The organism is Ensifer sp. EB106-05-01-XG146, from assembly GCF_058791875.1.
In genome coordinates, this window is record NZ_JBYTDX010000001.1 from 2,277,753 (window position 1) to 2,392,013 (window position 114,261).

The following is a 114,261-nucleotide window of genomic DNA, read 5'->3' on the forward strand; positions in this document are numbered from 1 at the left end:
ATATTGAGGATGGTCGCGAGATAGACGACCTTCGCCTTTCGCGCCTGCGGATGGGCAAGCAGCCCGCTCGCCAGCAGGTTGCCAAAGGCATAGTGCCCCTGCAGGAACAGTTTGAAGTGGTTCTTCTCGAAGGCGTAGTAGTCGATGAAGCCGAAGATGTTGCCGTCGAGGTCCTGCAGGCAGATCAGGCTGTAGGGGTCGGAATGGAACGCTCTCATATCCTCTTCGGGATCGATCGCGCCGCTGCGAAACACATCCTGTGCCTTGCGGACCACCTCATAGGCAACCGCCGTCGGCGCCGGGACGCGGACAAGATAGGAACGGTCCCCGTGCGCACAGGGCGCCACAAGCGCCAATGGCGTGACTTCGTCCGCGTTCGGCGGCTGAGGATCGGCCTCCTCCTCCGCCAGCCCGACCTGCGAGGCGTGTCGCAGCCTTGCGACGAGAGTTGCTGCAGTCACGGCGATCGCAACGCACGCGAACACCCCGAAGCCGCCCAGTTCCTGGTTCGCTTCCTTTATCGTCAGGATAAGGCCGGCATAGGCGAGCGCGATGAGCAGGATCAGTTCCGGATGCGCACGCATCTGCGCAAACCGGATCTCCAGTCTATGCTCGAGTTTCTCCCACATGCCCGAAGTGCCCCAACCGCAGAGGAAATAGAACACGGGTGCAGCGGCGCAACAATTCAACCAAAAGGCTAGGAAGCCCAAGGCCGTGGGTTCAGATGAACACTCTGAGGACATCGCATCCCTCAGCCGCCGATGTTCCACTTGGCGCCAGGATGATCTAGCCGTTGCCGGAAAGCAGGCGAGCGGCAGCCGCCCTCGCCTCTTCGGTGATCGAGGCGCCGGCAAGCATGCGGGCGATTTCCTCGGTGCGCGCCTTGTCGTCCATGCGGGCGACACGGGTGGAAATCATCTCGGCCTTTTCGGTCGAAGGACCCTTGGAGATCAGAAGATGCGTTGCCGCACGGGCTGCGACCTGCGGCGCGTGGGTGACGGAGAGCACCTGCACCGTTGCCGAGAGCCGCTTCAGCCGCTGGCCGATGGCATCGGCCACCGCACCGCCGACACCGGTGTCGATTTCATCAAAGACGAGCGTCGGCGCCGAGCCGCGATCGGCAAGCGCCACCTTCAGCGCCAGCAGGAAGCGCGAAAGTTCGCCGCCGGAAGCCACCTTCATGATCGGGCCCGGCCGCGTGCCGGGGTTGGTCTGGACGTGGAACTCGACGAGGTCGATACCGTCGACCGTCGGCAGCGACGGATCGCTTTGCACCTCGACCATGAAGCGTGCCCGCTCGAGCTTCAACGCCGGCAGTTCGGCCATGACAGCGTCGGAAAGCGCGGTCGCGGTATGGCGACGCTTTTCGGAGAGCGAGCGCGCCGAAGCGTCGAACGCTACCCGCGCCACGCCGACTTGTGCATCGAGCTGCTTCAGCTTTTCCTCGCCGGCATCGAGATCGGCGAGATCGGAAATCATGCGAACGGCGAGTGCCGGCAGTTCCGTGACCGGAACCGAATATTTGCGGCTGGCGGCGCGCAGCGCGAACAGCCGCTCCTCCACCCGCTCCAGCTCCTTCGGATCGAACTCCGTGTTGCGCAACGCCCGCTCGACCGACATCTGCGCGTCCGAAAGCTGGTTGAGCGCACCGTCGAGCAACTCGACCGTTTCTTCGAGCAGGCCCGGCGCCTCCTGGCTCTTGCGCTCGAGACGGCGCACGAGCGAGGCGATCAGCGGAACCGGCGAAGCGTTGCCGTTCAGAAACTCCGAGGCCTCGTTGATGTCGCCGGCGATGCGCTCGGCCTTCATCATCCGCGCCCGGTTCTCGGCAAGCTCGTCCTCTTCGCCGTCGCGGGGGCTGAGCTTCTCCAGTTCTTCGACCGAAGACCGAAGATAGTCCGCCTCGCGCGCGGCCGCCTCGACCCGCTCGCGGTGCTTCTTCAGGCCGCGCTCGGCATCCTTCCAGGCGCGATAGAGTTCGCTCACATGCGCCGCTTCTTCGGCGGTGCCACCGAAGGCGTCGAGAAGCGTGCGGTGCGCATCGATATCGACGAGCGCGCGGTCGTCGTGCTGTCCGTGAATTTCGACCAGCGTCTGGCCAAGCTGGCGCATCAGCTGGACGCTGATCGGCTGGTCGTTGACATAGGCCTTGGTGCGGCCGTCGGCCGACTGCACGCGACGAAAGATCAGGTCGCCGTCGTCGTCGATGCCGTTTTCCCTGAGCATCAGCCGCGCCGAATGCCCCATCGGCACGTCGAAGACCGCCGTCACCTGCCCCTTGTCGGAACCGTGGCGAACGAGCGAGCCATCGCCGCGCCCGCCAAGGGCGAGCGACAGGCTGTCGAGAAGGATGGACTTGCCGGCCCCGGTTTCACCGGTCAGCACCGAGAGCCCGGCGTCGAAATTGAGATCGAGCCGTTCAATCAGGACGATATCGCGGATCGAAAGCTGGGCAAGCATCCGGGGTTATATCTTCCTTGAAGGGCGCCGATAGATATCAGGCGCCGACGAGTTTCTTGGCGGCGCGCGAAATCCAGGAGTTGCCGCTTTCACGCGGCTCAAGGCCACCCGACTGCAGCAGCTTGAAGCTATCGTTGTACCACTGGCTGTCCGGGTAGTTGTGACCGAGAACGGCGGCAGCGGTCTGCGCCTCCTGGGTCACGCCCATCGCGAAATAGGCTTCCGTCAGGCGCGCCAGCGCTTCTTCAACCTGGTTGGTGTTCGGATACTGCTCGACGACGACGCGGAAACGCGACACGGCGGCAAGGTATTCCTTGCGCTCGAGATAGTAGCGGCCGACCTGCATCTCCTTGCCGGCCAGCTGGTCGCGGGCAAAGCGGATCTTCGACTTGGCGTCGTCGACATATTCGGAGTCCGGGTAGCGGTCTACGACCGCCTGCATGGCTTCGATCGCCTTGAAGGCCGGCTTCTGGTCCTGCGTCACCGCCGGGATCTGCTTGGTATAGGCGAGACCCTGGATGTACTGCGCATAGGCCGCGTCTTCCGACTGCGGATAAAGATTGAGGTAGCGGCCGGTGGCGTTGATTGCCTCCTGGTACTGACCGTTACGGTAAGAAACGAAGGCGTTCATGACCAGCGCCTTGCGGGCATATTCCGAGAACGGATGCTGGCGGTCGAGCGCTTCGAACTTGCGCGCCGCCTCCGTCGTCTTGCCGGCATTGAGGTTGGCGAGGCCCTGATTGTAGAGCACTTCCGGCGGATCGGTTTCGGCCGTCAGCTTGGTGATGTCGATATCGGGATCGTTCTGGCAGGCGGTAATCAGGGCGCTGCCGGCAACGGCCGCGACAATGACGGCGGCGACGCGCGCTGACTTTTTCAAATCCACAGAAACTGCAAGAACCATCGGATATTCCCGTTCCATTCTGCGGGCATGGACCCCGCCAGACATGCGCTTTTAGAGCAAGTTACCTTGAGACCGCAACGTCATGATCGGTGATTCATGCAAATTTGTGGCAGCTCTATCATGAAAATGCCGGCCTTTCGGCCGGCGACTGGAGGAGATGATGACTTTTCTTGTTATGCGGACCAGGGCGCGAAGCCCGGAGCTGCCACTGCAACCATATCGCGCGCGCGGGTACGCTGGCGCGGGGTTGCCGTTTCGACGACTTCGTAGGCCGTCGGGTCGCTGAGAAGTGCCTTCAGCGCGTTGGCGTTCATCTTGTGGCCGCCGCGGTACGAGCGGTAGCAGCCGATGAACGGCGCGCCGGCGAGCGAGAGGTCGCCAACCGCATCGAGCGTCTTGTGGCGCACGAATTCGTCGGTGTAGCGCAGGCCCTCGACGTTGATCACCGTGTTGTCGTCGGAAATGACGACGGAGTTTTCGAGCGAGGAGCCGAGCGCAAAACCAGCCGCCCAGAGGCGTTCGACATCGCGCATGAAGCCGAAGGTGCGGGCACGCGACAGCTCGCGCTTGAAGACCGAAGGCGTCATGTCGCCCTTCCAGGCCTGGCGGCCGATCAGCGGGCAATCGAAATCGATCTCGACCTCGAAGCGCATGCCGTCATAGGGCGTGAACTCCGACCAGGAGGCACCCGATTCGATGCGCACCGGCTTGACGATGCGGATGTAGCGACGCTTGACCGCAAGGGCGCGAACGCCCACCTGCTCGATCGCGTCGATGAAGGGTTCGGAGCTGCCGTCCATGATCGGCATTTCGGCGCCGTGCACTTCGACCGTGAGGTTGTCGAGGCCGAGCGCGTAGATCGCCGCCATCACATGCTCGATCGTGGCGATCGAAGTCGCCGGCGACATCCCGAGAACGGTGCAGAGATCGGTGTTGCCGACCTGCGAGGAAACCGCCTTGTATTCGCTGACCCGGCCGTTGGAGAGAACGCGCTGGAAAACGATGCCCGCATCGGCTTCGGCCGGATGGAAGGTGATCGACACTTCCGCACCGGAATGAACGCCAATTCCCTTGAGCGTTACCGGGCTTGCAATCGTCGTCTGAAACCCGAGCAATTCGATTCCCATTCTCGTCACTTTCAATACCTGTGGCCAATGGCCAAAACCTGCTGGTGGACGCAACGATCTTCAGGGCACAAGAAAGATGCCCGAGAGTCCCGGCTCAACGACCGGTCCTCTGCGTTTCGAACAGACAGCGCTTGATCGAATCGCATGCGTCCCCAATTCCGAGTCTGAAAATAGGAGTTTGGAGGCACCATTCCAAATCACTGTTCGTTTCGCTTTGTTACGCATTTGCGACGGTCCGTAACATCGAATCAAACACCTGAAATAATGAACAAAATGCAAAAATGCCCGGGCAGTTGCCCGGGCATTCGGCAAGGTGAAGGAACGGGCCTTCCAATCAGTTCGATTGACGGCGCAGGAACGCCGGGATTTCGAGCTGATCATCTTCTTGCGGGCGCGCCTGCGGCGAAGCGCGACCGTGATCGTCAAGCTGGCCGCGGCGCGGCGCATAGAGGCTCGCTTCCGGCGAGAGCGGCCGGCGCTGCTGGGAAGCAGCGGTCGGGGCGGAAGCCGTCATGTCGGCGGCTGCCGGGGTCTGTTCGCGGTCACGCAGGCCGAGCGAGCTGGTGATGCGGTTGAGCAGACCCATCGGGCCGCGCTCTTCCTGCATCGGGGCAGCCGGCTGTGCGCGGCGGTCCATCTCTGCCTTTACGACCGGCGGAAAGTCTTCGACCTTCGGCATGCGAACCTGTTCCGGCTGCTGGCGCATGACCGGAGCGACGGGCTCCTGGCGCACGATCGGCTGCGGCTGGGGCTGAACCGGCTGCATCTGCGGCTGCGGCTGGCGCATGACCGGAGCGGCCTCTACCGGTGCAGCACCGGCGAAGAGCTTGCTCTGGGGACGAAAGCTGTCGTCGTGCATCGCCTGCTGAACCGGGGCCTGGGCCTGCACCTGGGCAGCCCGGGTCGCGATGTCGAGCTCGCGCTCCATTTCGGCTTCGCGGATGGCGGCTGCGATCTGGTCGGCGGTTGCCTGCTGCTGCATCGGCTGCTGAACCGGCTGGGCGACCGGCTGCTGCATCACCGGCTGGTGAACCGGGGCCGGCTGGTGCTGGGCAACCGGCTGCGGCTGCTGGGCCGGAACGGCGGCGGACGGGCGGACGACCGGCTTTGCTGCTACCGGACGAAAGTCGGCGGAACGACCCGCCACCTCCGCGGCCGTGCGGTCGATGCCGGTGGCAACGACCGAGACGCGGATGAGGCCTTCGAGGTCTTCGTCGAACGTCGCGCCGAGGATGATGTTGGCATCCGGGTCGACTTCTTCGCGAATACGGGTAGCCGCTTCGTCGAGTTCGAACAGGGTGAGGTCGCGGCCGCCGGTGATCGAGATCAGGAGGCCCTGGGCGCCCTTCATCGAGGTTTCGTCGAGCAGCGGGTTGGCGATCGCGGCTTCGGCGGCGGCCAGTGCGCGGCCTTCGCCCGAAGCTTCGCCGGTGCCCATCATGGCGCGGCCCATTTCGCGCATCACCGAGCGGACGTCGGCGAAGTCGAGGTTGATGAGGCCTTCCTTGACCATGAGGTCGGTGATGCAGGCAACGCCCGAATAGAGAACCTGGTCGGCCATAGCAAACGCGTCCGCAAAGGTCGTGCGGTCGTTGGCGATGCGGAAGAGGTTCTGGTTCGGGATGACGATCAGGGTGTCGACCGACTTCTGCAGTTCGGCGATGCCCTGGTCGGCGAGCCGCATGCGGCGCGCGCCTTCGAAATGGAACGGCTTGGTGACGACGCCGACCGTCAGGATGCCCTTGTTGCGGGCGGCCTGTGCGACGATCGGGGCTGCACCGGTGCCGGTGCCGCCGCCCATGCCGGCGGTGACGAAGCACATGTGGGTGCCGTTGAGGTGATCGATGATCTCATCGATGCACTCTTCGGCGGCCGCGCGGCCGACTTCCGGCTGCGAACCGGCGCCGAGACCTTCGGTGACGGCGACGCCCATCTGGATGATGCGCTCGGCCTTGGTCATGGTGAGTGCCTGGGCATCCGTGTTGGCGACGACGAAATCGACGCCCTGGAGGCCTGCGGTGATCATGTTGTTGACAGCATTGCCGCCGCCGCCACCTACACCAAAGACGGTGATGCGGGGCTTCAGCTCCGTGATATCCGGCTTCTGCAAGTTGATAGTCATAGTCCCGTTCCTTCTGGTTTCTGGCCGCCTTGCCGAGCCGGCCAAATCTTTCAAAGTCCTAGTTTGTCTTCACCCGGCCCCGTCCCTGTCGGAGCCGGCCGTCACTCAAAAGCTCTCTTTCAGCCACTGGCCCATGCGGGCGATGCGGCCGTTGCCGGCGCCGAGCGCCGAGAACATGCCGCCGTGGGAGGCATGGGTCTCGAGGTCGGCGACCTGCGGATAGATCATCAGGCCGACCGCCGTGGAGAAGGCCGGGCCCTTGGCAGCGGCCGGCAGCCCGGAAACTCCGAGCGGACGGCCAATGCGAACATTGCGGGCGAGGATGCGGCGAGCCGCTTCCGGCAGGCCGGTCAGCTGGCTGGCGCCGCCCGTCAGAACGATTCGCTTGCCGACGATCGGGCTGAAGCCCGAGCGCTGGATGCGATCGCGGATGAGTTCCAGCGTCTCTTCGATGCGGGCGCGCACGATGCGCGACACAAGTGCGCGCGGCACATGCGTCGGCTGATCGCGGTCGTCCTCGCCGATCGGCGGCACCGATACGATGTCGCGTTCGTCGGCGCTGTTGGGCAGAGCCGACCCGTGCACGACCTTCAGCCGTTCGGCATCCTCGATGCGGGTCGAAAGACCGCGCGCCAGATCCGTCGTCACGTGATGGCCGCCGAGGCTGACAGCGTCAGCGTGAACCAGCTTGCCTTCGGCAAAGACCGAGATCGTCGTCGTGCCGCCACCCATGTCGATCGCCGCACAGCCGAGCTCAACCTCGTCGTCGACGAGAGCGGCAAGACCGCTGGCATAGGGGGTCGCCACCATGCCCTCGACCGAAAGGTGGGCGCGATTGACGCAGAGTTCGAGGTTCTTGAGCGCTGCCCGTTCGGCCGTCAGCACATGCATGTCGACGCCGAGAACGTCGCCGAACATGGCGAGCGGATCGCGGATGCCGCGCTCGCCGTCGAGCGAGAAGCCCGTCGGCAGCGAGTGCAGGATGGCGCGGTCGGAGCGCAGCGACTGCTGGCCGGCGGCGGAGAGAACCTTGCGCAGATCATTGGCGTCGACTTCCTGGCCGCCGAGATCGATCGTCGCGGTATAGACGTCGCTCTGCAGCCGGCCGGCCGAAACGTTGACAATCAGGCTGTCTATGGTGAGGCCGGCCATGCGCTCGGCCGCATCGACGGCGAGCCGGACGACGCTCTCGACCGCATCGAGGTCGGCGACGACGCCGTTCTTGACGCCGCGGGACTTCTGGTGGCCGATGCCGATGATTTCGACGCTATGCGTACGGTTGGGCAGGATCTGGCTTTCGGCGCGCGGCGTCAGCCGGCCGATCATGCAGACCACCTTGGTCGAACCGATATCCAGCACCGAGACGACATGAGACCGCTTCGAGGAAAGCGGCTTCAGGCGCGGCAGGCCAAAGCTGGAGGAACCGAATAGACTCATATGCGGCCTTCTTTCTTCTTTTCGGTCTCCTGCGCCTTCAGCATCTTGTCCCTCGCCTTCAAGGCAACTTCGCGCCGGGTCACTGCGTCCGGCGTCAACTGAACTGTTGTTCTGTCTTCGAGCCTCAGATCCACGGCAGCGATATCGCGCTCGAGGAGCTGGTGCTGGCTTTCCATGTCGGAGAGCACCTTCATCGCCCGGGCGACGTCGTGCTCCGGCAGCTTGACGACGATGCCGTTGTCGAGGCGCAGGTCCCAGCGGCGGCCGGCCACGCGCACGAAGGCCTTCACGCGCGAGCGGATCTCCGGCCAGCGGGAGAACTCGTCGTAGAAATCGGCAGCCGCCGTTTCGGCGTCACGGCCGACGAAGAGCGGCAGAGCGGCAAACTTGTTGTCGCGCAAGGGCGCGATCACGCTGCCGCTGCGCTCGATCAGCGAAAGGTCCGATCCGTGCTGCCAGATGCCGAAGGCCTTGCGCTCGGTGAGGCTAACCTCGATCGTGCCGGGATAGATCTTGCGAACGGTGACGCCCTGCACCCAGGGCATTTCCGCAATCAGCTTGCGCGCTTCGGCGATATCGAGCGCCACCAGCGACGTCGTGCCGTCGAGGCCGAGCTGCTGGAGAATGTCGATTTCCGAGGTCTGGTCGTTGCCGGAAACCTTGACGTCTTCGATCGCGAAGCCTGCGGCCGTGGTCGAGGCCTGCGCGAAATTCTGCGTATGGCCGCCGAGCGACATGCCGTAAAAGCCGGTGGCGGCGAAAAAGGCGATCGCCGACAGCGTGCCGGTATAGGCGGGAAAGCGGATGCGGCCAGCGCCGAGGCTGACGAAGAAGCGCACGACGCGACGAAGCGGACGCGGCAGTACGCGCGCGCCATCCACATCGACGGCGGCGGCGCCATCGAGGTGACGAACCCTCTTGCCCCTTTTGCCCCTCAACGCAAACACGACGCGTCCTCCACCATCCAACTCAAAAACTCACCGAAGCTGTAGCCGGCATGCGCGGCCATCTCGGGCACCAGGGAGGTCGGTGTCATGCCGGGCTGGGTGTTGATCTCCAGCCAGATCAGCTCGCCCTCGGCGGAGGAACTGTCATCGAAACGAAAGTCGGATCGGCTGACGCCCCGGCAACCGATTGCCTGATGCGCCTTCAGAGCGAGTGTTTGTATTTTTTGGTAAATATTTGGTGAAATCTGTGCCGGAATGACGTGACGCGAACCACCTTTTACGTATTTGGAATCATAATCGTAGAAGGCATGGCCCTGCGGGATGATTTCGGTGACGCCGAGCGCCTTGTCGCCCATGACACCACAGGTCAGTTCGCGGCCGGCGACATAACGCTCGACCATGATTCGGTCGCCGTAACGCCATTCGCTCGACGTCACCACCTGCGGCGGATGCGACTGATCTTCCTGGACGATGACGACACCGAAGCTGGAGCCTTCGGAAACCGGCTTGACCACGTAAGGCGGCTTCATCGGGTGCTTCGGACCAAAGGCATGGCGATCCATGACCTGCGCATCGGCAACTGGAATACCCGAAGCAGCCGCAACGTGCTTGGCCTGCGCCTTGTCCATGGCGAGCGCCGAGGCAAGTACGCCGGAATGGGTGTAGGGGATCTCAAGATATTCGAGGATGCCCTGGATCGTGCCGTCCTCGCCGAACGGTCCATGAAGGGCGTTGAAGGCAACGTCGGGTCGCAGCGCGGCCAGCGTCTCTGCGACATTGCGATCGACGTCGATCCGGGTGACGCGATAGCCGGCAGCCTCCAGGGCATCCGCACAGGCAGCCCCGGACGACAGGCTAACCGGTCGCTCCGAAGAAAATCCGCCCATCAGGACAGCCACATGCTTGCCGTTCATTCAAACCCCCAGACAATACGCCACTATCGCAAGGCTTCCTTGCGTCTGGCTGGCTCCCGCCCTCGCGAGTCAGCTGCGCCATTGGGGTCACTAGAACGTCATTAAGGTTAACGAACCGTTTACTTTCGTTAACCCCGGTCAGGAAATGAAACGCCGGTTGCAGGCGCAAGCGCATGTGGAACAAGGCATTTTAGCGAGAGATCAAAGGGTTGCGGAGTAATCTTGAATCTAATGCATAAACAGAAGAAAAAATGAAAAAACCCGCCGCAGCCAGGGCGGCGGGTCTATGCCTGACGGCATCCGAATTGGATCAGTCGTCATCACCGACGATCTTCCAGACGATGCCGGCGATCGCCGCGCCGACGATCGGCGCCACCCAGAACAGCCACAATTGCGCGACCGCCCAATCGCCGACGAAGAGCGCCTGCCCCGTCGAGCGGGCCGGATTGACCGACGTGTTCGTCACCGGAATCGAGACCAGATGGATCAGTGTCAGCGCCAGGCCGATGGCGATCGGCGCAAAGCCCGCGGGCACTCGGCCATGGGTGGAGCCGAGAATGATGAACAGGAAGAAGGCGGTCAGCACCACCTCGGCAACCAGCGCCGCCGTCAGCGAGTAGCCGCCCGGCGAATGCGCGCCGTAACCGTTGGCAGCGAAGCCACCGAGCTGGAAATCCCCCTTGCCGCTGGCGATCAGATAGATAACCGCCGCCGCGGCGATGGCACCCAGCACCTGGGCGATGACATAGCCGACAAGTTTGTGCGCCGGGAACTTGCCCGCAACCAGCAACCCCACCGAGACGGCCGGATTGAAATGCCCGCCGGAAATGCCGCCGACCGCATAGGCCATGGTCAGCACCGTCAGGCCAAAAGCAAAGGAGACGCCGAGATAGCCAATACCGACCTCAGGCAGGGCAGCCGCCAGCACGGCGCTGCCGCAACCGCCGAAAACGAGCCAGAATGTACCGAGAAATTCCGCAGAAAGCCTTTTGAACATGCATTCGCTCCTGAAAAACGAAGCCGATCGCTTCGCCGTCGAGAGTTTGCCACAATTTGATTCTCGTCAATCCGGGTTGTCCCGCCAAGCGAAGCTCCCGCAAAACGTGAAAATCTGCCTACGGCAAAGCAGTTGAGGCGCAAGCGAAAAGGCCGTCCCGCGCCGCGGCCCCAGAGCGGAGCGCCGACAGAATAATGATGCGCATGACGTCGATATCGTTCGCACTTCTTACGATATCAGGGTTTCGTCATGTCGAAACTTGCGTTAAGACGCCCGCACCCGCCTCCCAAGACGGTCTTACATCCATAGGAACAATGATAGTGACAGACGCGACAACCTCCCTGTCGCCGAAGGACAATGCGTCAAAGCACGCGGCAGTGAACTCCCCTGCCCGGGTGCTGTTCGCAAGCCTCGTCGGCACGACCATCGAATTCTTCGACTTCTACGTTTACGCCACCGCCGCCGTTCTGGTGTTCCCGCACCTGTTCTTCCCGGGCTCGGACCCGACCTCGGCAATGCTGCAATCCTTCGCGACCTTCTCGATCGCTTTTTTCGCCCGCCCCTTCGGCGCCGTGATCTTCGGCCATTTCGGCGACAAGGTCGGCCGCAAGGCGACGCTGGTGGCGGCGCTGATGACCATGGGCATCTCCACGGTCGTCATCGGCCTTCTGCCGACCTATGCCACGATCGGCGTCGCAGCTCCGCTGCTGCTCGCGCTTTGCCGTTTCGGCCAGGGTCTCGGCCTTGGCGGTGAATGGGGCGGCGCAGTGCTGCTTGCCACCGAGAATGCGCCTGAGGGCAAGCGCAGCTGGTACGCCATGTTCCCGCAGCTCGGCGCGCCGATCGGCTTCATCCTGTCGGCCGGCACCTTCCTGATCCTCGGCGAAGTGATGAGCAACGAAGCCTTCCTCGCCTGGGGCTGGCGCGTGCCGTTCATCGCCAGCATCCTGCTCGTCGCCGTCGGCCTTTATGTCCGCCTGAAGATCACCGAAACGCCAGAGTTCCAGAAGGCCGTCGACAAGCACGAGCGCGTGCAGGTGCCGATCGCCGAGATCTTCCGTTTCCACAAGCGCAGCCTGGTGCTCGGCACTTTCGTGGCGCTTGCGACCTTCGTGCTGTTCTACCTGATGACCGTCTTCTCGCTCTCCTGGGGCACGGCGAAGCTCGGCTATTCGCGTGAGCAGTTCCTGGTCGTGCAGATGACCGGCGTCGTCTTCTTCGGCCTGATGATCCCGGTTGCCGGTATCCTCTCGGACCGCTACGGCCGTCGCCTGATCTTGATCATCACCACCATCGGCATCGGCGTCTTCGGCCTGTTCATGGCCCCGCTTCTTGCCGGCGGCCTTGGCGGCGCCTTCCTGTTCTCGATCATCGGCCTCGGCCTCATGGGCCTCACCTACGGCCCGATCGGCGCAGCGCTGGCAGCCCCCTTCCCGACCTCGGTGCGCTACACCGGCGCGTCCATGACCTTCAACCTCGCCGGCATCTTCGGCGCGTCGCTGGCGCCGTACATCGCCACCTGGCTCGCCACCAACTACAGCCTCGATTACGTCGGCTACTACCTGCTGGCCGCCGCCGCCATCACGCTTCTGTGCCTGGTGCTGTCGACGGAAGACGAGGTTTCGGCCTGATCACGACTGGCCCCGCCTAGCGCGGCCGATCACAACCAAGAAGGGCCGCAGCGGCAACGCTGCGGCCCTTTCGTTTGGCGCCCTCTGTTCGCGAAGCCTCCGAAGCCAATCCGATGACGATCGCAGCACGCGGCGGGCCAGCGCCAGCAAAGCGCTGGCTGCTCGACTCACTGCTGCTCCATGAGGTCCGGATCGTCGGCGCAGTCGCCGGTCATGGCGCAGCTAGAGCCGACCTGCCGCGTGGACTTGGGAAGACGCGCAATCAACTCGCAGCGATGCATCGATTCCGCGAAAATATTGTCGACCTCCGTGCCGTCGATCATGACAACGCCGTTTCGGATGGCTGGGTGAGTGCCGTTCGCGATCTTCATCGCGACGATGCGGATGGCAGCGTTGGCGTAGTGGCATGGCCCCATTGAGAGTGCGATCTGCTGCCAACCGGGCGTCGCGTTCGCTTGCTCCGGCTGCTCATAGAACTTTGCCAGAATGTCGAGGAAATCGCCGTCTTTCATCCGGATCTGTTCGGCCAGCTTCGCAAGCTCGATCTGGTCGCCTGATTTTACGAGATCGGCAACCCTGGCTTCGAGACGCTGGGCGTCAGCACCGTCACCGAGCGAGGCGACGGCAGCTTGCAGACGCACCTCATCCATAGCCTTGACGGGCGCAAAGAACGCAAGATTGGCCAATAGGGCTGAAACGGCGAGCAACCTCGCATACGACAGTCTTTGCAAGCAACGCACTCGAGCTTTCTCCTCGACCGTGATTGAGTAGGGACCCCGGCATTCTGCAAAGGCGCTGGCAGCCGCTTGCCGCCCGCCGGAAAAACAAGAGGCCGCAGCGCTTCCGCCACGGCCTTTCAGATCACGTCTCGCAACCGAGCCTTACGCGATGCCGCGGCCGAGGAACTCCTTGATCTCGTAGCCCGGCATGAAGTTGCCGATGCGCTTGATCTCCCATTCGAGCCGGACGCCGGAATGTTCGAGCACGCGCTGGCGCACGGTTTCACCGAGATATTCGAGCTCGTAGCCGGTCGCCTGGCCGGTGTTGATCATGAAGTTGCAGTGCAGCGGCGACATCTGCGCGCTGCCGATCATCATGCCGCGGCAGCCAGCCTCGTCGATCAGCTTCCAGGCCGAGTGGCCCTCCGGGTTCTTGAAGGTCGAGCCACCGGTCTTTTCGCGGATCGGCTGCACCGTTTCGCGATGCTGGCGCACGGCATCCATGTCGGTGCGGATCTTGTTCTTGTCCTCGGCGTAGCCTTCGAACACCGCGTGGGTGAAGATGAGGTCCTTCGCCGCCGCCGAATGGCGGTAGGCATAGCCCATGTCGGCATTCGACAGCACATGCTGGTTGCCCTGACGGTCGACCGCGTGCACCTCGACGACCCGTTCGCGGGTCTCGGCACCATTGGCGCCGGCGTTCATGCGCAGCGCGCCGCCGAGCGAGCCGGGAATGCCGTAGTAGAAGTAGAAGCCGCCAATGCCGTGATCGAGCGCCATGGCGGCGATGTTCTTGTCCGGGCAGATCGCGCCGGCCTTGATGCGGTTTTCGCCGACCAGTTCCAGATCGCCAAAACCCTTGGCCGACAGCCGGATGACGACACCGGGAATGCCGCCGTCGCGCACCAGCAGGTTCGAGCCGACGCCGACAACCGTGACCGGCACTTCAGCCGGGACCAGCTTCAGGAAGGTGATGAGATCGTCGGTGTCGTGCGGCTGGAACATCAACTCGGCAAGACCGCCGGCGCGGAACCAGGTGACACGATCCATCGGCGCATCCGGCGTGATACGGCCGCGCACAGCGCTTACGCCGCTTCCGAGCGATTCCAGTAGTTTCTGACCGTTGACCTGTTTCATGCTCAATTTCCTGAAATATCCGCGAGTTCCTTAGGCAGGGCAGCCGCCCAGTAGGTGATGCTGCCAGCCCCCAAGAGAACCACAAAATCGCCGGGCTGTGCAATCTTGCTGACAACCGGCGCGATTGCCTCCGGACCGGAGACGTAACGGGCGTCGCGATGGCCACCCGCCTTGATGCGATCGACCAGTTCCTCGGCCGTTGCGCCCGGAATGAGGTCTTCGCCGGCCGCATAGACAGGCGCGATCAGGATCGTGTCGGCATCGTTGAAGCAGGCCGAGAAATCTTCAAACAGGCTCGAAAGGCGCGAGTAGCGGTGCGGCTGGTGCACGGCGATGATTCGGCCCTGGCAGGCCTCGCGTGCGGCGCGCAACACCGCCTTGATCTCGACCGGATGGTGGCCGTAGTCGTCATAGACGCGCACGCCGTTCGTCTCGCCGGTCAGCGTGAAACGGCGCTTGACGCCGCTGAAGGAGGCAAGCCCCTTGGCGATCGCTTCCGGGCTGACGCCGAGGCGCTGCGCAACGGCGATCGCCGCGGTCGCATTGGACACGTTGTGGCGGCCGGGCATCGGCAGGCGCAGGTCCTTCATCGGGATCACCTGGCCGGTGCGCCGGCGGCGGATCTCGATGTCGAAGACGGAGGTGGCGCCGTCCATGCGGATGTTGTGGAAGCGCACGTCGGCCTGCGGGTTCTCGCCGTAGGTCACGACCTTGCGGTCCTCGATCTTGCCGACCATGGTCTGCACTTCCGGATGGTCGAGGCAGAGCACGCCGAAACCGTAGAAGGGCACGTTCTCGACGAACTGGCGGAACGCGGCGCGCACGGCATCGAAATTGCCGTAGTGGTCGAGATGTTCCGGGTCGATATTGGTGACGATGGCAACATCGGCCGGCAGCTTCAGGAAGGTGCCGTCGGATTCGTCGGCCTCAACCACCATCCACTCGCCCTCGCCCATGCGGGCGTTGGTGCCATAGGCATTGATGATGCCGCCGTTGATGACGGTCGGGTCGAGCCCGCCGGCCTCGAGCAGCGCTGCGACCATCGAGGTCGTGGTCGTCTTGCCATGCGTGCCGCCGATCGCGATCGCATTGCGGAAGCGCATGAGCTCGGCCAGCATCTCGGCGCGGCGCACGACGGGAAGGAACTTCTCGCGCGCGGCGATCAGTTCCGGATTGTTCTTCTTGATCGCGGTCGAAACGACGATCACCTCGGCTTCGCCGAGGTTTTCCGCCTTGTGGCCGACGAAGACCTCGATGCCCTTGGCGCGCAGGCGCTGCACATTGGCACTGTCGGACTGGTCGGAACCCTGGACCTTGTGTCCGAGATTGTGCAGCACCTCGGCGATGCCGCTCATGCCGATGCCGCCGATACCGATGAAATGGACCAGCCCGATGGTTTTCGGCATTTTCATGAGCGTGTTTCCCTGAATTTCTCGACTGTCAAACCGCTGGCAATAGCCTCTACGAGGGATGCAAGCAAGCTTGCTGCGTCTGGCTTGCCGGTTTCCCGGGCATTTGCCGCCATCTCCGCGAGCGATTGCGGCTTGCCGATCGCATCATTGAGGATGCCGGCGAGACGGTCGGCGGTGAGTTCGGCCTGCGCGATCACGCGTGCGCCACCCTTGGCGGCAAGGGCGGCCGCATTGGCCGCCTGGTCGTGATCGAGCGCATAGGGATAGGGCACGAGGATCGCCGGCCGGCCGATGACCGCAAGCTCCGATACCGTCGAGGCGCCGGAGCGGCAAATGACGAGCTGAGCGCCGGCGATGCGCTCGGCCATATCGGTGAAGAACGGCGAGACCTCGGCGGGCACACCGAGCTTCTCATAGGTGGCGATCACGCCGTCCCTGTCTTCAGGCCGGGCCTGCTGCGTGACCTTGAATCGCTGGCGAACCTCGTCGTCCAGACGGCAGATCGCCTGCGGTACTGCCTTGGAAAAATACTGTGCGCCCTGGCTGCCGCCGAAGACGACGAGATGGAATGGCGCGTCGCCGACAGCCGACACATAGGGCGTGTTGGCGGCGGCTAGCACCGCCGGGCGAACGGGGTTGCCCGTCGTCACGGTTTTCGCGGCAAAGGCGCCCGTGCCCTCCGGAAGAAAGCCACCGGCGATCGCCTTGACGCGCGAGGCCAGCGCCTTGTTGGCGCGGCCCATGACGGCGTTCTGCTCGTGGATGATCGACGGCACACCCATGCCGGTTGCCGCCAAGAGCGGCGGCACGGTCGGGTAGCCACCGAAGCCGACGACGGCCTTGGGCTTCAGCCGGGCAATCAGCTTTCGCGCCGCGCGCATGCCGCTCCACAGCGTCCAGAGCGATTTGACGACGCTGACCGGGTTCTTCGAGCCGATTGTCGCCGAAGGCACGACATGAACCTCGTCGGCGGGGAACTTGCCGGCATAACGTTCGGCGCGGCTATCGGTGACCAGATGCACCGAATAGCCCATGGCCTTCAGCTCGTGGGCCAGCGCTTCTGCCGGAAAGAGATGGCCGCCGGTACCGCCGGCGGCAAGCAGGATGATGCCTTTAGTCATATTTTACTCCGCCGGCACGCCAATGCCGGACCGAAACAGGCTGCGCTCCACGGCGCGCTTCTCCGGGCGGTGACGGGTCAAGGCCAGGATGAAGCCGGCAGTGACGCAGATCGCCACCATGGACGAGCCACCATAGGAGATCAGCGGCAGGGTCATGCCCTTGGCCGGAAGCAGTTCGAGGTTCACGCCGATGTTGATCATCGACTGGATGCCGATCTGAAGCACCAAGCCGGCAACGGCGAACCGGTTGAAGTCGTTGCGTTCGCGGAAGGCATGGTTGAGGCCGCGCATCACCAGGAAGGCGAAGATCAGCACGATGACCATGCAGAAGACGATGCCGAATTCCTCGGCGGCAACGGAAAAGACGAAGTCGGTATGGCTGTCCGGGATGATGCGCTTGACGATGCCTTCGCCCGGGCCCCGGCCGAACCAGTCGCCGCGGATGATCGCCTCGCGGGCGGTATCCATCTGGAAGGTGTCGCCTTCGCCCGTCAGGAACTTGTCGATACGCGCGGCCACGTGCGGCAGCAACGTATAGGCGACGAAGAAGCCGCCGAGGGCCGCACCGCCAAGCAGGATGATCCAGAGCCAGGGCATGCCGGCCATGAAGAACATGCCGCCCCAGACGGCGGTGGTCAGGATCGTCTGGCCGAGGTCGGGCTGGGCGACAAGCAGGGCCGCGACGATGCCGAAGAGCAGGATGGCAAAGAGATTACCGGGGATTTCCGGCTGGCGCGCATGTTCGGAAAACAGCCAGGCACAGACGACGACGAAGGCCGGTTTCATGAACTCCGACGGCTGGATCGAAATCCCACCGAGCGAAATCCAGCGCATCGAGCCCTTCACCTCTTCGCCGATGAAGAGCACCAGCACCATCATGCCGAGCGAACCGGCAAGAAGCAGAATCGCCGCGCGCCGGACCTGGCGCGGCGAGAGGAAGGAAATCCCCACCATCACCACCAGCGACGGCAGAAGGAAGAGTGCGTGGCGCCGGACGAAGTGGAAGCTGTCGAGGCCGATGCGCTCGGCGACGGCAGGGCTTGCGGCGAAGGACAGCATGAAGCCGACGCCCATCAACAGGATGAAGGTCGCCAGAAAGAACCTGTCGATCGTCCAGAACCAGTCGGCCACGGGGCCACGTTCGGCTCGGCTTACCATCTTGTCAGTCCCCTTCTCCGGCGCCCACCGCGCCCACGTCCGAAATCCCGCACCACCTTCCGCATCGACCGGCACGCATGCGCGCCGGCCGAGGGATCAAATCAGCATCGTCACGCCTTCGATCGCGCGCACATGTCCGACGAAGGCATCACCGCGTACCTCGAAGTTCTTATACTGGTCGAAGCTTGCGCAAGCCGGTGAGAGCATCACCGCCGAGCCGCCCGTCTCGTCCCTGCCGGCATCGGCCGCGGCATGCGCTACCGCCTGCTCCAGCGTGCCCGAGATCTCATAGGGAACCGCTTCGCCAAGCGTCGCGGCGAAAGCCGGTGCGGCCTCGCCGATCAGATAGGCCTTGGCGATCTTCGGGAAGAAGGGTGCAAGCGTCGTGATGCCCCCTTCCTTCGGCAGACCGCCGGCGATCCAGTAGATGCGGTCATAGCTCGAAAGCGCCGGCGCCGCCGCATCCGCATTGGTCGCCTTGCTGTCATTGACGAAGACCACCGTACCCTTGCGGCCGACCGGCTGCATGCGGTGCTTGAGACCGGGGAAGCTCTTCAGGCCGGCGTGGATTTCCGCCGCGCTGACGCCGACCGCAAGGCAGGCCGCGATGGCCGCGGCTGCGTTCTGGGCGTTGTGACCGCCGCGCAGCGTCTGGATGCCGTCGAGATCGACGAACAGGCTGGAAGTGCCGCCTTCAGCCTTCAGGATGCGCGGGCCCTCGGCATAGAGGCCGCTTGCCAGCACATGGCGACGGGAGATCCGCACGGTCCTGGTGCCGGCGCGCTCGACGCGATCGGCGATCAGCGCCGAGAAACTGTCATCGACACCGACGATTGCCGTGCCGCTACCGGCGACCAGCCGTTCCTTGATGTCGGCGTAATGCTGCATCGTGCCGTGGCGATCGAGATGATCGGGTGTCAGGTTGAGCAGAATGCCTGCCGTCGGGTTCAGCGTCGGCGCCAGATCGATCTGGTAGGACGAGCACTCGACCACGTAGAAGCGCCCGGCCTTCGGAGGATCAAGCGTCAGCACCGCGGTGCCGATATTGCCGCCGAGCTGCGTGTCTCGGCCGCTTTCTTTGAGGATATGTGCGATCAGCGCCGTCGTCGTCGATTTGCCGTTGGTGCCGGTTATCGCGATGAAGGCGCAATCGGGCGCATGCGCCCGGCGTTCGCGCACGAAAAGTTCGACGTCGCCGATGATCTCGACGCCGGAAGCATGGGCAAGATCCACGGTCCAGTGCGGCTTGGGATGCGTAAGCGGCACGCCGGGCGAAAGCACGAAGGCGGCAAAGGCCGCCCAGTCGACGGTGCGCAGGTCTGCCGTCGGCACGCCTGCCGCCGAAGCCTTGGCGACGCTATCCGGGTTGTCGTCCCATGCGGTAACCTCGGCACCACCGGCGACGAGCGCCTGCGCGGTCGCAAGGCCCGAACCGCCGAGACCGAAGAGAGCGACTTTCCTGCCCTTGAAGGAAGTGACCGGGATCATCGTCCGCTCACCGCAGCTTGAGGGTGGAGAGGCCAACCATCGCCAGGATGACGGCGATGATCCAGAATCGGATCACGACCTGGCTCTCGGTCCAGCCCTTCTTTTCGAAGTGGTGGTGGATCGGCGCCATCAGGAAGACGCGGCGGCCGGTGCGCTTGAACCAGAAGACCTGGATGATGACCGACAGCGTCTCCATGACGAAGAGGCCGCCGATGATGATCATGACAATCTCATGCTTGACGGCAACGGCTACGGTGCCAATCAGGCCGCCAAGCGCCAGCGACCCGGTGTCGCCCATGAAGATGGCGGCCGGCGGCGCGTTGAACCAGAGGAAGCCGAGGCCGGCGCCGATGACGGCGCCGAGGATGACGGCAAGCTCGCCCGTGCCGGGCACGAAATGGATCTGCAGATAGTTGGCGAAAACGGCGTTACCCGCGAGATAGGCAATCAGGCCGAAGGCGGCAGCGGCGATCATCACAGGCACGATCGCAAGACCGTCGAGACCGTCGGTCAGATTCACGGCATTGCCGGCGCCGACGATGACGAAGCCACCGAACAGCACGAAGAAATAGCCGAGATTGACGATCAGGTCCTTGAAGAAGGGGAAAGTGACGGAGGAGCCGAAAGTGGAGCCGGACGGACCGCCCGAAAGCGAGGCCTGCATCATGAAAAACACGGCGATCGCCGCGATCACGAATTCGATGCCGAGGCGTGCCTTGCCGGAAAAACCCTTGTCCGACTGCTTCGTAACCTTGAGGTAATCATCGTAGAAGCCAATGGCGCCGAAGCCGAGCGTGACGAGCAGCGTCGAGACGACGTAGACGCTCGACAGATCGGCCCAGAGCAGCGACGAGACGACGATGCCGGCCAGGATCATCAGGCCGCCCATGGTCGGCGTGCCGGCCTTCTTGAAATGCGTCTGCGGCCCGTCGGCGCGGATCGGCTGGCCCTTGCCCTGGCGGATGCGCAGCGAGGCGATCATCGCGGGCCCGAAGAGGAAGACGATCATGGCCGACGTGAAGAGCGCCGCGCCGGTGCGGAACGTGATGTAGCGAAAAAGATTGAAAAACTGAAAGTGGTCCGCCAGTTCCACAAGCCAAATGAGCATAAGGGACCTTTCCCCAAAGGTTTCCTGCACAATGATGCAGCAGTTTAAAGTGTTACAGCGAAGCTTTCCCGCCCCGGGAGACGCGGCGCCGTAGTATTTCGAAACACGTCCAACAGAATCATCTGAAAAACGATACGCGCTTGCATGCGAAAGTGTTAGGGCGCGCCGCCTAACCTCAAACTGTATCCACCGCGCCATCATGGGCGGTTCCGCCGGCTTTTATTACGCCGGCTACCCCTCGGCTTCGGTTCCCTCGGCCCCGTATTCCTCGGCTTGCGTCTCCGGATAGCTCTCGATCAGCGCCTGCACGATCTTGGCGCAGCCGGTTCCCTTGGACGACTTGACCATGACAACGTCGCCCGGCGCGACAGCGGCCAGCGCATAGGCTTTGAGATCCTCAACGCTCTCGCGAAAGATCACCGAAACTTCGGGCGGAAGCGCGTCGCGCAGGTGCGCCATCAGCGGTCCGGCGAGCCAGACATCGGTAATTCCGGCTTCGATGAGCGGACGGGCAAGGGCCGCATGCACCCCGGCCGCGTGTTCGCCCATTTCGAGCATGTCGCCGAGCACGGCGACACGACGGCCGCCGACCGGCGGCTCGCTGTCGCGCAGCAGCGAAATCGCCGCCCGCATCGAGCTCGGATTGGCGTTGTAACTCTCGTCGATCAGCTTCAGCGTACCGCCGCCGATCGAAAGCGTGTGGCGCCGGCCCCTGCCCGTTTCGGCCTGCATGGTTGCGAGCGCCGAAGCCGCATAGTCGAGATCGCCGCCAGCAAGCTTCACCGCTGCGAGAACCGCAACGGCATTCTCGGCGATGTGACGCCCGGGGGCACCGATCGCGACTTCCAACGTGCGACCGCCGATGCCGGCCCAGAGAATGGAACCCTCCGCACCGCCGCTGAATTCAACCAGCCGGAATTCGGCCTTCGGGTTGGCGCCGAAGGAATGGATGTGGCTGACGCCGGCCGCTGCCGCGGCGTCTTCAAGCAGCTTGTACTGCGGGCTGTCGTGAATGATCAGCGCGTGGCCGCCATTGACAACGCCTTCGAAGATCTCGGCCTTGGCTTCGGCGATCTGGTCGAGGCTCTCGAAATTGCCAAGATGGGCGGCAGCGATGCTGGTGACGATGGCCACATGCGGGCGCACCATGGCGGTCAGCGGCCGGATCTCGCCCGGATGGTTCATGCCGATTTCGAAGACGCCGAAATCGGTTGCCTCGGGCATGCGCGCAAGCGTCAGCGGCACACCCCAGTGATTGTTGAAGGAGGCGACCGACGCATGTACGCGGCCCTGCGGCTGAAGCACGTGGCGCAACATCTCCTTGGTGGTCGTCTTGCCGACCGAACCGGTGACGGCGATGATCTTGGCGGCACTGCGGTCGCGCGCCGCACAGCCGAGCCGGATCATCGCTTCGAGCACGTCGTCGACGACGATCATCGGCGCATTCAGCCGTCCGAGCGCCGGCAGCTTGCCTTCGCTGACGACCAGCACCGCGGCGCCATTGGCGAGCGCGATACCCGCATAGTCGTGGCCATCCACGCGATCACCCTTGATCGCGAAGAAGGCTTCGCCCTTGCCGATCGAGCGGCTGTCGATGGAGATCCCCGAGATGCCTTCAGGCAGATTGCCGACCGGCCGGCCATTCATGGCGGCCAGGAGATCGCTGCTTGTCCAGAGCCAGTTCAAATCACAAGCCTCCCAATGCCTTGCGGACCTCCGCGTGATCCGAGAAGGGCAACGTGACGGAGCCGATCGTCTGCCCCTCCTCGTGCCCCTTGCCGGCGACGATCAGCGTGTCGCCGGTCTTCAGCATGCCGACCGCCGTGCGGATCGCCGTGGCGCGGTCGCCGATTTCGATGGCGCCCCTGGCCGCCGCCATGATTTCGGCGCGGATCACATCGGGCACTTCCGAGCGCGGATTGTCGTCGGTCACGATCGTCACGTCGGCAAGCCGGGTGGCGATCTCGCCCATGATCGGGCGCTTACCCTTGTCGCGGTCGCCGCCGCAGCCGAAAACCACGACGACGCGGCCGGTCGTGAACGGCCGCACCGAGGCGAGCACGTTTTCCAGCGCATCCGGCTTGTGGGCGTAATCGACATAGGCGAGCGCGCCGTCCCTGGTCTGGCCGACCAGTTCAAGACGACCGGAGGCCCCCTGCAGCTTTTCAAGCGCGGAGAAGGCCGCCTTGGCACTGATGCCGGTGGACATGGCAAGGCCGGCCGCCACGAGCGCATTGGCCACCTGGAAGTCGCCGGCAAGCGGAATGTGGATTTCGAAGATGTCGTCGCCGACATGCACTTCGGCCGACTGCTTGTGGCGGAAGTGCTCGACCCGCTTCAGCGAAATGTAATCGCCCTTGCGGCCGACCGTGCGCACGTCGAGCTTGGCCTTGCGGGCAGCGGCGATCGCCTGGTCCGACCATTGGTCGTCGGCAAAAATCACTGCGGGCGCGCCCTTCGGCAACAGCGCCTCGAACAGCCGCATCTTGGAGGCCATGTAGTGCTCCACCGTCGGGTGGTAGTCCATGTGATCGCGGCCGAGATTGGTGAAGGCGGCAGCCGACAGGCGCACGCCGTCGAGCCGGCTCTGGTCGAGGCCGTGGCTGGAGGCCTCCATCGCCGCATGGGTGACGCCGGCATCGGCAAGTTCGGCGAGCAGCTTGTGCAGCGACACCGGATCGGGCGTCGTCAGCGAGCCGTAATCGTTACGCCCGGGTGCGACGACGCCGGTCGTGCCGATCATCGCGGCTGCAAGACCGGAATGCGCCCAGACCTGGCGGGTGAAGGAGGCGACCGAGGTCTTGCCAGCGGTGCCGGTGACGGCGACCATGGTTTCCGGCTGGCGGCCATAGAAGGCAGCGGCAGCGCGGGCGAGAAAGGCGCGAGGTTCGGAAAGCTTCAGGACCGGCGCTGCCGAAGAGTCGACGTCTGAGCCAGCTTCGGTGACGACGGCGACCGCGCCGCGCTTCAGGGCATCGGCGACATAGGCGCTGCCATTGGCCTTGCTGCCGGAAACGGCGACGAAGAGATCCCCTGGCTGAACCTGCCGGCTATCGGCCGTCAGTCCGGCAACGTCGATATCGGCGGCAGCGCCGCTCAGTTGCGCCGAAAGTTCCGGGAAGCTCGATCCCGCCAGGTCTTTGATCTTCATGAACGCACGTCTCGCATCGATTTCGATCCGCAAGAATCGCGAATCGTCCGCTTTCTCATTTCATGTCTAATAAGACACAAGCAAGGCAGAACCGTCTTCTCCAAACTTTGGTTCGACACCGAGCAGCGGCGCAGAGCGGCTGATGATGTCGCGAACCATGGGAGCCGCGTTCGAGCCTGCGGTGCGCCCGCCACCCTCGCCGGTCTTCGGCGCGTCGATGAAGGTCAGCACGATGTATTTCGGGTTGTCGATCGGGAAGGCCGCGAGGAAGGCGTTGAAGTTCTGGTCGCTGGCATAGCGGCCGTTGACCACCTTGTCGGCCGTGCCGGTCTTGCCGCCGACGTTGAAGCCCGGCACCAGTGCGCGCTTGCCGGAGCCCGCAATGCCGTTCCAGCGAAGCAGGAAGCGCATGTCGTCGCTGGTGCTCTTCTTGACCACCGGTGTGGAGACGGCGTCGGCCTGCTCCTCGGTGCGCGGCAGGAAGGTCGGTTCGATCAGCTTGCCGCCGTTGACGAGTGCAGCACCCGCGACCGCCGTCTGCAGCGGCGTCGTCGAGACGCCGTGACCGAAGGAGATGGTGACCGAGTTGATCTTCTTCCATTCGCGCGGCTGCGTCGGGGATTTCACTTCCGGCAGTTCGGTCGGCAGCTTCGAAAGCAGGCCGAGGCGCGTCAGGAATTCCTTGTGGCCGGGAATGCCGACGAGATCGGCAATCTTCGCGGTGCCGATGTTCGACGAATACTGGAAGATTTCCGGGACAGTCAGCACGCGGCGCTTGCCGTGGAAGTCCTTGATGGTGAAGCCGCCGATACGGATCGGCGCCGAGGCGTCAAAGCTGTCGTTGAGCGTCACCTTGCCGGAATCGAGGCCCATGGCGATGGTGAAGGTCTTGAAGGTGGAGCCCATTTCGAACGTGCCGTTCGACATGCGGTTCATCCAGCCCTCTTCCGCCCCTTCGGCCGGTTTGTTCGGGTCGTAGTCGGGAACGGACGCCATTGCCAGCACTTCGCCGGTATGCACGTCGAGCACGACGGCGCCGGCGGCGAGCGCCTGGTAGTTCTTCATGCCGGCGTCGATGACGTCGCGCACGATGTTCTGCACGCGCACGTCGATCGAAAGCTTCACCGGCTCGAGCTTGGCGTCGCTGGTCATGCCGATCGCGGCAAGGTCGGCCAGCCCCTGGCTGTCGATGTAGCGCTCCATGCCGGCAACGCCGCGGTTGTCGATGTTGACGTGGCCGAGGATATGCGCGGCGGTGTGGCCGCCGGGATAGAAGCGGCGTTTTTCCGGGCGGAAGCCGACGCCGGGAATGCCGAGCGCCAGGATCTCCGACTGCTGCTTCGGGGTCAGCTGCCGGCGCAGCCACTGGAAGCGCGATTTCGACTTCAGCTTGTTGTAGATTTCGCGGGCGTTGATGTCGGGCAGCACCGTCGACAGCCGCTCGACCGCTTCGTCGGCATCGACGATCTTGTGCGGCTCGGCATAGAGCGAGACGGTGCGGATGTCGGTCGCGAGGATCTCGCCGTTGCGGTCGAGAATGTCGGGGCGCGACGCCATCAGGTTGTCGGCCCGGCCGATGCTGGAAACGGTTTCGGGTGCCGCCATGCCGTATTGCACCAGGCGGCCGCCGATGACGGCATAGACGATGCCGAAGCTGGCGATCACGATGGCGACGCGGTTCTTCGCCTGGTTCGTGGTCTTCTTGCGCGTCCCCTGAAAGGTGACGTTGACGCCGCTTTCAGCCGGTCGGTTGTTGCCGCCCGCCGAGAAGTGCGCCTTGCTTTTCAACACCATGATGCGGGAGAGAAACGACATCAGCGCGCCACCGAGCCAGTTGCGATCTTATCGGTCTTTTCGATGATGGCGGCGATGCCATCCTTGGCCGACTTGTCCTCGGGCACGGGCAGATCGGCCTTCAGCATCGGCAGTTCCTGCGGCTGGGCGAGCTGTGTCGAGGGGGTCGGCACGAGTTGCAGGTCGGCTCCGAAGGCACCGACGAGGCGCTCCAGGCGGTTCGGTTGGGTCAGAAGCGCCCAGTCGGCCCGCAGCAGGTCGATCGTGTCTTCCTCGAGCTTGATCGCCACGTCGAGCTTGCGGACTTCCTCAAGCTTGTTTTCGGCGCGGTGCTTGATCGTATAGGTCACCGTGGCCGCGGCCGTCATGACGACGATCAGAACGATATCGAACGTTCGAAGCATGTCTTGTCAGCCCCCCAGCCGTGCAAGGCTTGCCAGTTCCGGCAGATTGAAAATGGACAGATCGTTTCCCGGCGACGCGGCTTGCGTGCGGATACCGGCGCGAAGCTTGGCAGAGCGGGCGCGCGGATTGAGGGACGCTTCTTCCTCGCTGGCTGCCACCATAGGCTTGCCAACTGGCGTGAAGGTTGCGGCACGCGCGGACACCATCGGCAGGTGACGCGAGCCGCTGGCCTTGCCGGAGCGGTCCTGGAAGAAGGCCTTGACGATGCGGTCTTCGAGCGAATGGAAGGTGACGACGACAAGACGGCCGCCGGGCTTCAGCGCTCGCTCGGCCGCAAACAGCGCCTCTGCCAGTTCGCCGAGCTCGTCGTTGACGAAGATGCGCAGCGCCTGGAAGACGCGGGTGGCGGGATGGATCTTGTCCTTGGCCTTGCGCGGCGTCACCACCTCGATCAGGCCGGCAAGATCGCGGGTCGTTTCGAAGGGCTGTTCGGCCCGGCGCTTCTCGATCGCACGCGCGATGCGGCCGGCCTGCTTCTCTTCACCGAGAAAGCCGAAGATGCGGATGAGATCAGAGACCTTGGCGCGATTGACGACATCGGCCGCCGAAACGCCCGAAGCCGACATGCGCATGTCGAGCGGCCCCTTCTTCTGGAAGGAGAAGCCTCGCTCGGCCTCGTCGATCTGCATGGAGGAAACGCCGATATCGAGCACGACGCCATCGAGCCCGCCTTCGGGCGCATGGGCAGCAAGATCGGAGAACTGTGCATGAACGAGCTTCAGCCGGCCGCCCCACTCGGCGACCTGCGCCTGCCCTGCGGCAATCGCCGTCGGGTCGCGATCGAGCGCGATCACGTCGGCACCGGCCTTGAGGATTGCGGAGCTGTAGCCACCGGCACCGAAGGTGCCATCGAGGATGACCTTGCCGGGCGCAGGCTCGAGAGCAGCAAGCACCTCGGGCAAGAGAACGGGAATGTGACGAACCGGTCCGCCTTCGGCTTCAGAAACACCTCCGCCTTGATCCGTCACCATTCCCTCTCTCCATTCTATTCTGGACGCAACCCCCGTGACTTGCGCCCTTCCCGGGCCGCCGCCTGCGCCTTTTGAAAGGCCTGCGGCTCCCAGAGCTGAAAATAATCGCCCCGCCCGACGAACATCACGTCGGTCGAGATGCCGGTGAAGTCGCGGATAAAATCCGTCATCATCAACCGGCCTTCCGGATCGAGCTTCACAAAGACGCCACCCCCGTGAACCAGCAGCGACATCTCGTTGGCTTCCGGAGAAAATGGATCCTCGGCCGCCATCTGCCTCTCGAACCGATCCAGGAGCTCCGGCCCGCCGACGCTGATCGCCGGAAAGACGAAATCCTGAAAACAGTATAGCTCCCGAACGCCCCCATCCGACAGCACGGAGCGAAACGCCGAGGGAACAGAGACCCGCCCCTTCGCATCGATCCGATTGGTGGCATGTGACAAGAAGCGGTTCATAACGCGAAACGGCCGCCCAAGACTGACGGGCCACGATCATCGACCCGCGAGAACACGTCACTCCGCACGCAAGACCGCCCCGCCGAACAGTGGAATGTCCGACCACCCTCCGAAGCCGGAAGGCATTGGAATCTTGCGATATTGGGCCGCGAAGCAGCCCCTGCGCAGTGCCATTATGGGATATCATGGGACCATATGGGCGTCAATGGGAATGGATCACAAACAGCCGTCGGGCTGATCAAATATTGATAGGTTGTTAAGTTTAACGAAGGGTTACGAAGAGACCCCCACCGTACGGGAATGCGACGGTCGAACGGCTTCAAATCGTTGAAAAATCAGAATGTGAGAAAAAGCGCAGACACACCGTTGTGCAGAGGCCCTTTCGTGTCATCGCAAGAGAAGAATGCGCGGCGGCAACGACAAAACCGCCTAAACCGGCACCGCTGTCGGTCGCAAAAATGGCATGCGGATCAGCCCGATTTGCAAGGCGCGATCCGCACGCGCTGAACCGTGCGGCCCGCCCACAGAGAAAGAGAGAGAGAGAGAGAGAGAGAGAGAGAGAGAGAGAGAGAGAGAAAAATCGCCAGTTGGCCTGTAAGCCGGGTTCTGTATGGCCCCGCCACCCGAAGGCAACGGAACGTGGCAGCCATTCATCTGGGACTACGTTTGCACGCAGCCTCTTGCAACCCACCCGGATGACTGGCCCGGAAACAGGCTGGGCGCTTGCGCGTCCGCGTCATCCCTATTCGGTCTTGCTCCCGGTGGGGTTTGCCGTGCCGTCCATGTCGCCATGTCCGCGGTGGGCTCTTACCCCACCCTTTCACCCTTACTCCGCAAGCGGAGCGGTTTGCTTTCTGTGGCACTTTCCCTGAGGTCACCCTCGCCGGACGTTATCCGGCACCGTGCTTCCGTGGAGCCCGGACTTTCCTCCCCCCGCGGCCTTTCGGCACTTGCGGAGAGCGGCTGCCCGGCCAACTGGCAGGCGCTCCTTAACGCAAGCCCCCGCCCGGCGCCAGAAAAAACGGCAGTGTTTTTCAAGCTGCCAACAGGGCAGATCGGCCGAGACCGGGTGGATGCCGCCGCACCTAGCGAAAGGCGACCGCGAAGTCGGCGTCGTATTCGGGCTCATCGATCCGGCCATTTTGCACAAGGACAGCGCCGAGCCTGCCGATCTCGTCGGAGCTTTTTGCCGCCTGGCCGTTGCCGCCGGTGACGACGGCGATGCGGTCGCCCTCGGCAAAGCCGATATAGGGCAGCCCGTCGCGGGTAAACGAGGTGACACAGGGTGAAAAGCGGGTGGAGACCGGCCGGAAATCAGGCATCACCTCGGCCAGCAGCCGACGCAGATGCTCGGCCGCCGCGGCACCGCCCGGTCCGCGGAACCAGTGCCGTATCGCCGGCTCGTCACCCAGGATCCTGTCGGTCGGATCGCCGCCGATCTTGATATAGGTCCTGCCGTCGGCATAGCCGACCGGCGGCAGCAGGTAGTAGCTCTTCTCCTGCTCGGGTGCTGCACCGATCAGCGAGGGCATGCCCTCGAAGTCAGGCAGCTCGCTCGCCGCCACCTCCGCGAACAGCACCGTGCGAGCCTTGACCGTCAAGTCGATCGGCCGCGGCAGCAGTTTGTCGGACAGGGAAAATCCGCCGGCCGCAACGATGACCCGGCCCGCTTCCAGGCGCATGCCCGAGACCGTCGTGACGACAACGCGATCGTCCGCCTCGGAGACGGCGCCGACCTCGTCGCGCACGATCCGTGCGCCGGCCTTCTCGGCACAGATGACCTGCGCCGCAACGAGCGCGCGTGGATTGATGTAGCCGGCGCCAAGGCGCTCATAAACGCCGGCCGTGCCCTCGGGAAAACGGAACCAGGGAAAGCGCCGCGACAGCGCCTCGCTGTCATAGAGCGGCGCTTCGACGCCGAGCGCATCCCGCGCCTTTTCCACCTGCTCGATATAGTCGTAGCTCGAGCCCGGCGCTGGCCCCGCCATCAAGCAGCCGACCTCGTGATAAAACCGGATGCCGCTTTCGCGTTCGATCTCGTCGTAGCGCTCGATCGAGCGACGGGCGAGACGCGCCCAGACGGGGTCGTCGTCGATCGTGCGGGTGATGCGGGCATTGTCGTAGTGGCTGGAAAAGACGCCGGAATGACTGGCCCAATCGGTCGGCTCGTCAGGACCGACGAGCGCGACGCCAGCACCCGAGAGCGCCAGGTGCCGGGCAGCCGCAGCGCCCATCATGCCCTTGCCGACGACAATGAAATCAAAGCTTTCCGACATGCTCATCCCCGCTCCGCTGACACGGAAGGAGGTAGCATATCGGTGCTGATAGGGCACCACCACTCAAGGATTTAATTGGTGCGCCGGAACGCGAGACCTGTCCGGCTGGAGCATCCGCCATTGCCGCGTGGCCGGCGGACGATGCTCTCTCGTCGCGTGGGCAAATGGATCACCCACGCCTGTCAGGGACTAGAGCATTCCGCCCTCAGGTGGAAACACCGAGGCGGCCAGATGCTCTAGAATAGGGATGCCAAGGCGCCCCTCGTGCGTTCGCTGGAACCCACGGCGTTCTAGTCGATGATGTCCTGGACCTTGCCGCAATAGCGCTTGGAAACCGGGTTCATGCGCTTGGCGCCATGGCCGGCATTGTACTTGAGGATCGTGCCGCAGGTGGTGCCGCCCGAAAGTTCATGCGCCATGGCGAGATACTTCATGCCGAACTTGATGTTGGTTTCCGGGTCGTAGAGACCCTTGGAGGAGCCCGAATAGCCCATCATGCGCGCCGTGGCGGGCTTGATCTGCATCAGGCCGATCTCGCCGGCGCTGCCGCGTGCCTTCGGATTGAAGTTGCTTTCGACCTTGACGACCGCATGCGCCAGATCGACGGGAACGCCGTACTGCTTCGCATAGCTCTTGATCAGGGCCGTATACTGAACGTTCTGCGGAAGGTCCGGTTTCGGGAAGCCTGTGGTCCGGGTGACGGTCGGGATGGAAGAGGTCTTGATGGTCTTGTCGACATTCCCCGCATACGACGTACCCATCCCGGCGAAGAACATGCCAAGGCATGCCGCCACCGCAGCAACAGACGATATTCTCATGTAGTTTGAATTCTCCGGTCTGGGGATTGGACCGAAGCGCACCCCGCTTCGAGCCTCACGTCCCGATCGTTTCATTCACAGGACGTGAGCGTTGCGCCCCGAAGTTCCTGCAGTTTCAATGAGCGGGAAATGAACGGCGCATCATGGTAAACATGTGGCAAAGCTAAAAAAACATGCCACGAACATCCGGAAAACAGGCTTCGGGACGAAAAATTCTTCCGCGTCAGGCGACAAATTGCGGCAGCCCGGAAAGCAGGCGATGGAGCGTATCGAGGGTTGAGATGTCGGCGATGCCGTCTACCCTCTGTTGCCGGAAATGCCTTTGGAACGCGGCGACGGCGCCCTCGGTTTTTTCGCAGAAATCACCAGTCACTTCAATGCCGTAGCCATAGAGCGACAGCATCGACTGGATGGCCTCTACCGGCTGACCGCGGTCGCCGCGCTGAAAGAAGCGCCCGCCGCCGATCGGAGCCGGCTCAACCCAGTGCCCGACCCCTTCACGGTGAAGAACATGCCAGGGAAATTTTTCTCCCGGATCAACCTTGCGAATGGGGGCGATATCGCTGTGCGCCAGCACCCTTTCCGGGGCGATCGACCACCGCTGGCCACAGTCCCGACACAATTCGACGACCGCATCGATCTGCTTCTTCGGGAAATCCGGCAACCCGCCGGGGTGGCCCGGGTTGGCGATCTCGATACCGATCGAACAGGAGTTGATGTCGGTCTCGCCCTTCCAGTAGCTCTTGCCCGCGTGCCAGGCACGCAGCGTCTCAGGCACGAGCTGGTCGACGCGTCCGTCCTCATGAATGAAATAATGGCTGGAAACCTGGCTCTCTTCGCGACAAAGCCATTCGAGCGCCGAAGCGCCCGTTGCCATGCCGGTGTAGTGCAGCACGATCATATCCGGTGCCCGCCTGTCGGCGCGGTCGCCAAAATTGGGCGACGGCATGAAGCGAGCCCCCGGATAGTCGCAGTATTTGGAAGTCATGCAGCTCGGCGTTCTTTCTCGATCGCCTCATAGGCGGCGTTCAGCGCCGCCATGCGATCATTGGCGATCGCGTGGAATTCTTGCGGTACGCCGCGCGCCACCAGCATATCCGGGTGGTTCTCGGAAACCAGCACACGGTAGCGCTTGCGGATGTCGGCGAAATCATCCTTACGCGAAACGCCGAGCACCTGATAGGGGTCGCGACCGTCTCCGTGCACATGGCGGGCCATGATGAGCTCGAAATGCGCCTCGTCCATGCCGAAGATCTCGGCGACCCGCACCAGGAACGCCAGTTCGCGCTCATGAACTGCACCGTCGGACTTGGCGATATGGAACAGGCCGTCAACGATATCCTCGAGGATCGGGCAGTTTTCTTCGCAGGACGAACACAGCGACGCCATCTTCTCCGCATAGGCCTCGTAGCCGGCGACGTCCTGGCGCGCCAGATTATAGAGACGCGCGACGTTCTGCGCCTGGTCGGGCGGGAACTGGAAGATGTCGCGGAAGGCGGCGACCTCGGCCTCGCTGACGATGCCGTCGGCCTTGGCCATCTTGGCCGAAAGCGCGATCATCGCGACGGAGAAGGCAACCTTGCGCCGTGTCTCCGGGTCGCCCTCAAACAGGGTACGCACGGCCTCGACCACACCGGCAAGCGCATTGCCGGTGGCGGTAACGATTTTGAGGAGGCTGTCCCAGAATGACATGCGAGAATCCCTGTCTCTCCAGCGTATAGCATGGACTTGTGTGGTGGCAAATTGCAAGCGGTGGGACGGTCCGAACCACGAGGATGACGAATTTGTGATGGCACCTCACTATTGTCAATCCATCGATTGGAACTTGCGACAGCTGGTAGACGGAAAGCTGTTCCCTTGGGAACAACCTAGCGATCCGAAGCGGCGAATTTATGCCGAAAAACACGCCAAATGCACCGGCCGCGAAGGCCGCTCCGCCCGATTGCGCTCCTCCGGCTGCGACAATCGGCTCGACACCGAGCCCGCCCCGCGTTTCCGACGGCGCCCAGCAGCCGTTCTCGCGCAGCCTCGACACAACATCCACAGGCCCGTCATTTAAATTCCATCTGATTTGCGCTATGGAGGCCGCACCCATCGCATGCCAAAGTCCCGAGGAGGAAACATGGCCAAGAAAAAAGTCGCAATGCTGACGGCCGGCGGGCTCGCGCCCTGTCTGTCATCGGCCGTTGGAGGACTGATCGAGCGCTATACGGACGTAGCACCCGAATATGAGCTGGTCGCATATCGCTCGGGCTACCAGGGCGTACTCCTTGGAGACCAGATCGAAATTACGCGCGACATGCGCGAAAAGGCCCATATCCTGCATCGCCATGGCGGCTCGCCGATCGGCAACAGCCGCGTCAAGCTCACCAACGCCGCCGACTGCGTCAAGCGCGGCCTGGTCAAGGAAGGCGAAAACCCGCTGCGTGTCGCAGCCGAGCGCCTTGCCAAGGACGGCATTTCGATCCTGCACACCATCGGCGGCGACGACACCAACACGACCGCTGCCGACCTTGCCGCCTATCTCGGCGCCAACGGCTACGACCTGACCGTGGTCGGCCTGCCGAAAACCGTCGACAACGACGTCGTTCCGATCCGCCAGACGCTCGGCGCCTGGACGGCCGCCGAATACGGCGCCCGCTTCTTCGACAATGTCAGCAACGAACAGAGTGCCGCCCCGCGCACGCTCGTCGTCCATGAAGTCATGGGCCGCCATAGCGGCTGGCTGACGGCAGCCACCGCCCGCTCCTACATCCAGATGACCGACGACAAGGAATTCGTCGACGGCTTCATGATGAACCGCCAGATGAAGAACATCGACGGCCTCTATCTGCCGGAGATGAAGTTCGACCTGCAGGGCGAAGCCGATCGCCTGCGCAAGGTTATGGACCGCACCGGCTTCGTGACGCTGTTCGTCAGTGAAGGCGCCTGCCTCGACGCCATTGTCGCCGAGCGGGAAGCAGCCGGCGAGACCATCAAGCGCGATGCCTTCGGCCACGTGAAGATCGACACGATCAATGTCGGCAACTGGTTCTCCAAGCAGTTTGCAGCCCTTCTCGGCGCCGAACGCTCGATGGTGCAGAAATCTGGCTACTACGCCCGCTCGGCCCCGGCCAACGGCGACGACCTGCGCCTGATCCAGGGCATGGTCGACCTTGCCGTCGAAAGCGCCCTCAACAAGGTCTCGGGCGTCACCGGTCACGACGAAGACCAGGGCGGCAAGCTGCGCACCATCGAATTCCCGCGCATCAAGGGCGGCAAGCAGTTCGATACCTCCACCAAGTGGTTCGGCGAGGTGATGGATGTCATCGGCCAGAAGTGGAAGGCCCAGAAGCACTGACCGACACTTGCCGGCGGGTGGATATGCCACCCGCCGACAACGCTTGATTAGACGTTGACGGCTCCGCGTTTCCGTGGCTGGCTCGGCGAATTGATTGCCGAACACCACCTTCAGCGCGGAGCTTTTTCATGTCGTTCGAACACTGGTTTGCCTTTGCCGCGGCCTCGGCCGTGCTGCTCGCCATCCCCGGCCCCACCATTCTCCTCGTCATTTCCTACGCGCTCGGCCATGGCCGCAAGACGGCGGGCGCGACGGTCGCCGGTGTGGCGCTCGGCGATTTCACCGCCATGACCGCCTCCATGCTCGGCCTCGGCGCCCTGCTTGCCACCTCTGCCGCCATCTTCACCGTCTTGAAATGGGTGGGCGCTGCCTATCTTATCTGGCTCGGCATCAAGCTCTGGCGCGCGCCGGTGGCCGCCGGCGGCGACGCCGACCTCGAAACCACGTCGACGGAACGCCCGCTTCGCATCTTCTTTCATACCTATGCGGTGACTGCGCTGAACCCGAAGAGCATCGTCTTCTTCGTCGCCTTCCTGCCGCAGTTCCTCGATCTCAGCCAGCCGCTCTTTACCCAGATGGCGATTTTCGAGCTGACGTTCCTCACGCTCGCGATCCTCAATGCCAGCCTCTATGCAGCCCTTGCGACCGCCGCCCGCAGCACGATTTCCAAGCCGAATGTGCGGCGGATCGTCAACCGCGCCGGCGGCTCCATGCTGATCGGCGCCGGGCTTTTGACGGCCACGATGAAGCGGGCCACGGCCTGAAATTCGACCCCACGCTTGCCGCCGCCAGCCTCATAGGTTAATGGAGATTCACGCTTGGCGGCTGGCAACCGCTGATTTGCAGGGGCTACGGGGCCCAGAAGCACGAAAGTGACAGAATGGCGAATTACCGTATTTCCCTTTCCAAACAGACGTTTGGCGTGGCAGCTTTGTTGTCGGCGACCATCGTCTCGGGATGCTCAACGGTAGAGCACACGTCGCTGGCAGACCTCACGGCCGTGCAGACGGTTACGCCCCTCGCAAAGCCCGGCACCGAAATGACCGCCTATGCACTGCCGACGCCCGACGGCGCCGCTACCGCAACGAGCGCGGCCTTGACGGCTCAGACCGCTGGCGTCGCCGCCACCTATCCGGTCGCGACCGATCTGGCACAGGGTGCGGAAGCAGCACCCGCACTGGTCGCGGTCCCCGCGGCCAAGCCGGGCGACACCATGGCGCTTGCCATGGTTGCCCCGACGACGCAGACCGGCGCCAGCGCGGCGATTGCCGCTGCGGAAGCCCCCTCGCCCGCCGACTCCACTCAGGTGGCATCCGCCGCCCTCTCGCCGGCGGCAACCAAGACCGCTCGCGTCCAGGACCTGCCGGTCTCGACGCTCGCAGTTGCAGCCGCGATGGAATCGGACTTCGACACCGGCGAACCGGTCGGCCTCGAAACGCTGGTCGCCAACCGCATGATCGTTCCGACCGAGCGCCCGAAGACCGGCGTCATCGGCTCGACGGTGGCCGCAGTCGCCAACGTCATCCCGGATTCGATGAAGTTCACCAAGACGCCGACGAGCTCGCGTCCCGAACTCGACAAGATGATCAAGTACTATGCCGATCTCAACGGCATTCCGGTGGAACTGGTGCACCGCGTCGTCAAGCGCGAGAGCAACTACAATCCGCGCGCCTACAGCAAGGGCAATTACGGCCTGATGCAGATCCGCTACAACACCGCCAAGGGTCTCGGCTATGACGGTCCGGCGGAAGGTCTGTTCGACGCGGAAACCAACCTCAAATACGCGACCAAGTATCTGCATGGCGCCTGGATGGTGGCCGACAACCAGCATGACAGCGCAGTCAAGCTCTATGCCAGCGGCTATTACTATCACGCCAAGCGCAAGGGCCTGCTCGAAGAGCTCGGCATGAAGTAAGCCGGCCACCCCGGCTGGCCCGAAGCGAAGCTGCTTCTCGATGGTTCAGGAATCCCCTTACGAGGCGCTCAATCGAGCGCCTCTATTACTTTGGCGTTGAGCTTCTGCACGTCATAGCCGAGCCGCGAAGGCGTAAGCCCCAGCCGCACGACCGCCAGCTTCAACGAAGGCACCAGCATGATCACCTGGCCGTCATGCCCGAGCATCCAGAAGGCATCCGCCGGGAAACTGCCCGTTCCCGCCCGCACGCCGTTTTCCTCCAGCCATACCTGGCCCTGGCCGTATTTGCCGCCCGATGCCTTGGTCGGCGTGCGCATGAAGGCGACATAGTCCTTCGGTAGCATCGCCCTCCCCTTCCAGACACCATCCTGCAGCAGGAGCTGCGCGAACCGCGCCCAGTCCTGCGTCGTCGCATACATGTAGGAGGAACCGACGAAGGTGCCGCTCTCGTCCGTCTCCAGGACGGCGCTCGTCATGCCGAGCGGCGCAAACAAAGCGTCATAGGGAAAGGCAAGCGCTGCCGCCGGATCGTCGAAGGTGCGCATCCAGATCCGCGACAACAGCGTGCTGGTGCCGCTGGAATAGCTGAAGTTCGTGCCGGGCTTTGCACCCAACGTCCGCGTCGCGGCAAAACCCGCCATGTCCCTTTCCAGATAGAGCATGCGCGTCACGTCGGTGACGGCGCCATAATTCTCGTTGAAGGCAAGTCCGCTCTGCATCCCCATCAGGTCGGCAAGCGTGATGCCCGCCCGCTCGTCCCCGGCCCATTCCGGCAGCAGGTCGCCCTGCGACACGTCCATGCGCCCTTCTGCAATCCTGAGGCCAATCAGCGCCGCCGTCACCGACTTGGTCATCGACCAGCCGAGCAACGGCGTCGAACGGTCGAAACCCTGGCCATAGGTTTCCGCCACCAGTTGGCCGTCGTGGATCACGGCGATCGCCCGCATGCCCGGCCCGGCGAGGTCAGCGTCTTCGACGAGCTTCTGCAAGGTCGGCTCGATCACAGCCCCCTCGCCTTCGGGCCAGGCCACACCCGGCACGGGCGCTGAAGCGGCGGTTTTCGTTTCGATCGGTGCCAGAGCCGCGGCATCGCCGTCCGGCAGGCTGGCGCAGCCGGCACCCGGACGATAGGCCGCATAACCGGGGGCGGCAAAACCAAGGATGCGTGCCGTCACCACCTGTTTCTCTTTGTCGACATCGACGCGCACCAGCTTGAGCAACGGATGGCCGGGGGCCTGCACGTCGTCGGCGAGCACAGCCTGGGCATCGCGCCCGGCGATGAAGACGTTGGAACAGACGATTTTTGCCGCATAGCCGTCGCCGACCTTCAGCAGTTGCGGCGGCGCCAGCGCAAGCCAACCGAACAGACCGACGACGATCAGCGCCAGCACGGCACCCGAAATCTTCAACAAACGTCCCATGCGATCCTCCGGCCTGATGCGCAAAGAGAACCAGCATTTTGCTGCAAGGGAAAGCCCCGGCCGCCTCAACTTTTCATATTGGAAAAACGCACAAGCAGTCGAAAAAAGTGCAGCGCTTCGAGCTCTCGCTCACGCGCCCGCAGAGAGGCGCGCCTCTCCCGCTTCGCCGTCGCCGACGAGCACCGACACGTCGGCCATAACAGGCGAAACCCAGGGACCGCGGATCTCGGCAGCGCCACAGGCCCGCGCGCAATCCGCCTCGCTCTCCTTCTCGACACCGCTGACGGCGATCGAAAGCCGCAGCACCTGTCCGGTCTTGATCAGGCAGGCGAGCAACGCCACGCTGCGTTCGCTGCCATGTGCGGCCCGCACGGCGGCGAGATCGACGGTCACCTGGTCGGGCTGCACGTCGGAGATCTGGTTCAGGGGCAGCGACGAGGCGGAGCCGCCGCCAAGCGCGACGCGAACGCCGAGCGCGCGCAGCCCCCGCAAGTTTTCGGTGACGATGACGAGATCGTCCGTCGAGACGCCCTCGGCGACCTCGATCGTCAGGCGTTCCGGCGAAAGGCCAGCATCCGAAAGGCACCGCTCCACCTGCGTGACGAAATCGCGGTCGCGCAGTTGCGAGACGAAGGGCGCAATCGTCAGCCCTTTCGGGAAAGACCAGCCGGCCGCCTGCCTGCAGGCGGACTGAAGCGCCCAGGCGGCAAGCGCCAGCGTAGTCGCGCTCTGCTCCGGCGGCTCGAACGTTTCCGCGCCGATGACGCCGAGATGCGGATGCCGCCAGCGCAGCAGCGCCTGGAACCCACCGATGGAGCCGCTTTCGATGCCGAGGATCGGCAGGAATGCGAGGAAGAACTCCTCTGCCTCGAAACCGCGCGTAAGATCGCGCTCGGCTTCCGCCCGCTGCCGCACGGCATGGCTCAGGGTTTCCGAGTGGAAGGCATGACTGTTGCCGCTGATCGCCTTGGCTTCGTAAAGCGCCAGGTCCGCCCTTTTCAACACGTCGGATGTCGATTTGTCCGACCGCTCGATGAAGGCGATGCCGATGCTGCAGCCTGAAGCGATGCGCGTTTCCCCGAGATCGAACGGCGCTTCGAACAGCTTTTCCACCCGCGTTGCGAGCATTTCCGCATCGGCCTGAGACGGCGCGCACGCGGCCGCAAGCACGAACTCGTCACCGCCGAGGCGGTAGACCGTCGCCTCGCCGGCAAAGGCACGCCTGAGCCGGGCGCCGAACAGAGCCAGCAACCGGTCGCCGGCGTCATGTCCCAGCGTGTCGTTGATCACCTTGAAGCGATCGAGATCGAGAAGAAGCAAGGCGTTGCGCGCAAACGCGGCACCTTCTGCGCTGAGTGCCTGGCTGATATCGGCCTCGAGCGCAGCGCGGTTTGCAAGCCCAGTCAGCTTGTCGCGATGGACTTCGTTGCGCAGGCGACGCTCGGCGCGCCGCGCGGCACGCAGCTCCAGCTCGAGCCGGCGCGAGTAGCGCCAGCGATAGAAGGAGCCGCCGAGGATGAAAGGCATGGCGCCGGCCGCCATAACGGCAGGGACGTCCCAATGCGGCGCCATCTGGTCGGGAAGACCGGTTCCGCTGGCAAGCCACGCCACAGAAACCAGAGCCCCCAATGCCGCGCCGGCAGCCGCAAATCGCTGCTCGGGCTTCGGCAGAAACGTACCTAACATCATGTCGACGCCCCCCCGTATGTAAGGCGGTGCTAGCACGTCAGGGTTTAATGAATTCTTATGGGTGAAAAATTGTAGATTTGCATTCCGGAGACCGCCCCGGCCCTGTGAGAAAGCCCGTCATCAAAGTGTAGCCGAGTCACTTTAGAAGCGCCTAAGTTTCAACTGGATGACCGTCTGAGATGAATGAAATCGCTTCCGACGTTGGCTTTGGCAGAAAAAATCCGAAGCTGAAAAACGCCCTGCTCCAGCACAAGACCCTCTCCCTCGCAGGCTTCTCGGAACGTCTGTTCGGCCTGCTCTTTTCGGGCCTCGTCTATCCGCAGATCTGGGAAGATCCGATCGTCGACATGGAGGCGATGCAACTGACCCCGGAAAGCCGGATCGTCACCATCGGCTCCGGCGGCTGCAACATGCTGACCTATCTGTCGGCCGGCCCACGGAAAATAGACGTCGTCGACCTCAACCCGCACCATATCGCGCTCAACCGCCTGAAGCTCGCAGCCTTCCGCCATCTGCCGAGCCACAAGGATGTCACGCGCTTCCTGGCGATCCAGGGCACGACGACCAACGTCCAGGCTTTCGATCTTTTCCTCGCGCCGAAGCTTGATACAGCGACGCGCAGCTACTGGACCGGCCGCGACATGACCGGTCGCCGGCGTATCGGCGTCTTTGGCCGCAATATCTACCGCACCGGTCTGCTCGGCCGCTTCATTGCAGCCAGCCACCTGCTTGCCCGCCTGCACGGGGTCAATCCGGAGGACTTCGTCCAGGCGCGCTCCATGCGTGAACAGCGACAGTTCTTCGACGAGCGCCTGGCACCGCTCTTCGATCGTCCCGTCATCCGCTGGATCACCGGGCGCAAGAGCTCGCTCTTCGGCCTCGGCATTCCGCCGCAGCAGTTCGACGAGCTCGCAAGCCTGAGTGCCGAAAAGTCGCTCGCCGCCGTTCTGCGCCATCGCCTGGAGAAGCTCACCTGTCACTTCCCGCTGCGCGAAAACTACTTCGCCTGGCAGGCCTTCGGCCGCCGCTACCCGCTGCCGCATGAAGGCGACCTGCCGCCCTATCTCGACGCCGGCGCCTATGAGGCGATCCGCAACAATGCCGAGCGCGTCGAGGTGCATCACGCAAGCTTCACCGAGCTTCTCGCCGGCAAATCCGCCGGCTCGGTCGACCGCTATATCCTGCTCGACGCGCAGGACTGGATGACCGACCAGCAGCTGAACGGCCTCTGGACCGAGATCACCCGCACGGCGGATGAGGGCGCAGTGGTGATCTTCCGCACCGCGGCGGAAGACAGCATCCTGCCCGGCCGTGTCTCCCCGGCCCTGCTCGACCAGTGGCACTACGATGCCGAAACCTCGCTACGGCTCGGCGCCGAAGACCGCTCCGCCATCTATGGCGGCTTCCACATCTACCGCAGGAAGGGCTGAGACGTGCAACAGGCCGGGATCTCCCACGCGCGGCGCATGGACCATATGTACCGCTATCAGCGGCACTTCTACGATCTCACGCGGAAGTACTACCTCTTCGGCCGCGACACGCTGATCCGCGACATGAACCCGGCCTCCGGTGCCTCGGTGCTTGAGGTCGGCTGCGGCACCGGCCGCAATCTGGCGCTGATCGGCCGCTGTTTCCCGTCGGCCCGCCTGTTCGGGCTCGACATATCCCAGGAAATGCTGACCTCGGCCGGCGCGAAGCTCAACCGTGGCGGCAACAGGCGCGCCACGCTGCATGTCGCCGACGCAACGGACTTCGACCCGGCGATCTTCGGCGAAAGGGGTTTCGATCACATCGTCATCTCCTACTCGCTGTCGATGATCCCCGACTGGCAGAAGGCGATCGACGCGGCGATCGCAGCGCTTAATCCGGGCGGTTCGCTGCACATTGCCGATTTCGGCCAGCAGGAACGCCTGCCGACGAGCTTCCGCCGGGCGCTGCACGGCTGGCTCAATCGCTTCCACGTGACGCCGCGCGAGCGGCTGTTCGACGTGTTACGCGAAAAAGCCCGCGAAAATGGCGCCGATCTCGAGCGGCGCACGATCGGCCGCGGCTATGCCTGGCTCGCCGTCTATCACCGCCCTTCCGTGGCGATCGCCGCCTGAGCGGCAGGCGGTTTACACAAAGGTTTTGCATCCCGCCTGAGGGCAGCCATTCCGGCAAGCGCCGAAACCGCCTGGTTTTCGGCGCTTTTGCGCTTTTCTGCCGTCCGCAATTCCCGCTTGAGCTAACTCAATTTTTACGATGATATGGTGAAAATGGGGTTCACGCCTCACTGGGGAAATCACCGACAGGAAGCCATCGTGTGAGGCAGGATCATCGATCGTCTCTAGACAGGAAAATCATGCGCCGGCTTCTCCTGGCTCTCTTGCCGCTTGCCACCCTTCTTTCCGGCTGCTCGTCGACCGACTATGACCTGATGCAGACGGCATCGATCCCGCCGCGCTTCCACGATACGGACCCGCAGAACTTCGGCGACCGGACCCCACAGCACCACAATATCCACGGCATCGACGTTTCGAAATGGAATGGCGATATCGACTGGATGAAGGTGAAGAACTCGGGCGTCTCCTTCGCCTTCATCAAGGCGACGGAAGGCAAGGACCGGGTCGATACCCGCTTTCCCGAATACTGGCAGAAGGCACGGGCCGCCGGCATCCCTTATGCGCCCTATCACTTCTACTATTTCTGCTCGACCGCCGACGACCAGGCCGATTGGTTCATCGCCAACGTGCCGAAGAGCGCCGTCTACCTGCCGCCGGTTCTCGACGTCGAGTGGAACGGCGAATCGAAGACCTGCCGCCATCGCCCGACGCCGGACGAAGTGCGCGTCGAGATGAAGCGCTTCATGGACCGGCTCGAAGCCCATTACGGCAAGCGCCCGATCATCTACACCTCGGTCGACTTCCACCGCGACAATCTCGTCGACCAGTTCAAGGAACATCACTTCTGGGTGCGCTCGGTCGCCAAGCATCCGGGTGAGGTCTATGTCGAGCGCCGCTGGGCGTTCTGGCAATATACCAGCACCGGGGTCATCCCCGGCATCGACGGCGCCACCGATATCAATGTCTTCGCCGGCTCGGCGAAAAACTGGAAGAACTGGGTCGCCGCGGTCTCGCAGCCGAAGCAGAACTGACATTCCTGCCGGCAAGTGCGGCAGGAAGACCCATTTTCTTCTTTCGGTCATAATGCTCTGAGAGAGCAACGGCAGATTTCTCAGCGATTTGATTGCCCGTGGTGGTGCAAGGCGCCCCACGGCAAAGAAAGGAATTTCATGATGACCCGCACAGCCCGGCGCGCGCTTGCCTCCGTCGCTCTTCTGGCGCTGACCGCCTCGGCCGCCGCCGCCCAGACCGCAGCCTCGACAGGCGCGAAGACGGCATCCCCGGCCGTTGCCTGCGGTGGCGATCTCGCAACCTTCCTTCAGGGCGTGAAGGCCGAAGCGGTCGCCAAGGGCGTTCCGGCCGATGTCGCTGACCGGGCGCTCGCCGGTGCCGCCATCAATGAAAAGGTGCTCAGCCGCGACCGCACCCAGGGCGTCTTCAAGCAGACCTTCACCGAATTCTCCAAACGCACCGTCAGCAAGTCGCGCCTCGATATCGGCCAGCAGAAGATGAAGGAATATGCTGACGTCTTTGCTCGCGCAGAGAAAGAATTCGGCGTGCCGGCCCCGGTCATCACCGCCTTCTGGGCGATGGAGACCGACTTCGGCGCCGTCCAGGGCGACTTCAACACCCGCGACGCGCTGGTGACGCTGTCCCACGACTGCCGCCGTCCAGAGATGTTCCGCCCGCAGCTGATCGCTGCGATCGAGATGGTCCAGCATGGCGACCTCGACCCGGCGACGACGACAGGCGCCTGGGCCGGCGAGATCGGCCAGGTGCAGATGCTGCCGGAAGACATCATCGCCTATGGCGTCGATGGCGACGGCGACGGCCACGTGAACCTGAAGAAGAGCTCGCCCGACGCGATCCTGACCGCCGCCAAGTTCATCCAGAGCCTCGGCTACAAGGCTGGCCAGCCGGTAATCCAGGAAGTCAGCGTTCCCGAGCAACTCCCCTGGGAAAAAACCGGCCTGCAGCCGGGCATGAAGGCCAGCGACTGGTTCGCGCTCGGCGTCAAGCCGCGCAACGGCGACACCGCCTTCGGCAACCTTGAAGCCTCGCTGGTGCTGCCACAGGGCCGCAAGGGCGTGGCCTTCCTCACCTACCCCAACTTCAACGTTTATCTCGAGTGGAACCAGTCGTTCATCTACACGACGTCTGCCGCCTATTTCGCGACCCGTCTCGGCGGCGCGCCGACCTATGAAGGCGGCAATCCGGAACCGGGCCTCGACGACACCGGCATGAAGGCACTGCAGAGCAAGCTGCAGACGCTCGGCCACGATGTCGGCAAGATCGACGGCATCCTCGGCTCCGGCACCCGCGCGGCACTCCAGAAGGAGCAGCTCCGCCTCGGCCGTCCGGCCGACGGCTGGGCGACGCTCGAACTCCTGAACGCGCTTTAAGCCCGAACCGCCGTTTCAAAACCATGACCCCCGGAGATCGGATCGATCTCCGGGGTTTTTTCATGCCACAACGGCCGACCGGATCCCGGTTGATGAGAGCCCACCGGCTCGCCCCCACGCATGCCGCCCTCATCATCGCCGCAAGAACCGGGTGGTTCCGCCGGGCGTGCCGGGCTATGTATCCTGTGTCGGAGCACAACCGATCCGGGAGCGGTAACCAGGCGCTTGCGCCATGGCGTCCACCCGGCGGAGGGAGACTGACGCCACCACGCAATCAGCACGATAGGCATCACCATGAATGCGCGAAGCACCGTCGATGGCAATCAGATGAGCGCCGGGACCTGGGCGCTGCTTGCCCTGCTCGGCCTGATCTGGGGCGGATCGTTCTTCTTCGCCCGCGTTGCCGTCGCCCATGTGCCGCCCTTCACGCTGGTGTTCCTGCGTTTGGGCCTGGCAGCCCTGGCGCTGCATATCTACATCCGCGGCCGCTTCGGCATGTACGAGGCGCTTGCCGGCCGCTGGCGCGAATTCGCGCTGATGGGACTGATCAACAACGCCATTCCGCACGCCTTCATCTTCCTTGGACAAACCCATATCGGCGCCGGACTGGCGGCGATCCTCAACGCCACGACGCCGGTCTGGACCGTGATCATCGCCAACATGGCGACCGAGGACGAGAAGCTGAGTTCCGCCAAGATCGCCGGCTGTCTGCTCGGGCTCGCCGGCACCGTCGTCCTGATCGGGCCGAGCGCCGTTGCCGGTCTCTTCGGCACCACAAGCAGCGTGCCGCTCTGGGCGCTGCTGCTGCCGGTGCTTGCCGCCATCAGCTATGGTTTCGCAGCGACCTACGGCAAACGCTTCCGCGATCTCGCGCCTCCCGTGACGGCCGCAGGCCAGCTGACCGCCTCGACGCTGATCGCGCTGCCGGTGGCCGCCTTTACCGACACGCCTTGGCTGCTGCCGATGCCGCCCGTCGAGGTGATCCTGTCGATCCTCGGCCTGGCGCTGGTTTCGACGGCCTATGCCTACATCCTTTTTTTCCGCATCATGCGCGCGGCCGGCGCCACCAATGCCTCACTGGTCACCCTGCTGGTGCCGCCAAGCGCGATCTTGCTCGGCTACCTCTTTCTCGGGGAGACGCTGCAGGCGGCCGATTTCGCCGGCATGGTGCTGATCGCCCTCGGCCTCGCCGTGCTCGACGGTCGAATCCTGCGTTTCCGGCGGGTCGCCTGACGTCTGATCGTGGTCGGTTACAGGAAAAGCCCACACACCTTGAGTGCTTCGCACCGCGTGAAAAAGACATGGTTTGCGGGGGAATCGACGGCCGATTTTCGTCCCGCTCCGGGCCACTCACGCACGGTAACAAACGTTTATATTAACCTTGCTGAAGCGATTGTGAAAAAAATGTGGCAGCCTGGAAAATTAAATAAAATCAGAACTATAGGCCTGTGAATAAGGCAGCGCCGGCTCACGCATTTCGCACTGCAGCACAAGTTTCCCTTTAACGTGTCGTGATTTCGCCCTATGTTTTAACGCGTTAACGCAGGGAGGGTCTTCCATGGGCCTTACACATTCGCTGAATGTCATCATGATCAGTGCAGCGTTCGTATTCGTGGCCACGATGCTCTTCATCTGAGGAGCGGCCGCTGAGAGTCCAAACCGAATAGGGACTTAAATTTCCGGGAAACCATTTTGCAGCACCAAGCCAGTTAGACCGCCAAGAGAGCATAAGGTCTAGACGCTGCGACAAACGAGAAAGCGCCTGAAGATCGATCTTCGGGCGCTTTCCTTTTTGGTGGATGCTGTAGCGATCGGGACGCTTGCTGCGACCGCAGCCGAAGAGACCCCAAAAGGCATGGAGCCATACCAAAGCGCGGCGGCGACCTCTGTCTGCCAGGACACGCGGCGCGTTCGCAGCCATTCGGAAGTTCAACATGGCGAAGCGCACCTTGCCCGTCGCAAGGTGCGAGCGAAGGTCAGGCGGCCGCGCCGGCCGCCACCATCCGCGGTGCATCGATCGCGCCCACCGCTTCCACAGAGACCCGCTCGAAACCGACGAGATCCAGCACGGCTGTCACCAGCGGCGTGCGGTTCATCGAATAGATATGGAAATCGCGTACGCCGCGCCGGGCGAGATCGACGATCTGCTCGGCGGCGATGTGGGTCGCCTCCTTGAAGCGCTCGACCGGCTGGTCCTCGAGATGCACAAGCCGCGTGACGATCGCCTCCGGCACGGTGGCGCCACAAAGGCCAGCGAATTTCTGCACCTGCGCCAGATTGTTGATCGGCAGGATGCCCGGCACGATCGGGATGTTGACGCCAGCGCGCCGCACTCGTTCCAAGTAGCGCTCGAAATCATTGTTGTCGAAGAAGAATTGGGTCAGCGCCCGGGTTGCGCCCGCATCGACCTTGCGCTTCAGCATGTCGATGTCAGCGGCGACGTCAGGGCTTTCCGGGTGCTTCTCCGGATAGGAGGAGACGGAAATCTCGATGTCGTCCCCGCGCGCACGGATCGCCCGCACGAGGTCGGTGCTGCTGGCGTAACCCTCGGGATGCGGCTGGTAAGTGCTGCCGATGCCGCCCTGCGGATCGCCGCGCAGCGCCACGAAGTGGCGGACGCCGAAGCTGAGGTACTCGTCAATCACCGCATCGACCTCCGCCTTCGGCGCGCCGACGCAGGTCAGGTGCGCGGCGGTATTGGCAAAGCCGCTTTCCGCGATCAATCGCCTGACCGTCGTCAGCGAACGCGCCTTGGTCGAGCCGCCGGCGCCGTAGGTGACGGTGATGAAGGCCGGACCGAAGACCGAAAGGTCGTCTGCCGTCTGGAAGAGCTGCGCTTCCATCTCGTCGGTCTTGGGCGGGAAATATTCGAAGGAGAGCCGGAGATTGCCGCGTTCGGCCGGGTAAAGCGTCTGTGCCGTCATTATTATACTCCCCCCGCCTGGACACGCGGCCGTGGCGTTTCATTCTCGTTCACGGCCCGCCGATCACGCGCGAGCCAGATCGTCACCGTCAATTTTCCATCATTCGCCCCCTCAGGCGAAAGATCCGTGGTCTTCTCGAGCACAAGGCCAGCCTTCGCCAGCCAATCGGCCATCGCCTGATGCGAGAAGCCGAGGCGCGCATGGGCGTGCTCGTCGCGCAGATGCTCAAGCCCGTGCGGCGCGAAGTCGATGATGACCAGCCGTCCACCCGGCATCAGCATGCGCGCGGCTTCCGCGATCGCGGCTTCCGGCTCTTCGAGGAAATGCAGCACCTGGTGAATGGTGACGAGGTCGAAGGTCTGGCCGTCGAGCGGCAGGTTGAAGATGTCCCCATGGCGGATCGACGCCTTGGTGATGCCGGCGCGATCGAGATTGGAGCGCGCCACCGCAAGCATGTCGCGGCTGGCGTCGACACCGATACCACGACGATAGAGGCCCTCGAACAGCTGCAGGATGCGGCCTGTGCCGGTGCCGAGATCGAGCAAGCTTTCGACCGGCTCGTCGCCCACCATTTCGCGCAGCTTCGCCTCGACGTCACGCTCGCTGACATGCAGGCGGCGAAGCTCGTCCCAGCCGGCGGCGTTGCGGCTGAAATAGGCCTGCGCCTTCTCCGAGCGCGCCTTCTTCAAGGTGGTGAGCCGGGCTGCATCACGCGCCAACACCGCGTCGTCGACGGAGGCGGAGGCCAGCATCGCCCGCACGAGCCCGACCCGGGCACCGTCCTGACGGAGGCGGAAATAGGCCCAGGCGCCCTCCTGGTAGCGGTCGATCAGCTCGACCTCCGCCAGCAGCTTCAGATGCCTGGAAATGCGTGGCTGCGATTGACCGAGAATTTCGGTAAGATCGGTGACGGTCAGATCGCCGGCGGCGAGAAGCGCGACGAGACGCATGCGGGTCGGCTCGCCCGCCGCCTTCAGCACGTCCACCAACGCATCCAGACCCAGTTCTCTCTGCAGAGCCATAGCGATCCCCATCAACACATAAAGATATGTTTATGTGATTTGCGGTGGTGACGCAAGCGGATTTGCGCGGAGAGGCCAAACAATGGCGCCGGCGGAACAGATGCGTGTGTATGGACGCCATGCGCCACAAACGATGTCTCACAAACGATGTCTCGGGCGGCACGTCAGAAGACCTGCGAAGGCCCCTCTAATAGGCCGACTTCACGACCCGAATGAGGGCAGCCCCACCCAACCGAGACAAACCCGGCGCCCTTCCCGGTGTTGGGACGCCACCCTATCCGCGTCTCTGCCGCCCCAGGCACGCGTCATCCGCCAGCCCATCTCGCCGCAGCGATAGACAAACCTGCAAACGCCCGTTCGCGCCCGCCATCGGGACGGCAACCGCAGAGCTGATCGCTACGCCGACCCCTGGAGCGTCCCGCACGTTCATCCCCCGCGCGGGCACAGCGATAAACAGTCCCTGGCGCGCAACCGAGCGACAGCTGGTCTTCGCCTCAGGTCAGGAGACAAAGGAAAACGGGCGAAGCCTGCGCCTCGCCCGTTCCTAGAACAAATGTTGCAGCGCCCGCTTCAACGGACGCAGCAAGGTCCAGCGCCGCGATATGGCGGCGGCTGAAATCAGCGCGTCAGGCGCTTGTAGGTGACGCGCTTCGGGTTGACCGAGTCCGGGCCGAGGCGGCGGATCTTGTCCTTCTCGTAGTCTTCGAAGTTGCCTTCAAACCACTCGACCTGGCTGTCTCCTTCAAAGGCGAGGATGTGCGTGGCAAGGCGGTCGAGGAACATGCGGTCGTGGCTGATGATAACGGCGCAACCGGCGAAGTTTTCGAGCGCGATTTCGAGCGCTGCCAGCGTCTCGGTGTCGAGGTCGTTGGTCGGTTCGTCGAGCAGCAGCACGTTGCCGCCGTTCTTCAGCATCTTGGCGAGGTGAACGCGGTTGCGCTGACCGCCCGAGAGGTTGCCGACCTTCTGCTGCTGGTCGCCGCCCTTGAAGTTGAAGGTCGAGCAATAGGCGCGCGAGTTCATCTCGTGCTTGCCGAGCTTGATGACTTCAGCACCGCCGGAGATTTCTTCCCAGACGGTCTTGTTGCCGTCGAGCGCGTCGCGGCTCTGGTCGACATAGCCGAGGTGCACGGTATCACCGATGCGGATCGAGCCGCTGTCGGGCTGTTCCTGGCCGGTGATCATGCGGAAGAGCGTCGTCTTACCGGCGCCGTTAGGGCCGATGATGCCGACGATGCCGCCCGGCGGCAGCTTCAGCGACAGGCCGTCGATCAACAGGCGATCGCCATAGCCCTTGGTGACGCCTTCCATCTCGATGACCACCTGGCCGAGACGTTCGCCGACCGGGATGATGATCTGCGCGTCGCCGGGACGCTGGTTTTCCGCCGCGTTGACCAGTTCGTCATAGGAGCGGATACGCGCCTTGGACTTGGCCTGACGAGCCTTGGGGCTGGATGCAATCCATTCCTGTTCGCGAGCGATCGCCTTCTGGCGGGACGCCTCTTCGCGACCTTCCTGCTGCATGCGCTTGGCCTTCGCAACCAGGTAGGCCGAGTAGTTGCCCTCGTAGGGAATGCTGCGGCCGCGGTCGAGCTCGAGGATCCAGCCGGTGACGTTGTCGAGGAAGTAACGGTCGTGGGTGATCATCAGCACGGCGCCCGGATACTCGCGCAGGTGCTTTTCGAGCCAGGCGATCGTCTCGGCGTCGAGGTGGTTGGTCGGTTCGTCGAGGAGCAGCAGGTCCGGCTGCGAGAGCAGCAGCTTGCAGAGCGCGACACGACGCTTTTCACCGCCCGACAGGTTGGTGACTTCCGCGTCGCCCGGCGGGCAGCGCAGCGCTTCCATGGCCATTTCGACCTGACTTTCCAGATCCCAGAGGTTCTGGCTGTCGATGATATCCTGGAGCTTGGCGCCCTCTTCCGCCGTCTCGTCGGAATAGTTCATCATCAGTTCGTTGTAGCGGTCGACGATCGCCTTCTTCTTGGCGACGCCTTCCATGGCGTTTTCAAGCACCGTCTTCGTCGGATCGAGCTGCGGCTCCTGCGGCAGGTATCCGACGGTCGCACCTTCGGCCACCCAGGCCTCGCCGGTGAATTCCTTGTCGAGGCCGGCCATGATGCGCAGAACCGTCGACTTACCGGCGCCGTTCGGGCCGAGGATACCGATCTTGGCATCCGGGTAGAACGACAGATGAACGTTCTCGAGAACCTTCTTCGCGCCGTAGGACTTATTAAGCCCGGCCATATGGTAGATGAACTGACGTGCCATGAGGGAATGCTCCGCAGGGATAAGGAAATTTGCCCGCTATGTAGGCGAATTATAGGAAGGGGGCAATGATCAAAGGCATCCGCCCCCGCCCTATCCCAAAACGAACATCCCCATCGGAACGCCCGGCAGGCTCTCCCGGAAGGCGCCTAAAGCCGGCGCGGTCAAGGCCGCACCATAAGGTGCTGCCATGGCCGACCGGGCGAAACGCCCTACCCGCGACCGGCAGTATCGGCGATACCCTTGGCGCATTTGAACTCGGTCGTGCCTGCGGCCTGGATCAGCGGCCCGAGGCTCGCAGCCTTCATGACATCGCCCGTGAGCCCGATCGTCAGCCCGGTGATGATGCTGCGGCCTTGCACGGTCTGGCAGCGCATGCGCACCCGGTCGCCGGCTCCAGCGCCAAAACTCTGGTCGAAGGCCTGCTTGATCGCCGCCTCATCGAGTTCCGCACCCACACGCTGGCGGAAAAGTGCCCCGACCGCCGAGCGGTTGAGCTCTTCCAGCATGCGCAGCTGTACCGAGAAATAGTCGTCGACCGAGCCGCTCTGGCAGATGCCGCTTCGCAGCCACTGGTGCCGGTCGAGACCGGATTGCACCCCGGGCATGGCGATAAGCAGCCGCGCCGCGGTGTCGTCGGCCATGGCAAGCTTCGGCAGCTCTAGCCAGCTGCCCTTGCGGTCGGTTGCCCGCGCTTCTGCCGCGACCCCGCAATAGCTCTTGCGCAGCGGCCACAGGCCATGCAGCGAGAGGTTGGTGGCATCGAAGCGTTCCGCCGTCTGGCTCTCGCATTCCTTGCGTTGCGGCCGCGTCTCGCAGAAACCTGGCTGCCAGCTGACCGCCAGTACGTAGTCGGTGCGGCTGGTTGAACTCGCCGGCGGAGCACCCTTGGATGCGTCTTCACCGGCAGCAAAGGCGCCGGAACCAAGCAACAGCGTCAGCGCTGCCAGGATGCCCGCCACAGAACCTGATATCGCTTTACAAAAACGGACCATGATATCCTCCCGCAAAAACAAAACGGGAACAAATATCGCCCAAAACGGGAAAATTGCAACCCCTAATGTAATGCACCGTCAAATCGCTTGTGACCTCATGCGCAACGATCAACAAGCGGCGATTGCCTTTGCCACGCAAATCGATTTGAAATCTCAAAGGTCTGTCGATTGCTTCCGGGAGTAGAGATGTTCGGGCAGGTGAAGACGCATCAGAGCCCGACCGGTGCCAGCTTGAGCTGGCGGCATTTTCCGGCAACCACAGAAGCCCGCGGCATCCTTCTCGTCAGCCATGGCCTTGCCGAGCATTCCGGCCGATATGCCCGCTTTGCCGAGGCGATGGCCGGCCACGGCTTCCATGTCTATGCCCACGACCATCGCGGCCACGGCGCGACGCAGGCGCCTGACGCCCAGCTTGGGATGTTCGCAAGCCGCGACGGCCTCGACAAGATATTCGCGGACATCCGGGCAGTGCGGGAGATTGCGACCACCGCCCATCCGGGCTTGCCGGTCATCCTCTTCGGCCATTCCATGGGTGGACTGATCGCGCTCAATGCCGCCGAAACCGATCCCGGCCTCTACGATGCGCTTGCCGTCTGGAACTCCAACTTCCGGCCGGGCCTTGCCGGCCGTGGCGGACAGGTGATCCTGAAGATCGAAAAGGCGCTCAAAGGGTCTGACGTGCCGAGCCCGCTTCTGACCAAGCTCACCTTCGGCATGTGGGGCGGCGCCATCAAGGATCGCAAGACCGATCTCGACTGGCTGTCGCGCGACGATGCCGAGGTCGCCAAATATGCCGCCGACCCGCTCTGCGGCTTCGATGCGACGGTCTCGCTCTGGCTCGATCTTTTCCGCCTGTCCTTCGATGGCGCCCGGCCCGACCGGCTGGCGCGGCTCCGGAAAAACCTGCCCATTCATCTCGTCGGCGGCAGCGCTGACCCGTCGACCGAGATGGGCAACGCCGTCCGCTGGCTTGGCACGAAGATGAAAGCCGCCGGTCTCAGCGACGTTAGCGTCACCGTCTATGACGGCATGCGCCACGAAACACTGAACGAACTCGGCCGGGACGAGGCGACGGCCGACTTTGCCGCCTGGTGCCTGCGCGCCGTCGCAGGGCGGCGCTGACCGGAAATATCATGGCCGACATGTCGCTTCCTAAGATCGCCGCCGACCACAACCGCATCTCCTTCGGGCTGACGCTGATGGTGATCTCGGTGCTTCTGTCGCCGCTGATCGACATCTTCGCCAAGCTCGCGATCGCCACCGTTCCCTCGGCCGAAATCACCGCCGTGCGCTTTCTGCTGCAGGTCGTCTTCATCCTGCCGATCGTGCTCTTCCGCGGCAGCCTGTTTGATCTCACCTGGAAGAAGACCGGGCTGCACGCGTTGCGCGGCGGTCTGCTGGTCGTGACCATGCTCTCCTTCATTACCACGCTGAAGGTCATGGAAGTCGCCGACGCGATCGCGATCTTCTTCGTCGAGCCGATCATCCTCACGATCCTTGGCAGCATCTTCCTGAAGGAGACGATCGGCTGGCGGCGCTACACCGCCTGCGGCGTCGGCTTCTTCGGCGCGCTGCTCGTCATCCAGCCGAGCATGCAGGAGGTCGGCTGGATCGCCCTTCTGCCTGTTGTGGCCGCCTTTGGCCTTGCCGTTTTCCTGCTCGTCACCCGCATGGTCGCGCAAAATGAGGACCCCTGGTCGATGCAGTTTCACGCCGGCGTCTGGGGCGCGCTCTTCTGTCTCGTGCTGCTTTATTTCGGCGAAGGCACCGGTTCCGGCATCTTCGATCCGGTCTGGCCAGAAGGGTACACCTGGTATTACCTGCTCGGCGTCGGCGTCACCGCCACCATTTCAGGCGTGCTCGGCGTCTATGCCTATCGCGCCGCCCCGGCCTCGGTGCTGGCGCCGCTGCAGTATCTCGAAATCGTTTCGGCCACGATCTTCGGCTGGCTCGTCTTCGGCGACCTGCCCGACGCGCTGAAGTGGTTCGGCATCGCCATCATCATCGGCTCCGGCCTCTACATCATCTGGCGCGAGCGCCGCGTGCACAAGGACACGAGCGTCGCTCCGGTGTCGCCAGCCATCTGACAACAAAGCCATCTGAAAACAAAAGAAAGACCATCGGGAGGAATATCATGAAAACTGGAGGTCAGCTCATCGTTGACGCGCTCGTCGCCAACGGGGTGAAGCGCATCGCCTGCGTGCCGGGGGAAAGCTATCTCGCCGTGCTCGACGCGCTCTACGACACCGACATCGACGTGCTCGTCTGCCGCCAGGAAGGCGGGGCCGCGATGATGGCGGATGCCTGGGGGCGGCTGACCGGCGAGCCCGGCATCTGCATGGTGACCCGCGGCCCTGGCGCGACCAACGCTTCCGCCGGCCTCCATGTCGCCAAGCAGGATTCGATCCCGATGATCCTCTTCATCGGCCAGGTGCAGAGCGAAGCGCGCGAGCGCGAGGCCTTCCAGGAGATCGAATACCGCCGCGCCTTCACCGAGGTCGCCAAATGGGTGGGCGAGATCGACGATCCCGCCCGCATTCCGGAATTCGTCACCCGCGCCTTCGCGGTCGCCACGTCCGGCCGCCCCGGCCCTGTCGTGCTGACGCTCCCCGAGGACATGCTGACCCGCAGCGCCGAGGCGCCCGCCGCCAAACCCTACCAGCCGGTCGAGGGTCATCCAGGTCCGGCGCAGATGAAGCGGCTCGGCGAAATGCTGAGCAACGCCAAGCGCCCGATCGCCGTCCTCGGCGGCACTCGCTGGACAGCGGAAAGCGTTGCTGAATTCCAGCGCTTCGCTGAACGCTGGAAGCTGCCGGTCGGGTGCTCCTTCCGTCGCCAGATGCTGTTTGATCACCTGCACCCGATGTACGCCGGCGACGTCGGCATCGGCATCAACCCCGCTCTGGCAAAAGAGGTCAAGGAAGCGGATCTCATCCTGCTTATCGGCGGCCGCTTCTCGGAAATGCCCTCGTCCGGCTATACGTTGATGGATAGCCCCTACCCGCGCCAGACGCTGGTCCATGTGCATCCTGACAGTTCCGAGCTCGGCCGCGTCTACCGTCCGGAGTTGGCGATTGCCGCCAGCCCGCGCGACTTCGTCGCCGCGCTCGAAAGCCTTGCACCGCCGAGCGAACCGAGCTGGTCCGTACGCACCGAGACCATGCACGCCGCCTATCTCAAGTGGTCGACCCCGCCGGAAACCGGACCGGGCGCGGTGCAGATGGGGCCGATCATGAACTGGATCGAGGCGAACGTGCCGGAGGATACGATCTTCACCAACGGCGCCGGCAACTACGCCACCTGGGTGCATCGCTTCCACCGCTTCCGCCGCTACGCCACACAGGCAGCCCCGGCTTCGGGCTCAATGGGTTACGGCCTGCCGGCTGCGGTCGCCGCGAAGCAATTACATCCGGATCGCGAAGTCATCTGCTTTGCCGGGGATGGCTGCTTCCTGATGCACGGCCAGGAATTCGCAACCGCCGTGCGCTACCGCCTGCCGATCATCACCGTCGTCGTCAACAACGGTATCTACGGCACGATCCGCATGCACCAGGAGCGCGACTATCCCGGCCGCGTCAGCGCCACCGATCTCACCAACCCGGATTTTGCAGCCCTTGCCCGCGCCTATGGCGGCCACGGCGAGACGGTCGAGAAGACGGAAGAGTTTGCCGACGCCTTCCTCAGGGCGCGCGCCAGCGGCAAGCCGGCGATCATCGAGATCAAGCTCGATCCCGAAGCGATCACCCCGACGCGCACGCTAAGCGAGATCAGGGCGGGCTGAGCAAGTCTTGTTCGTGAAGGGTCCAATCACGGCGCAGACGCGCCGTGATTGGATTCCTGTGACAAGCACAGGAATGAGGACGATGGAGCATTTGCGATGGGGGCCTTCTTCCCACGCGCCCGCGCTTCTGTGCCTGCGAGCGCGCGGGCGAAGCGACGCTTCTCAGGGCGTCGTGCGCCAATTGAACGCCGATCGGCCACCATTATACCTCCTTCATTCCTGTGCTTGTCACAGGAATCCAGCAGCGCCGCCTCGGCGGCGCGGGGAACGATCACGCCCGCTAACTGCCTACGAGATACGTCCAGCCGCTTACTCCAGCCATTCCGTCGAAAACGCACCGGCTTCATGCAGGTCGGTTGTCTCCAGGCGCCCTGGCCCGAGGTTTTCGAACTTGTGCGGCACATTGGCCGGCGCCACGACGATCTGACCGGCCTCGGCATCGATGATGCGGTCGCCGACGGTGAAGCGGGCGCGGCCGACGCGGACGATGAAGGTTTCCGGATAGGGATGGCGGTGCAATTTCGGCCCGTACCCGATCTCGTCGGTGGAAACAAAGATCACCGAAAGGCCTGCGCCATAGGCGCCGCCCTCGAATTCGCCCTTCCAGGCGTCGGGCTCATCCGCCCATTGCTCCCGCGAAATGAGACGCGCTTCGGCCATGCCGATCCTCCACTGTCAGATGGAACGATGCGGCCGAGCGCGAGAGTTTGGATTTTGCGTGGCTCAGCCGCGGATATGCTGGGTCTGCTGGTAGACGGCCGTCGAGCGCGCGCCGGAACGGCAATAGCCGAGCATCGGCCGCTGGAACTCGTCGAGCGCGTCGACCATGCTCTTCACGGCGTCGGCGGTCACGCCCATCGGGCCGACGGGAATGTGCTTGGTTTCGATGCCGAGTTCTTCGGCACGGGCAGCGATGGAATCAAAGGTCGGCTGGTCCGGCGCCTCGAAGTCCGGGCGGTGGCAGACGATGGACTTGAAGCCGAGCGCCTTGATCTGGTCGAGGTCCTCGACCGCGATCTGGCCGGTGACCGAGTATTCGTCGTTGATCTGGCGGATGTCCATGGTCGTCTTCCTTGAGGCAAATTTCCCGGCCTCTGATGTAGGCGCAGCCTTATCTCCCGTCAATTCAAAAGCCGCATCGTCAAGGCGCAGGATCAGACGACCGAAAAGGCGATGGCGTAGCTGCGCGCCTCGCCCGGCTGAAGCGGTGTCAGTTCCCCGGCCGCAGCCAACTCCGGCCGTTTGGCGATCCGGTGCGATACCGGCTCGATGCTGATCACGTTGGCCTCTCCGCGCTGGCAGCGCCACATCTGCAGGAAGGGCAAAGTATCGGCCCGGAACCGCACTTTCAGATTTCGGCCGCCGAGCCCCGCGAGGTCCGCAAGCGTGACCTCCGACCACCCATCGGAACCGATGGCCGCCGGCAGGCAGAAATGTGCGCTCTCGCCGGTGCCGAAGCACCAGGCGCTCTCCCCGCCTGCAAGCGAAGCGCTGACGATGCGGGTCTCGTCCCCGAGCAACCGGCCGCCAATGTTGAGGTGATACATCATGACAGGCGGAAAGGCGGTGACGCCGGAATTGACGACGCGATCTTCGAGCACCACTTCGTGCCGTGCGGCATCGATCCGCCAGCGCCGCTCGACCCGGGCCCGCCCGCCATCGGCGAGCACCACCTCGATCGTCGCCGTGCACTCGGCCCCGTCGCTCGCCATCTCCGTGTGGCTGACGGCTGTTCCGGCCAGTGACCCGTGCAGCGGATAGCGTGCGCCTTCCGCGCCACCTTCGATCGCCTCGGGATGGCGGATATGGTCTGGACCGCAGGTAAAGAGAAAACCGGCCAGCGCCCGGTCGATCCTCGGGTCCCCATCCGACGGGATCGCAGCACCCGGCGACAGGTCGACGCCGTCGACGACGAAGGCGGCGATATCGAGCGCGGAGAGCCGGTCGAACAGCACATGATTCTCTTGAAGATCCTGTGGTTCTTCGAGCGTCTTCAGCATGTTCTCTTCCTCAAATCGGCCGCAGAATCACTGCAATCACAAAGAGATGATAGCTGAGGAGAGACGCATTTCACCGGTTGAAGCCCGGGATTGCGCCGCCTAGATAGAATTTAACTGCTTGTTCATGATGAATTCATTTTTTTCACATTAACGTCGAAATCGAAATGTATCGCGCCACATTCACCACAATGAAAACAGGTTCTCTCGTGACGTCAGCGACCCGCACAGGCCTCTCGCTCCTCGCCGCAGTCGGCTTTCTTGCCGTGGATCTGACGGCCGCCTTCGCGCAGGACTATCGCGGCTACAATCGCTATGGCGACGATGTCATGCTGGTCACGCCCGACGGTGAAATCCTCGATTATGTACCCCGCTCCGACGAAGTGCAGACCATGCGCGACAGCCGCGGCCGCACGCTTCTGATCGACAGCTGGGGTAATGTGGTCGCAACCGTGGTGCCCAATAATCGCGGCCGCCAACGCGACTACGGCGGCAACCGTCAGGGCGATTACGGCGGCTATCGCCGTCAGGGTGACGTGGATATCTATTCCAACCGACGCTACCGGGAAACCGAGCGCGGCTACGGCTATTCCGAGCCCGGCGACGTCACCGGCTCCGTTCCCGACTACCGCGACGTCGTTCCGCCGTCGACCGACGGCAACGAACTGCCAAACAGCCTACCCGGCCTGATCGACGGCACCCAGGAGGCTTCCGTCGATCCGAACGACGGCAACCCAATGCGCCAATCGATGCCGCCCGCGATCTCGGTCAAGTCGAAGTCGCGCGCCGAGATCACAGCACTTCAGGTCTTCCTCGACCGCGAAGGTTTTTCGCCGGGCGTGATCGACGGCAAGATGGGCTCGAACGTCACCAAGGCGATCGAAGCCTTTCAGCAGTCGACCGGCGAAACGCTCGATCCCAACAACACCGACGACATTCTCGAGCGGCTGCGGATGAACGGCGGCATGCCGATCACCAGCTACACGATCACGGCCGCCGACGCCGCCGGCCCCTATGTCGCGTCGATCCCCGAGGATTACGCGCACAAAGCGATGCTGCCGCACATGTCCTTCACCTCGACGACGGAAATGCTCGGCGAGAAGTTCCACATGGACGAGGCCTATCTGCGCGAGTTGAACCCGGGCGTCGATTTCACCATTCCAGGCACGATCATCAAGGTGATCAACCCCGGCGCCAACAAGACCGGCAAGGTCGCCCGCATCCTCGCCGACAAGGCGCGCAAGCAGGTGCTCGCCTATGACGACGCCGGCAAGCTGATTGCCGCCTATCCGGCAACGATCGGCTCGTCCGATACGCCGTCTCCGTCAGGCACGGTCAATGTCGAGCGCATCGCGCTCAATCCGGGCTACACATACAATCCGAAGATCAACTTCAAGCAGGGCAACAACGACAAGATTCTGACCCTGCAGCCGGGCCCGAACGGTCCCGTCGGCACGGTCTGGATCGCGCTCTCGAAGCCCACCTACGGCATTCACGGCACGCCGGAACCCTCGAAGATCGGCAAGACCCAGAGCCATGGCTGCGTGCGCCTGACCAACTGGGACGCGACCGAGCTTGCCAAGATGGTGAGCACGGGCGTCACGGTCGAGTTCGTCGACTGAGCGAAGCCGGCCGCCCGTTAACCGAACCGTTGTTTTTTTGGCATTTTTCTTGAGGCTTCCCCCAATTGGGTGAGTGACTTCGCGCCTGCAGCATAGATGATGGAGTTGCCTGGCCGACCATCCACGACGAGGCACTCTTTTTTAAATTTCTTTGCGCCGACCCGTCGGCTAAATCGTTTCAGACCTATCCATTTACGAAGACCGCAGCTGCCGACGACCCAGCTGCGGTTTTTTTCGAGCGCCGGGTGCAAAAGCCCTCCCGCCGCTCTCCCCGTCCATCATGACTTCATGAAACATTGTCATGAGAATTTTTCCGGCAATCGGCTATCACCGGATATCTCAACGACAATGGCCGACCTGCGGCCGCACTTGAAGGATGGCCTGAATGGCGACGGAGCGCACCCTGCCCAACCTCTGGCATGCGACGGCACCGGCCGCCCCTGAGACCAGGCCGCTCAGCCAGGACCTGACGACCGATGTGGCGATCATAGGCGGCGGCTTTACCGGCCTCTCGGCAGCGCTGCACCTGGCCGAAAAAGGCGTGAAGGCAACGGTCATCGAAGCCAAGATGATCGGCTTTGGCGGCTCCGGCCGCAATGTCGGCCTCGTCAATGCCGGCATGTGGGTGAAGCCCGACGACCTGATCTCGACGCTCGGCCCCGAGGCCGGCAACCGGCTGCTGACCGAACTCGGCGACGGCCCTTCGATGGTCTATGCGCTCGTGGAAAAACACGGGATGCCTTGCGAGGCGGTGCGCAACGGTACGCTGCACATGGCCGTCGGCAGCGAGGGCGTCACCGAGATCAAGGACCGCGAAGCGCAGTGGCAGAAGCGCGGCGCGCCGGTCGAGGCGCTTTCGGCCGAGCGGGCGCACGCGCTCACCGGCGCTGAAGGTTTTTCCGGCGCCCTCCTCGACCGCCGCGCCGGCACCATCCAGCCGCTCGCCTATGCCCGCGGGCTCGCCCGCGCTGCCCTTGCCGCCGGTGCCGAGATCTACACCGACACGCCGCTGACCGGTGCGGAGCGCCAGGGCGACAGCTGGGTATTGAAGGCCGGCAACAACACGGTCCGCGCGAAACAGGTGATCCTCGCCACCAATGCCTATGGCGGCCTCTTCGCCGAGAGCCCCTGGCAGGCCCATACGCAGGAACTGACGATCCTGCCCTATTTCCAGTTCGCCACCAATCCGCTGCCGGACGCCGTCGCCAAGCGCATCCTGCCGGAGCGCCAGGGCACCTGGGACACCGGCCTCGTCATGACCTCCTTCCGCATGGACCAGCAGAACCGGCTGATCTTCGGCTCGATCGGCCGGCTCGACGCGATCGCTGAAGGCACGCACCGCGCCTTTGCCGCCCGCTCGCTGCGCAAGCTCTTCCCCTTCATCGGCAATTTCCGGTTTGAGTACTGGTGGGACGGCCGCATCGGCATGACCACCAACAATCTGCCGGCCATGCACACGCTCGCCCCCAACGTCGTTTCCGTCAGCGGCTACAACGGCCGCGGCATCGCGCCGGGCACCGTCTTCGGCCGCGCACTCGCCAGCCATGTCACCGGCGAAACCTCGGCGATCCCGCTCGCCGAAACGCCCGTGACCCCGGACACCTGGCGCGGCGTGAAGTCCGCCTTCTACCACGCAGGCGCCCAGGCCAAGCACTTCATCGACCGTCGGTTCTGAGGTAGCGCACGGTGCGGACCGTTCATTTCGGTTCGCGACCATGCCATGCGGTTTCGCCACGGGGTGAAATGCGCGCCAGCCGGACTGCGCCGGCCCATGCTGACCTATCTTGAATGTTGAAACCCTGAGGTGTAGCGTCCGCCGCGGGTGCCCCTCCAAACCTGCTGCCGGGTTGAAGGGCCGCGGAACTTTACTCGACGACCATGTTCATCAACGTCGAAGCGTAATCGGCAGACTTCGACCAGGAGCATCGGATCGTCTCATGCTGCACCCGCAGGTCAGGTTCTCGCCGTCCAATATCGCCGCCCTGAAGAAGTCCCTCCGGGATCGTTACCCGCACATCAAGTCATCCCACCTGGACGAGGCAATCGCCGCGTCGTTCGGCTTCAAATCCCATGCGGCATTGCGCCCGGCGCTGCTTCAGGTCGGCAACCACGCCCGGCTGATCGTCATCACCGATCATATGTTGCTTCTGCTTCGGCTGGAGGAACTGGGATACCGAGATATCGACGCCGGAGACTTGCGCCACCTGATGTGGGACATCAAATTCCCCGACCACTGGTACGATCAGCACCTTGAAAAGGCCGTGACGAAACGCAGACGGCCGACAGCGGCCAATTCGCAATAGCGCAGCAGCGACCATCGGTGGCGCGTGCACGGTAGAGACCGTCGATGGCAAAGCCCAAAAACCGCTAGCGATTTGAAATCAGTCGGCTTAGCGTTGACCGATTGCACGTCGCAAGCAGACCCGTGCGAACGGGCCATTCGAGACAAGGAACTGGCCATGGCTAAGCTCGTGTTCGGAATGAACCAGTCGCTGGACGGCTACGTCGACCACATGGAGTTTGCGCCAAGTCCCACGCTCTTCCGCCATTTCATCAAGGAGGCCGAACAGCAGACGGGCAGCCTGTACGGTCGCCAGATCTATGAGATCATGCGCTACTGGGACGACGAGCATCCGGAATGGGATGCGGACAGACAGGCCTTCGCAGCCGCGTGGCGGAAGCAGCCGAAATGGGTCGTCTCGCGCTCCTCGGCGTCCGTCGGCCCCAATGCCCGGCTCGTCGACGGTGATCTTGCGGGCGCCGTGCGCAAGCTGAAGGCCGAGCACGACGGCGAGATCGAAGTGGCGGGCCCCGTCCTCGCGCACAGCCTCACCGAACTGGGCTTGATCGACGAGTACCGGATCTACCTGCACCCGGTCGTCCTTGGTCACGGCAACCCCTATTTCGCCGGCCCCCGCCCGCGGCTCCGCCTGATCGCTCATGATCGCATCGGCGAGGACGTGGTGCGGCTGGTCTACGTTCCTGCTTAGTCGCCGGACTTGCCGGTCCCGTCAGCGCGCGGCTGTGTGCGTTGCGCTGCCCGAAAGCTAGCAGTGTTGACTTCCCTGCCGCCCGATCGGCACGGCGAAATCCGCATTCGACCCGGTTCGCTTTTCAGATGCGACCTTGGCTTTCAAGCCAGATGAGCGCTCCGCGAACTGCGGCTCCGGCAAGTTGGTGCTGCCTTTGCTCTCACTCGGAGCGTCTCCAGCGATACGACCAACCGTCGATCCTCTCCTCGGTGGCCTTCAGCAACAAGGCGTCAGGCAGGAACTGGCCACGCACCAGGCCAATCTTTTCGAGAACACGGCAGCTGGTCTCATGTGAAGCCGCGCATATGGTATGAACCTCGGATAGGGGTGACTGCTGCTTGACCCAATGCATAATCGCAAGACCGGCTTCCGTCGCCAGCCCCCGTCCCCAATAGGCCGGACCGATGCCATAGTGAATTTCCGCGCGGTCCCCATCCACAAACATGAGGAAGAGGCCCATCGGCCGCTGGTCGCTGCGGTCGATGATGCTCCAGATGAAGCGGTCACCATCCGCCCAGCTGCTTTCTCCCCACGCATGGATGACCGCCTCGGTGCTGGATTGTGCGGGATGAGCGCCGCGCGGCAAAAATCGTGCTGCCATGCTGTTGCCGGTGTATTCCGTAAACACGGACGCTGCGTGTTCAGAGCGGGCTGCACGCAGGTGAAGGCGGCTTGTCGTTAGTTCAACGGGCGGCGTGATCAACTTCAGGTGTCCGGGCGGGGCAGAGCGCGCGGACATCTTAATTCCATCGGGACAAAGAGCGAAAGCCACCATCGATCGCTTCCGGCGTAGAAAGTCCCTGGCCTCGCGGTGAAGCTGCCCCCAACTTCACCGCGCCGCGATCAGCAAAGCAAAACGCCTCGGATCATCCCTGACCCGAGGCGTTGTCTCTTGAAAGGAAGGCGCGATTACGCCGCTGCGCGGTAACCCGAGCCGGCGCTGACCTGCACCTGACCCGACGTGCGGAACGCCCGCAGACGCGTGGCGATGTGCTCGGCCTCTCCCGTCAATGCCTGGCTTGCGGCGTTCGCCTGCTCGACCATGGCGGCGTTCTGCTGCGTGATCTGGTCCATCTGGGTAATCGCGGTGTTGACCTCCTGCAGGCCGGTTGCCTGTTCGGCGGTGCTGGCGCGGATGGCGCCGAAGACGGAGCTGACCTCGACGACCTGGGCGACGATCTGCTGCAGCGACTGCGCCACCTGATTGACCGAATTGACGCCGTCGTCCACCTGGCCGCGCGACTTGGCGATCAGGCCCTGGATGTCCTTGGCCGCTTCGGCGCAACGCTGGGCCAGCGCCCGGACTTCGGAGGCGACGACCGCAAAGCCCCTGCCCGCCTCGCCGGCGCGGGCCGCTTCGATGCCGGCGTTCAGCGCCAGGAGGTTGGTCTGGAAGGCGATCTCGTCGATGACATCGACGATCCGCGCGATGCTGGCGGAAGACGTCTGGATCTCCTGCATCACCTCGATCGCGTGGCTGACGATCTCGCCGCTCTGTTCGGCATTGGCGCGGGCGGCAATCACGGTCGAATTCGCCTGGTTGGCGCCTTCGGCCGTCTGCTTGACCGTGCGCGTCACCTGCTCGACAGCAGCGGCCGTCTCTTCAAGGTTGGCCGCCTGCCGTTCCGTGCGCCGGGCCAGATCGTCGGCAGCCGCCGCAATCTCCTTGGCGCTCGTATGGATCTGGCTGGCGCCGGCCTCGATGCCGCCGATGGCGCGTGCAAGCTCGCCGATCGCGTGGTTGAAATTTTCGCCAAGCTCCTGATAGGCAACCGGCAGGTCCGCACCGATGCGTGCCGTCAAGTCGCCATCGGCGATCTTCTTCAGCGCCGCGCCGAAGGTCTTGCTGATCAGCGCGCGTTCGGCAGCCAGCACTTCTTCCTGCACCGCACGTTGCTTGGTGACGTCGGAGGCGTCCATGTAGACGGAGATCGACAGATCCATGTCGAGGAAGACGCCCTTGATCAGGCTCGACAGCATCGCGCCCATGTCCTCGGCCGAGGTCCCCTTACGCGAGAACAGGCCGGCCTTCGGCCAGTGCGCCTTGACGATTTCGGTGATCAGATGCTCGGCGATCAGCGCGTAGCCGCCGATGTACCAGCGCGGCTCGAGCCCGATGCGGGCGTGCACCAGGCCGATGGTGCGAACCTTGGCGCTGTAATCCTCGTTGAAATTGGCATCGACGATATTGGCCCAGTGGCCGACCTGGGCGCCCTTGGCGCGGTCGATATGAGCGTCGGAGGAGAAGAAGCGCTTGGTCTCGGCCGTCGTCTTGACCTTGACGTAGAACTTGTCGAGCGCGGGTTTAAGTTCCTTCTCGAGGATCGGCTTCAGCGCCTTCAGGCTCGTCTTGGCGGCGTCATCGAGCGCCATGAAATTCAGACGACCGGCAACGTCTTGCGTGCCGGCAGCGGCGTGTTCCGTTTTCATGCGCGAACTTCCCTGCATGCTCATTTCTGGATCATGGAGACAGGATCTAGGGCGCTGCAGCGTCTGAGATCATGGCCGCAATCATGGCGGCTGGTTGCCCTGTTCAGTCGGTCGCAGGGGCAAGCTGTGTCCTGGGCCACTGATAGAAGCGCAGGGTAAAGGAAGCCTTACGCGAAACAGCTATTTCGCGAGGCCTGAAATACAACTCAACCGGAACTGACGAATATCAATTCCGGTTGATACGCAATAAACGGTGGAACGGCGAAGGATCAGGCGGCGTTTCGCGAAGCCCAGGATGGCATGCGCGCAGCCCAGGAGCGGCGCGTCTTGACCGGCATCAGCGCCTGCACTTCCTTGGCGAGGGCTGCTGCGTTTTCGCGCGCCTTGTCGAGATTGCTGACGCGGTTCGGATCCATCGTCTGCAGCGTGCCGCCAAAATCGAAGATCTCGCGATAGGCGGCGCGCTCGACGATCGGCGTGTCGAGAACCGAGACGCCGCGCTCGGCGAGCATCGCCTTGATCGTCTGCAGCGCACGCGTGGTGACCAGCGAATTGACGCGGGTGAGCACCACAGAATGGTTGATGCGCAGGCCCGAACGGTCCTGGATCTGGCGGATCACCTCAAGAATTTGAGCCGCACCCTTGGCATCCATGGCGCAGCCCTGCACCGGGATCAGCACCTGGTCAGAGATGGCGAGTGCAAGTGCTACGATCTGGTCCTTGGCGCCCGCGAGATCGATGACGATATAATCCGCTTCGTCCTTCGCCTCGCGGATATGACATTCGAGCGAGCCGGGCGTGATGTGCGAAATGACGGTGAGGTTGGCGATATGGCCGGAAGCCTCCGCCCAGCTGGTGATCCAGCGCTGCGGATCAGCGTCGAGGACGACCACCCGGTGCCCCTGCCGCGCCAGTTCCGTCGACAGGATCAGCGCCGCGGTCGTCTTGCCCGCACCACCCTTTGCATTGGCGAAAGTGATGACCGCCATGATATTCCCCATTCTATGCCTGTATCGCGCTGAACCGGACGGCCACAGCCGGTGGTTCGCTTCTTAACGAAACCTTACAGAATTTGGTTAACGAAACGGTAACGCCGGCACGTCAAACCTGACAGTCGGCCTTGAGGCTGCGTGCCAGCGACACTGCTATGGTGATGAAAATGCTGGAGTTCTGGCCTCAGACCGGCAAAACTGCCGGTTCGCTCACGTGCTGTGATCGATAGCACATCGACGAGAACGGCCCGTGCCGCACCGCCTCGCCTGTCGGGCTGAGCAGGGTCAGCACGTCATTCGCAAACGCCTGGGCGTTGGCCTGCGCCTTGGCAAGGTTGCTGACCTTCGCGGGGTCGAGAGAGGAAAGCGTGTCGCCCCGCTCAAAGAGTTCGCGGAAGGCCGTACGCTCCACCAGCGGGGTGTCGACGAGCCGGATCCGGTTCTCCGAAAGCAGCAGCTTGACCCGGCGCATCGCCCGCGTCGTCACGATCGGGTTGACCCGGGTCAGCAGAACCGCGTGGTTGATGTTGGCGCGCGCGTTGTTCTCGATGTGGCGGATCAGGTCCAGCACCTGGATGGCGCCGCGCGCATCCATCACACAGCCCTGCACCGGGATCAGCGTCAGGTCCGAAAGACCGATCGCCAGCGCCACCAGCACGTCGGCCGCCCCGGAGAGATCGATGATCACATGCTCGACCTGACCGCGCAGCCGCCGGAGATGATCGCTGAGCGTGGTTGTCGCGACACCTGAGAGAACGAAGAGATTGCCATCGTTGCGGCCGTGGCGGAACCAGTCGGTCATGCAGGCGAGTGGATCGCAATCAAGAACCGCAACGCGATCGCCGCGCCGGGCGAATTCGCAGGCAAGCAGCAAGGCTGCCGTTGTCTTGCCGGCTCCCCCCTTCGCATTCGCGAGGGATACAATCGCCATCGGTCGACCCTAACTCAACGCAGGCCCGGATTTTCGCGGGCCGATACATACGCACACCCTAATGCAAGCGTTCCAGACCGCGGTAAACAAAGCGTAAAGAAAACGCTCCGCGAGCCCGAAACGTGACAGTTCGATGACGATTAGGTGACAGATCCGCCGCAATGGCAAGTGGTATTTTTGGGCTAACTAAACCGATAGGCCGACGCCTTCGCCGGGGGGCAAAGGCGTCGGGAATTGGTCAGATGCACTCGCGGAAGAGCTTCTTCGCGGCGTCGAGCGTCAACTCGACCGGGTTGCCGCCGGCCGTCGGGTCGACGATCGCCATCTCCGACATTTCGTCGATCCGGTCGGTGCCAACGCCGAGGGCTGCGAGCTTGTCCGGAACGCCGAGTTCCTCGCGCAACTTCAGCACGTAGTCGTAGAAGCCGTCGAAGCCACCGGAAATGCCGAGATAGGCGGCAGCGCGCACTATTCTGTCCTCGATCGCCGGACGGTTGAAACGCAGCACCGGCGGCATCACGACCGCATTGGTCATGCCGTGGTGGGTGTTGTAGATCGCGCCCACCGGATGCGACAGCGAGTGGATGGCGCCAAGGCCCTTCTGGAACGCGACGGCACCCATGGCGGCCGCACTCATCATGTTGGCGCGCGCCTCGATGTCGGTGCCGTCCTTGTAGGCGCGCGGCAGGTATTCCTTCACCAGCCGCATGCCTTCAAGCGCAATGCCCGCAGACATCGGATGATAGAAGGGCGAGGAATAGGCTTCCAGGCAATGGGCAAAGGCGTCCATGCCGGTGCCCGCCGTGATCACCTTAGGCATGCCGACCGTCAGTTCCGGGTCGCAGATCGTGACTGCCGGTAGGAACTTCGGATGGAAGATCACCTTTTTCACATGGCTTGCCGAATTGGTGATGACGCTGGCGCGGCCGACTTCAGAGCCGGTGCCGGCGGTGGTGGGCACTGCAATGATCGGTGCAATGCCTTCGACGCTCGCCCGCGTCCACCAGTCACCGATATCCTCGAAGTCCCAGACCGGGCGGCTCTGCCCGGCCATGAAGGCGACGCACTTGCCGAGGTCGAGGCCAGAGCCGCCGCCGAAGGCGACGACGCCGTCATGGCCTCCATCCTTGAACGCCTTCACGCCGGCGGCGAGATTGATGTCGTTCGGGTTCGGATCGACGTCGGCAAAGATCGCGCGGCCGAGGCCGGCGGCCTCGAGGATATCGAGCGCATTTTGCGTAATCGCCATCGGCGCGAGGCCCCGATCGGTAATCAGCAGCGGCTTCTTCATGCCGACCGCCTTGCAATGGTCGGCAAGCTCCTTGATCCGGCCGGCACCGAACTTGATGGACGTCGGATAGCTCCAGTTGGCGGTGATGGTCATGCGGTGACTTTCTTCAGATGATAGGATTTCGGACGGGTGAGGTTCTGGAAGCCGATGACCGAAAGCGAGCCGCCGCGGCCGGTTTCCTTGACGCCGGTCCAGCAGAGCGCCGGGTCGAGATAGTCGGCGCGGTTCATGAACACCGTGCCAGTCTCGATGTCGGCGCCGATGCGCGCGGCACGCTCGGCATCCCTGGTCCAGAGCGATGCGGTAAGGCCATACTGGCTATCGTTCATCAACTCGATCGCCTGGCTGTCGCTCTTCACCTTCATGATGCCGACGGCAGGGCCGAAGGTCTCTTCGCGCATAAAGGCCATGGAGTGGTCGACATTTACGAGGATCTGCGGCGCGAGATAGGCGCCGCCGTCGTCGGCAGGGAAAAGCTTCGGGTCGATCAGAGCCTTGGCGCCCTTGGCAACGGCGTCGGCGATCTGCTCGCGCACGGTGGCAGCAAAACGCTTGTTGGCCATCGGCCCCAGTGTCGTTTCCGGATCGAGCGGATTGCCGAGCTTGTAGTTGGAAACCCAGGCGACCGACTTCTCGACGAAGGCGTCGTAGAGCGATTCATGCACGTAAATGCGCTCGATGCCGCAGCAGCATTGGCCGGAATTGTAGGTGGCGCCGTCCATCAGCGTGTCGACGGCCGCATCCAGGTCCGCGTCTTCCATGACATAACCCGGATCCTTGCCGCCGAGTTCGAGGCCGAGACCGGTGAAGGTGCCGGCCGCCGCGCGCTCGATCGACCGCCCGCCTTCGACCGAACCGGTGAAGTTGACGAAGTCGAAGCTCCTGGCCGCAATCAGCGCCGCCGTTGTTTCGTGGTCGAGGAAGATGTTCTGGAAGACGTCGGCGGGAACGCCGGCCTCGACGAAGGCGCGCACCATGCGCTCGCCGACGAGGATCGTCTGGCTCGCATGTTTGATGATGACCGTGTTGCCGGCCATCAGCGCCGGCGCGACCGTGTTGATCGCGGTCATGTAAGGGTAGTTCCAAGGTGCAACGACGAAGACGACACCGTGCGGCTCGCGGGCGATGCGGCGCTCGAAGCGGTCGCTCTCCTCGATCACCAGCGGCTTCAGTGCATCGGCGGCGATGGTCGCGACATAGTTCGAGCGCTCGTTGAAGCCCTTGAATTCGCCGCCATAGCGCACCGGCCGGCCCATCTGCCAGGCAAGCTCCGGCACCACTTCGTCGACCATCTCGTTGAGGCGCGCGACACCGGCCAGAACCAGATTGACGCGCTCGTCGAGCGGACGGCGCGCCCAGGCCTTCTGCGCCTGGCGGGCGCGGGAAACCACCTGCTTTGCCATGTCCAGCGGCATCGCCGGGCGTTCTGCGTAGACCTCGCCGTTCACCGGCGAAATGCACTTGATCATGCTCATGATCGTCTTCCTGCTTTCATTGCGAATGATGCGATGGCCGCTCCGGTCAGGAACGGCCATCCTTGTGAATGATTATGTCGCGGGTCAGGCCCGTTCGAAACCGCGTGCGACCTCCCAGTCGGTGACGCGGCGATCATATTCTTCCTGCTCCCAGCGCCCTGCCCGTGCATAGTGCTCGATGACCTCGTCGCCGAAGGCGGCGCGCAGCATCTTCGATTCCGTCAGCGCGGCCGTCGCATCGCGAAGCGTGCGCGGGATCTCGCGCACGTCCTTGCCGCCATAGGCATCACCGACGAAGGGCGCTTCCAGTTCCATCTTGTTTTCGATACCGGAAATGCCCGCCGCGATCAAAGCGGCGAAAGCGAGATAGGGATTGAGATCGGAGCCGCCGACGCGGCATTCGATACGGATCGCCTTGGTGTCTTCGCCGCAGAGACGATAGCCGGCCGTGCGATTGTCCTTGCTCCAGACCGCCTTGGTCGGCGCGAAGGTACCGGCCATGAAGCGCTTGTAGGAGTTGATGTAGGGGGCGAGGAAATAGGTGATCTCGCTCGCATGGGTGAGAAGCCCGGCCACGTAATGGCGCATCATCTCGGACATGCCGTATTTGCCGCTCTCGTCGTAGAACTTCGACGACTTGCCGTCCGCACTCCAGAGCGACTGGTGGATATGCGAGGACGAACCGGCGGCCGCATAGTTCCACTTGGCGAGGAAGGTGATGGCCTTGCCGCGCGACCAGGCGATTTCCTTGCAACCGTTCTTGATGATCGCATGCCGGTCGGCCATGGTCAGCGCGTCGGCATAGCGTACGTTGATCTCTTCCTGGCCGGCCGACGCCTCACCCTTGGAATTCTCGACCGGAATGTCTGCACCCTGGAGACCGTTGCGGATCGCCCGCATCACGTCCTCTTCCTTGGTCGTCTGGAAGATGTGGTAGTCCTCGTTGTAGCCGCTGACGAGCTGCAGATCGCGATAGCCGGACTGGCGGGCGTCGTCATAGGACTGGTCGAAGAGGAAGAATTCGAGCTCGCTCGCCATATAGGCCTTGAGGCCCATCTTCTCGAGACGCGCCACCTGCTTCTTCAGGATCGCCCGCGGCGAATGCGGCACTTCCTCATGGGTGTGATGGTCGAGCATGTCGCAGAGAACCAGCGCCGTGCCTTCGAGCCAGGGGATGCGGCGAAGCGTCGAAAGGTCCGGCTTCATCGTATAGTCGCCGTAGCCCTTTTCCCAGCTTGTCGCCTTGTAGCCGGGAACGGTCTCCATCTCCATGTCGGTCGCCAGCAGGTAGTTGCAGCTATGCGTTTCCTTCCAGGCGCCATCGACGAAGAACTGCGCGTGGAAGCGCTTGCCCATCAGCCGGCCTTGCATGTCGACCTGGCAGGCGAGCACCGTATCGATGCGGCCGGCGGCGACGTCTTCCTTCAACTCGTCAAACGTATAGCTCATCAACTTCCATCCCATGTTTTGTCACGCGGCCGTTCCCTTGAGGTCACGATATTTTTTGGCCGCGTGAACGTGATCAGCTCGAATTGTCTGGCGCGGAGTGCGGGCCGGAAGCCGCGCACATTGTTTTCGATTTCGTCCGGCCCCAAAGAAAAGGCGGAAGTCGCGGTCGCGCTTCCGCCCTTTTGTCGTTGATCAGATCTGGCCGACGGCCTTCTCTGCAGCGGCGATCTCTGCCTGACGGCGTGCCACTTCGTCACCGATCGGCGGGCCGCGGAAGCGGCGGCTCTCGAAGCCGAACCAGACAGCGCCGGTCAGCACCAGGAAGCCCACGGTGATGTAGAGTGCCCAGTCGTTCGGCGGCTGCACGCCGAGGATGAAGATCAGCACCATGGCGATGATCGAGAGCACCGCGAACAGCTTGAACATGCTCTCACCGAGGTTCCACGGACCCATCTTGTCCCACTTCGAGGTTCCCCAGGCGAAGAGGCCGAGGGTGATCGGGATCGCGAAGGAGAAGAACAGGAAGATGACCGTGCACGAAACGACGATGGTGTAGACCGGCGTCTCGCCGATCGAGACCAGCGACGAGCCCCAGACGAACAGGACCGACAGGATCGAGCCGATCCAGATCGCGGCAACCGGCGTGCGGTAGGTCGGGCTCACCTTGGCAAGCGCCTTGGAGGCCGGCAGGCCGCCGTCACGCGAAAACGCGAAGATCATGCGCGACACCGAGGTCACCGTTGCCAGGCCGCACAGCCACTGGCTGACGAGGATGGCGAGATAGAGGATGTCCTTGATGATGGGGTGCACCTGCGCATCCATCGCCCAGAAGAACACGTTCCAGCCCTGCTTGGCGGCTTCATCCATGTTCGGGATCATCAGCACGAACGAGCACAGCATGATATAGCCGAAAAGCGCCGACCAGAGCACCGACGAGACCATGCCACGCGGCACCGAATGGGCGGCTTTGACCGTCTCTTCGGAGGTGTGCGCCGAAGCGTCATAGCCGGTGATCGTGTAGATCGGCAGGAGCAGGCCGAGCAGGAACACCCAGGTGCCCGAGGTCTGAGGCCACACGTTGCCGCCGGCTTCACCGGAGTAGTTGGAGAAGGTGAAGAGACGGGCGATGTCGTAGCTGTCGGCTGCGACGAGGCACACGAGCGCCAGCAGGATCGACGTCGCGAAGATCAGGTAGCCCGAAAAGTCGGTGAGCTTGGCTGTCAGCCCGATGCCCATGTGGTTTACCAGCGCCTGCCCGCCGGTGATGATGGCGAGGAAGACGATGCGCGTCAGAGTCGTATCGGCGAGGCCGAAATAGGGCGTGCCGAAGGAACCCATGAAGAAATAATAGGTGCCGACGTTGATCGCACCGAGAACGGTGACGAGACCGAGCAGGTTGAACCATGCTGTCAGCCAGCCGGTGAAGCGGTTGCCGAGGATTGAACCCCAGTGATAGAGGCCACCCGCCGTCGGATAGGCCGAGCTGATCTGTGCCATGGCAACGGCGAAAACCAAGGAGATGAAGCAGCCAAGCGGCCAACCGATGCCGATCGCGGCGCCCCCCGCGCCGGCGGTCGCCTGGGCGAGCGAGTTGATGCCGCCCGAAAGAATGCAGATGATCGAGAACGACACCGCGAAGTTCGAGAACTGGCTCATGCGCCGCTCGAGCTCCTGGGCATAGCCCATCGAGTGCAGGACGCTCATGTCCTGCTTTTTGTCTGAATCACTGTAGTCCGACATTTTTCTTCCCCTGATTTCTTCAGACCACACCGCCCCATTGCGGCAGGGTCCCATCAACCACCTGCCCCGGTTGGCCGGAACAGGACCGCGGCAACGCCGCTCCCCAGGGTCTTTTATTGTGCTGAAACAGCCGCAGCGCCTTTGCGCAGCAGCCCTTCCAGGTAATCGGCCATGACCCTTTGGCCGATGTCATTGCGAATGAGATCGTTGCGGATCTCGATCATCACATTCGGCAGTCCGTTGTGGACGCCATATTCGATCAGGCTATGGGTAACGCCGTCGGCCGGCCCATAGGGCTCGTTGCGCCGGATGTCATAGGCAACCTGCCCCTTGGTGGCGGTCGCGAGCATATGGTCGGCCAGCCGGCTGTCGGCATCGTGAAGCACGCCGACTTCGACGGCGCGCGGCTTGCCGAAATAGACGGGCGTGAAACTGTGCATCGTCACGAGAACAGGCGGGCGCCCCGCGGCCTTGCGGTCGGATACGAACCGGGCGACGGCATCGTGGAACGGCCGATAGATCTCGTCGACCCGCGCCTGGCGCTCGTCGGCCGACATCGTCCGGTTTCCCGGGATCTCGTAGACCTCGCTGACAGCAGGCATCGCCGCATCCGCTTCCGGCGGGCGGTTGCAGTCATAGGCAAGGCGGGAGAAGCGCTGGTAGATCAGGGACCCGTCGAGCTTTGTTGCGAGCAGCTTGGCAACCGCAAGCGCACCCGGGTCCCAGGCAATATGACTTTCGAGCGCCTGTTCGCTGAGGCCAAGCGTGCCCAGGCGTTCGGGAACGAGGCGCGAGGCATGCTCGCAGACGAGCACAATATCGCCCTTGCCTGCGGCGTTCTCGATCGCAACCGGATCGCCATCTGCTTCGGTCAAAAGTCGCGTCAACACCGGCATCCCCTCTTGCCCCGTTAGACGTTCGTTAATGAAAAGAATTCTTCAGAGGATGACGCATGTCAATCAAAATCTGAAACGATCTCTTCAAAATTGCGATTGACTCCAATTGTGACAGCGATGTTTAATCTGTCACAAACCGGCTTAAGATCGGTTCAGGGGAGACAATTTGAGCAGCAAGGCGACGTCCACCACCGTGTCGGATGTGATCAACGCCCACTTCACCGTGCTGACCCGCGCGGAGAAGCAATTGGCGGAGACGCTTCTCGACAATTATCCCGTTTCGGGACTCGGTTCGATCACCACGGTTGCCGAGAACGCCGGCGTTTCGACACCGACGGTCGCCCGCATGGTGCAGAAGCTCGGTTTCCGCGGTTTTCCGGATTTCCAGGCAAGGCTGCATCAGGAATTGGAAGCGACGATTTCCAATCCGATCACCAAGCACGACCGCTGGGCTGCCAATGCACCCGGCACCCACACGCTCAACCGCTTTGCCGACGCGATCACCAGCAATCTGCGCGAGACGCTGACCCAGATCGAGCCGCAGGAATTCGACGAGGCGGCCGCGCTGATCGCCGACCGCAAGCGCAGCATCTATCTGCTCGGCGGCCGCATCACCCGCTCGCTCGCCGATTATCTCTTCACCCACCTTCAGGTCATTCGGCCGGGGGTCACCGAAATCGCCACCAATGCCAGCGCCTGGCCGCACTACGTGCTCGACATGCGCCAGGGCGACGTACTGATTCTCTTCGACATTCGCCGCTACGAGCAGGAGATGGTGACGCTTGCCAAATCCGCCCGCGAGCGGGGTGTCGAGATCATCCTTTTTACCGATCGCTGGAGTTCACCGGTCGCCAAGTCCGCCTCAAGGGTGTTTCGCTCGCAGATCGAGGTGCCGTCCGCCTGGGACAGCTCCGTCGTCATCCTGTTCTTGATCGAGGCCCTGATCGAGGCCGTTCAGAGTTCGAACTGGGACGAAACCCGGGATCGGATGAAGACGCTCGAGGGCCTGTTCGATTCCACCCGCATCTTTCGCAAACCGGTCTAGGAGAATTCGCCGACACGTTCACAGGATTTCATGCAGTTATGCGACAGTGGCCCGCCGAAGCCAAAAAAGAAATGTTCTTCCAACGACATACGCGGCGCGAACGGATAAACCCCTGTCACATTACTTTCATCGCATCTCTTTAACAGCTTCGCCGAAATCGACTGAAACCCCACGAATTTGACTAAACCCATAAGGAGAACTCCAGTGATTTCAAAAACCCAACGCCTGCTTTCACTCTCCACCGCCATTTTCCTGGCGACGACGGCAATCGCCGCTGCCGAACCGAGCGCCGAGCTCATCGAAGCCGCCAAGAAGGAAGGCATGCTGACGACCGTCGCCCTGCCCCACGACTGGTGCGGCTACGGCGACGTCATCGCTTCCTTCAAGGCCAAGTATCCGGAAATCCAGGTCAACGAACTGAACCCGGACGCAGGCTCGGCCGACGAAGTCGAAGCCGTCAAGGCCAACAAGGACAACAAGGGCCCGCAGGCTCCTGACGTCGTCGACGTCGGTCTCGCCTTCGGCCCGCAGATGAAGGCCGAAGGCCTGCTGCAGCCCTACAAGGTCTCCACCTGGGACGAGATCCCGGACAGCGTCAAGGACGCCGAAGGCTACTGGTACGGCGACTACTACGGCGTCATGTCCTTCCTCGTGAACAAGGACCTCGTCCAGAACGCACCGAAGGACTGGGCTGATCTGCTGAAGCCGGAATATGCCGGCCAGGTTGCTCTCGCCGGTGACCCCCGCGCCTCGAACCAGGCGATCCTCGGCGTTCTCGCCGCTGGCCTCGCCAAGGGTGCAAAGTCCGGCAAGGAAGCTGGTGAAGCTGGTCTCGGCTACTTCGCCGAACTGAACAAGGCCGGCAACTTCGTTCCGGTTATCGGCAAGTCGGGCACGCTCGCCCAGGGCTCGACCCCGATCGTCGTTGCCTGGGACTACAACGCGCTCGGCTGGGCAAAGACGCTCAACGGCAACCCGCCGACCGAAGTCGTCGTTCCGGCCAGCGGCGTTCTCGCCGGCGTCTACGTTCAGGGCATCTCCGCCTACGCGCCGCACCCGAACGCAGCGAAGCTGTGGATGGAGCACCTCTACTCCGACGAAGGTCAGCTCGGCTGGCTCAAGGGCTTCTGCCACCCGACCCGCTTCAACGCCATGGTCAAGGCCGGCAAGGTTCCCCAGGAGCTGATCGACGCCCTGCCGCCGGCAGCCGCTTACGAGAAGGCCTACTTCCCGACGCTCGAAGAAGTCGACGCCAACAAGGCTGCCGTCACCGGCGGCTGGGATTCCGTCGTCGGCGCGAACGTTCAGTAAGCCTTTCCACAGACATGTCGCCCCGACCGGTTTTCCGGTCGGGGCGCATAGGTTATTCGTAAGAAATTCAAGTCCTTGGAGCGAGATCTGGGAGCCGTGCGCGGCTTCGTCGGTTTCCCGCTTCTTGCTTGCAACAATCGATAACGCCCGCGTGGAAAACGCGGCTTCAGGGGCGCGAACGGAATGTCATCTGCTAAACCCGACGCCAGCCCGCCGGCGCGTCGCCTACCGCTTCACTGGCTGGGCATTCTTCCCTTTGCCGCCTTCGTGACGCTGTTCCTGCTTTTGCCGACGATGAAGATCGTGGTCGGCGCGTTTCAGACGCCCGATGGCAGCTTCACGCTCGACAACATCCGCGGCCTGTTCACGCCCTCGATTCTGGCTGCCTACTGGATCTCCATCAAGATCAGCATCGCCTCGGCGCTTCTCGGCTGCCTGATCGGCTTTGCCATGGCGTCCGCCATCGTCTTCGGCGGCTTGCCGAAGGGGATCCGCGGACCGCTCCTGACCTTCTCCGGCGTCGCCTCCAACTTTGCCGGCGTACCGCTCGCCTTTGCCTTTCTCGCGACGCTTGGACCTGTCGGCATCGTCACCGTCTTCCTGCGCTCGAACTTCGGGCTCGACCTCCGGATGCTCGGCTTCAACCTGCTGTCCTTCTGGGGGCTGACGGTCACCTATCTGTTCTTCCAGATCCCGCTGATGATCCTGATCATCACGCCGGCACTCGACGGCCTGAAGCGCGAATGGCGCGAGGCCGCCGAGATCCTCGGCGCCACCGGCCTGCAATACTGGCGCATGGTCGCCTTCCCGATCCTGCTTCCGTCGCTGCTCGGCACGCTGGCGCTGCTTTTCGCCAATGCCTTCGGCGCCGTTGCGACCGCGATCGCACTCACCGGCTCGTCGCTCTCGATCGTGCCGATCCTGCTCTTTGCCCAGATCCGCGGCGACGTGCTCGGCAACCCGCATCTCGGTTACGCGCTCGCCTTCGGCATGATCGTCGTCACCGGTATCGCCAACGCGATCTACATCTGGCTGCGCAGCCGCAGCGAAAGGTGGCTGAAATGAAGAAGATCTGGGCCTGGGGAGCCCTCGTTTTCGGCCTCCTCTATTTCACCCTGCCGCTCATCGGCATGACCAACTTCTCCTTGAAGATGCGCCGCGGCGAATACTCCTTCGACGCTTACCAGAAGGTCTTCGCCGACCCGCGTTTCCAGGAGACCTTCACCTACTCGGTGCTGCAGGCCTTGTTCACCATCCTCTTCGGTGTTCTGCTCGTCGTGCCGACAGCCTACTGGGTCCGCCTCAAGCTGCCGCGGCTGCGCCCCGTCATCGAGTTCATCACGCTGCTGCCGCTGGTCATCCCAGCGATCGTCATCGTCTTCGGCTACATCCGGCTCTACAACACCTCGAGCTGGCTGCCGTTGACGGGCTCGCTCACCGGCACCAACATCCTCCTGATGTTCGGCTATGCGACGCTTGCGCTGCCCTACATGTACCGCGCGGTCGACACCGGCCTTCGCACCATCGACGTCGCCACCTTGACCGAGGCTGCCCAAAGCCTCGGCGCCGGATGGACGACGATCCTTGCCAAGATCATTCTGCCGAACGTGCTCGTCGCCGTGCTCTCGGGCGCCTTCCTGACCTTTGCCATCGTCATCGGCGAGTTCACCATGGCGGCCTTGCTCAACCGCCCGGCTTTCGGCCCCTACATGCAGCTCCTGGGCGCCAACCGCGCCTATGAACCGGCCGCACTCGCCGTCATTGCATTCGGCATCACCTGGGGCTGCCTCGGCCTCATCCAGCTCGTCTCGCGCTTTCAAAAAAGCGCGCCTCCTAAGGCCTGAGGACCGCACCCATGAGTTTCCTGTCACTCACCAGCATCAAGAAGTCCTTCGGCCCGGTTCACGTCGTGCACGATTTCAACATGGACATCGAAAAGGGCGAGTTCGTCTCGTTCCTCGGGCCATCGGGCTGCGGCAAGACCACGGTCCTGCGCATGATCGCCGGCTTCGAAAGCCCGACCAGCGGCAAGATCGTCATCAACGGCCGCGACCAGAACTCGCTGAAGCCCAACCAGCGCAACATCGGCATGGTGTTCCAGGCCTATGCGCTGTTTCCCAACATGAACGTGCATGACAACGTCGCCTTCGGCCTCAAGGTCGCAGGTACAGACAAGTCGGAGATCGACGCGAGGGTGAAGCAGATGCTCGGGCTGATCAAGCTCGAGCACCTGGCGGACCGCTTCCCCTACCAGCTCTCCGGCGGCCAGCAGCAGCGCGTTGCGCTTGCCCGCGCCATTGCGGTCAAGCCGCAGGTGCTGCTGCTCGACGAGCCGCTGTCGGCGCTCGACGCCAAGATCCGCGTGTCGCTGCGCGAGGAAATCCGGCAGATCCAGCAACAGCTCGGCATCACCACCGTGTTCGTGACCCATGACCAGGAAGAAGCGCTGTCGATCTCCGATCGCATCGTCGTCATGAATGCCGGCCGCGCCGACCAGATCGGCACCCCCTTCGAGATCTACAACACGCCGTCAACGCGTTTCGTCGCCTCCTTCGTCGGCACGCTCAGCATCATCGAAGGCAAGGTCGCGGACCCGGCCGCGGGTGCCGTCACGATCGGCAACCAGCAGATCGCGCTGAAGGATCCGATTGCCGGCATGAAGGGCGGCGACAGCATTTCGCTGGCGCTTCGTCCCGAAGCGGGCTCGATCGCCGAGGGCGCCACGGGCGACACGTCGCTTTCCGGCGAGGTCGTCTCGACGAGCTTCCTCGGCTCGGTCATCCGCACGCGCCTTCGCGTCGGCGGCGACGTCATCTCCTTCGACATGTTCAACAATCCGGGTGTGGCCCCGCCGGTTTCCGGCGACAATGTCACGCTGCGCTTTGCCGCCAAGGACCTCTTGGTCATCCGCGAGTAAGCGGATTGGAAGCCATCGGAACGATTTCTTCCGATGGCTCCAAACACTGGAAAAATCTGTCGTGATTTCTGGCATTTTCGTCGCACCGTGCGTTTGACCGCGCGCGGTCGCGCTATATAGTCGCGTTGTTCTCAGGGCGGGGTGAAATTCCCCACCGGCGGTAGCGGCCGAAAGGCCGAAGCCCGCGAGCGCCTCAGGGTTTCGCCCTGGGGGTCAGCAGATCCGGTCAGAATCCGGAGCCGACGGTCACAGTCCGGATGGAAGAGAGCAAGCAGCAACGTGGGTCCCCGCGACGGGACCTCGCGCGCATGCATGTTCGCCCGACGGGATCATTGGAAACGCCAAACCCTGAAAGGCTTGAGACCATGACCATTCTTTCCCACCCCGCCGCCAAGATCGCGATCGTTCGTGCCCGCTGGCATGCCGATATCGTCGACCGCTGCGTCGATGCCTTCGTCACGCAATGGACGAAGCTTGGCGGCTCGGCAGCCGACGTCGAGATCTTCGACGTGCCCGGCGCGCTCGAGATCCCGCTGCATGCGCAGACGCTGGCCAAGACCGGCCGCTATGCCGCGATCCTCGGCACCGCCTTCGTCGTCGACGGCGGCATCTACCGCCACGATTTCGTCGCCGGCACCGTGCTCGACGGCATGATGCGCGTGCAACTTGACACCAGTGTGCCGGTGCTTTCCGCCGTACTGACGCCGCACAATTTCCAGGAAAGCGAACCGCTGATCGCCTTCTTCCGCGAGCACTTCGTTACCAAGGGTACGGAGGCGGCCAACGCCTGCGCCCAGATCCTCGACGCCCGCGCCAAGCTGGCGCTCGTCAACGCCTGATCGGCGAGATGCGGTTGAGGTAGGCTCGCCCCTCATCCGCCCGGTGAAGGCTTGCCCCTCATCCGCCCGGTGAAGGCTTGCCCCTCATCCGCCCGGTGAAGGCTTGCCCCTCATCCGCCCGGTGAGGGGAATGCCCCTCATCCGGCCTGCCGGCCACCTTCTCCCCGCGGGCGGCGAGAAGGACACAAGCGGCACCCTTGTCGCGCAAACTCTCTCCCCGGGCTACCGAGAACGGCCTTCCACTCGGGTCCATCACAAACTCCGAGGCAGTTCTCGTTCCCTCTCCCCGCCTACGGGGAGAAGGCTAGCGTGAGGGGGCGGCGGCAGGGGCGAACAGCGCCAAACGCTGCGCTTGAATCAACCTCTGAACCACCTGAATCGGCTCACCAGCTTGAGCCGGCAACGCACTGTTTCGACTCGCAAAATCAATGCGCGGCCTCGTTCTTGCGCAGGCTGCGATCCAGTGCCGCCACGCGGTGCCGGTGCCCCGCCACCTCGTAGCCGACGATGGTGACGACGGGCGCGAGCATCAGGATGATCAGGCACTTGGCCATGTCGAGCCCGGCCATGGCCGCGACCACTGACGCGGCCAGCACCACTGCCGTGCCCGCGAGCAGCCAGAGATGCAACCGCTCCACCTGCTGCATAAGATAGGCGTACATCGCATAGAGCAGCCCGATGTAGCACGCGACGGGCACCGCAACGGTCAGCACCGTTGCGACCGAGCCGATATGCGCCTTGTGCTCGATGTAATAGGCCGCCACATGCAGGCCGGCGCCAGTCGCGACAATCGAGGCGAAGATCGGCATGTGGCCGTAGCCCCAGACGAAGGAGCGTTTTTGACGGTGCCGGTGCAGGATCTCGGCGCTCGGCAGCAGAAAATAGATCCACCACATGCCGAAGGTGAGCCCCGTACCGGCGAGGCAGACGAGCGCGACATCGAGGTTCCAGCCCTGCCCTTCGACCACGGCGGAGATTGAGGCGACCGTGCCGACCACCCCTTCCCCAAGCGCGATGATCGCGAGCAGCCCGTAGCGCTCGGCGATGTGATGGGCATGCCAGGGCGTTCCGCCGTAGCGCATCTCGGCGACATAGGGGCCGACCATCTCGATCGCCGTCAGCCCCACGACCATGACGAAGGTCACCAGCAGCGAGAAATCGAAGAAGATCAGAACGACCCAGCCGAGCTGGGCGAGGCTGATTGCTTTGACATAGGCCATGCAGGCATCCCGTCGTGCCGGGTTCTGCTGGCTGGCGCGCAGCCATTGGAAGAGCATTGCCACCCGCATGACGACATAGCCGAGCACCATGATGCCGTTGTCGAGATGCTCACCCTTGTCGATCGATTCGAACATCGGCGGCAGGCCGATCGCAAGGATCAGCACGCCGAGCATCTGCACCATGGTGACGATGCGGAATACCCAGTCGTCCGTGTCGTAGGCGGAGGCAAACCAGCTGAAATTGATCCAGGCCCAGCAGATGGAGAAGGTCGCAAGCGCGAAGCCGAAGAGGCCGGAAAAGAAGTGCCCTTCGGCCAGGAAATGAGCAAGCTGCGAAGCCGCCAGGCTAAAGGCGATGACGAAGGTCAGGTCGAACAAGAGTTCGAGCGTCGTCGCCGTCCTGTGATGTTCATGCGTGTCGCGACCGCTCATGCGCGCCACATGGTGGTGCGCGCTTTGATGCGGCTCGGTCGGGGTGGTTTCACTCATGCGGCTACGCCCTTCAATTGACGATCCGCAAGAATATTCAAATATTTGCAGAAGCTTCGTCAAGGCGAAGCGGGAGACCGGACATGAAAACGCCCGGCATCGCTGCCGGGCGCGTCGTCACGATGCCTGAGGGAGGATCAACGGCATCGCGAGATAAGGTAGGCCTTGAACCGGGAACCGGATGCAGACGGCAAGCCGCCCGCCCCTTTCCTCAACCGGCTCTTGCGGCATCCAGGCGATTGATCGCCTCGACATTGCCGGCCGAAGAGCCGTTCGGGTCGAACTCGGACGCGAGCCAGGTGTCGACGATCGACTTTGCAAGCTCCGGACCGATGACGCGGGCGCCCATGGTGATGATCTGGGCGTTGTTCGACTTGGCGGCCCGCTCGGCCGAATAGGTGTCGTGCGTCAGCGCCGCGCGGATGCCCGGCACCTTGTTGGCCGAGATGCATACACCGATGCCGGTACCGCAGAACAGGATGCCGCGGTCATGCTTGCCCTCGACAACCTGCTGCGCCAGGTTCTGTGCGAGGTCCGCATAGAAGCCGGACTGGCTGAGATCCACGACTTCCACGTCGCTGCGGCCACCGAGATGGGCGGCAATGACATCCAGCAGGGGCTTGCCGGCGCTGTCGGCTCCGATTGCAATCTTCATGATTGTTCCTTTCCTTCTTCTTGAGCTGCAACGGCTGGGGGCTCAGATCGCCTTGGCGACACGCTGCAGAATGTCGAGATAGCCAGTGACGTCCCAGGCGGAGCGGCCGATGAAGAGGCCGTCGATATGCGCCTGGGTGATCAGTTCTTCGCAATTGCCGGGATTGACGCTGCCGCCGTAGAGCACCGGCACGCGACGGCCGAGGGCGGCTTCCGCCACCTCTGCGATGCGCTTGTGGCGCTCGTCGGCATAGTCAGCCGTCGCCGGAATGCCGTTGACGCCGATCGCCCAGACCGGCTCGTAGGCCAGCAGGATCGTCGCCTTCTTCGCCGCGCCTTCGAGAAGTGCCAGCGCGCCTTCGACCTGGCGCTTCAGCACCTGATCCGCCTCGCCCGCTTCGCGCTCGGAAAGCGTCTCGCCGATGCAGATCAGCGGCGCCAGACCATGGCGCACGGCGGCTGCCGTCTTCAGGCCGACGGTGCGGTCAGTCTCGCCGAAATGCTCGCGCCGCTCGCTGTGGCCGAGCTCGACCACATCGAGGTTGCAATCCGCAAGCATCAGCGGCGACACCTCGCCGGTCCAGGCGCCGGCATCGTCCCAATGCATGTTCTGCGCGCCGACCTTGACGCTGGTGCCGGAAAGTCGCGCCTTGACCTCACGCACCGCCGTGAACGGCGGAATGACAAAGCGCTGGATCCGCTCGTCCCGTGATGCGTCGGCAGCCGCCAGGCCGTCGGCAAAGACCATCGCCTCGGCAAGCGTCTTGTTCATCTTCCAGCTGGTGCCGACCCAAAGGCCTGACTTGCTCATGCTTTCTCCTTGAGATTGTCGATCCTGACCAGCCGGATGCCTGCCTCTTCGAGCGGTGCGGCATGTTCGGCCGAAACTTCAGCGCCGGTCAGCACCGCGTCGAAGGAATCGAGCCCGGTCAGGAAATGGAGCGCAGAGCGCCCGAATTTGTCGTGGTCCACTAAGAGGTATTTGCGCTTGGCCGCCTTCACCATCAGGCGCTTGGCCTGCACCACCTCCTGGTCCTGGTGGAAGGCCGTGGTGCCTTCGATGGCAGAACTGGAGAGAAAGGCGATATCGACGCGCAGCGACCGCAGCGCCTCGTCGGTGACGATGCCGAAGAAGCCGTTGAACTTCTTGCTGTACTGACCGCCAAGCGCGATGACGTTGATGCCCGCAGCACCCGAGAGGCTGGTGATCACGCCGAGATTGTTGGTGATGACCGTCAGCGGCCGGATGTCGCGGATGCAATCGGCGATCGCGCCGGTGGTCGAACTGTCGTCGATGAGGATGCTCTGCCCCGGCTCGATCAGGCTCGCCGCATGTTCGGCGATCCGTCGCTTTTCGGAGATGGCGATCTTTTCGCGGTAGCGGAAATCGCTTTCGAATTGCGGGCTCGACTGGATCGAGGCGCCGCCATGGACCTTGCGCAAGAGGCCCGCCTGCTCGAGGTCGTCGAGGTCGCGATGCACTGTCATCTTGCTGACGCCGAAGCGCAAGGAGAGGTCTTCGACGGAGGCCGTTCCGGCCTCCATCAGCACATCCATGATCGCCTGTCGCCTGTCTTCCGGCTTCATCGTCTCGGTCCCGATCACGCGCAGCCTCAACCACGCTCACCGTGAGAAGATAACACCTATTTGTGATATTTCAATTTGCACAACGTGATTTTGTGATCTTTCAGTGTGATTTTCCTGTGCGATTGAAGCCCGTATCGATATGCGGCTCCCAGAATTCGACCGACTCCCGGATCATCTCGACGACGTTGTGGTCCGTCGGCTCGCGTTCGCGGAAGGAAAGCTCCAGGCAGATCTCGTTGTCGGTGCCGCCACCGGCCTTGACTGCGCCGATCAGCTTATCCGGCGTGATGCGGCCGTCGCGGTTATAGGCGGCGGTGAACGGCCAATGACCGCCCTTGTTCATCGAGGATTGCTTGATGTGGATGATCGGCGAGCGCTCAGGGAACGCCGCCGCCCAGGCATAGGGATCGATGTCGTCGGGGTTGTCGGAGGTGACGTCGCCGTGGTCGATATCGACCATCATCTTCATCGGGATCGGCAAGTGGGCTTCGGCGAGCCGCCGGTCGAGCGCACGGCATTCCTCGATCGTGTGGCCGAACTCGCGCCCGACCGACATCGGCTCCCAGAAGACATAGGAGAGCCCCGCCGCCTTGCCGTGCTCGGCAACTTCGCGCCAGCAGTCGATGGCGATCCGCATCATCGCCTCGCGCCGCGACGGGTCGTCGTAATCGCGAAGCGTGAAGATCGCGAACTGCGTGCCCATGCCCGAGGCGCCAAGTTCGGCGGAGATATCGGCGAAGGTCTTGAACCAGTCGACATAGTAGCGCCTGACATCCGGGTCCGGATGGCCGAAATGATTGAGCCGACCATAGGGGCCGGTCATGCCGGAGGTGATCTTCACGCCGGTACGGTCGAGCGCCCGACGAAACTGCCTGACGGTCTTGGCGATCGTTGCCGCCGGCCAGCCGGGATTGACGAACTCGTGGGTGAGCTGAACGTAGCCGATGCGGATCTTCTCGGCGATCGTGTCGATCAGGTCGTCAGGCTCGGCGAAGCGGTTGACCAGCGGATTGGTGTTGAGCGACAGCGTGAAGGCCACGACCTTACTCCCGGCTACCAGAGAAATTTCGGAAGGATGAAATCGGGGTTGGCGCCGTGTTCGGCAAAGAGCTTGCGGCGCTCCGCGTCCGAGGCGCGCTCCAGGATCCCCGTCGTCACCAGTATCGAGTGAAGTCCCGCGCTCGCGGCACCGGCAATGTCATGCTCGATGCTGTCGCCGATCGCGCAGACACGCGTCGGATCCGGATGGCCGAGGAATTCCAGCGCGGCTGCATAGATGTCGGCAAAGGGCTTGCCGATCCAGCGCACACCGCCGCCAAGCTCTTCGTAGAGCTCGGCGATACGCCCGGCGCCGAAGGCGGTACCTTCCTTGGTCAGCATCACCTTGTCCGGATTGGTGCAGAGACAGGGCACGCCGCGTCTGGCGGCCGGCGCCAAAAGCGCCTCGTAGTGGGAAAGCGGATGGACATCGCCCTCGCTCGCGGCGAGCAGCACGAAATCGGCATCGGCACCATTGGCCGTGCGTTCGAGGTCTAACCCCGTCAGCGGCGAGAGGTCACCGTCGCGACTGATCAGCAGGCACTTGCGCCGCCCACCGGTGGCACCCTCGCCCTCCCGCCTGAGAATCTGCCAGGCGACCTCGCCCGAGGTCAGGAACCAATCCCAGCTCCCCGCGACGAAACCGAGATCGACGAGGCGACGGTCGTTTTCCGCCGAGCGCTTGCCGGAATTCGAGAGGATGATGATGCGCTTTCCCGCATCCCTCAGCTTGACCAGCGTTTCGGCCGCACCCGGATAGGGCCCGCGGCCATCGCGCAGCACGCCGAACTGATCGATCAGGAAGGCGTCGTAGCGATCGGCAATCTCGCCAAGTCCCGCGATCGCAGTCGTTTGAGCAAACGTCACAGCACACCAGCCTTTCTGGCACCGGCCAGCGCCAGCCGTGCCGTGCCGGCCGCCGCCTCCTCGGACAGGACGGGCAGGAACGGCACGCCGAGCTTGCGCGCCCGGATCGCGCTCCAGGCCGCGTTCTTGGCGCCGCCGCCGACACTGCGAAGCGATCGGAGCCCCGGTCCGCCAAGCGACGCCAGCCGCTGATAGGCGAGGCTCTCGACGCCGGCGATGCCCTCGAAGATTGCCTTGAGGAAGGTCGCGTCATCGGCCGGCCGCGGGCTCATGCGCGGGGCGAAATCCGGATCGGCGATTGGGAAGCGCTCGCCGGGCTTCACCAGCGGATAATAATCGAGCCCGGTGTCGACGGCCGGATCGATCCCGGCCGAAAGTGCAGCGATCCGCTCCGGCGAGAAATGCTCGGCCAGCACCACCCCGCCCGTATTGGACGCCCCGCCGGCGAGCCACATCTCGCCGATGCGGTGACTGTAGAGCCCGTATTCCGGCGCAAACAGCGGACGGTCGGACAGCATCTTCACTGTCAGCGTCGTGCCGAGCGCGCTGACGCCGTCGCCCGGTCGATCGGCGCCAGTGGCGAGAAACGAGGCGCATCCGTCCGTGGTGCCGGCAACGACCACCACCTCGCTTGAAAGCCCGAAGGCTTCGGCCGCTTCCGGCGAGATCGTCGCGATCGGCGCACCGGCCGGCAGCACATCCGGCAGCAGTTCGACGCGGGCGCCGGTCTTTTCCATCCAATCGGGCCAGGACCGCGACACGGGATCGTAGCCGGTCTTCAGCGCATTGTTCTCATCGGAGACATCGTAGAGCCCGGTGAAATGCCCGGACAGCCAATCGGCCTGATGGATCACCCGGAACACGTCCGGCACAGTCTGGAAAGCGAGAAGCTTGGCAAGGCCGGATGTGGCGCCATGGGCCGCACTTTCGCGCGGCGCATGGGCAGAGACCGCATCGAGCGGTGCGCGGTCGGCAACCGGGTCGTTGTACATCATAGGCGTTGCCAACGGCGCGCCCGCATGATCGACCGGCAGCATCGTGCCCGATGTACCGTCGATCGAAAGTGCAACGACCTTCTGCCTGTCGGTACCCCCAAGCGCTTCTTCGAGCGCCGCCTGCACGGCCTTCCACCAGCCGATCGGATCGCGGTGATCCGCAGAAAAAGCCGAGAGCTTCGCTGCACCCGATGCCACGACCGTGCCATCCGCCACCATCGCGACCGCACGGGCGCCCGAGGTGCCAAGGTCGATGCCGACGACCAGCTTGCGATTGTCACCGCTCATTGCAGCACCTGTCCGGCGCGGTTGAGCTGCTGGCGGTATTTCTCGGCGTCCCAGCCGAGAAGCTCGGCATTCTCCGCCTCGGTCAGGTAGCGAAGCCGTGCGTCCGCCGGAATGCGTGCCGTCACGTCGGCAAGGCACCGCGCCATGGCGAAGGCACCGGCAGAAATCTCCTTCTGCACGAGCACGCCCTTGCCCGGGAAGAGCAGCAAGGGTGGCAGGCTGTCGCCGGTCGCACGCCGCTTCGTCTCGATCGAAAGGGCGGTCTCGCCGGGCGCGGCGACCGCCACCCCCTTGCCGAGGAAGATGACGTGATCCGGATAAAGGCTGCCGCCGGCAGCAAGCCGGCAACTGTCGAGATCGGCGGCGACCGAATGCAGGGCAATGTCCTCCGGCAGCCGGTAATCGCTGTCGACCGCAAGCCGACCGAGCGACGCGAGATCGGCGGCCAGCGCCTGCCGACGCGTGCCGGTCAGGCGGCGGGTAATGTCGGTGAGCAGGATCGCCGCGTCGACCACGGTTTCAGCGGCGACGACCAGGCCGTGATTGCCGAGGATCAGAACCGACGTGTTGTCCTGCATCCGCTCAGTGATCGCTCTTGCAAGCGGCAGGCCCGGGCGGGCATAGGGCACGAAAACATGGGGGTAGCCGGCAAGCCGCTCAGCAGCGATCGCCGCACCGTTGGTCTGCACCGCCGTCGCGATCGTCTCGACGCAGTGCACATGCACCACCACCTTCTGCGGCATCAGCGCATGCACGGTGGTCTCGATCGAGGGGCGCAGGCCCGAAGGGTTACGCTCGGCGATCACGAAATCCTGCGCCTTCTCGGTTGCCGGGTCGTTCGCTTCCAACGCATTGAGCAAGGGCTCGAGCGCCACCGGCACCATGACGTCGCGCTGGCGCGCATGCGCCAGCCACAGGCCCGAGGCCTTGATCCAGAGCGTACCGCCCTCCTTGATCGAGGTATTGCCGCCCGCCCCCTGCACCAGCAGCGGATCCGCCCCGACGCGGGCCGAAAGATCGAGAAGCGCTTCGAATTCCAGACTTCGCATCCGTTCTCCTTCAGGCCGCGGCCTGCTGGCGGTCCAGCCAATGAGTAAAGGCCTGCCGCTCGGCCGGCGTCATGTGCAGGCCATGCTTGGTGCGCCGGTCGAGAATGTCGGCCGCCGTCAGCGCCCATTCGTTTTCGATGAGGAAACGCGCCTCGCGCTCGCGAAAGAGCGAACCGAAAGCCGGGCCGAGATCATCAAGCGATGTAGCGCCGGCAAGCAGCGCATGCGTGCGGGTGCCATAGAGCCGCGCATAGTGTTTGGCGAGATCCGATGGCAACCAGCGATAGCGCGCCTTCAACTCACCCAGGAACAGATCAAAATCGGCCGCCGCCATGTCGCCGCCCGGCAGATGCGCCTTCGCCGTCCAGGCCGGCCCCATCTTGGGGAAAAACGGCTTCAGCCGCTCCAGCGCATGTTCGGAAAGCTTGCGGAAAGTGGTGATCTTGCCACCGAAGACCGAGAGCAACGGCGCCTGGTTGTCAGTCGCATCGACCTCGAAAATATAGTCACGGGTGACGGCCGAGGGGTTTTCGGCATTGTCGTCATAGAGCGGTCGTACGCCGGAGAAGCTGTAGACGATATCGTCCGACGTCAGCTGCTGCTTGAAGTAGCGGTTCACCGATTTCAAGAGATAGGCGATCTCGTTGCCGTCGGCGGTCACGTCCTCCGGACGGCCTTCGTAGGGGATATCCGTCGTGCCGATCAGCGCCAGGTCGTTCTGGTAGGGATTGATGAAGATGACCCGCTTGTCCGGGTTCTGCACCAGATAGGCCTGCCGCCCCTCCCAGAATTTCGGCACGACGATGTGGCTGCCCTTGACGAGGCGCACGCTGCGGGTGGAGTTCAGGCCCCCGATCCGGCCGATGACGTCGTTGACCCACGGACCGGCGGTGTTGACGACACAGCGCGCCCTCGCCTCGGTCTTGGCGCCGGTGCGCGTGTCGGTCATCTCGATAAACCAGAGCCCGTCCCGCCTTCGGATCGCGCTGCAGGCGGTCCGGGTCAACACCCGGGCGCCACGAGCAGTGGCATCGAGCGCGTTGAGCACCACGAGGCGCGCGTCATCGACCCAACAGTCGGAATATTCGAACGCTTTGCGATAATCGCGCTTGATCGGCGCGCCCTCGGGCGCCGTCGCAAGGTTGAGGCTGCGGGTGCCCGGCAGGCGTTTGCGCCCGCCGAGATGGTCGTAGAGGAACAGCCCGAGCCGGACGAGCCAGGCCGGGCGGTCCTGAGGGTTATGCGGCAGCACGAAGCGCATCGGCCAGATGATATGCGGCGCGGACTCCAAAAGCACCTCGCGCTCGATCAGCGCCTCGCGCACCAGCCGGAACTCGTAATATTCGAGATAACGCAGGCCGCCATGCACCAGCTTGCCGGAGCGCGAGCTGGTGCCCTGCGCCAGGTCGTCCTTTTCGCACAACAGCACCGAGAGCCCGCGCCCGGCCGCATCGCGCGCGATGCCCGCACCATTGACGCCGCCGCCGACGACGAACAGATCGTATATTCCGGTCTCGGAACTCACCATCGTTGCTCCTGTCATCAGCACGGATTGACCGGCGGCAGACCGGCGATGTAGCGGCGGACTTCCTCGGCCGCCATTTCGGCGGCGAAGGTGACGGTGCGTACCGAGGCGCCGGCAATATGCGGCGTCAGCGTCACATTCGCCAGTTGCAGCAGCGGCCAGTCTTTCGGCACCGGCTCGATCGCGAAGGTTTCGAGCATCGCCGCCGACAGATGGCCGCTCACCAAGTTCTCATAAAGGGCGTCGTAGTCGCAGAGCGGACCGCGCGCCGTGTTCACGAAGATCGCGCCCGGCTTCATCCTGGCGAAGGTCTCGGCGTTCATCATGTTGCGCGTCTCCTCCGTGACGCGCGGATGCAGGGTCACGACATCGGAACGGGAGAGAAGCGTGTCGAGCGACACCTGCTCGACGCCGGCGTTCAGATCATCGGCCGAGAGCTGCACATAGGGATCGTGCACCAGCACCTTGGTGCCGAAGGCGCGCAAAAGGCGCACCACCTTGGTGCCGATATTGCCGTAGCCGATGACGCCGACGGTCATTTCGCAGAGCTCGCGACCGGTGCGATCGGCGCGGTAGAGATCGCCCCGCCACTCGCCCTTGCGCAAGGCTTCGTGGCCGGTGCGGATCAGCCGCGTTTCGGCGAGAATGGCACCAAGCGTGAACTCGGCAACGGCGTTGGCATTGCGGCCGGGCGTGTTGACGACGCGAACGCCGGCATCGCGTGCGGCCCCCATGTCGATGTTGACAGGACCGCCACGCGAGACGGCAACGAGCCTCAAGCCGGGCAGTGCCTGAAGCATTCCGCGCGACAGCGGCGCCAGTTGCGTCACCAGGATCTCGGCGTCACCGATGAAGTCGATAATGTCCTCCGGCTTGCCGAGATATTCCTTGAGCCCGTCCATGCCCTCGACGGCATAGCCGTGCTCCATCGGCACATCCGGCCAGGGCAGTTCGAGCGTGCGGATGTCATGGCCGTTGCCGGTCGCCTCGACGATCTTGTCGCGAAACACGTCCGGCAGCATGAACCGGTCGCCGATAATGGCTATCTTCTTCATTTCGATGTTTCCTGTTGATTTCCCGCGGTCGCACCTTGGGAGAGTGCGTGCCAGACGGGCCTGAGCGCTGTGCGTGACTGCTGGTAGGTGGGAAAGAGTTCGTTGTAGCGGCAGGCAAGCGCCGGATCGGCGGCCTCCGCGGGGCGCTGATAGGGCGTCACCCAATCGCCGAGGCAATCGGCCATCGAGGGATAGATGCCGAGCGAGACGGCGGCGATCATCGCGGCACCGGCAGCACCGGCCTCCTCCCGCTCGCTCGTCTGGACGCTGGCGCCGAGGGCCGCACCGAGGATGCGGCGGAGCGAGGCGCTGCGGGCAGCTCCCCCCGTCAGCCGGATGCGGCCTGGAAGCGGCCCCATCTCGGCGTAGCAATCGCGCGCCGCCATGGCGAGCCCGTCGAACACCGCCTTCACCATGTCGGGAAAGCCGTGGGTGATCGACAGCCCGACGAAGGACGCCCGCGCCGTCGCGTCGACGAAGGGGCCACGCTCGCCGGCTTCCGAGATATAGGGCTGGAAGATCAATGGCGTGTCCTTGGCATCGGCTAGCCAGCCGTCGACAAAAGCGAGCAACTCGCTCTTGGATTTCTCGACCCCCATGCCCTTCAAGAGGCCGGATGCCAGCGAGAGGATCCAGTCGATATTGAGCGTCGCGGCCATGTTCGACTGCATCTGCGCATAGGCGCCGGGGATCGGCATGCACATGGTGTAGCCGGTCAAGTCCCGGTTCAGCCGCACATCGTCGGCGCCATTGGCGAGCCGCATGTGCATGCCGGTCGAGCCGATGATCGAGCAGCCGGTATCAGTGCCCGGATCGTAGAGCCCGGCGCCAAGGGCTGTGCAGACGACATCGACGTAGCCGAGCACGATGGGCGTGCCCTCGGTGAGCCCGGTGATCCCGGCCGCTTCCGCCGACAGCGGATGATGGGTCGCCGCTCCGTCGACGATCTCGGGCAGCACATGCTTCAGCTTTTCAAGGCCGAGAAAGCGGATGACATCGTCGCTGTAGCTGCGGCTGCGGAAATTGCCGAAACTGAAATTCGCCTCGGAGGGATCGGTGGCGCGTTTGCCCGTCAGCTTGAAATAGAGCCAGTCCTTGCAATGAAAGGTGGTGGCGACGCCTGAGAGCATCTCGGGCGCATGGTCGCGCATCCAGCGAAGCTGCGGCCCCTGCTGGCAGGCGGCAAGGCCCGAGCCGGTGCTTTCGAAGCGGGCGATATCGCCGCTGTCGGCGCGAAGCCGCTCGACGGTCTCGCCGGCGCGCGCGTCGAGCCACAGCCAGCCCTTGCCGACCGGCACGCCGGCCTTGTCGATCATCCATGTGCCGTCGCCCTGACCGGTCACGGCGATCGCGGCGACACGGCCGGCGAGGTTCTCGATCTTGTCGGAGAGCTGCTTCAGCGTCGTTGCCGCGTCGGCCCAGGTGCGGTCGAGATCCTGCACGCTGCCGGCGCGGCCTACGGCCTCATAGGCGTTCGGTAGTGCCGCCGTGGCGATCTGCCGGCCGGTGAGATCGAAGGCCACCGACTTGATGACCGACGTCCCCGCATCGATGCCGATGAGGATGTCCCGCATCAGGCGAGCTCCTGTCCGTGACTGATCGCCCGTCCGCTCTCGCCATCGAACACATGCAGGCTCGACGGATCGAGATGAATGCCGATCGGCTGGCCGACATCGAGCTCCGTGCGATCGTGCTCGACCAGCACCATGGTGCCGCCGGCAAAGTCCGCGGCGATATGGGTCTGGTCGCCGAGCCACTGGTTGACGGCGACGCGGCCCGTCACACCATCAGCGCTGCGGCGCACCGAATAGGGCCGGATTCCGAGCACCACCTTCTGCCGCTTGACGAGTTCGTCGCGCACCGCATGCGAGAAATCCGACGCCGCATATTCGAGCCGCACGCCGTCCTTGAGCCCAAAGGCCATCTTGCTGTCCGAGCCGGTGACGCTGGCCTCAAAGACGTTCATCGGCGGCTCGCCGACGAAGGTGCCGGTGAACAGATTGGCCGGCCGCTCCTTGATCTTCTGCGGCGTATCGAACTGTTGCAGCACGCCGCCCTCCATGACCGCGATGCGGTCGGCAAGCGCGTTCGCTTCGGTTTGGTCGTGGGTCACGAGGATCGCCGTCAGCCCGCGCTCCTTGATGAAGTGCTTGATGCGGCCGCGAAGCAGCGCCCGAAGCTGCGGCTCGAGCTGTCCCATCGGCTCGTCGAGCAGGTGCAGGTTGGCGTCGCGGATCAGCGCCCGCCCGAGCGAGGCGCGCTGCTGCTGGCCGCCGGAGATCGAGCTCGGATAGCGCCCGAGAATGTCCTCGATTTCGAGCAGTTTGGCGATACTGGCCACCTTCTCGTCGACGACGCCCTGCGAGAGCTTCGAGGCCTTCAGCGCAAAGGCGATGTTCTCGCGCACCGTCAGCGGCGGATAGAGTGAATAGCCCTCGAATGCCATGGCGACGTTGCGGCGCACCGGCGGCAGCGTCTGGACCTCTTTGCCTGCAAGCGAGATCGTTCCGCGCGAGACCGCCTCGAAGCCGGCGATCATGCGCAAGGTCGAAGTCTTGCCGCATCCGGAGGAGCCGAGCAAAGCGATGATCTCGCCCTTTCGCACATCCATGTTCAGCTTCTTCACGGCATGCACGCCGAAGTCGACGGGGCCGTAGAACTTGTCGACGTCCTTGATCAAAAGAGCGGTGTCGGTCATGCCGCTTCTCCATTGCGCTTGGCTGCAAGGTCGGCGCGCGGCAAAAGAGCGCCGCTCGTCTTGTCGAAGAGAAAGGCCTGCGCGCCATTGACGGCAATATGGGCAGGTCCGGCGGTCGGACCAGGCGTGCCGGCCGGACGCGACACCAGGATTTCGCGGCCGCGTGCCGTCAGCGCCAGCGTCACGGTCTTTTCGTTGAGCGGCGTTTCCGCCTCGACCGTCACGGGAATGGCGCCAGGTGCTGCCGCATCGACGAAACTGATCGCCTCCGGCCTGAGCCCGATAACGCACGGACTGCCGACGACATCGGCGCCATAGTCGCCGAGCCGCACCCGGACATTCGAGAGCTCGACGAAGACGTCTCCGCCGCTGCGCTGCGGCGTGACATCGAGCAGGTTGATCGTCGGATCGCCGAAGAGCCGTGCGATCTCGATATCGGCGGGCGCGTTGTAGATCTCTTGCGGCGTGCCGATCTGGCGGATGCGGCCTGAGGCCATGACCGCGATCCGGTCGCCGAGCGCCATCGCCTCCTTGTAGTCCTGGGTGACGTAGACGACGGTGGCGCCTTGCGCTGCGAGCAGTCGCGGCAGTTCCAGCCGCATCTCGAAGCGGAGCTTCGCGTCGACGTTGCGCAAGGGATCATCGAGGAGAAGCAGCGGCGGCGAGCCGACAAGCGCACGGGCAAGTGCCGTGCGCTGCTTCTGACCGTTCGACAGTGCCTTCGGGTGATGCGTCAGCACATGGTCGATCTTTAAGAGCTTGGCGACCTTCTGCACGCCTGCCGCTATTTTCTCCTTCGACGATCGCGTCGCCGTCAGCGGGCTTGCAATGTTGTCGAAGGCACTCATGTGCGGGAAGAGCGCGAAGTTCTGGAAGGCCATGCCGACGCCGCGATGTTCGGCATCGACATCGGTCATGTCCTCGCCGCCGATCAGCACCCTGCCCTCGTCCGGCTCGATAACGCCGGCAACCAGCCGGAGTAGCACGGTCTTGCCGGCGCCGGAGGGGCCGAAGAGCACCAGCCGTTCACCGTCGGCGACATCAAGCGTGAGATCGTCGAGAACCGTCTGGCTCTTGTAGCGCTTGACGATATTCTTCAGTTGCAGCGTGGTCATGAGTTACCCTTTCACCGCGCCGAGCGACAGGCCTTCGACGAGGTAGCGCTGGGCGTAGAGTGCAAGTGCGAGCGTCGGCGTCACCGAAAGCACGATGGCCGCGGCGATCTGTCCGTATTGGATGCCCGAGGAGGTGACGAAGGCAAGCGCGCCGACCGTCACCGGCTGCTTGTCGGCAGATGCCAGCACCAGCGCGAAGACGAAGTTGTTCCAGGCGAAGATGAAGGCGAGCAGGCCGGCAGCGGCAATGCCCGGTCCGGCAAGCGGCAGCGCAATCTTGCGGAACGTCGCAAACCAGGAGTGCCCGGCGATGCGATAGGCATATTCGACGTCGGCCGAAATGTCCTCGAAGTAGCCGCGCACGATCCAGAGAATCAGCGGCAGGCAGATCAGCTGGTAGACCCAGATCAGGCCGAAGTAAGTGTTGGAGAGCCCGAGCCACTGGAAGTACTGCGTCAGCGGCAGGAGCACCAGCAGCGGCGGCGCGAAGCGGAAGGACAGCAGCGTGAACGCGATGTCTTCCGATCCTTTGAACTTGTGGCGGGCAAACGCATAGGCCGCTGGCACGCCGAGCACCAGCGCCACGGCGACGGAGGCGACCGACAGGAAGATCGAGTTGCCGAGATTGCGCATGAAGGCGATGTCGAGCGTTCCGGCCGCCGTCTGCAGCTTGCCGGTGATCAGCGCCGCATAGTTGGAAAGCGTCGGCGAAAACACGACCGATGGCGGGATCGCGAGGATCGTCTCGTTCGTCTGGAACGACATCAGGAAGATCCAGAAGATCGGGAACATGAAGAAGACGACGACGAGCGTGAGGGCGAGACCGCGCAAGGTCCGTTCGAGCGGAGACATGGTTTCCATTGGTCCCTCCTTTACGCTTCGCCGCGTGCGCGTTCGCGCAGCCGCAGCCAGTTCTTGATGAAGACGTTGGACAGCGTGTAGGTGATCGCCCACAGGATGATCAGAAGTGCCGCCGACCGGCCGACATTGGTCGACTGGAAGAAGTTGAGATAGGCCTCGACCTGGAAGACGGTGAGCGTGTTGCCGGGCCCGCCCTGGGTCATCGCGTAGATGATGTCGAACTGCTGGATACTGTCGAGCAACCGGAACAGCGTTGCCGTCAGGATGTAGGGTGTGAGCATCGGAAGCGTGATGCGGAAGAAGACGAAGCTGCGCGGCACGCCATCAAGGGCCGCCGCCTCGAAGGGCTGCGTCGGCAGCGAGCGCAAGCCCGCAAGCAGCAGGATCATGATGAAGGGCGTATAGACCCAGATGTCGACGAGCACGACGGTGAGCAGCGCTGTGTCCGGCGAGGACGCCCAGCGGAAATCATGCAGTCCGATCAGGCTTGCGAGATAGCTGAGGATACCGAAGCTCGGATTGGTCATCAGCTTCCACATCAAGGCGGCCAGCGCCGGCGCGATCATCAGCGGCAAAAGCAGCATGATCGAGATGAAGTTGTTGACCGCGGAGCGCCGCTGCAGCAGCAGCGCGATGCCGAGACCGAGCAGCAGTTCCAGCGTCACGGTGAGGCCGGCATAGAGCAGCGACACTTTCAGCGTGTTCCAGAAGGCCGGGTCGGTGAAGAAGTTGAGGTAGTTTTCGCCCCAGTTGAACTGGCGCGCCCAGGGCTGGCTCAGCCGGTAGCGCTGGAAGGAGTAGATGACCGCCGTGAAGAACGGGATGAGGATGCCGATGCAGACGAGCAGCGCCGGCAGGCTCAGCACATAGGGAAGCATCTTCCTGCTGATCCTGAAACCGGAGGCTGGTCTCTTGAGGGTTTCTGTTGAAGCCATGTCGAGCTCCGTTCCTGACGTCTTTGAAGAGCACGCGGCACGCGGCAGCCTTCAGGCGCCGCGCCAGTTCCTCGGCATCTCAGGTTGATTTCGGCGCGACCTCAAACCGATCGCAACAGGCCGGTCGAGCCGGCATCTCGGGATCCCCGGCGCGTGCTGGCGCCGGGGATCGCTTGGGAGGCCTATCAGCCGAGACCCGCCTCTTGGAGCTGGCGGTTGATGCTTTCCACGAGCTGGTCGAGACCCTCATCGACCGGCACCTGCTTGGCGACCATCTTCTGCAGCGTCGACGCCCATTCGGTGGTCACGTCGAAGAACAGCGGCTGCGGCGTGAACTTGATGGAGGCGCCGGCGGCCGAGGCGTCGAACATTTCGACGTAACCCGGATACTTGCCGTTGAGCTTCTCGCGGAAGATCTCGTCCTTCCAGATCGACTGGCGAACCGGATCGACGAAGTCCATCTTGGTGGCGCCGAACAGCGCATGCTCCGGACCGGAAGCCCATTGCAGGAAGTACCAGGTGGCGTCCTTGTCCTTGGAGAAGTTGGACATGGCGAGCGACCAGATCCAGATGTTCGGCGTCGAGGCAGTGGCTTCCGGGTTGGCGGCGAAGGCGGCATAGCCGAGCTTGCCGGCCATCTTGTTGTCGCCACCGTTCATGAAGTAGCCGAGGCAATCGGCGTCGAAGATCATCGCCGAAGCGCCGGCGCCAAGGTCGGTGCCGACCTGATACCAGGTGTAGGTCGACCAGTCCTTCGGCCCGCTTTCCTGGATCATCTGCACGAACTTGGCGTGGTAGGCCTTGGATTCCGCCGTGCCCATCGCCGCTGACAGCTTGCCGTCGGCCGAGACGTTCAGGTCCTTCTGGTTGAAGTTGGCATAACCCGACAGGAAGCCCGGATGGATCGTCGCCCAGGAGCGCGAACCGCGAACGCCGATGCCGTAGATGCCACCGATGTCCTTCTGCAGCTTGGCCGCAACCGTGATCATGTCGTCGAGGTTCTTCGGCAGCTCGACGCCGGCCTTGTCGAACATCTCGCGGTTATAGGTGATGTTGTTCTGCTCGAACGCCCACGGAATGCACCACTGCTTGGCGTCTTCCGAGCCGAGCGCCCCGCCCGGCTGGCCGTTCCAGGCGCAGGAATTCTTCACGCCTGCGAGGAAATCGTCCCAGTTGTAGTTGGGGTTGGTCTTGGCCGGATCCTTGATCCATTCGTTGAGGTCGGCGATCCAGCCGGCCGGTCCATAGGTCCAGGTCATGTAGGCGCCGGTCATGAAGGCATCGTATTCTGCCGAGCCCGAAGACAACGCCGCCGTCACCTTGTCGAAATAGACGTCTTCCGGAAACACGTCATAGGTAACGTCGATGCCGGTCAGGTCCTTGAAGGCCTGCAGGTTGGCAATCATCGCATCGGCGTAAGGGTGCTTGTTCAAAAGCAGCTTCAGCTTCTTGCCCGAATGCGCCTTCCAGTCGAAATCGGCGGCGAGCGCCTGCGTCGACATCATGTTGAACAACGTGCCGGCCGTGCCGGCTGCCAGGCCTGCAGCCCCCAATCCCTTGAGCATGCCGCGGCGGTCCACCTCCCCACGCAGGAATGCGCTGATGAGGTCCTTCTCCTTCTCGTACATTCGTCTTCTCCTCCGTTGCGGGTATGATTGCGACTGCCGGCTACCCCACCGGTATTCCTCCCGTTAAGGCCCGGATGGCAGATCCTCCCCGCCCTCCGCATGGCCTCGAATGTGTCAGCGCCTCATGCGCCGTCGGCGGCCAGCGCCCTCGCAGTCCTCTCGTCGGTAATGAGACCGCTTAATTGCCCGCTAGCGAGCACCGCCCGGATGGCCGGAACCTTGATCTTGCCGCCGGCAACAGCGACCGTGCGGCGGTTCTTCAGGTCCTCGCGGCTGAGCGTAAACGTGCGGTCGGAAAGCGTCGTCTCGACCGGCTTGCCGTCGCGGTCGAAGAAGTGGCCGAGCAACTCTCCCATCGCCCCACCCTTCTGGATGTCCTCGATCTCGCTGGTCTCGATCATGCCGGTCGAAACCAGCGACGCCTCGCGCTCGACGGTGCCAATGCCGACCATCAGGAGATCGGCTGTCTTGGCGAGATCGAAGACTTCGCGCACGCCGCGCTGGCTGAAGAGCACGTCGCGATCCTCGACCGTGTTGGCGAAGAACGGCACTGGCATGACATAGGCCTCTGCCCCCGTACGCTCGGCGAGCCGGTGGATCACGTCATGCGGGTTGGCGGAGAACTTGCGGGTAAGCCCGCCGAGCAGCGACACGAAGCGGGTGTTGCCGCTGGCGATCCGCGGCAGATATTCGACGCAGGCGGCGAGCGTGCGGCCATGACCGACTCCGACCAGCGCCGTCTCGCCACGCTCGATCTCACGCTTCAGGAACTGTGCGCCGGAAATGCCAAGCGCCTTCAGCGGCAGGTCATCGGAATCGAAGTCCGGCACCACTTCGCAATAGTCGAGGCCGTAGCGCGCCGAAAGCGCCTGTTCGAGCTCCACGCATTCGGAGACTTCGCCGTCGATATAGACCTTCACCAGGCCTTCCTGGTTGGCCTTCATGATCAGCCGGTGGGCCTTGAGCGAGGTGAGCCCCAGGCGCTTGGCGACCTCCGCCTGGGTCAGGCCGCCGGCATAGTGCAGCCACGCCGCCCGTGTCGCCATGCTGGTTTCGTCATCACGAATGCCCGTCCCGCCAATCGTCATTGTCTCCACCCGGCTCTTGTTGCGCTGCATGATATTTTTTGCACCGCGTGATATTTTTATCCGTTAATGAAAGAAATTTCATGGCGTGAAATTTTTGTCAATAGCGTTTGACAAATGAACGATCACGTTTGCGAAGAGACGGTTGAGCAGTTGCGGCGGCTGCACGCAGGGGCAGCGGTCGCAGGCAAGCGCCAGACGGCGTAGGCTCGTCAAAAGCGGAAAAGGGGCAACGCAGGCGGAAGATCGAACCGCCGATCAGCGGTGCAAGGATCGCAGGATTATTGCCCGAGATTTCTCAGATAGAGCGACAGAAGCTGTGTCTGCGAGGAGATGCCGAGCTTGCGATAGACGTTGCGGCGATGAACCTTCACCGTGCCGGTGGAGATGCCGAGCCTGAGGCCGATCGATTCTGACGAATGGCCCTGCAGCACCAGTTCGATGATCGAGGCTTCGCGGTCCGTCAGATTGAGATGCTGCCAGACGCCGTCGGCCGGCGGGTGCGTCGCCTTGCGCCTGCTGCGCCCGGTTTTCGCCAGCGCCGCATCGAACCGGCGGCCGAGATCGGCCCAGTGATGGCGCACCAGGCCGGAGACCAGTGACTCGACCTTCTTCAACAGCGCGAACTCCGTCGCGCTGAAAGTCCCCGTCGCCTCGCGCCGCATCAGCGAAAGCACGACGGTGATCTGCTCGTCGATCGGCACGAAGAAGCCGACCTCTTCGGCAAGCCCCGTCTGCACATAATAGGTGCGATAATATTCCGAGGAGAAGAACCGGTCAGGCGCCAACTCCCTCATCCGCCAGACGCCGGGCTCACTCTTGATCGCCGCGTGGTAGAACGGGTCGAGCAGGTACGGTCCAGCCTGATAGAGGCTGACGAAGAGCACGTGATCCTTGGCGTTGAAGGTGCTGTAGAGGTCGATCGGCCGTTCCTTGCCGCGATAGGCAAAGACAACCACGTAGTCGAAGGTCATCAGCGTCGACATCAGCCGCCGATAGGTGGAGCCGACGGCATCGTCGTCCATCGCGGCACCCGCCACCAGCGGCGCCATGACCTGGAAAAGTCCTTCGAGATCGACGCTCAAACCGCCCTCCCGGCCGGTGTTTCCTGCTCTGGGGTATACTCCTCACACAGAGCAATCTGCGTTGAAATACCTCTCTCGGGGTATATACCGGCAGGGCACGCGGTGACTAGGCTGTGTGTCAATGACGGTGGAGTGCCAGGATGCAAGATCCTGGCGACATCCGATAACAACCGCAGGGAACAGACGTGACATCCGCTTCGACGAACGACATCGAGTTCCGTTCGGTCGCCAAACGTTATGGCGCCGTGACGGCCGTTTCCGACATCAATCTTCAGGTGCCGCGCGGCGCCTTCATGGCGCTTCTCGGACCATCGGGTTGCGGCAAGACCACGTGTCTGCGCATGATCGGCGGCTTCGAGCAGCCGAGCGAAGGCACGGTCTTCATCAGCGGCGAGCCGATGAACGGCGTTGCCGCCTATCGCCGCCCGGTCAACATGGTGTTCCAGCACTATGCGCTGTTCCCCCATCTCGACGTCGAGCAGAACGTCTCCTACGGGCTGAAGCAGATGCGGCCGCGCATCGCCGGCGCCGAGATTTCTCGCCGCGCCCAGGAGGCGCTGGAGATGGTACGGCTCGGCGGTTTCGGCAAGCGCCGCATCCACGAAATGTCCGGCGGCCAGCAGCAGCGCGTGGCGCTCGCCCGCGCCATCGTCAACAAGCCGAAGGTGCTGCTGCTCGACGAGCCCCTCGCCGCCCTCGACAAGAAGCTGCGCACCGCCATGCAGATCGAGCTGCAGACGCTGCAGCGCGAGCTTGGCATCACCTTCGTGCTCGTCACCCACGACCAGGAGGAAGCGCTGTCGATGAGCGATTTCGTCTGCGTCATGAATGCCGGCCGCATCGTCCAGGTCGGCCCGCCGCAGGAAATCTACGACAGGCCCGCAAGCCTCTTCGTCGCCGATTTCGTCGGCAAGACCAACCGCATCTCGGCGACCGTCGACGGCAACGCCTCGATCGAGCTCGCCAACGGCACGCGTTTTGCCGCCCCCGCGATCAACGGCACACGGGGGGCGGCCATGGTGGCACTTCGGCCCGAGGCGATCCGCCTGACGCGTAACGGTGCCGTCAGCACGGCGGCGCTGGCCGGCACCGTCACCCACCGGATCTTCCTGGGGTCAGCGGTCGAATATTCCGTCGCGGTCGACGGTCTCGGCGACTTCCTCGTGACGGCCGACCGCCGCACGCTCGGCGACAGCGAGCTGGTCGAGCCCGGCGAAAAGGTCGGCCTCGCCTTCGATCCGAACGCGCTTCACGTCTTTCCAGCCTGACATCGCCCGGCTTCCGAAGCCGGTTCTGCCGCCTACGCATGAACGTCAAACGATAAAGGGAACAGCGTCATGAGCAAATGGTACAGAGAAAATGCCCCTATCACCGCCGACCAGCTCGCGGACGAACTGATGCGCCTGAAGCGCGGCTCGGTCACGCGCCGCCACTTCCTCGGCGTCACCGGCCTCGGTCTTGCGACCGCCGTGCTCGCGCGCCAGCCCGGCCTCTTCAATTCCACCGCCTTTGCCGGCGACCTCGGCACGCAGATGTCGATCGCCACCTGGCCGAACTACCATGATCCGGCGACCTTCGAAGCCTTCCAGGCGGCCACCGGCGTTGCCGTCGAGGTCAACGTCTTCGGCTCCAACGAAGAGATGCTGGCGAAACTCCAGGCCGGCGGCACCGGCTGGGACCTCTTCGTTCCCACCAACTACACGATCTCGACCTATGTGAAGCTTGGCCTCATCGACGAACTCGATCTTTCCAAGCTTCCCAACTATGACGCGTCGACCGAGACGGCGCGCTTTACCAACGAAGGCATCGTCGACGGCAAGACCTATGCCGTGCCGAAGAACTGGGGTACGACCGGCATCGCGGTCAATTCGGCGAAGATCAAGAAACCGGTCACCAGCTGGAAGGAATTCTTCGAGATCGCCATGACCGAAGGCGACGGCCGCGCCATGGTGCACGATTACCAGCTCACCACCATCGGCAACGCGCTGGTGTCGCTCGGCTATTCCTTCAACTCGATCAAGCCGGACGAACTCGCCAAGGCCGAGGAACTGCTGATCAAGGTGAAGCCGCACCTCTACGCCATCAACAGCGACTACCAGCCGTCGATGCGCGCGACCGATGCCTGGATGACCATGTGCTGGACCAATGACGGCGCCCAGCTCAACCGCGACATGCCGGAAATCCTGTTCACGCTCGGCAAGGACGGCGGCGAGATCTGGTCGGACTTCTACGCGATCCCGAAGAGTGCCGCCAACAAGGCCGCCGGCTACGCGCTGCTCAACTATCTGATGGCGCCGGAAAACGCCATGAAGGAGCACATCGCCAACGGCGCACCGACCACCGACAGCCGCGTCATGAAGCTGCTGCCGGTCGACGTCACCTCCAACAAGATCGTCTATCCGGACGAGGCCGCGCTGACGCCGCTCGAATTCGGCGCCGCCGTGACCCTCACCGACCCCGGCCGCGCCGAGCTGATGGCGCGTTTCAAGTCGGCTTGATCTGGCATGTGACTGCCCTCATCCGCCTGCCGGCACCTTCTCGCCAAAAGCGGGGAGAAGGAACAAGCGGCAAGCTCCCTGCCCTCCTGCTTCTGCCGGAAGAAAGGGACCGGGCGGGTGCCACAAATCCCCTTCCCCCCGCTTGCGGGGAGAAGGTGCTGTGAGGCGGATGAGGGACCTTACCCTCCCGCTCGCATCGAAGTGCTGATGAAACGCGAACGGAAGAATTTATGACCGCGGCAACGAACACGAAGAGAAACCTGGTGACGGCGGCGCTGGTGGCGCCGGCCGCGGCCTGGCTGATGATCTTCCTCGTGCTGCCCTTCATCGCCATGCTGGTCTTCGCTTTCGGCGAACGCGCACCGGAAGGCGGCTATCAGGCAGCCTTCACCTTTGCCCAATTCGCCAACCTGCCGACACGGGCGGCCGCCTTCTGGAACACGCTGATCCTCGCGCCGGTCGGCGCGCTCGCCTGCCTGCTGATCGCCTATCCGGTCGCCTATTATCTGGCGGTCAAGGCGAACCCGCGCTACCGGCTGATCCTCGTGTCGCTCGTCGTCGTGCCCTTCTGGACGAGCCTGCTCGTGCGCACCTATGCCTGGATGTACATCCTCGGCTCGCGCGGTATCCCGAACCTTTTGTCGATGATCGGCATCGAGGACGTGAGGATGCTGAACACGCCGGGCGCCGTGCTTCTCGGCATCGTCTACGGCTACCTGCCGCTGATGATCATGCCCATTTACGTGAGCCTCGAAAAACTCGATCGCCGCCTGCTCGAGGCCTCCGCCGACCTCGGCGGGAGGCCGGTGTCGACCTTCTTCGGCGTCACCCTGCCGCTCTCCTTGCCCGGTGTCATGACCGGAGTCGCGCTGGTGACGATCCTGCTGCTCGGCGAATATCTGATCCCGCAGCTGCTTGGCGGCGGCAAAGTGTTCTTCATCGGCAATGCGCTGGTCGATCTCTTCCTGCAATCGCGAAACTGGCCGTTCGGCTCCGCGATCGCCGTCACGCTGGTTGCCGTGGTCGTGGTGATCCTGATGGTGGCAATGCGCATCGCCTTCCGCGTCGCCGGCACAAGACAGGTGGATCTCGTCTGATGCGCGCCTTCATCTCCTCCGTCTACCTCTTCCTCTACGCCCCGATCGCGCTCGTCGTCCTGTTCTCCTTCAATGCCGGGCGCAATGCGAGCGAGTTCACCGGGTTTTCGACCGCCTGGTACGGCAAGGCGCTTGGAAATACCTTCCTGGTTTCGGCGCTGCAGAACAGCCTGCTGATCGCCTTCACCAGCGCCACGCTCGCCGCAATCTTCGGCACCATGGCAGCCCTCGGGATGGAGCGGATGGCTCCGCGCAACCGGGCGATCTTCGATGCGCTGTTTGCAGCCGCAATCGTCGTGCCCGGTGTCGTCATCGGCATCGCCACGCTGGTCGCCCTCGTTGCCGTCTTCTCCTTCGTCAACCCGGCGCTGGCGACGATCTGGCCCGGCGACCAGCCGCCGCAGCTCGGCCTTGGCTACGGCTCGATCATCGCCGCGCACGGCCTGTTCTCGATGGCGCTAGTGACGATGATCGTGAAGGCCCGCATCGCCAGCCTCGGCCGCGATATCGTCGAGGCATCAAGCGACCTTTACGCGACACCGCTCACCACCTTCCGGCTGATCGTGTTGCCGCAGATCCTGCCGTCGATCCTTGCCGGCTTTCTTCTGGCCTTCACCTTCTCCTTCGACGATTTCATCATCGCCTTCTTCGTCGCGGGCTCGAAGACCACGCTGCCGATCTACGTCTTCGCCTCGATCCGCCGCGGCGTGACGCCCGAGATCAACGCGATCGCGACGCTGGTGCTCGTCGCCTCGCTGCTTCTGATCCTGACCGCCCGCATCCTGATGCGGGAAAAGAAAACGAAATCCGGGGAGTGAAACCATGATCCTGAAAGACCGGGTCGCGATCGTGACCGGAGCGGGCTCCGGGATCGGTCAGGCGGGTGCGGCCATCATGGCGCGCGAAGGCGCCCATGTCGTCGTCATCGACCGCAGCCTTTCGGCCGCGGCAACCGCCGTCGAGGCAATCGCCGCCAAAGGCGGCAGCGCCGAGGCGCTCGCCATCGACGTGACGGATGACGCGGCCCTTTCTGACGGCATCGCCGATATCCTCTATCGCCACGGCCGCATCGACGTTCTGCACAACCACGCCGGCGCCCAGGTCGCGGGGGACCTGGAAGAGGTCGAGGTCGCCGGCTTCGATCGCTCCTGGAACCTCAATGTCCGCGCCCATTTCATGGCAGCGCGGCTGGTCATGCCGTCGATGCGCGCCGCCGGCCGCGGCGTCATCCTCAACACCTCCTCATCCTCGGGCGTGCTCTACGACCGCGAGATGATCGCCTACACGACCACCAAACACGCCGTCATCGCCATGACCAAACAGATGGCCGGCGACTACGCCCGCCACGGCATTCGCGTCAACGCGCTCTGCCCCGGTTGGGTCGACACCCCCTTCAACGAACCGTTCATCGCGCAAATGGGCGGCCGCGGCGCAATCGAATCCTATATCCGCGAAAAGGTGCCGCTCGGCCGCTGGGCCAGCGTCGAGGAGATCGCCGAGTCGATCCTCTTCCTCGTTTCCGACCGCTCCTCCTACATGACCGGCCAGATCCTGGTGGTGGACGGCGGCGAGACAGTGGTGTGATGGCCTGAGCCCAGAGTTCAGAGAGGAGCTGCCTCGCGCTGCTGGATCTCTGTGACGAGCACGGAGATGAGAAGCGGCGGATGAAAGGCCCGTCATTGCCCGGGAACGATACCCCGGCAAGCCCACGCAACCGCCGCAAAGGACCGCGGCCCGTCCGGCTGACCGGCTTCGTAGGCGGCGCGGATGGCTGCGTCGAGCTTTGTCCGCATCCCTGCATCCAGTGAGCCGACATACTTGCCGAGCGGCCCCTCGCCCGCGGCAATCGGTTCCCAGAAATCGGCGAAGGACTGATAGTCCATACGGATCAGGAGCGAGGTCTGCCGGACGTCCGCGAGGCCATTCGCGACGAAGCTCTCGGTCATCTCTCCCGGCCGCATCATCGGCTGGAAACAATAGCGACTGCGCACCTGCTCGGCATTTCCATCCAGCATCGCCGCCACATCGAGCACCATGCGCATGCCCGGCATGCCGCCGAAATGATCCCAAACGACGGCTGCAACGACGCCGCCCGGCCGGGTGACTCGGCGCATCTCGGCGACCGCTTTCCCCGATTCCGGCACGAAGTGCAGCACCAGCAGCGCCATCGCCCGGTCGAAGGATGCATCGGCAAAGGGCAGCGCGCAGGCGTCGGCCTGCTGGACTTTGATCCGCGGATCTGAACTCGCCCGGATCGTCGCTTCGACGAAAACAGGCGAAAAGTCGATTGCAACGATCTCGCTGACATCGGCCGCGCGCGGTAAGGCAAAGGTAAGGCTGCCCGTGCCGCAACCGACATCCAGCACCCGCTCACCGTCGGCAACACCCGCAAAGTCGATGAATGGCGGCGCAAGCTGCCGGCTCCACCGACCCATCAACTGTTCGTAGCCGGCAGCACTCTGCACATTGAAGCTCGATGTCATGATCGCCTCCGGGCAGTGAGGCGTGCATTGTGACGTGCGGCAGGCGCGACACCAAGAGACCGGCTCACCGCTCGAGCGCCGTCAGCAGCAACGGTGGGAGCAACGGTCGTCAGATCGCCTGCAAAGTCAGGAACGTTGAGGCGTCTGAAGCGGGTTGCTCGGGATTTGCTGCAACAATTCCGCCAATCGTTCCTGCCAATGTGGATTGCGCTGTCTTAGCGGCTCCAGAGCATCGCCTGACGCGTTCTCCATTTCGCTCATCAACGCACGCGATGATCGAGCCTCTGCAAGACGCCCAGCGGCCGCATAACAGCAGGCCAGCGTTTCTTGGGCCGGCCGCCATGCAGGGCGCACTTTTTGGGCCTTCACGGCAGCAGCGAGCGCGTTCGTTCCGTCGCCTGCAAACAGGTGGGCGAGCGCCAGAAAATTCAGCCAGACGAAGTTCTGCGGGTCATTGGCGTTCAACATGAGACCGTGTTCCAGTGACGCTATGGCACCGGACACGTTCCCCCTGAACAGCTCCGCCATCCCCAGGACAAGGTGGCCAAGGGCGAAACTCGGGCTGATCTCGATCGCCCTTTCGGCGGCAAGGACCGCCTGCTCGGGCGCATTCGCGTACGCGCTGCAGATCGCCAGCGCATAGTGTGTGTACGGGTTCTTTTCGTCGAGCCGAACGGCTGCCAAGGCGGCGTCCAAACCCTCTCTGATGTCATCGGAAGGAAGCTCGCTCCATCCATAGGCGACGATGCCTGCGCTCACGCGACCAAGCCAGAGATGCGCTTCGGCAAGCTCGGGATCAAGCCGACACGCCTCCCTGAATAGCTCTCGCGCCATTAGGTGGGTCTGCTGGCCAACCTGGTGAAAATACCAGGTCCCCTGCCGCACGATCTCCCACGCCGACAAATTTCCCGTGTGCCTCGCCGGCGAGGGGAATGATGCCGTCTTCAACAGTTCTGGTTCAATCGCACCTGCAACTCTCTCTGCGATGGCGTCTTGAACTGCGAATGCCTCTTCCATTTCCACGTCATACCGTTCGGCCCAGACCTGGCTGGCCGAGGTGGTCTCGACCAGTTGCGTGGAGACCCGAAGACGGCCGCCGGAGCGGCGCACGCTTCCTTCGAGCACGTAATCGACATCCAGGTCTCGGCCCACCTGCTTGGCGCTCACCGACTTGTGCTTGTAGACGAAACTTGAATTGCGCCCGATGACCCGAAACCACCGAAATCTCGTAAGCGCGGTGATCACATCTTCGGTGATGCCATCAACCAGATACGACTGTTGCTTGTCACTGCTCAGATTTGCAAACGGTAGGACCACGATCGATGGTCTGCCCGGGTTCGCGGGCGAGGCTGGCAGTGCCGGCGATGCATCAGCGGCAACCGGATGCAGGCTATTCACCCGGGCGGCAAAACGATAGCCCGCACGCGGCACGGTGGCGATCCATTCGTTCCCCTCCGGTTGAGGACCCAGCATCTTGCGCAAGGCAGCGATCTGAACCGAGAGATTGCTCTCCTCGACGACAGCCGCGGGCCAGGCTGCCTCCATCAGCGCGGACTTGCTCACGACCTGCATCGACGCTCGCACCAGCGCGTGCAGCAGCAACAAGCCCTTATGGCCAATTGCGACCCGCCGCCCTTCACGCGTCAGTGCGCTGCGCTCCATGTCGAGGATGAATGTCCCGAACGCGAAAAGTTGCGGCTCGACACTATCGGCCACGACGTCTTCGGAAGAATTCGGAACTTTTCGCCCTCCCATTCAGGACTCCAGCCGGTCTTCTTGCGATCCTTTGCGCAGGTCGACCAGACTACCACAGAGGAGACCGAAAAATGACGATTTCAGAAGAACGAACCGACGCGCGTCCAGGATTCTCGCGGAGCAAGGCCCTCGTATCCAAAGGGGACGCCGGTTACCGGGCTGAACAGGGGCCCGATTACCTGCCCGGCATCAGTGCAGAGTCGGTTGGCTCCACCGCACTGTGGCTCGGTATCGCTACGATACCGCCTGGAAAGCGCACCAAGGCGCATGTGCATGAGCGCCACGAAACTGCCTTCTACATGTTGAGCGGCGAAGAGCTGGAACTATGGAGTGGCGATGAACTCCAGCACCGGGATGTGATGCACCCAGGAGACTATCTGTACATCCCCGCCAACGTGTTGCACGTGGCCGTTAATCGAGCTGACCAACCAGCCGTATTTATCGGGGCGCGCAACGAGCCAACCGCGCAGGAGAGCGTTGTTCTTTATCCTGAAATGGATTCCAGAGTGCCGTGACAGGTGCAAAACCGCTTATGGCAAAGCCGCCGCCAGGTCCTTACACCTTCACATGCCCGATGCCCTTGGCGGCGATCTCCTCAAGGCTCTCGTCATAGCCGGCATCCGCATAGCGGATGACGCCAAGCGAGGTGTCGTTGGTGAGGGCATAGTCGAGGCGCTCGTCGGCCTCGACCGTGCCGTCGGCAACAACGGTCACGCCGCAGCTCGTCATGTAGCCGGCATAACCGCCACCACCGGAATGGACGACCACGAGATCGGCCATGGAGGAGCAGAGCAGCATGGCGTCGAGTAGCGGCCAGTCGGCGATCGCGTCCGAGCCGTCCTTCATCCGCTCGGTCATGATGTTCGGATGCGCCATGGCGCCGGCATCGAGATGGTCGCGGGAAAACGCGATCGGGCCCTTGAGTTCGCCAGATGCCACCAGTTCGTTGACGCACCGCGCCAGCGCCGTGCGTTCGCCGTGGCCGAGCCAGGCGATGCGGGCCGGCAGGCCCTCGAAGGGAATATGCTGGCGCGCCAGCCTGATCCAGTTGGTGACGATGCGGTTGTGCGGAAACATGTCGAGCAGCAGATCGTCGATCCGGGCGATGTCGCTCTCCTCGCCGGAAAGCGCCATCCAGCGGAAGGGGCCGATGGCGCGGGCAAAGAGCGGACGCAGATAGGCCTCGGTGAAGATCGGGATGTCGAAGGCATTGGCAACGCCGCCCTCGCGCGCCTGGGTACGGATGAGGTTGCCGTTGTCGAAGACTTCCGCGCCCTTCTGCTGGAAGTCGAGCATCGCCTTGACGTGCTCGACGATCGAGGCGCGGCTCGCCGCCATCAATTGCCCCTGGCCGTCGTCGCGCAGCGATTTCACCTGGTCGAGGCTCATGCCCTTCGGCACATAGCCGTAGACGAGATCATGCGCTGACGTCTGGTCGGTGACGACGTCGGGCACGATGCCACGCCGGGCGATCTCCGGATAGATCTCAGCCGCATTGCCGACGAGGCCGACGGAGAGCGCCCGCTTGTCCTTCACTGCCGCGTCGATCATCGAGAGCGCAGTATCGAGATCGGGCGCGATCTCCTGCAGATAGCCGATCTCCCGGCGCTTCTTCGCCCGCTCCGCGTCGGTATCGACACAGAGGATCGCCGCCCCCGCCATCCGGCCGGCAAGCGGCTGGGCGCCGCCCATGCCGCCAAGCCCAGCCGTCAGCACGAAACGCCCGGAGAGATCGCCGCCGAAACGGCGTTCGGCGATGCGCATGAAGATCTCGTAGGTGCCCTGGATCACGCCCTGGCTGCCGATATATTGCCAGGCGCCGGCCGTCAGCCCGCCCCAGCAGATCAACCCTTTTCGCTGCAAATCATAGAACACCTCGGCCTTCGCCCATTGGCCGACAATGTTGCAATTGGCCATGATGACGAGTGGCGCCTTGGCGTGGGTCTTCAAGAGCCCCACCGGCTTGCCGGACTGGATGACGAGCGTCTGGTCCTCGTCCATTTCGATGAGCGTCTTGACGATAGCCCGGTGCGCCGGCCAGTTGCGCGCCGCCTTGCCGAGTGCTGCATAGACGACGAGATTGTCCGGATCCTCGCCGACCGAAAGCACGTTTTCCAGGAGCCGCAGCAGCGCTTCCTGCCGCCAGCCCTTGGCGCGCAGCTCCGGTCCACCGGGGATGGGAAAACCAGGATGACGGGGATTGGCCTTGGGCATCGTCTCGTTCCTCTTTGTCTTGTCGGCGGGGTGGTTGCCCCACGCATTCATGGCGACGGGAGGTCGCTGCCTCTCGTTTATGGCGGGGGCAGATCCCTGCTCCCTTGCATTCGTGGCACGCGCAAGTCGCCGCCTCTCATGCTTGTGGCGACGGGTGGTGACGGCCCGACACGCACTGGCGAGAGCGGCCAATGAGGCTCGCCGCCGAGGCAGCGAGCCTCATTCACTTCGGCGGCAGCGTCTCGACGAACGCGATCGCCCCATCAAGCAACCGCCGGCGCAGCGCATCATCGCCATAGGCATCCGCCGCTGCGCGCACCCAGCCATGCATCGCCCGTCCGTTCATCACCATCAGCTCGATATCCGGCAACGCCAACGCCCAGCCGTCATTGCCCTTGCCGAGGCGCACGAGCAGAGAGCCCTCGCGCGCGCCAAGTAGCAGGTTGCCTTGAAGCAGATAGGCCCAGCCGCCGAACATGGCCTTTTCCGAAAGCCCGGCGCGGTCACCGAGCTCTTCGCGGATTAGTTCCTCTAGCCCTGCATCGCGCGCCATCACCCTGCTCCCGTCAGCTACGGCCGGAAAGCGCGTAGCGGGCAAGCTCGATGCCCATCGCCTTTTCGACCGATGGATAGACCGACGGGTCGAGCACGCTGGAGGACAGCGGGATGACCGTCTTCGGCACATGCAGCACGAAGATCCTCATGCCCACCTGCAGCTGGCCGACACTCAAAGGCTCGCCCTCCGGCGAGAGCGTGGTGATGACGTCGGGGAAGGTCGCAAGCCGCGTGCCTTCCGCAGAGTCAACCGCCATGTATTCGTTCATCACGTGCAATACCGTTGAGTCAGCGCCCTTCCCCAGCGTCACCGTGCCGATGTCGAAGGCTTCCTTGGTATAGACGACCGATTTGTCGGTGATCGTGCCCTCGGCGAGGATCGCGCCATTGGTCGTCTTGACGATCGCGTCGATCACTGCGCTGCCGCCCTTGGCTTCCGCCGCGATGATCGCCTCGCCGAGCGCCAGCGCCAGCGAGATGCCGCCCAGCGCCGCATTGGCTTTCACATAGGATGCCCTGACCGGATTGCGGCAGGAGGCAATGAAGCCGCCGGACATGTCGGAGGCGGTGCGCAAGACCGGCGAGACCTTGGCCGTGGCGCCGCGCACCACCAGCTCGATGTAACGATTTTCCTCGCGATTTCCCCCGACCGCCGTCTGGATCATCGGCTCGGGCGAACCGGCAAGGCCGATGGAGCCCATGTCACCGGTCGGATGCGCGCGGATGTCGCCGACCGCGTCCACCACCTTGGTGCCGAGGATCGCCGACGGCAGCCAGCCGTTCAGCGTCGAGGACTTGCCGTTCTGGCCGATGATGAGCCCCGAGAGCTTCTCGCCGAGCGCCTCCTGCAACAGCTCCACGGCCTTGACGTAATCGACCCCACGCATCTCCCAGGGCGTGGTCGAGGCCGGTGCACCGATCGCGGCGGCCGTAGCCACCCAGTCCTGTGCCTCGAGTTCGTCGATCGAGACGAGCTCGGGTTTGCCGATCGAGACCGCTGCATAGCCGAGCATACGACCATGATCCGCCCAGCCGCCGCCCCCGGCGGCATAGACGGAACCGCCCTTGACCGCTGCCTCGACATCCTTTTCCTTCAGTATCCGGCCCATCTCACACCTTCTCCTGCAATTTCTTGTCGAGTCGCTTCACCGCATCGAAGAGAACGGCCGCGCCGAGCGCGATATCGTCGTTTTCGGCCCATTCCTCCGGCGCATGCGAGCGCCCGCCGAGGCAGGGAATGAAGATCATCGCCGAACGGGTGATGCGTCCCATCCAGGCGGTGTCGTGACCGGCGCCGGAGGCCATGCGCCGATGCTTGGCGCCGATCGCATCGCAGCTTTCTTCGAGCGTTGAAAGCAGGAGCGGATCGCCCGGCGTCGGGTGGTTGTCCGAGATCACAGTGGCGGGCGGGATCGTCACGGCCGACGCCTCGGCGACACCCTGGCAAAGGGAGCCGAGCGTTGCCAGGAACCGCTCCATTTGCGGCCGCAGCTCGGCACGCGCATCGATCAGCAGCCGGACGCGAGACGGCACCACATTGGCTGCATTCGGCTCGATCGAGAATTCACCGACCGTCGCGGTGAAATGCCCGTCGCCGTGAGAAAATTCCGTCGCCAGCCGCTCGATCTCCAGCACCAGATGCGAGGCGGCAACCAGCGCATCGCGCCGGTGCCCCATCGGAGTCGTACCGGCATGGTCCGCCTGGCCCTCGACGATGATCTCGATGCGGGTGATGCCCGAGATGGCGGTAACCACCCCGACATCGAGCCGCCCAGTCTCCAGTATGGGCCCCTGTTCAATGTGCAGTTCGAGGAAGGCCTTGATGTCGGAGCGTTTCGAGCCGGAAAGCCTGGAGGGGTCACCGCCCACCTCGACGATACCCTGCCTGAGGCTCAGATCCCCTTGCGTGCGGCTGAGCCACCCATCGGGCAGCACGCCCGCCATGCCGCGGCTGCCGACGCAGGAAACGCCGAAGATCGACACTTCCTCGGCCAGGAAATCAACGATCTCCAGATCGTGGTCGAGGTCGATGCCGTTGTCGGAAAGCGCGCGCGCCACTTCGAGCGCCGCCGCCACGCCGGCGATGCCATCGAAGCGGCCGCCATCCGGCACCGTGTCGGAATGGGAGCCGAGCAGGATGGTGCCGAGCGCCGACATTTTCCCCTTGCGCCGGCCGATCAGGTTGCCGGCGGCGTCGATGCGGGTTTCAAGCCCGGCCGCGCGAAAACGCCGGTCGAGAAAGGCCCGGCCCTCGAGGAACAGCGGCGTGAAGGCGCGGCGTGTGTAGGGCCGGTCCGGCTCGGTGATACCTGCCAGGCCGTTGATGATGCCGGCAATGCGGCTGGCATTGACGGGCAGATTGGCCGGAACTTTGTGGGCGGTCTTGCTCATCACATTTCCTAAATCTCGATGCGGGATGCGGGCGGAAAACCGCACGCACTTTTCCGCATTCCGCTTTACAGAGCCAAAGTGGCGAGCGGCCGGACAAACTGTCCCGCGCCCGGCTCGGCCAAAACCTGGCGACCATCGAAGGCAAGCCTGCCCCGCAGATAGGTCGCTGAAACCCGCCAGGGCAGTCTAATGCCATTATAGGGCGACCAGCCGACGACGTTGTGACCGCTCTCGGCCGCATCATAGACATAGGGCTCCGGCGTTATGACGATGATGTCGGCATCCTTTCCAGGTTCCAGCGCACCCTTCTGATGATCAAGACGGAAATGCCTGGCCGGGTTCAGCGTCATCAGCTCGGCTGCGCGCGTCAAGGGAATGCCGCGCTCCAGCGCGCCCTTGACGAAGAGCGGCACCATGACTTCGAGCCCCGGCACGCCAGATGCGTTCGCCAGCATGTCCGGATTGGTCTTGCGATCCTCAGACCAGCTGACGTGATCGGTAGAGACCATCGTCACCGTGCCGTCGGCCACGTGCCGCCAGAGCTTTTCCACCTCGGCGCGCGGCCGGATCGGCGGGTTGATCTTGGCCTTGCCGCCGAGACGGCGAACATCGTTTTCTTCGTCGAGCGTCAGGTAGTGGATGCAGCACTCGATCGTCGCTTTGTAGCCCTGGGCGCGATAGGCGGCGGCAATCTCATAGCCGCGCCCGAGCGAGCAGTGCACCACATGCGCCGGGCAGCCGGTGGCGGCACCCGTCTCGTAGATCTGGTTGGTGGCGAGCAGTTCCGTCAGCGGCGGACGCGACAGCCCATGGGCGCGGTAGTCGGTGATGCCAGCCGCCTTGACCTTGTCGATCGCGGCACGCACCGCCTCGTCATCCTCGTTGTGGACGCCGGCTGAAAGCCCGGTCGGCGCGATCGCCCGGAAGCAGTCTTCGAGAAGGGCTGCCGGAATGCGGGGAAAGCGCTTTGGATCGGTGCCGAAGGTCGAGAACTTGAAGGCGGCGACACCCGCCTCCACCATCTCGCCGATGCGCGCCGGTCCCTCCTCCGGGTCCACGGTGCCATAGAGCGCGAAGTCGATGCGCGCCTGCGGTCCCGCATGGTCGATCTTGCGGCGAAGGGCTTCGGCAGAGCAGACGAGATTGCCCTCGTCATAGGGCATGTCGACAATGGTGGTCACACCGCCGGCCGCCGCCGAACGGGTCGACCACAGGAAATCCTCCTGGTTCTTCTGCGACAGCGAATGGACCTGCGCGTCGACGGCTCCGGGCAGGATCAGCGCGTTGCCGAGATCATGCCACTCCCGCGCGGCGGGTGCAGCCCCTTGCCCGACATGCACCACCTTGCCGTCGCGCACCGCCACGTGGCCGCCTTCGACGATCCTTTCGGGGAGAACAACGGTGCCTTTCAGAACGAGATCGAAATCGGACATGCTGCTCTCCCAATCGGATTATTTGTCGAGCGCGAAGAAGTCATCGAATTCCGGCATCGGCGCCAGAGCGACGAAGGAGCGCAACAGGTCGTGGCAGGTGAACGCATCCTGCAGCGCCTCGATCTCCTTCGAGAGCGGCCGGTCTTTGAGATACATGGGGCTGACCGAACGGGTCTGGTCATAGGCGCGCTTGACGATCCCCTGCGGCTGGTCGCCGACGAGATCGATCGCCTGGGCCGAAAGCATCGCCTCGATCGCGGCGAGCTGGCGCAGATCGCGCACCTGGGTTTCCATGCGCTCGACGATCAGCGGCAGGAAGGTCGCCTCTTCTTCGAGACCGCCGGCAACCACGATCGACTGCGCCGAAAGCGGCACCGCGAGCGACTGCACGCGCATATAGAGTTCGACCGCAAGCTTCATCAGCGGCCCGAGCCCGGTCGCGACTTCCCCCGGCGCCACCAGATTGACCGAGAGATTGCGGCGTCCGCCGTTCGACAGCAGGATGCAGCGGTTCAAAACGTTGCGCGCCGCATGGGAAAAGGCGATCTGCGCCGCCTCGATATAGAGCGTCGTCGTCAGCGGCAGCGATGCACCGGAGGAATGGACCTGGCCGCCGATGACAACAGGGTTGTCGTCGGAGAGATAGGTCTGCTCCACCAGCCGGCCGGCGGCGACCAGCAGCGTATCGACGACCGCGCCGAAGACCTGGGCGGTCATGCGCAGGCTCAAGGGATCGTGGATCGCCGTCGGTAACGGCCAGTCGGAAATGCCGGACTGGCCATAGAGCCAGGAGCCGACCAGCGCCTCGCCGCGGGTCGAGAGCGTCGCGGCCACCCGCCACGGGTCGGCGGAGGCACCAAGCGCCTGAGACGACATGACGCCGGTGACGAGCAACACGCGGATCGCGGCCGCCGCCTCGCGCAGCACGTTTACGGCAGCGGCAAAGGAAATGGCGTTGACGCTGAGAGCCGCCAGTGCATCGCGCGGCTGCATGACGAACGGCTTGAGACCCGCCTCGGCAAGCGCCGTATCGGCCGAAACGAGGCGCCCTTGGTAATAGGCCTCGCCGACACCGGTCAGCACCGAGGCGATCTGGCCCATCAGCCCGATATCGGCGCAGCCCATGGAGCCGTGGCGGCGCACGGCCGGAATGATGTCGTGCTCGCTGAGTGCCAGAAACGCCCGGATCAGGTCCGGGCTGCAGCCGGTGTGGCCCCGCATCGCGG

The 114,261-nt window shown here is 63.6% G+C and carries 98 protein-coding genes, 1 other RNA gene and 1 riboswitch (2 of these 100 running past the window's edge); of the genes, 28 read left to right on the forward strand and 71 right to left on the reverse strand.

Going from position 1 to position 114,261, the window contains the following annotated elements; all coding sequences use genetic code 11:
* The 9 genes from AC3WVQ_RS11365 to aqpZ form a co-directional block, all read right to left on the reverse strand.
* Positions 1-584 carry the 5' portion of a hypothetical protein gene (locus AC3WVQ_RS11365; RefSeq protein WP_110818683.1) on the reverse strand. Its footprint begins 361 nt before the window's first position, so only the first 584 of its 945 coding nucleotides appear in the window; its start codon is at positions 582-584; its stop codon lies off the left edge, out of view.
* Between the two features lie 202 nt (positions 585-786).
* Positions 787-2,460, reverse strand: coding sequence for a DNA repair protein RecN (recN, locus tag AC3WVQ_RS11370; protein ID WP_060515935.1), 1,674 nt, complete (start codon positions 2,458-2,460; stop codon positions 787-789).
* Positions 2,461-2,497: 37 nt separating this feature from the next.
* Positions 2,498-3,364 carry an outer membrane protein assembly factor BamD gene (locus AC3WVQ_RS11375; RefSeq protein WP_034792504.1) on the reverse strand — a complete coding sequence of 289 codons (867 nt, stop codon included), beginning with the start codon at positions 3,362-3,364 and terminating at the stop codon, positions 2,498-2,500.
* A 173-nt stretch (positions 3,365-3,537) separates the two neighbouring features.
* Positions 3,538-4,491 carry a UDP-3-O-acyl-N-acetylglucosamine deacetylase gene (lpxC, locus tag AC3WVQ_RS11380; RefSeq protein ID WP_034792502.1) on the reverse strand — a complete coding sequence of 318 codons (954 nt, stop codon included), beginning with the start codon at positions 4,489-4,491 and terminating at the stop codon, positions 3,538-3,540.
* Positions 4,492-4,825: 334 nt separating this feature from the next.
* Positions 4,826-6,613: a cell division protein FtsZ gene (gene ftsZ, locus AC3WVQ_RS11385; protein WP_492382727.1), complete on the reverse strand. Its 1,788-nt coding sequence runs from the start codon at positions 6,611-6,613 to the stop codon at positions 4,826-4,828.
* A gap of 105 nt (positions 6,614-6,718) precedes the next feature.
* Entirely contained in the window at positions 6,719-8,050 is a 1,332-nt protein-coding gene (gene ftsA, locus AC3WVQ_RS11390; RefSeq protein WP_034792498.1) for a cell division protein FtsA, read from the reverse strand.
* Positions 8,047-8,997 carry a cell division protein FtsQ gene (gene ftsQ, locus AC3WVQ_RS11395; protein WP_060605507.1) on the reverse strand — a complete coding sequence of 317 codons (951 nt, stop codon included), beginning with the start codon at positions 8,995-8,997 and terminating at the stop codon, positions 8,047-8,049. The genes ftsA and ftsQ overlap by 4 nt, the downstream gene beginning before the upstream one ends.
* Positions 8,985-9,911 (reverse strand): D-alanine--D-alanine ligase, encoded by a 927-nt coding sequence (locus tag AC3WVQ_RS11400; protein WP_090294311.1) that lies wholly within the window; start codon positions 9,909-9,911, stop codon positions 8,985-8,987. The genes ftsQ and AC3WVQ_RS11400 overlap by 13 nt, the downstream gene beginning before the upstream one ends.
* Positions 9,912-10,221: 310 nt before the next feature.
* Complete coding sequence (gene aqpZ / locus AC3WVQ_RS11405) at positions 10,222-10,908, reverse strand: aquaporin Z (protein ID WP_034792491.1); 687 nt, start codon at positions 10,906-10,908, stop codon at positions 10,222-10,224.
* Between the two features lie 320 nt (positions 10,909-11,228).
* On the opposite strand from aqpZ, the gene AC3WVQ_RS11410 reads away from it, so the two are divergent.
* Positions 11,229-12,539: an MFS transporter gene (locus AC3WVQ_RS11410; protein ID WP_060515931.1), complete on the forward strand. Its 1,311-nt coding sequence runs from the start codon at positions 11,229-11,231 to the stop codon at positions 12,537-12,539.
* Positions 12,540-12,706: 167 nt separating this feature from the next.
* On the opposite strand, the gene AC3WVQ_RS11415 is transcribed toward AC3WVQ_RS11410, so the two are convergent.
* From AC3WVQ_RS11415 to AC3WVQ_RS11500, 18 genes are all read right to left on the reverse strand, one after another.
* Complete coding sequence (locus AC3WVQ_RS11415) at positions 12,707-13,270, reverse strand: hypothetical protein (protein ID WP_134887991.1); 564 nt, start codon at positions 13,268-13,270, stop codon at positions 12,707-12,709.
* Positions 13,271-13,420: 150 nt separating this feature from the next.
* Positions 13,421-14,395 carry a UDP-N-acetylmuramate dehydrogenase gene (gene murB, locus AC3WVQ_RS11420; RefSeq protein WP_090294313.1) on the reverse strand — a complete coding sequence of 325 codons (975 nt, stop codon included), beginning with the start codon at positions 14,393-14,395 and terminating at the stop codon, positions 13,421-13,423.
* A gap of 2 nt (positions 14,396-14,397) precedes the next feature.
* A complete protein-coding gene (murC, locus tag AC3WVQ_RS11425; protein WP_090294314.1) occupies positions 14,398-15,807 on the reverse strand; it encodes a UDP-N-acetylmuramate--L-alanine ligase in 1,410 nt (469 codons plus the stop codon).
* Entirely contained in the window at positions 15,804-16,928 is a 1,125-nt protein-coding gene (gene murG / locus AC3WVQ_RS11430) for an undecaprenyldiphospho-muramoylpentapeptide beta-N-acetylglucosaminyltransferase (protein WP_089043442.1), read from the reverse strand. Before murG ends, murC begins: the two co-directional genes overlap by 4 nt.
* Before the next feature lie 3 nt (positions 16,929-16,931).
* Positions 16,932-18,086: a putative lipid II flippase FtsW gene (ftsW, locus tag AC3WVQ_RS11435; RefSeq protein ID WP_034792447.1), complete on the reverse strand. Its 1,155-nt coding sequence runs from the start codon at positions 18,084-18,086 to the stop codon at positions 16,932-16,934.
* 96 nt (positions 18,087-18,182) lie between these two features.
* Positions 18,183-19,574 (reverse strand): UDP-N-acetylmuramoyl-L-alanine--D-glutamate ligase, encoded by a 1,392-nt coding sequence (gene murD / locus AC3WVQ_RS11440; protein WP_090294315.1) that lies wholly within the window; start codon positions 19,572-19,574, stop codon positions 18,183-18,185.
* A gap of 7 nt (positions 19,575-19,581) precedes the next feature.
* Complete coding sequence (mraY, locus tag AC3WVQ_RS11445) at positions 19,582-20,682, reverse strand: phospho-N-acetylmuramoyl-pentapeptide-transferase (RefSeq protein WP_034792441.1); 1,101 nt, start codon at positions 20,680-20,682, stop codon at positions 19,582-19,584.
* A gap of 231 nt (positions 20,683-20,913) precedes the next feature.
* Complete coding sequence (locus AC3WVQ_RS11450; protein WP_492382728.1) at positions 20,914-22,368, reverse strand: UDP-N-acetylmuramoylalanyl-D-glutamyl-2,6-diaminopimelate--D-alanyl-D-alanine ligase; 1,455 nt, start codon at positions 22,366-22,368, stop codon at positions 20,914-20,916.
* A gap of 1 nt (position 22,369) precedes the next feature.
* Positions 22,370-23,833, reverse strand: coding sequence for a UDP-N-acetylmuramoyl-L-alanyl-D-glutamate--2,6-diaminopimelate ligase (locus tag AC3WVQ_RS11455; protein ID WP_090294468.1), 1,464 nt, complete (start codon positions 23,831-23,833; stop codon positions 22,370-22,372).
* A 66-nt stretch (positions 23,834-23,899) separates the two neighbouring features.
* Positions 23,900-25,648: a peptidoglycan D,D-transpeptidase FtsI family protein gene (locus AC3WVQ_RS11460; RefSeq protein WP_060582686.1), complete on the reverse strand. Its 1,749-nt coding sequence runs from the start codon at positions 25,646-25,648 to the stop codon at positions 23,900-23,902.
* Positions 25,648-26,031 carry a cell division protein FtsL gene (gene ftsL / locus AC3WVQ_RS11465; protein WP_034792423.1) on the reverse strand — a complete coding sequence of 128 codons (384 nt, stop codon included), beginning with the start codon at positions 26,029-26,031 and terminating at the stop codon, positions 25,648-25,650. The genes AC3WVQ_RS11460 and ftsL overlap by 1 nt, the downstream gene beginning before the upstream one ends.
* Before the next feature lie 6 nt (positions 26,032-26,037).
* The gene (gene rsmH / locus AC3WVQ_RS11470) at positions 26,038-27,063 is read right to left on the reverse strand and encodes a 16S rRNA (cytosine(1402)-N(4))-methyltransferase RsmH (RefSeq protein WP_060515925.1); all 1,026 of its coding nucleotides are present in this window, start codon (positions 27,061-27,063) and stop codon (positions 26,038-26,040) included.
* 14 nt (positions 27,064-27,077) lie between these two features.
* Positions 27,078-27,518, reverse strand: a complete 441-nt coding sequence (mraZ, locus tag AC3WVQ_RS11475) for a division/cell wall cluster transcriptional repressor MraZ (protein WP_060515924.1) — start codon at positions 27,516-27,518, stop codon at positions 27,078-27,080.
* Between the two features lie 579 nt (positions 27,519-28,097).
* An RNA gene (gene rnpB, locus AC3WVQ_RS11480) (RNase P RNA component class A) lies at positions 28,098-28,497 on the reverse strand.
* Positions 28,498-28,603: 106 nt separating this feature from the next.
* Positions 28,604-29,794 (reverse strand): NAD(P)/FAD-dependent oxidoreductase, encoded by a 1,191-nt coding sequence (locus AC3WVQ_RS11485; RefSeq protein ID WP_090294470.1) that lies wholly within the window; start codon positions 29,792-29,794, stop codon positions 28,604-28,606.
* Positions 29,795-30,084: 290 nt separating this feature from the next.
* Positions 30,085-30,612, reverse strand: coding sequence for a lytic transglycosylase domain-containing protein (locus AC3WVQ_RS11490; RefSeq protein WP_034792405.1), 528 nt, complete (start codon positions 30,610-30,612; stop codon positions 30,085-30,087).
* 223 nt (positions 30,613-30,835) lie between these two features.
* Positions 30,836-31,600, reverse strand: coding sequence for an N-acetylmuramoyl-L-alanine amidase (locus tag AC3WVQ_RS11495; protein ID WP_090294316.1), 765 nt, complete (start codon positions 31,598-31,600; stop codon positions 30,836-30,838).
* Positions 31,597-32,304 (reverse strand): J domain-containing protein, encoded by a 708-nt coding sequence (locus AC3WVQ_RS11500; RefSeq protein WP_034792391.1) that lies wholly within the window; start codon positions 32,302-32,304, stop codon positions 31,597-31,599. Before AC3WVQ_RS11500 ends, AC3WVQ_RS11495 begins: the two co-directional genes overlap by 4 nt.
* Positions 32,305-32,734: 430 nt before the next feature.
* Between AC3WVQ_RS11500 and AC3WVQ_RS11505 the strand changes: the two genes are divergently transcribed.
* The 3 genes from AC3WVQ_RS11505 to AC3WVQ_RS11515 all read left to right on the forward strand — a co-directional run bounded on the left by AC3WVQ_RS11505 (position 32,735) and on the right by AC3WVQ_RS11515 (position 35,867).
* On the forward strand, positions 32,735-33,952 hold the full coding sequence (locus AC3WVQ_RS11505; protein ID WP_060582683.1) for a pyrophosphate--fructose-6-phosphate 1-phosphotransferase: 1,218 nt from the start codon (positions 32,735-32,737) through the stop codon (positions 33,950-33,952).
* Between the two features lie 128 nt (positions 33,953-34,080).
* Positions 34,081-34,716: a LysE family translocator gene (locus tag AC3WVQ_RS11510; protein ID WP_034792388.1), complete on the forward strand. Its 636-nt coding sequence runs from the start codon at positions 34,081-34,083 to the stop codon at positions 34,714-34,716.
* A 116-nt stretch (positions 34,717-34,832) separates the two neighbouring features.
* Positions 34,833-35,867 (forward strand): lytic transglycosylase domain-containing protein, encoded by a 1,035-nt coding sequence (locus AC3WVQ_RS11515; protein ID WP_034792386.1) that lies wholly within the window; start codon positions 34,833-34,835, stop codon positions 35,865-35,867.
* A gap of 68 nt (positions 35,868-35,935) precedes the next feature.
* Here AC3WVQ_RS11515 and AC3WVQ_RS11520 read toward each other — a convergent pair whose 3' ends face one another.
* The gene (locus AC3WVQ_RS11520; protein ID WP_090294319.1) at positions 35,936-37,288 is read right to left on the reverse strand and encodes a serine hydrolase domain-containing protein; all 1,353 of its coding nucleotides are present in this window, start codon (positions 37,286-37,288) and stop codon (positions 35,936-35,938) included.
* Between the two features lie 129 nt (positions 37,289-37,417).
* Positions 37,418-38,977 (reverse strand): EAL domain-containing protein, encoded by a 1,560-nt coding sequence (locus tag AC3WVQ_RS11525; RefSeq protein WP_110818687.1) that lies wholly within the window; start codon positions 38,975-38,977, stop codon positions 37,418-37,420.
* A 179-nt stretch (positions 38,978-39,156) separates the two neighbouring features.
* Here AC3WVQ_RS11525 and AC3WVQ_RS11530 point away from each other — a divergent pair, with 179 nt between their 5' ends.
* From AC3WVQ_RS11530 to AC3WVQ_RS11550, 5 genes are all read left to right on the forward strand, one after another.
* Positions 39,157-40,407, forward strand: a complete 1,251-nt coding sequence (locus tag AC3WVQ_RS11530; RefSeq protein ID WP_492382729.1) for a BtaA family protein — start codon at positions 39,157-39,159, stop codon at positions 40,405-40,407.
* 36 nt (positions 40,408-40,443) lie between these two features.
* Positions 40,444-41,079, forward strand: a complete 636-nt coding sequence (locus tag AC3WVQ_RS11535) for a class I SAM-dependent methyltransferase (RefSeq protein ID WP_060515916.1) — start codon at positions 40,444-40,446, stop codon at positions 41,077-41,079.
* Positions 41,080-41,318: 239 nt separating this feature from the next.
* Positions 41,319-42,110: a glycoside hydrolase family 25 protein gene (locus AC3WVQ_RS11540; protein WP_034792376.1), complete on the forward strand. Its 792-nt coding sequence runs from the start codon at positions 41,319-41,321 to the stop codon at positions 42,108-42,110.
* Positions 42,111-42,251: 141 nt separating this feature from the next.
* On the forward strand, positions 42,252-43,481 hold the full coding sequence (locus AC3WVQ_RS11545) for a lytic murein transglycosylase (RefSeq protein ID WP_034793581.1): 1,230 nt from the start codon (positions 42,252-42,254) through the stop codon (positions 43,479-43,481).
* 294 nt (positions 43,482-43,775) lie between these two features.
* A complete protein-coding gene (locus AC3WVQ_RS11550; protein WP_060515915.1) occupies positions 43,776-44,714 on the forward strand; it encodes a DMT family transporter in 939 nt (312 codons plus the stop codon).
* Between the two features lie 743 nt (positions 44,715-45,457).
* On the opposite strand, the gene metF is transcribed toward AC3WVQ_RS11550, so the two are convergent.
* The 4 genes from metF to AC3WVQ_RS11570 all read right to left on the reverse strand — a co-directional run bounded on the left by metF (position 45,458) and on the right by AC3WVQ_RS11570 (position 50,687).
* Positions 45,458-46,405, reverse strand: a complete 948-nt coding sequence (metF, locus tag AC3WVQ_RS11555; RefSeq protein WP_090294321.1) for a methylenetetrahydrofolate reductase [NAD(P)H] — start codon at positions 46,403-46,405, stop codon at positions 45,458-45,460.
* Between the two features lie 2 nt (positions 46,406-46,407).
* Complete coding sequence (locus AC3WVQ_RS11560; RefSeq protein ID WP_034792368.1) at positions 46,408-47,427, reverse strand: ArsR/SmtB family transcription factor; 1,020 nt, start codon at positions 47,425-47,427, stop codon at positions 46,408-46,410.
* 618 nt (positions 47,428-48,045) lie between these two features.
* The gene (gene ettA / locus AC3WVQ_RS11565) at positions 48,046-49,695 is read right to left on the reverse strand and encodes an energy-dependent translational throttle protein EttA (protein ID WP_034792366.1); all 1,650 of its coding nucleotides are present in this window, start codon (positions 49,693-49,695) and stop codon (positions 48,046-48,048) included.
* Between the two features lie 209 nt (positions 49,696-49,904).
* Positions 49,905-50,687 (reverse strand): ribonuclease T2 family protein, encoded by a 783-nt coding sequence (locus tag AC3WVQ_RS11570; RefSeq protein WP_090294322.1) that lies wholly within the window; start codon positions 50,685-50,687, stop codon positions 49,905-49,907.
* A gap of 186 nt (positions 50,688-50,873) precedes the next feature.
* Here AC3WVQ_RS11570 and AC3WVQ_RS11575 point away from each other — a divergent pair, with 186 nt between their 5' ends.
* The 3 genes from AC3WVQ_RS11575 to AC3WVQ_RS11585 are packed head-to-tail and all read left to right on the forward strand — an operon-like array spanning position 50,874 to position 54,468.
* Positions 50,874-51,809: an alpha/beta fold hydrolase gene (locus AC3WVQ_RS11575; protein WP_060528750.1), complete on the forward strand. Its 936-nt coding sequence runs from the start codon at positions 50,874-50,876 to the stop codon at positions 51,807-51,809.
* Between the two features lie 11 nt (positions 51,810-51,820).
* Positions 51,821-52,774, forward strand: a complete 954-nt coding sequence (locus AC3WVQ_RS11580; RefSeq protein WP_090294323.1) for a DMT family transporter — start codon at positions 51,821-51,823, stop codon at positions 52,772-52,774.
* A gap of 47 nt (positions 52,775-52,821) precedes the next feature.
* Complete coding sequence (locus AC3WVQ_RS11585; protein WP_090294324.1) at positions 52,822-54,468, forward strand: thiamine pyrophosphate-binding protein; 1,647 nt, start codon at positions 52,822-52,824, stop codon at positions 54,466-54,468.
* A 309-nt stretch (positions 54,469-54,777) separates the two neighbouring features.
* On the opposite strand, the gene AC3WVQ_RS11590 is transcribed toward AC3WVQ_RS11585, so the two are convergent.
* From AC3WVQ_RS11590 to AC3WVQ_RS11600, 3 genes are all read right to left on the reverse strand, one after another.
* On the reverse strand, positions 54,778-55,128 hold the full coding sequence (locus AC3WVQ_RS11590; protein WP_090294325.1) for a cupin domain-containing protein: 351 nt from the start codon (positions 55,126-55,128) through the stop codon (positions 54,778-54,780).
* A gap of 63 nt (positions 55,129-55,191) precedes the next feature.
* Positions 55,192-55,530: a protein tyrosine phosphatase family protein gene (locus AC3WVQ_RS11595; protein ID WP_034792356.1), complete on the reverse strand. Its 339-nt coding sequence runs from the start codon at positions 55,528-55,530 to the stop codon at positions 55,192-55,194.
* Positions 55,531-55,622: 92 nt separating this feature from the next.
* The gene (locus tag AC3WVQ_RS11600; RefSeq protein WP_060605550.1) at positions 55,623-56,468 is read right to left on the reverse strand and encodes a DUF4432 family protein; all 846 of its coding nucleotides are present in this window, start codon (positions 56,466-56,468) and stop codon (positions 55,623-55,625) included.
* A gap of 164 nt (positions 56,469-56,632) precedes the next feature.
* On the opposite strand from AC3WVQ_RS11600, the gene AC3WVQ_RS11605 reads away from it, so the two are divergent.
* From AC3WVQ_RS11605 to AC3WVQ_RS11620, 4 genes are all read left to right on the forward strand, one after another.
* Positions 56,633-58,087: a L,D-transpeptidase family protein gene (locus tag AC3WVQ_RS11605; RefSeq protein ID WP_034792355.1), complete on the forward strand. Its 1,455-nt coding sequence runs from the start codon at positions 56,633-56,635 to the stop codon at positions 58,085-58,087.
* A gap of 385 nt (positions 58,088-58,472) precedes the next feature.
* A complete protein-coding gene (locus tag AC3WVQ_RS11610) occupies positions 58,473-59,762 on the forward strand; it encodes an NAD(P)/FAD-dependent oxidoreductase (protein ID WP_060605553.1) in 1,290 nt (429 codons plus the stop codon).
* 262 nt (positions 59,763-60,024) lie between these two features.
* Positions 60,025-60,390, forward strand: a complete 366-nt coding sequence (locus tag AC3WVQ_RS11615; RefSeq protein ID WP_060515904.1) for a hypothetical protein — start codon at positions 60,025-60,027, stop codon at positions 60,388-60,390.
* 156 nt (positions 60,391-60,546) lie between these two features.
* Positions 60,547-61,077: a dihydrofolate reductase family protein gene (locus AC3WVQ_RS11620; protein ID WP_090294326.1), complete on the forward strand. Its 531-nt coding sequence runs from the start codon at positions 60,547-60,549 to the stop codon at positions 61,075-61,077.
* A gap of 202 nt (positions 61,078-61,279) precedes the next feature.
* On the opposite strand, the gene AC3WVQ_RS11625 is transcribed toward AC3WVQ_RS11620, so the two are convergent.
* From AC3WVQ_RS11625 to AC3WVQ_RS11665, 9 genes are all read right to left on the reverse strand, one after another.
* Positions 61,280-61,894 (reverse strand): GNAT family N-acetyltransferase, encoded by a 615-nt coding sequence (locus AC3WVQ_RS11625; RefSeq protein ID WP_492382730.1) that lies wholly within the window; start codon positions 61,892-61,894, stop codon positions 61,280-61,282.
* 134 nt (positions 61,895-62,028) lie between these two features.
* On the reverse strand, positions 62,029-63,549 hold the full coding sequence (locus AC3WVQ_RS11630) for a globin-coupled sensor protein (RefSeq protein WP_176960262.1): 1,521 nt from the start codon (positions 63,547-63,549) through the stop codon (positions 62,029-62,031).
* A gap of 269 nt (positions 63,550-63,818) precedes the next feature.
* Positions 63,819-64,538, reverse strand: a complete 720-nt coding sequence (locus tag AC3WVQ_RS11635; RefSeq protein ID WP_090294328.1) for an AAA family ATPase — start codon at positions 64,536-64,538, stop codon at positions 63,819-63,821.
* A 187-nt stretch (positions 64,539-64,725) separates the two neighbouring features.
* Complete coding sequence (locus tag AC3WVQ_RS11640; RefSeq protein WP_063891130.1) at positions 64,726-65,472, reverse strand: AAA family ATPase; 747 nt, start codon at positions 65,470-65,472, stop codon at positions 64,726-64,728.
* Between the two features lie 238 nt (positions 65,473-65,710).
* On the reverse strand, positions 65,711-66,856 hold the full coding sequence (locus AC3WVQ_RS11645; RefSeq protein WP_060515901.1) for an iron-containing alcohol dehydrogenase: 1,146 nt from the start codon (positions 66,854-66,856) through the stop codon (positions 65,711-65,713).
* Positions 66,853-68,238 (reverse strand): aldehyde dehydrogenase family protein, encoded by a 1,386-nt coding sequence (locus tag AC3WVQ_RS11650; protein WP_060605765.1) that lies wholly within the window; start codon positions 68,236-68,238, stop codon positions 66,853-66,855. The genes AC3WVQ_RS11645 and AC3WVQ_RS11650 overlap by 4 nt, the downstream gene beginning before the upstream one ends.
* Positions 68,239-68,322: 84 nt before the next feature.
* Complete coding sequence (locus AC3WVQ_RS11655; protein ID WP_034792288.1) at positions 68,323-69,687, reverse strand: glutamine synthetase family protein; 1,365 nt, start codon at positions 69,685-69,687, stop codon at positions 68,323-68,325.
* A gap of 192 nt (positions 69,688-69,879) precedes the next feature.
* The gene (locus tag AC3WVQ_RS11660; RefSeq protein WP_034792285.1) at positions 69,880-71,427 is read right to left on the reverse strand and encodes an amino acid permease; all 1,548 of its coding nucleotides are present in this window, start codon (positions 71,425-71,427) and stop codon (positions 69,880-69,882) included.
* A 113-nt stretch (positions 71,428-71,540) separates the two neighbouring features.
* Positions 71,541-72,314: an N-formylglutamate amidohydrolase gene (locus tag AC3WVQ_RS11665; protein ID WP_082566243.1), complete on the reverse strand. Its 774-nt coding sequence runs from the start codon at positions 72,312-72,314 to the stop codon at positions 71,541-71,543.
* 175 nt (positions 72,315-72,489) lie between these two features.
* On the opposite strand from AC3WVQ_RS11665, the gene AC3WVQ_RS11670 reads away from it, so the two are divergent.
* The 6 genes from AC3WVQ_RS11670 (at position 72,490) to AC3WVQ_RS11695 (ending at position 78,435) form a co-directional block, all read left to right on the forward strand.
* Positions 72,490-73,368, forward strand: coding sequence for a MurR/RpiR family transcriptional regulator (locus AC3WVQ_RS11670; RefSeq protein WP_034792277.1), 879 nt, complete (start codon positions 72,490-72,492; stop codon positions 73,366-73,368).
* Between the two features lie 204 nt (positions 73,369-73,572).
* Positions 73,573-74,679: an ABC transporter substrate-binding protein gene (locus AC3WVQ_RS11675; RefSeq protein WP_034792275.1), complete on the forward strand. Its 1,107-nt coding sequence runs from the start codon at positions 73,573-73,575 to the stop codon at positions 74,677-74,679.
* A gap of 183 nt (positions 74,680-74,862) precedes the next feature.
* Complete coding sequence (locus AC3WVQ_RS11680) at positions 74,863-75,744, forward strand: ABC transporter permease (RefSeq protein ID WP_034792273.1); 882 nt, start codon at positions 74,863-74,865, stop codon at positions 75,742-75,744.
* Positions 75,741-76,523, forward strand: coding sequence for an ABC transporter permease (locus AC3WVQ_RS11685; protein ID WP_034792271.1), 783 nt, complete (start codon positions 75,741-75,743; stop codon positions 76,521-76,523). Before AC3WVQ_RS11680 ends, AC3WVQ_RS11685 begins: the two co-directional genes overlap by 4 nt.
* A gap of 11 nt (positions 76,524-76,534) precedes the next feature.
* Positions 76,535-77,596: an ABC transporter ATP-binding protein gene (locus AC3WVQ_RS11690; RefSeq protein WP_090294330.1), complete on the forward strand. Its 1,062-nt coding sequence runs from the start codon at positions 76,535-76,537 to the stop codon at positions 77,594-77,596.
* 123 nt (positions 77,597-77,719) lie between these two features.
* Positions 77,720-77,869: riboswitch (FMN riboswitch) on the forward strand.
* Between the two features lie 92 nt (positions 77,870-77,961).
* Complete coding sequence (locus tag AC3WVQ_RS11695; RefSeq protein WP_090294331.1) at positions 77,962-78,435, forward strand: 6,7-dimethyl-8-ribityllumazine synthase; 474 nt, start codon at positions 77,962-77,964, stop codon at positions 78,433-78,435.
* Between the two features lie 425 nt (positions 78,436-78,860).
* On the opposite strand, the gene AC3WVQ_RS11700 is transcribed toward AC3WVQ_RS11695, so the two are convergent.
* The 18 genes from AC3WVQ_RS11700 to AC3WVQ_RS11785 form a co-directional block, all read right to left on the reverse strand.
* Entirely contained in the window at positions 78,861-80,144 is a 1,284-nt protein-coding gene (locus AC3WVQ_RS11700; RefSeq protein WP_181432578.1) for a low temperature requirement protein A, read from the reverse strand.
* Positions 80,145-80,355: 211 nt separating this feature from the next.
* On the reverse strand, positions 80,356-80,799 hold the full coding sequence (gene derI, locus AC3WVQ_RS11705; protein ID WP_034792218.1) for a D-erythrulose-4-phosphate isomerase: 444 nt from the start codon (positions 80,797-80,799) through the stop codon (positions 80,356-80,358).
* A 42-nt stretch (positions 80,800-80,841) separates the two neighbouring features.
* Positions 80,842-81,609: a triose-phosphate isomerase gene (locus tag AC3WVQ_RS11710; protein WP_060582649.1), complete on the reverse strand. Its 768-nt coding sequence runs from the start codon at positions 81,607-81,609 to the stop codon at positions 80,842-80,844.
* Positions 81,606-82,385: a DeoR/GlpR family DNA-binding transcription regulator gene (locus tag AC3WVQ_RS11715; RefSeq protein ID WP_034792214.1), complete on the reverse strand. Its 780-nt coding sequence runs from the start codon at positions 82,383-82,385 to the stop codon at positions 81,606-81,608. The genes AC3WVQ_RS11710 and AC3WVQ_RS11715 overlap by 4 nt, the downstream gene beginning before the upstream one ends.
* Positions 82,386-82,485: 100 nt before the next feature.
* Positions 82,486-83,424, reverse strand: coding sequence for a sugar phosphate isomerase/epimerase family protein (locus AC3WVQ_RS11720; protein ID WP_060582648.1), 939 nt, complete (start codon positions 83,422-83,424; stop codon positions 82,486-82,488).
* A 14-nt stretch (positions 83,425-83,438) separates the two neighbouring features.
* Positions 83,439-84,290 (reverse strand): TIGR01459 family HAD-type hydrolase, encoded by an 852-nt coding sequence (locus AC3WVQ_RS11725; protein ID WP_210336539.1) that lies wholly within the window; start codon positions 84,288-84,290, stop codon positions 83,439-83,441.
* Entirely contained in the window at positions 84,287-85,573 is a 1,287-nt protein-coding gene (locus tag AC3WVQ_RS11730) for an FGGY-family carbohydrate kinase (protein WP_090294333.1), read from the reverse strand. Before AC3WVQ_RS11730 ends, AC3WVQ_RS11725 begins: the two co-directional genes overlap by 4 nt.
* Entirely contained in the window at positions 85,570-86,622 is a 1,053-nt protein-coding gene (locus AC3WVQ_RS11735) for a class II aldolase/adducin family protein (RefSeq protein ID WP_089043420.1), read from the reverse strand. The genes AC3WVQ_RS11730 and AC3WVQ_RS11735 overlap by 4 nt, the downstream gene beginning before the upstream one ends.
* Before the next feature lie 10 nt (positions 86,623-86,632).
* On the reverse strand, positions 86,633-88,150 hold the full coding sequence (locus tag AC3WVQ_RS11740) for a glycerol-3-phosphate dehydrogenase (protein WP_089043419.1): 1,518 nt from the start codon (positions 88,148-88,150) through the stop codon (positions 86,633-86,635).
* Between the two features lie 14 nt (positions 88,151-88,164).
* Positions 88,165-89,202: a 2-hydroxyacid dehydrogenase gene (locus AC3WVQ_RS11745; RefSeq protein ID WP_060582644.1), complete on the reverse strand. Its 1,038-nt coding sequence runs from the start codon at positions 89,200-89,202 to the stop codon at positions 88,165-88,167.
* The gene (locus AC3WVQ_RS11750; protein ID WP_110818688.1) at positions 89,199-90,776 is read right to left on the reverse strand and encodes an FGGY-family carbohydrate kinase; all 1,578 of its coding nucleotides are present in this window, start codon (positions 90,774-90,776) and stop codon (positions 89,199-89,201) included. The genes AC3WVQ_RS11745 and AC3WVQ_RS11750 overlap by 4 nt, the downstream gene beginning before the upstream one ends.
* Entirely contained in the window at positions 90,776-91,900 is a 1,125-nt protein-coding gene (locus tag AC3WVQ_RS11755) for an ABC transporter ATP-binding protein (RefSeq protein ID WP_060515892.1), read from the reverse strand. The genes AC3WVQ_RS11750 and AC3WVQ_RS11755 overlap by 1 nt, the downstream gene beginning before the upstream one ends.
* The gene (locus tag AC3WVQ_RS11760; protein ID WP_060582638.1) at positions 91,897-93,015 is read right to left on the reverse strand and encodes an ABC transporter ATP-binding protein; all 1,119 of its coding nucleotides are present in this window, start codon (positions 93,013-93,015) and stop codon (positions 91,897-91,899) included. Before AC3WVQ_RS11760 ends, AC3WVQ_RS11755 begins: the two co-directional genes overlap by 4 nt.
* A 3-nt stretch (positions 93,016-93,018) precedes the next feature.
* A complete protein-coding gene (locus AC3WVQ_RS11765; RefSeq protein WP_034792198.1) occupies positions 93,019-93,876 on the reverse strand; it encodes a carbohydrate ABC transporter permease in 858 nt (285 codons plus the stop codon).
* Between the two features lie 11 nt (positions 93,877-93,887).
* Complete coding sequence (locus AC3WVQ_RS11770) at positions 93,888-94,811, reverse strand: carbohydrate ABC transporter permease (RefSeq protein WP_034792195.1); 924 nt, start codon at positions 94,809-94,811, stop codon at positions 93,888-93,890.
* 185 nt (positions 94,812-94,996) lie between these two features.
* Positions 94,997-96,439 (reverse strand): extracellular solute-binding protein, encoded by a 1,443-nt coding sequence (locus tag AC3WVQ_RS11775; protein WP_034792193.1) that lies wholly within the window; start codon positions 96,437-96,439, stop codon positions 94,997-94,999.
* Between the two features lie 122 nt (positions 96,440-96,561).
* Positions 96,562-97,527, reverse strand: a complete 966-nt coding sequence (locus AC3WVQ_RS11780; RefSeq protein WP_034793557.1) for a sugar-binding transcriptional regulator — start codon at positions 97,525-97,527, stop codon at positions 96,562-96,564.
* 278 nt (positions 97,528-97,805) lie between these two features.
* Positions 97,806-98,549, reverse strand: a complete 744-nt coding sequence (locus AC3WVQ_RS11785) for a helix-turn-helix transcriptional regulator (protein WP_370689560.1) — start codon at positions 98,547-98,549, stop codon at positions 97,806-97,808.
* Between the two features lie 245 nt (positions 98,550-98,794).
* On the opposite strand from AC3WVQ_RS11785, the gene AC3WVQ_RS11790 reads away from it, so the two are divergent.
* From AC3WVQ_RS11790 to AC3WVQ_RS11810, 5 genes are all read left to right on the forward strand, one after another.
* Positions 98,795-99,877: an ABC transporter ATP-binding protein gene (locus AC3WVQ_RS11790; RefSeq protein WP_034792163.1), complete on the forward strand. Its 1,083-nt coding sequence runs from the start codon at positions 98,795-98,797 to the stop codon at positions 99,875-99,877.
* 69 nt (positions 99,878-99,946) lie between these two features.
* Positions 99,947-101,107: a polyamine ABC transporter substrate-binding protein gene (locus tag AC3WVQ_RS11795; RefSeq protein WP_060582636.1), complete on the forward strand. Its 1,161-nt coding sequence runs from the start codon at positions 99,947-99,949 to the stop codon at positions 101,105-101,107.
* A 230-nt stretch (positions 101,108-101,337) separates the two neighbouring features.
* A complete protein-coding gene (locus tag AC3WVQ_RS11800; RefSeq protein ID WP_029742635.1) occupies positions 101,338-102,204 on the forward strand; it encodes an ABC transporter permease in 867 nt (288 codons plus the stop codon).
* Complete coding sequence (locus AC3WVQ_RS11805; RefSeq protein ID WP_029742634.1) at positions 102,204-103,022, forward strand: ABC transporter permease; 819 nt, start codon at positions 102,204-102,206, stop codon at positions 103,020-103,022. Before AC3WVQ_RS11800 ends, AC3WVQ_RS11805 begins: the two co-directional genes overlap by 1 nt.
* 4 nt (positions 103,023-103,026) lie before the next feature.
* Positions 103,027-103,788, forward strand: coding sequence for an SDR family NAD(P)-dependent oxidoreductase (locus tag AC3WVQ_RS11810; RefSeq protein WP_090294336.1), 762 nt, complete (start codon positions 103,027-103,029; stop codon positions 103,786-103,788).
* Positions 103,789-103,880: 92 nt separating this feature from the next.
* On the opposite strand, the gene AC3WVQ_RS11815 is transcribed toward AC3WVQ_RS11810, so the two are convergent.
* Together AC3WVQ_RS11815 and AC3WVQ_RS11820 are read right to left on the reverse strand one after the other, a co-directional pair.
* A complete protein-coding gene (locus AC3WVQ_RS11815) occupies positions 103,881-104,687 on the reverse strand; it encodes a class I SAM-dependent methyltransferase (RefSeq protein ID WP_090294337.1) in 807 nt (268 codons plus the stop codon).
* A gap of 126 nt (positions 104,688-104,813) precedes the next feature.
* Positions 104,814-106,442 (reverse strand): winged helix-turn-helix domain-containing tetratricopeptide repeat protein, encoded by a 1,629-nt coding sequence (locus tag AC3WVQ_RS11820; RefSeq protein WP_110818689.1) that lies wholly within the window; start codon positions 106,440-106,442, stop codon positions 104,814-104,816.
* A 71-nt stretch (positions 106,443-106,513) separates the two neighbouring features.
* On the opposite strand from AC3WVQ_RS11820, the gene AC3WVQ_RS11825 reads away from it, so the two are divergent.
* The gene (locus AC3WVQ_RS11825) at positions 106,514-106,957 is read left to right on the forward strand and encodes a cupin domain-containing protein (protein WP_090294339.1); all 444 of its coding nucleotides are present in this window, start codon (positions 106,514-106,516) and stop codon (positions 106,955-106,957) included.
* Between the two features lie 40 nt (positions 106,958-106,997).
* Here the strand turns inward: AC3WVQ_RS11825 and ertB are convergent, their stop codons facing one another.
* The 6 genes from ertB to AC3WVQ_RS11855 form a co-directional block, all read right to left on the reverse strand.
* Positions 106,998-108,656, reverse strand: a complete 1,659-nt coding sequence (ertB, locus tag AC3WVQ_RS11830; RefSeq protein WP_090294476.1) for a thiourocanate hydratase — start codon at positions 108,654-108,656, stop codon at positions 106,998-107,000.
* Between the two features lie 223 nt (positions 108,657-108,879).
* Positions 108,880-109,209 carry a TfoX/Sxy family protein gene (locus AC3WVQ_RS11835; protein ID WP_089043411.1) on the reverse strand — a complete coding sequence of 110 codons (330 nt, stop codon included), beginning with the start codon at positions 109,207-109,209 and terminating at the stop codon, positions 108,880-108,882.
* A 13-nt stretch (positions 109,210-109,222) separates the two neighbouring features.
* Positions 109,223-110,320 (reverse strand): thiohydantoin desulfurase, encoded by a 1,098-nt coding sequence (gene ertC, locus AC3WVQ_RS11840; RefSeq protein ID WP_090294340.1) that lies wholly within the window; start codon positions 110,318-110,320, stop codon positions 109,223-109,225.
* 1 nt (position 110,321) lies between these two features.
* A complete protein-coding gene (locus AC3WVQ_RS11845; protein ID WP_492382731.1) occupies positions 110,322-111,602 on the reverse strand; it encodes a Zn-dependent hydrolase in 1,281 nt (426 codons plus the stop codon).
* A 65-nt stretch (positions 111,603-111,667) separates the two neighbouring features.
* Positions 111,668-113,035, reverse strand: coding sequence for a hydantoin-5-propionate amidohydrolase (gene ertD, locus AC3WVQ_RS11850; RefSeq protein WP_110818690.1), 1,368 nt, complete (start codon positions 113,033-113,035; stop codon positions 111,668-111,670).
* Between the two features lie 18 nt (positions 113,036-113,053).
* Positions 113,054-114,261: the 3' portion of an aromatic amino acid ammonia-lyase gene (locus AC3WVQ_RS11855; RefSeq protein ID WP_034792145.1), read on the reverse strand. The gene runs 331 nt beyond the window's last position; the window shows 1,208 of its 1,539 coding nt (coding positions 332-1,539); the start codon falls outside the window, past its right edge; it ends in the stop codon at positions 113,054-113,056.

What these genes read in the sequence shown, in the direction of transcription:
- AC3WVQ_RS11755 (WP_060515892.1), bottom strand. Translation starts at nt 91,900, where the DNA reads ATGACCGACACCGCTCTTTTGATCAAGGACGTCGACAAGTTCTACGGC.
- ertB (WP_090294476.1), bottom strand. Translation starts at nt 108,656, where the DNA reads ATGCCCAAGGCCAATCCCCGTCATCCTGGTTTTCCCATCCCCGGTGGA.
- AC3WVQ_RS11575 (WP_060528750.1), top strand. Translation starts at nt 50,874, where the DNA reads ATGTTCGGGCAGGTGAAGACGCATCAGAGCCCGACCGGTGCCAGCTTG.
- AC3WVQ_RS11760 (WP_060582638.1), bottom strand. Translation starts at nt 93,015, where the DNA reads ATGACCACGCTGCAACTGAAGAATATCGTCAAGCGCTACAAGAGCCAG.
- AC3WVQ_RS11525 (WP_110818687.1), bottom strand. Translation starts at nt 38,977, where the DNA reads ATGATGTTAGGTACGTTTCTGCCGAAGCCCGAGCAGCGATTTGCGGCT.
- AC3WVQ_RS11685 (WP_034792271.1), top strand. Translation starts at nt 75,741, where the DNA reads ATGAAGAAGATCTGGGCCTGGGGAGCCCTCGTTTTCGGCCTCCTCTAT.
- metF (WP_090294321.1), bottom strand. Translation starts at nt 46,405, where the DNA reads ATGACGGCACAGACGCTTTACCCGGCCGAACGCGGCAATCTCCGGCTC.
- mraZ (WP_060515924.1), bottom strand. Translation starts at nt 27,518, where the DNA reads ATGAACCGCTTCTTGTCACATGCCACCAATCGGATCGATGCGAAGGGG.
- AC3WVQ_RS11520 (WP_090294319.1), bottom strand. Translation starts at nt 37,288, where the DNA reads ATGGGACGTTTGTTGAAGATTTCGGGTGCCGTGCTGGCGCTGATCGTC.
- AC3WVQ_RS11800 (WP_029742635.1), top strand. Translation starts at nt 101,338, where the DNA reads ATGACCGCGGCAACGAACACGAAGAGAAACCTGGTGACGGCGGCGCTG.
- lpxC (WP_034792502.1), bottom strand. Translation starts at nt 4,491, where the DNA reads ATGGGAATCGAATTGCTCGGGTTTCAGACGACGATTGCAAGCCCGGTA.
- ettA (WP_034792366.1), bottom strand. Translation starts at nt 49,695, where the DNA reads ATGGCACGTCAGTTCATCTACCATATGGCCGGGCTTAATAAGTCCTAC.
- ftsL (WP_034792423.1), bottom strand. Translation starts at nt 26,031, where the DNA reads ATGCTTCGAACGTTCGATATCGTTCTGATCGTCGTCATGACGGCCGCG.
- recN (WP_060515935.1), bottom strand. Translation starts at nt 2,460, where the DNA reads ATGCTTGCCCAGCTTTCGATCCGCGATATCGTCCTGATTGAACGGCTC.
- AC3WVQ_RS11500 (WP_034792391.1), bottom strand. Translation starts at nt 32,304, where the DNA reads ATGTCATTCTGGGACAGCCTCCTCAAAATCGTTACCGCCACCGGCAAT.
- AC3WVQ_RS11495 (WP_090294316.1), bottom strand. Translation starts at nt 31,600, where the DNA reads ATGACTTCCAAATACTGCGACTATCCGGGGGCTCGCTTCATGCCGTCG.
- AC3WVQ_RS11585 (WP_090294324.1), top strand. Translation starts at nt 52,822, where the DNA reads ATGAAAACTGGAGGTCAGCTCATCGTTGACGCGCTCGTCGCCAACGGG.
- AC3WVQ_RS11620 (WP_090294326.1), top strand. Translation starts at nt 60,547, where the DNA reads ATGGCTAAGCTCGTGTTCGGAATGAACCAGTCGCTGGACGGCTACGTC.
- AC3WVQ_RS11595 (WP_034792356.1), bottom strand. Translation starts at nt 55,530, where the DNA reads ATGGACATCCGCCAGATCAACGACGAATACTCGGTCACCGGCCAGATC.
- AC3WVQ_RS11535 (WP_060515916.1), top strand. Translation starts at nt 40,444, where the DNA reads ATGGACCATATGTACCGCTATCAGCGGCACTTCTACGATCTCACGCGG.
- AC3WVQ_RS11730 (WP_090294333.1), bottom strand. Translation starts at nt 85,573, where the DNA reads ATGAGCGGTGACAATCGCAAGCTGGTCGTCGGCATCGACCTTGGCACC.
- AC3WVQ_RS11735 (WP_089043420.1), bottom strand. Translation starts at nt 86,622, where the DNA reads ATGCGAAGTCTGGAATTCGAAGCGCTTCTCGATCTTTCGGCCCGCGTC.
- murC (WP_090294314.1), bottom strand. Translation starts at nt 15,807, where the DNA reads ATGAAAATGCCGAAAACCATCGGGCTGGTCCATTTCATCGGTATCGGC.
- AC3WVQ_RS11690 (WP_090294330.1), top strand. Translation starts at nt 76,535, where the DNA reads ATGAGTTTCCTGTCACTCACCAGCATCAAGAAGTCCTTCGGCCCGGTT.
- derI (WP_034792218.1), bottom strand. Translation starts at nt 80,799, where the DNA reads ATGAAGATTGCAATCGGAGCCGACAGCGCCGGCAAGCCCCTGCTGGAT.
- AC3WVQ_RS11660 (WP_034792285.1), bottom strand. Translation starts at nt 71,427, where the DNA reads ATGTCGGACTACAGTGATTCAGACAAAAAGCAGGACATGAGCGTCCTG.
- murG (WP_089043442.1), bottom strand. Translation starts at nt 16,928, where the DNA reads ATGACTAAAGGCATCATCCTGCTTGCCGCCGGCGGTACCGGCGGCCAT.
- AC3WVQ_RS11765 (WP_034792198.1), bottom strand. Translation starts at nt 93,876, where the DNA reads ATGGAAACCATGTCTCCGCTCGAACGGACCTTGCGCGGTCTCGCCCTC.
- murD (WP_090294315.1), bottom strand. Translation starts at nt 19,574, where the DNA reads ATGATCCCGGTCACTTCCTTCAAGGGCAGGAAAGTCGCTCTCTTCGGT.
- AC3WVQ_RS11515 (WP_034792386.1), top strand. Translation starts at nt 34,833, where the DNA reads ATGGCGAATTACCGTATTTCCCTTTCCAAACAGACGTTTGGCGTGGCA.
- AC3WVQ_RS11460 (WP_060582686.1), bottom strand. Translation starts at nt 25,648, where the DNA reads ATGTCGTTTCTCTCCCGCATCATGGTGTTGAAAAGCAAGGCGCACTTC.
- AC3WVQ_RS11630 (WP_176960262.1), bottom strand. Translation starts at nt 63,549, where the DNA reads ATGAAAACGGAACACGCCGCTGCCGGCACGCAAGACGTTGCCGGTCGT.
- AC3WVQ_RS11820 (WP_110818689.1), bottom strand. Translation starts at nt 106,442, where the DNA reads ATGGGAGGGCGAAAAGTTCCGAATTCTTCCGAAGACGTCGTGGCCGAT.
- rsmH (WP_060515925.1), bottom strand. Translation starts at nt 27,063, where the DNA reads ATGGTGACGGATCAAGGCGGAGGTGTTTCTGAAGCCGAAGGCGGACCG.
- AC3WVQ_RS11510 (WP_034792388.1), top strand. Translation starts at nt 34,081, where the DNA reads ATGTCGTTCGAACACTGGTTTGCCTTTGCCGCGGCCTCGGCCGTGCTG.
- murB (WP_090294313.1), bottom strand. Translation starts at nt 14,395, where the DNA reads ATGAAACAGGTCAACGGTCAGAAACTACTGGAATCGCTCGGAAGCGGC.
- AC3WVQ_RS11740 (WP_089043419.1), bottom strand. Translation starts at nt 88,150, where the DNA reads ATGGTGAGTTCCGAGACCGGAATATACGATCTGTTCGTCGTCGGCGGC.
- AC3WVQ_RS11540 (WP_034792376.1), top strand. Translation starts at nt 41,319, where the DNA reads ATGCGCCGGCTTCTCCTGGCTCTCTTGCCGCTTGCCACCCTTCTTTCC.
- AC3WVQ_RS11545 (WP_034793581.1), top strand. Translation starts at nt 42,252, where the DNA reads ATGACCCGCACAGCCCGGCGCGCGCTTGCCTCCGTCGCTCTTCTGGCG.
- AC3WVQ_RS11655 (WP_034792288.1), bottom strand. Translation starts at nt 69,687, where the DNA reads ATGAGCTATACGTTTGACGAGTTGAAGGAAGACGTCGCCGCCGGCCGC.
- AC3WVQ_RS11600 (WP_060605550.1), bottom strand. Translation starts at nt 56,468, where the DNA reads ATGCTGAAGACGCTCGAAGAACCACAGGATCTTCAAGAGAATCATGTG.
- AC3WVQ_RS11710 (WP_060582649.1), bottom strand. Translation starts at nt 81,609, where the DNA reads ATGAGCAAGTCAGGCCTTTGGGTCGGCACCAGCTGGAAGATGAACAAG.
- ertC (WP_090294340.1), bottom strand. Translation starts at nt 110,320, where the DNA reads ATGGGCCGGATACTGAAGGAAAAGGATGTCGAGGCAGCGGTCAAGGGC.
- AC3WVQ_RS11745 (WP_060582644.1), bottom strand. Translation starts at nt 89,202, where the DNA reads ATGAAGAAGATAGCCATTATCGGCGACCGGTTCATGCTGCCGGACGTG.
- AC3WVQ_RS11485 (WP_090294470.1), bottom strand. Translation starts at nt 29,794, where the DNA reads ATGTCGGAAAGCTTTGATTTCATTGTCGTCGGCAAGGGCATGATGGGC.
- AC3WVQ_RS11635 (WP_090294328.1), bottom strand. Translation starts at nt 64,538, where the DNA reads ATGGCGGTCATCACTTTCGCCAATGCAAAGGGTGGTGCGGGCAAGACG.
- AC3WVQ_RS11550 (WP_060515915.1), top strand. Translation starts at nt 43,776, where the DNA reads ATGAATGCGCGAAGCACCGTCGATGGCAATCAGATGAGCGCCGGGACC.
- AC3WVQ_RS11695 (WP_090294331.1), top strand. Translation starts at nt 77,962, where the DNA reads ATGACCATTCTTTCCCACCCCGCCGCCAAGATCGCGATCGTTCGTGCC.
- AC3WVQ_RS11785 (WP_370689560.1), bottom strand. Translation starts at nt 98,549, where the DNA reads ATGGACGACGATGCCGTCGGCTCCACCTATCGGCGGCTGATGTCGACG.
- AC3WVQ_RS11815 (WP_090294337.1), bottom strand. Translation starts at nt 104,687, where the DNA reads ATGACATCGAGCTTCAATGTGCAGAGTGCTGCCGGCTACGAACAGTTG.
- AC3WVQ_RS11560 (WP_034792368.1), bottom strand. Translation starts at nt 47,427, where the DNA reads ATGGCTCTGCAGAGAGAACTGGGTCTGGATGCGTTGGTGGACGTGCTG.
- mraY (WP_034792441.1), bottom strand. Translation starts at nt 20,682, where the DNA reads ATGCTCATTTGGCTTGTGGAACTGGCGGACCACTTTCAGTTTTTCAAT.
- AC3WVQ_RS11805 (WP_029742634.1), top strand. Translation starts at nt 102,204, where the DNA reads ATGCGCGCCTTCATCTCCTCCGTCTACCTCTTCCTCTACGCCCCGATC.
- AC3WVQ_RS11580 (WP_090294323.1), top strand. Translation starts at nt 51,821, where the DNA reads ATGGCCGACATGTCGCTTCCTAAGATCGCCGCCGACCACAACCGCATC.
- ftsA (WP_034792498.1), bottom strand. Translation starts at nt 8,050, where the DNA reads ATGAGTCTATTCGGTTCCTCCAGCTTTGGCCTGCCGCGCCTGAAGCCG.
- AC3WVQ_RS11605 (WP_034792355.1), top strand. Translation starts at nt 56,633, where the DNA reads ATGTATCGCGCCACATTCACCACAATGAAAACAGGTTCTCTCGTGACG.
- AC3WVQ_RS11505 (WP_060582683.1), top strand. Translation starts at nt 32,735, where the DNA reads ATGGCCAAGAAAAAAGTCGCAATGCTGACGGCCGGCGGGCTCGCGCCC.
- AC3WVQ_RS11400 (WP_090294311.1), bottom strand. Translation starts at nt 9,911, where the DNA reads ATGAACGGCAAGCATGTGGCTGTCCTGATGGGCGGATTTTCTTCGGAG.
- AC3WVQ_RS11775 (WP_034792193.1), bottom strand. Translation starts at nt 96,439, where the DNA reads ATGTACGAGAAGGAGAAGGACCTCATCAGCGCATTCCTGCGTGGGGAG.
- AC3WVQ_RS11650 (WP_060605765.1), bottom strand. Translation starts at nt 68,238, where the DNA reads ATGAGCATGATCAAGTGCATTTCGCCGGTGAACGGCGAGGTCTACGCA.
- AC3WVQ_RS11780 (WP_034793557.1), bottom strand. Translation starts at nt 97,527, where the DNA reads ATGACGATTGGCGGGACGGGCATTCGTGATGACGAAACCAGCATGGCG.
- ftsZ (WP_492382727.1), bottom strand. Translation starts at nt 6,613, where the DNA reads ATGACTATCAACTTGCAGAAGCCGGATATCACGGAGCTGAAGCCCCGC.
- AC3WVQ_RS11715 (WP_034792214.1), bottom strand. Translation starts at nt 82,385, where the DNA reads ATGAAGCCGGAAGACAGGCGACAGGCGATCATGGATGTGCTGATGGAG.
- AC3WVQ_RS11615 (WP_060515904.1), top strand. Translation starts at nt 60,025, where the DNA reads ATGCTGCACCCGCAGGTCAGGTTCTCGCCGTCCAATATCGCCGCCCTG.
- AC3WVQ_RS11625 (WP_492382730.1), bottom strand. Translation starts at nt 61,894, where the DNA reads ATGGTGGCTTTCGCTCTTTGTCCCGATGGAATTAAGATGTCCGCGCGC.
- ertD (WP_110818690.1), bottom strand. Translation starts at nt 113,035, where the DNA reads ATGTCCGATTTCGATCTCGTTCTGAAAGGCACCGTTGTTCTCCCCGAA.
- AC3WVQ_RS11375 (WP_034792504.1), bottom strand. Translation starts at nt 3,364, where the DNA reads ATGGTTCTTGCAGTTTCTGTGGATTTGAAAAAGTCAGCGCGCGTCGCC.
- AC3WVQ_RS11530 (WP_492382729.1), top strand. Translation starts at nt 39,157, where the DNA reads ATGAATGAAATCGCTTCCGACGTTGGCTTTGGCAGAAAAAATCCGAAG.
- AC3WVQ_RS11645 (WP_060515901.1), bottom strand. Translation starts at nt 66,856, where the DNA reads ATGACCATCACCGCCAACTGGAGCTATCCGACGTCCATCAAGTTCGGT.
- ftsW (WP_034792447.1), bottom strand. Translation starts at nt 18,086, where the DNA reads ATGGTAAGCCGAGCCGAACGTGGCCCCGTGGCCGACTGGTTCTGGACG.
- AC3WVQ_RS11810 (WP_090294336.1), top strand. Translation starts at nt 103,027, where the DNA reads ATGATCCTGAAAGACCGGGTCGCGATCGTGACCGGAGCGGGCTCCGGG.
- AC3WVQ_RS11590 (WP_090294325.1), bottom strand. Translation starts at nt 55,128, where the DNA reads ATGGCCGAAGCGCGTCTCATTTCGCGGGAGCAATGGGCGGATGAGCCC.
- AC3WVQ_RS11570 (WP_090294322.1), bottom strand. Translation starts at nt 50,687, where the DNA reads ATGGTCCGTTTTTGTAAAGCGATATCAGGTTCTGTGGCGGGCATCCTG.
- AC3WVQ_RS11835 (WP_089043411.1), bottom strand. Translation starts at nt 109,209, where the DNA reads ATGGCGCGCGATGCAGGGCTAGAGGAACTAATCCGCGAAGAGCTCGGT.
- AC3WVQ_RS11640 (WP_063891130.1), bottom strand. Translation starts at nt 65,472, where the DNA reads ATGGCGATTGTATCCCTCGCGAATGCGAAGGGGGGAGCCGGCAAGACA.
- AC3WVQ_RS11700 (WP_181432578.1), bottom strand. Translation starts at nt 80,144, where the DNA reads ATGAGTGAAACCACCCCGACCGAGCCGCATCAAAGCGCGCACCACCAT.
- AC3WVQ_RS11455 (WP_090294468.1), bottom strand. Translation starts at nt 23,833, where the DNA reads ATGAAGATCAAAGACCTGGCGGGATCGAGCTTCCCGGAACTTTCGGCG.
- AC3WVQ_RS11795 (WP_060582636.1), top strand. Translation starts at nt 99,947, where the DNA reads ATGAGCAAATGGTACAGAGAAAATGCCCCTATCACCGCCGACCAGCTC.
- AC3WVQ_RS11750 (WP_110818688.1), bottom strand. Translation starts at nt 90,776, where the DNA reads ATGCGGGACATCCTCATCGGCATCGATGCGGGGACGTCGGTCATCAAG.
- AC3WVQ_RS11825 (WP_090294339.1), top strand. Translation starts at nt 106,514, where the DNA reads ATGACGATTTCAGAAGAACGAACCGACGCGCGTCCAGGATTCTCGCGG.
- AC3WVQ_RS11680 (WP_034792273.1), top strand. Translation starts at nt 74,863, where the DNA reads ATGTCATCTGCTAAACCCGACGCCAGCCCGCCGGCGCGTCGCCTACCG.
- AC3WVQ_RS11770 (WP_034792195.1), bottom strand. Translation starts at nt 94,811, where the DNA reads ATGGCTTCAACAGAAACCCTCAAGAGACCAGCCTCCGGTTTCAGGATC.
- aqpZ (WP_034792491.1), bottom strand. Translation starts at nt 10,908, where the DNA reads ATGTTCAAAAGGCTTTCTGCGGAATTTCTCGGTACATTCTGGCTCGTT.
- AC3WVQ_RS11610 (WP_060605553.1), top strand. Translation starts at nt 58,473, where the DNA reads ATGGCGACGGAGCGCACCCTGCCCAACCTCTGGCATGCGACGGCACCG.
- AC3WVQ_RS11845 (WP_492382731.1), bottom strand. Translation starts at nt 111,602, where the DNA reads ATGAGCAAGACCGCCCACAAAGTTCCGGCCAATCTGCCCGTCAATGCC.
- AC3WVQ_RS11490 (WP_034792405.1), bottom strand. Translation starts at nt 30,612, where the DNA reads ATGAGAATATCGTCTGTTGCTGCGGTGGCGGCATGCCTTGGCATGTTC.